At 56.8% G+C, this 113,458-nt stretch carries 109 protein-coding genes and 1 riboswitch (2 of these 110 only partly in view); of the genes, 60 read left to right on the plus strand and 49 right to left on the minus strand.

The genetic code is table 11. From position 1 onward, the window contains the following. From ACR0EL_RS07020 to ACR0EL_RS07055, 8 genes are all read right to left on the minus strand, one after another. Positions 1-601, minus strand: the 5' portion of a protein-coding gene (locus ACR0EL_RS07020; protein ID WP_480499056.1) for a carbohydrate ABC transporter permease. Its footprint begins 281 nt before the window's first position; 601 of the gene's 882 nt are visible here — the first part of the coding sequence; it begins with the start codon at positions 599-601; the stop codon falls past the left edge of the window. Next, positions 601-1,494 carry a carbohydrate ABC transporter permease gene (locus ACR0EL_RS07025; RefSeq protein ID WP_480499057.1) on the minus strand — a complete coding sequence of 298 codons (894 nt, stop codon included), beginning with the start codon at positions 1,492-1,494 and terminating at the stop codon, positions 601-603. Before ACR0EL_RS07025 ends, ACR0EL_RS07020 begins: the two co-directional genes overlap by 1 nt. 98 nt (positions 1,495-1,592) lie before the next feature. Continuing rightward, a complete protein-coding gene (locus tag ACR0EL_RS07030; RefSeq protein WP_353010272.1) occupies positions 1,593-2,834 on the minus strand; it encodes an ABC transporter substrate-binding protein in 1,242 nt (413 codons plus the stop codon). 65 nt (positions 2,835-2,899) lie between these two features. After that, positions 2,900-4,423, minus strand: a complete 1,524-nt coding sequence (locus ACR0EL_RS07035; protein ID WP_480499058.1) for an aldehyde dehydrogenase family protein — start codon at positions 4,421-4,423, stop codon at positions 2,900-2,902. A gap of 6 nt (positions 4,424-4,429) precedes the next feature. Continuing rightward, on the minus strand, positions 4,430-5,197 hold the full coding sequence (locus ACR0EL_RS07040; protein ID WP_480499059.1) for an enoyl-CoA hydratase/isomerase family protein: 768 nt from the start codon (positions 5,195-5,197) through the stop codon (positions 4,430-4,432). Then, positions 5,194-6,765: an acyl CoA:acetate/3-ketoacid CoA transferase gene (locus ACR0EL_RS07045; protein WP_480499060.1), complete on the minus strand. Its 1,572-nt coding sequence runs from the start codon at positions 6,763-6,765 to the stop codon at positions 5,194-5,196. The genes ACR0EL_RS07040 and ACR0EL_RS07045 overlap by 4 nt, the downstream gene beginning before the upstream one ends. Further along, positions 6,765-7,766, minus strand: a complete 1,002-nt coding sequence (locus ACR0EL_RS07050) for a Gfo/Idh/MocA family protein (protein WP_480499061.1) — start codon at positions 7,764-7,766, stop codon at positions 6,765-6,767. Before ACR0EL_RS07050 ends, ACR0EL_RS07045 begins: the two co-directional genes overlap by 1 nt. A gap of 133 nt (positions 7,767-7,899) precedes the next feature. Further along, positions 7,900-9,099 (minus strand): ROK family transcriptional regulator, encoded by a 1,200-nt coding sequence (locus ACR0EL_RS07055; protein ID WP_480499062.1) that lies wholly within the window; start codon positions 9,097-9,099, stop codon positions 7,900-7,902. A 179-nt stretch (positions 9,100-9,278) separates the two neighbouring features. Between ACR0EL_RS07055 and ACR0EL_RS07060 the strand changes: the two genes are divergently transcribed. The 4 genes from ACR0EL_RS07060 to ACR0EL_RS07075 all read left to right on the plus strand — a co-directional run bounded on the left by ACR0EL_RS07060 (position 9,279) and on the right by ACR0EL_RS07075 (position 12,893). Further along, positions 9,279-10,295, plus strand: coding sequence for a sugar ABC transporter substrate-binding protein (locus tag ACR0EL_RS07060; RefSeq protein WP_170535148.1), 1,017 nt, complete (start codon positions 9,279-9,281; stop codon positions 10,293-10,295). Between the two features lie 113 nt (positions 10,296-10,408). Then, on the plus strand, positions 10,409-11,482 hold the full coding sequence (locus ACR0EL_RS07065) for an ABC transporter permease (RefSeq protein WP_480499063.1): 1,074 nt from the start codon (positions 10,409-10,411) through the stop codon (positions 11,480-11,482). After that, positions 11,482-12,258 carry an ATP-binding cassette domain-containing protein gene (locus ACR0EL_RS07070; RefSeq protein ID WP_480499454.1) on the plus strand — a complete coding sequence of 259 codons (777 nt, stop codon included), beginning with the start codon at positions 11,482-11,484 and terminating at the stop codon, positions 12,256-12,258. Before ACR0EL_RS07065 ends, ACR0EL_RS07070 begins: the two co-directional genes overlap by 1 nt. After that, positions 12,255-12,893 carry a nucleoside/nucleotide kinase family protein gene (locus ACR0EL_RS07075; RefSeq protein ID WP_480499064.1) on the plus strand — a complete coding sequence of 213 codons (639 nt, stop codon included), beginning with the start codon at positions 12,255-12,257 and terminating at the stop codon, positions 12,891-12,893. Before ACR0EL_RS07070 ends, ACR0EL_RS07075 begins: the two co-directional genes overlap by 4 nt. Positions 12,894-12,905: 12 nt before the next feature. Here ACR0EL_RS07075 and ACR0EL_RS07080 read toward each other — a convergent pair whose 3' ends face one another. Next, positions 12,906-13,691, minus strand: coding sequence for an ABC transporter permease subunit (locus ACR0EL_RS07080; RefSeq protein WP_480499065.1), 786 nt, complete (start codon positions 13,689-13,691; stop codon positions 12,906-12,908). 143 nt (positions 13,692-13,834) lie between these two features. On the opposite strand from ACR0EL_RS07080, the gene ACR0EL_RS07085 reads away from it, so the two are divergent. From ACR0EL_RS07085 to ACR0EL_RS07095, 3 genes are all read left to right on the plus strand, one after another. After that, entirely contained in the window at positions 13,835-14,344 is a 510-nt protein-coding gene (locus tag ACR0EL_RS07085) for an antitoxin Xre/MbcA/ParS toxin-binding domain-containing protein (protein WP_480499066.1), read from the plus strand. Continuing rightward, positions 14,341-15,030, plus strand: a complete 690-nt coding sequence (locus ACR0EL_RS07090; protein WP_480499067.1) for an RES family NAD+ phosphorylase — start codon at positions 14,341-14,343, stop codon at positions 15,028-15,030. Before ACR0EL_RS07085 ends, ACR0EL_RS07090 begins: the two co-directional genes overlap by 4 nt. Positions 15,031-15,149: 119 nt before the next feature. Further along, positions 15,150-15,614: a hypothetical protein gene (locus ACR0EL_RS07095; RefSeq protein ID WP_480499068.1), complete on the plus strand. Its 465-nt coding sequence runs from the start codon at positions 15,150-15,152 to the stop codon at positions 15,612-15,614. Between the two features lie 9 nt (positions 15,615-15,623). Here ACR0EL_RS07095 and ACR0EL_RS07100 read toward each other — a convergent pair whose 3' ends face one another. The 5 genes from ACR0EL_RS07100 to ACR0EL_RS07120 are packed head-to-tail and all read right to left on the minus strand — an operon-like array spanning position 15,624 to position 23,793. Beyond that, positions 15,624-16,694 carry a polyprenyl synthetase family protein gene (locus ACR0EL_RS07100; RefSeq protein ID WP_480499069.1) on the minus strand — a complete coding sequence of 357 codons (1,071 nt, stop codon included), beginning with the start codon at positions 16,692-16,694 and terminating at the stop codon, positions 15,624-15,626. 4 nt (positions 16,695-16,698) lie between these two features. Next, positions 16,699-18,822, minus strand: coding sequence for a hydroxysqualene dehydroxylase (locus tag ACR0EL_RS07105; RefSeq protein ID WP_480499070.1), 2,124 nt, complete (start codon positions 18,820-18,822; stop codon positions 16,699-16,701). Next, on the minus strand, positions 18,815-19,645 hold the full coding sequence (locus tag ACR0EL_RS07110) for a DUF3237 domain-containing protein (RefSeq protein ID WP_480499071.1): 831 nt from the start codon (positions 19,643-19,645) through the stop codon (positions 18,815-18,817). Before ACR0EL_RS07110 ends, ACR0EL_RS07105 begins: the two co-directional genes overlap by 8 nt. Positions 19,646-19,658: 13 nt before the next feature. Further along, positions 19,659-20,537 carry an encapsulin gene (locus tag ACR0EL_RS07115; protein ID WP_480499072.1) on the minus strand — a complete coding sequence of 293 codons (879 nt, stop codon included), beginning with the start codon at positions 20,535-20,537 and terminating at the stop codon, positions 19,659-19,661. Between the two features lie 25 nt (positions 20,538-20,562). Next, positions 20,563-23,793 (minus strand): adenylate/guanylate cyclase domain-containing protein, encoded by a 3,231-nt coding sequence (locus ACR0EL_RS07120; RefSeq protein ID WP_480499073.1) that lies wholly within the window; start codon positions 23,791-23,793, stop codon positions 20,563-20,565. Between the two features lie 402 nt (positions 23,794-24,195). Between ACR0EL_RS07120 and ACR0EL_RS07125 the strand changes: the two genes are divergently transcribed. Genes ACR0EL_RS07125 through ACR0EL_RS07135 form a run of 3 tightly spaced genes read left to right on the plus strand, consistent with a single transcriptional unit; the run spans position 24,196 to position 27,962 of the window. After that, positions 24,196-25,719 carry a DUF4153 domain-containing protein gene (locus tag ACR0EL_RS07125; RefSeq protein ID WP_480499074.1) on the plus strand — a complete coding sequence of 508 codons (1,524 nt, stop codon included), beginning with the start codon at positions 24,196-24,198 and terminating at the stop codon, positions 25,717-25,719. Between the two features lie 12 nt (positions 25,720-25,731). Next, positions 25,732-26,427 carry a response regulator transcription factor gene (locus ACR0EL_RS07130; protein WP_480499075.1) on the plus strand — a complete coding sequence of 232 codons (696 nt, stop codon included), beginning with the start codon at positions 25,732-25,734 and terminating at the stop codon, positions 26,425-26,427. Beyond that, positions 26,412-27,962, plus strand: a complete 1,551-nt coding sequence (locus ACR0EL_RS07135; protein WP_480499076.1) for a sensor histidine kinase — start codon at positions 26,412-26,414, stop codon at positions 27,960-27,962. The genes ACR0EL_RS07130 and ACR0EL_RS07135 overlap by 16 nt, the downstream gene beginning before the upstream one ends. Positions 27,963-27,987: 25 nt before the next feature. Here ACR0EL_RS07135 and ACR0EL_RS07140 read toward each other — a convergent pair whose 3' ends face one another. From ACR0EL_RS07140 to ACR0EL_RS07160, 5 genes are read right to left on the minus strand one after another with little or no spacing between them, the layout of a single operon-like run. Then, the gene (locus ACR0EL_RS07140; protein WP_480499077.1) at positions 27,988-29,451 is read right to left on the minus strand and encodes an aldehyde dehydrogenase; all 1,464 of its coding nucleotides are present in this window, start codon (positions 29,449-29,451) and stop codon (positions 27,988-27,990) included. 14 nt (positions 29,452-29,465) lie between these two features. Continuing rightward, complete coding sequence (locus ACR0EL_RS07145) at positions 29,466-30,503, minus strand: LLM class flavin-dependent oxidoreductase (RefSeq protein ID WP_480499078.1); 1,038 nt, start codon at positions 30,501-30,503, stop codon at positions 29,466-29,468. A gap of 6 nt (positions 30,504-30,509) precedes the next feature. Then, positions 30,510-31,445: a flavin reductase gene (locus ACR0EL_RS07150; protein WP_480499079.1), complete on the minus strand. Its 936-nt coding sequence runs from the start codon at positions 31,443-31,445 to the stop codon at positions 30,510-30,512. Then, positions 31,442-32,269 carry an alpha/beta fold hydrolase gene (locus ACR0EL_RS07155; RefSeq protein WP_480499080.1) on the minus strand — a complete coding sequence of 276 codons (828 nt, stop codon included), beginning with the start codon at positions 32,267-32,269 and terminating at the stop codon, positions 31,442-31,444. Before ACR0EL_RS07155 ends, ACR0EL_RS07150 begins: the two co-directional genes overlap by 4 nt. Further along, positions 32,241-32,843, minus strand: a complete 603-nt coding sequence (locus ACR0EL_RS07160; RefSeq protein WP_480499081.1) for an amino acid synthesis family protein — start codon at positions 32,841-32,843, stop codon at positions 32,241-32,243. The genes ACR0EL_RS07155 and ACR0EL_RS07160 overlap by 29 nt, the downstream gene beginning before the upstream one ends. Before the next feature lie 103 nt (positions 32,844-32,946). On the opposite strand from ACR0EL_RS07160, the gene ACR0EL_RS07165 reads away from it, so the two are divergent. Then, entirely contained in the window at positions 32,947-33,618 is a 672-nt protein-coding gene (locus ACR0EL_RS07165; protein ID WP_480499082.1) for a GntR family transcriptional regulator, read from the plus strand. A gap of 627 nt (positions 33,619-34,245) precedes the next feature. Continuing rightward, positions 34,246-35,280: a GlxA family transcriptional regulator gene (locus ACR0EL_RS07170; RefSeq protein WP_480499083.1), complete on the plus strand. Its 1,035-nt coding sequence runs from the start codon at positions 34,246-34,248 to the stop codon at positions 35,278-35,280. A gap of 7 nt (positions 35,281-35,287) precedes the next feature. Here ACR0EL_RS07170 and ACR0EL_RS07175 read toward each other — a convergent pair whose 3' ends face one another. From ACR0EL_RS07175 to ACR0EL_RS07195, 5 genes are all read right to left on the minus strand, one after another. Further along, positions 35,288-35,860: a sarcosine oxidase subunit gamma gene (locus tag ACR0EL_RS07175; RefSeq protein ID WP_480499084.1), complete on the minus strand. Its 573-nt coding sequence runs from the start codon at positions 35,858-35,860 to the stop codon at positions 35,288-35,290. Continuing rightward, positions 35,853-38,813, minus strand: a complete 2,961-nt coding sequence (locus tag ACR0EL_RS07180; RefSeq protein ID WP_480499085.1) for a sarcosine oxidase subunit alpha family protein — start codon at positions 38,811-38,813, stop codon at positions 35,853-35,855. Before ACR0EL_RS07180 ends, ACR0EL_RS07175 begins: the two co-directional genes overlap by 8 nt. After that, a complete protein-coding gene (locus ACR0EL_RS07185) occupies positions 38,810-39,097 on the minus strand; it encodes a sarcosine oxidase subunit delta (RefSeq protein ID WP_480499086.1) in 288 nt (95 codons plus the stop codon). The genes ACR0EL_RS07180 and ACR0EL_RS07185 overlap by 4 nt, the downstream gene beginning before the upstream one ends. A gap of 12 nt (positions 39,098-39,109) precedes the next feature. Next, positions 39,110-40,360, minus strand: a complete 1,251-nt coding sequence (locus ACR0EL_RS07190) for a sarcosine oxidase subunit beta family protein (RefSeq protein WP_480499087.1) — start codon at positions 40,358-40,360, stop codon at positions 39,110-39,112. A 125-nt stretch (positions 40,361-40,485) separates the two neighbouring features. Continuing rightward, positions 40,486-41,358, minus strand: coding sequence for a LysR family transcriptional regulator (locus tag ACR0EL_RS07195; RefSeq protein ID WP_480499088.1), 873 nt, complete (start codon positions 41,356-41,358; stop codon positions 40,486-40,488). A gap of 99 nt (positions 41,359-41,457) precedes the next feature. On the opposite strand from ACR0EL_RS07195, the gene ACR0EL_RS07200 reads away from it, so the two are divergent. The 5 genes from ACR0EL_RS07200 to ACR0EL_RS07220 are packed head-to-tail and all read left to right on the plus strand — an operon-like array spanning position 41,458 to position 47,219. Further along, positions 41,458-42,903, plus strand: a complete 1,446-nt coding sequence (locus tag ACR0EL_RS07200; RefSeq protein ID WP_480499089.1) for an aldehyde dehydrogenase family protein — start codon at positions 41,458-41,460, stop codon at positions 42,901-42,903. Next, a complete protein-coding gene (locus tag ACR0EL_RS07205; RefSeq protein WP_480499455.1) occupies positions 42,903-43,877 on the plus strand; it encodes a membrane dipeptidase in 975 nt (324 codons plus the stop codon). Before ACR0EL_RS07200 ends, ACR0EL_RS07205 begins: the two co-directional genes overlap by 1 nt. Positions 43,878-43,881: 4 nt before the next feature. Further along, a complete protein-coding gene (locus ACR0EL_RS07210; protein WP_480499090.1) occupies positions 43,882-45,570 on the plus strand; it encodes a hypothetical protein in 1,689 nt (562 codons plus the stop codon). Continuing rightward, positions 45,567-46,196 (plus strand): DUF3726 domain-containing protein, encoded by a 630-nt coding sequence (locus ACR0EL_RS07215; protein WP_480499091.1) that lies wholly within the window; start codon positions 45,567-45,569, stop codon positions 46,194-46,196. Before ACR0EL_RS07210 ends, ACR0EL_RS07215 begins: the two co-directional genes overlap by 4 nt. Positions 46,197-46,208: 12 nt before the next feature. Continuing rightward, complete coding sequence (locus ACR0EL_RS07220; RefSeq protein ID WP_480499092.1) at positions 46,209-47,219, plus strand: Ldh family oxidoreductase; 1,011 nt, start codon at positions 46,209-46,211, stop codon at positions 47,217-47,219. A gap of 42 nt (positions 47,220-47,261) precedes the next feature. Here ACR0EL_RS07220 and ACR0EL_RS07225 read toward each other — a convergent pair whose 3' ends face one another. Then, entirely contained in the window at positions 47,262-47,873 is a 612-nt protein-coding gene (locus tag ACR0EL_RS07225) for a TetR/AcrR family transcriptional regulator (protein ID WP_353010028.1), read from the minus strand. A 188-nt stretch (positions 47,874-48,061) separates the two neighbouring features. Here ACR0EL_RS07225 and ACR0EL_RS07230 point away from each other — a divergent pair, with 188 nt between their 5' ends. The 5 genes from ACR0EL_RS07230 (at position 48,062) to ACR0EL_RS07250 (ending at position 51,402) form a co-directional block, all read left to right on the plus strand. Beyond that, on the plus strand, positions 48,062-49,006 hold the full coding sequence (locus ACR0EL_RS07230) for a homocysteine S-methyltransferase family protein (protein ID WP_480499093.1): 945 nt from the start codon (positions 48,062-48,064) through the stop codon (positions 49,004-49,006). A 35-nt stretch (positions 49,007-49,041) separates the two neighbouring features. Next, positions 49,042-49,566 carry a hypothetical protein gene (locus ACR0EL_RS07235; protein ID WP_480499094.1) on the plus strand — a complete coding sequence of 175 codons (525 nt, stop codon included), beginning with the start codon at positions 49,042-49,044 and terminating at the stop codon, positions 49,564-49,566. Continuing rightward, positions 49,559-49,708, plus strand: coding sequence for a hypothetical protein (locus ACR0EL_RS07240; protein WP_480499095.1), 150 nt, complete (start codon positions 49,559-49,561; stop codon positions 49,706-49,708). The genes ACR0EL_RS07235 and ACR0EL_RS07240 overlap by 8 nt, the downstream gene beginning before the upstream one ends. A 71-nt stretch (positions 49,709-49,779) precedes the next feature. Further along, positions 49,780-50,373 carry a GNAT family N-acetyltransferase gene (locus ACR0EL_RS07245; protein WP_480499096.1) on the plus strand — a complete coding sequence of 198 codons (594 nt, stop codon included), beginning with the start codon at positions 49,780-49,782 and terminating at the stop codon, positions 50,371-50,373. A gap of 210 nt (positions 50,374-50,583) precedes the next feature. Then, positions 50,584-51,402: a sulfotransferase domain-containing protein gene (locus ACR0EL_RS07250; protein WP_480499097.1), complete on the plus strand. Its 819-nt coding sequence runs from the start codon at positions 50,584-50,586 to the stop codon at positions 51,400-51,402. On the opposite strand, the gene ACR0EL_RS07255 is transcribed toward ACR0EL_RS07250, so the two are convergent. Beyond that, positions 51,393-52,286 (minus strand): LysR family transcriptional regulator, encoded by an 894-nt coding sequence (locus ACR0EL_RS07255; protein ID WP_480499098.1) that lies wholly within the window; start codon positions 52,284-52,286, stop codon positions 51,393-51,395. The two genes, ACR0EL_RS07250 and ACR0EL_RS07255, sit on opposite strands and share 10 nt — an antisense overlap. A 78-nt stretch (positions 52,287-52,364) precedes the next feature. Here ACR0EL_RS07255 and ACR0EL_RS07260 point away from each other — a divergent pair, with 78 nt between their 5' ends. The 5 genes from ACR0EL_RS07260 to ACR0EL_RS07280 all read left to right on the plus strand — a co-directional run bounded on the left by ACR0EL_RS07260 (position 52,365) and on the right by ACR0EL_RS07280 (position 57,591). Next, positions 52,365-53,486: an ABC transporter ATP-binding protein gene (locus ACR0EL_RS07260; protein WP_480499099.1), complete on the plus strand. Its 1,122-nt coding sequence runs from the start codon at positions 52,365-52,367 to the stop codon at positions 53,484-53,486. After that, positions 53,486-54,406, plus strand: a complete 921-nt coding sequence (locus tag ACR0EL_RS07265) for a carbohydrate ABC transporter permease (protein ID WP_480499100.1) — start codon at positions 53,486-53,488, stop codon at positions 54,404-54,406. Before ACR0EL_RS07260 ends, ACR0EL_RS07265 begins: the two co-directional genes overlap by 1 nt. Further along, positions 54,399-55,334 (plus strand): carbohydrate ABC transporter permease, encoded by a 936-nt coding sequence (locus ACR0EL_RS07270; RefSeq protein ID WP_480499101.1) that lies wholly within the window; start codon positions 54,399-54,401, stop codon positions 55,332-55,334. The genes ACR0EL_RS07265 and ACR0EL_RS07270 overlap by 8 nt, the downstream gene beginning before the upstream one ends. 102 nt (positions 55,335-55,436) lie before the next feature. Beyond that, positions 55,437-56,696, plus strand: coding sequence for an extracellular solute-binding protein (locus tag ACR0EL_RS07275; RefSeq protein ID WP_480499102.1), 1,260 nt, complete (start codon positions 55,437-55,439; stop codon positions 56,694-56,696). 70 nt (positions 56,697-56,766) lie between these two features. Next, complete coding sequence (locus tag ACR0EL_RS07280) at positions 56,767-57,591, plus strand: metallophosphoesterase (protein ID WP_480499103.1); 825 nt, start codon at positions 56,767-56,769, stop codon at positions 57,589-57,591. Positions 57,592-57,633: 42 nt separating this feature from the next. Here ACR0EL_RS07280 and nagA read toward each other — a convergent pair whose 3' ends face one another. Genes nagA through ACR0EL_RS07300 form a run of 4 tightly spaced genes read right to left on the minus strand, consistent with a single transcriptional unit; the run spans position 57,634 to position 61,431 of the window. Then, entirely contained in the window at positions 57,634-58,764 is a 1,131-nt protein-coding gene (nagA, locus tag ACR0EL_RS07285; RefSeq protein ID WP_480499104.1) for an N-acetylglucosamine-6-phosphate deacetylase, read from the minus strand. After that, the gene (locus ACR0EL_RS07290; protein ID WP_480499105.1) at positions 58,761-59,789 is read right to left on the minus strand and encodes an SIS domain-containing protein; all 1,029 of its coding nucleotides are present in this window, start codon (positions 59,787-59,789) and stop codon (positions 58,761-58,763) included. Before ACR0EL_RS07290 ends, nagA begins: the two co-directional genes overlap by 4 nt. Positions 59,790-59,801: 12 nt before the next feature. Next, positions 59,802-60,557, minus strand: coding sequence for a GntR family transcriptional regulator (locus tag ACR0EL_RS07295; protein WP_353009993.1), 756 nt, complete (start codon positions 60,555-60,557; stop codon positions 59,802-59,804). Further along, positions 60,544-61,431 carry a glucosamine kinase nucleotide-binding domain-containing protein gene (locus ACR0EL_RS07300; RefSeq protein ID WP_480499106.1) on the minus strand — a complete coding sequence of 296 codons (888 nt, stop codon included), beginning with the start codon at positions 61,429-61,431 and terminating at the stop codon, positions 60,544-60,546. The genes ACR0EL_RS07295 and ACR0EL_RS07300 overlap by 14 nt, the downstream gene beginning before the upstream one ends. Before the next feature lie 160 nt (positions 61,432-61,591). Here ACR0EL_RS07300 and ACR0EL_RS07305 point away from each other — a divergent pair, with 160 nt between their 5' ends. From ACR0EL_RS07305 to ACR0EL_RS07335, 7 genes are all read left to right on the plus strand, one after another. Beyond that, positions 61,592-62,515, plus strand: coding sequence for an N-acetylmuramic acid 6-phosphate etherase (locus ACR0EL_RS07305; RefSeq protein ID WP_480499107.1), 924 nt, complete (start codon positions 61,592-61,594; stop codon positions 62,513-62,515). Beyond that, a complete protein-coding gene (locus tag ACR0EL_RS07310) occupies positions 62,512-63,765 on the plus strand; it encodes an ABC transporter substrate-binding protein (RefSeq protein WP_480499108.1) in 1,254 nt (417 codons plus the stop codon). Before ACR0EL_RS07305 ends, ACR0EL_RS07310 begins: the two co-directional genes overlap by 4 nt. 69 nt (positions 63,766-63,834) lie before the next feature. Continuing rightward, complete coding sequence (locus ACR0EL_RS07315) at positions 63,835-64,749, plus strand: carbohydrate ABC transporter permease (protein ID WP_039534942.1); 915 nt, start codon at positions 63,835-63,837, stop codon at positions 64,747-64,749. Between the two features lie 10 nt (positions 64,750-64,759). Then, the gene (locus tag ACR0EL_RS07320; protein ID WP_353009981.1) at positions 64,760-65,599 is read left to right on the plus strand and encodes a carbohydrate ABC transporter permease; all 840 of its coding nucleotides are present in this window, start codon (positions 64,760-64,762) and stop codon (positions 65,597-65,599) included. Continuing rightward, positions 65,596-66,630, plus strand: a complete 1,035-nt coding sequence (locus ACR0EL_RS07325) for a Gfo/Idh/MocA family protein (protein WP_480499109.1) — start codon at positions 65,596-65,598, stop codon at positions 66,628-66,630. The genes ACR0EL_RS07320 and ACR0EL_RS07325 overlap by 4 nt, the downstream gene beginning before the upstream one ends. Next, a complete protein-coding gene (locus tag ACR0EL_RS07330) occupies positions 66,627-67,622 on the plus strand; it encodes an ABC transporter ATP-binding protein (protein WP_353009975.1) in 996 nt (331 codons plus the stop codon). Before ACR0EL_RS07325 ends, ACR0EL_RS07330 begins: the two co-directional genes overlap by 4 nt. A gap of 78 nt (positions 67,623-67,700) precedes the next feature. Then, positions 67,701-68,189: a GNAT family N-acetyltransferase gene (locus tag ACR0EL_RS07335; protein ID WP_480499110.1), complete on the plus strand. Its 489-nt coding sequence runs from the start codon at positions 67,701-67,703 to the stop codon at positions 68,187-68,189. An 84-nt stretch (positions 68,190-68,273) separates the two neighbouring features. On the opposite strand, the gene xylA is transcribed toward ACR0EL_RS07335, so the two are convergent. From xylA to xylF, 4 genes are all read right to left on the minus strand, one after another. After that, positions 68,274-69,581 (minus strand): xylose isomerase, encoded by a 1,308-nt coding sequence (gene xylA / locus ACR0EL_RS07340; protein ID WP_480499111.1) that lies wholly within the window; start codon positions 69,579-69,581, stop codon positions 68,274-68,276. A gap of 10 nt (positions 69,582-69,591) precedes the next feature. Further along, complete coding sequence (locus ACR0EL_RS07345; RefSeq protein WP_480499112.1) at positions 69,592-70,395, minus strand: ATP-binding cassette domain-containing protein; 804 nt, start codon at positions 70,393-70,395, stop codon at positions 69,592-69,594. Beyond that, positions 70,395-71,693 (minus strand): sugar ABC transporter permease, encoded by a 1,299-nt coding sequence (locus tag ACR0EL_RS07350; protein ID WP_480499113.1) that lies wholly within the window; start codon positions 71,691-71,693, stop codon positions 70,395-70,397. Before ACR0EL_RS07350 ends, ACR0EL_RS07345 begins: the two co-directional genes overlap by 1 nt. A 62-nt stretch (positions 71,694-71,755) precedes the next feature. Beyond that, the gene (xylF, locus tag ACR0EL_RS07355) at positions 71,756-72,775 is read right to left on the minus strand and encodes a D-xylose ABC transporter substrate-binding protein (RefSeq protein WP_480499114.1); all 1,020 of its coding nucleotides are present in this window, start codon (positions 72,773-72,775) and stop codon (positions 71,756-71,758) included. 154 nt (positions 72,776-72,929) lie between these two features. On the opposite strand from xylF, the gene ACR0EL_RS07360 reads away from it, so the two are divergent. Then, complete coding sequence (locus tag ACR0EL_RS07360; protein ID WP_480499115.1) at positions 72,930-74,147, plus strand: ROK family protein; 1,218 nt, start codon at positions 72,930-72,932, stop codon at positions 74,145-74,147. Next, a complete protein-coding gene (locus tag ACR0EL_RS07365) occupies positions 74,137-75,648 on the plus strand; it encodes a CRTAC1 family protein (protein WP_480499116.1) in 1,512 nt (503 codons plus the stop codon). Before ACR0EL_RS07360 ends, ACR0EL_RS07365 begins: the two co-directional genes overlap by 11 nt. On the opposite strand, the gene ACR0EL_RS07370 is transcribed toward ACR0EL_RS07365, so the two are convergent. The 3 genes from ACR0EL_RS07370 to xylB are packed head-to-tail and all read right to left on the minus strand — an operon-like array spanning position 75,649 to position 79,333. Next, positions 75,649-76,950: a cytochrome-c peroxidase gene (locus ACR0EL_RS07370; RefSeq protein ID WP_480499118.1), complete on the minus strand. Its 1,302-nt coding sequence runs from the start codon at positions 76,948-76,950 to the stop codon at positions 75,649-75,651. It lies immediately after the preceding gene. After that, positions 76,947-77,879, minus strand: a complete 933-nt coding sequence (locus ACR0EL_RS07375; RefSeq protein ID WP_480499120.1) for an aldose epimerase family protein — start codon at positions 77,877-77,879, stop codon at positions 76,947-76,949. The genes ACR0EL_RS07370 and ACR0EL_RS07375 overlap by 4 nt, the downstream gene beginning before the upstream one ends. Further along, positions 77,876-79,333: a xylulokinase gene (xylB, locus tag ACR0EL_RS07380; protein ID WP_480499122.1), complete on the minus strand. Its 1,458-nt coding sequence runs from the start codon at positions 79,331-79,333 to the stop codon at positions 77,876-77,878. The genes ACR0EL_RS07375 and xylB overlap by 4 nt, the downstream gene beginning before the upstream one ends. Positions 79,334-79,563: 230 nt before the next feature. On the opposite strand from xylB, the gene ACR0EL_RS07385 reads away from it, so the two are divergent. The 4 genes from ACR0EL_RS07385 (at position 79,564) to ACR0EL_RS07400 (ending at position 83,803) form a co-directional block, all read left to right on the plus strand. After that, positions 79,564-80,361, plus strand: coding sequence for an IclR family transcriptional regulator (locus tag ACR0EL_RS07385; RefSeq protein WP_480499124.1), 798 nt, complete (start codon positions 79,564-79,566; stop codon positions 80,359-80,361). A 67-nt stretch (positions 80,362-80,428) separates the two neighbouring features. Then, entirely contained in the window at positions 80,429-81,829 is a 1,401-nt protein-coding gene (locus ACR0EL_RS07390) for a selenium-binding protein SBP56-related protein (protein WP_480499126.1), read from the plus strand. Between the two features lie 6 nt (positions 81,830-81,835). Then, complete coding sequence (locus ACR0EL_RS07395) at positions 81,836-82,513, plus strand: hypothetical protein (protein WP_480499128.1); 678 nt, start codon at positions 81,836-81,838, stop codon at positions 82,511-82,513. A 156-nt stretch (positions 82,514-82,669) separates the two neighbouring features. Next, positions 82,670-83,803, plus strand: a complete 1,134-nt coding sequence (locus ACR0EL_RS07400; RefSeq protein WP_480499130.1) for a CobW family GTP-binding protein — start codon at positions 82,670-82,672, stop codon at positions 83,801-83,803. 101 nt (positions 83,804-83,904) lie between these two features. On the opposite strand, the gene ACR0EL_RS07405 is transcribed toward ACR0EL_RS07400, so the two are convergent. Together ACR0EL_RS07405 and ACR0EL_RS07410 are read right to left on the minus strand one after the other, a co-directional pair. Then, on the minus strand, positions 83,905-84,318 hold the full coding sequence (locus ACR0EL_RS07405; RefSeq protein WP_353009934.1) for a CHAP domain-containing protein: 414 nt from the start codon (positions 84,316-84,318) through the stop codon (positions 83,905-83,907). A gap of 326 nt (positions 84,319-84,644) precedes the next feature. After that, on the minus strand, positions 84,645-85,502 hold the full coding sequence (locus tag ACR0EL_RS07410; protein ID WP_353010262.1) for a MurR/RpiR family transcriptional regulator: 858 nt from the start codon (positions 85,500-85,502) through the stop codon (positions 84,645-84,647). A 155-nt stretch (positions 85,503-85,657) separates the two neighbouring features. Between ACR0EL_RS07410 and ACR0EL_RS07415 the strand changes: the two genes are divergently transcribed. From ACR0EL_RS07415 to ACR0EL_RS07445, 7 genes are read left to right on the plus strand one after another with little or no spacing between them, the layout of a single operon-like run. After that, positions 85,658-86,428, plus strand: a complete 771-nt coding sequence (locus ACR0EL_RS07415; RefSeq protein WP_480499131.1) for an N-formylglutamate amidohydrolase — start codon at positions 85,658-85,660, stop codon at positions 86,426-86,428. Next, a complete protein-coding gene (locus tag ACR0EL_RS07420; RefSeq protein WP_480499132.1) occupies positions 86,425-86,994 on the plus strand; it encodes a TRAP transporter small permease subunit in 570 nt (189 codons plus the stop codon). The genes ACR0EL_RS07415 and ACR0EL_RS07420 overlap by 4 nt, the downstream gene beginning before the upstream one ends. Next, positions 86,991-88,316, plus strand: a complete 1,326-nt coding sequence (locus ACR0EL_RS07425; protein ID WP_480499134.1) for a TRAP transporter large permease — start codon at positions 86,991-86,993, stop codon at positions 88,314-88,316. Before ACR0EL_RS07420 ends, ACR0EL_RS07425 begins: the two co-directional genes overlap by 4 nt. A 53-nt stretch (positions 88,317-88,369) precedes the next feature. After that, positions 88,370-89,401 (plus strand): TRAP transporter substrate-binding protein, encoded by a 1,032-nt coding sequence (locus ACR0EL_RS07430; protein WP_353009925.1) that lies wholly within the window; start codon positions 88,370-88,372, stop codon positions 89,399-89,401. Positions 89,402-89,458: 57 nt separating this feature from the next. Further along, positions 89,459-90,820: a glutamine synthetase family protein gene (locus ACR0EL_RS07435; RefSeq protein WP_480499135.1), complete on the plus strand. Its 1,362-nt coding sequence runs from the start codon at positions 89,459-89,461 to the stop codon at positions 90,818-90,820. Between the two features lie 3 nt (positions 90,821-90,823). Beyond that, on the plus strand, positions 90,824-92,203 hold the full coding sequence (locus tag ACR0EL_RS07440) for an aldehyde dehydrogenase family protein (protein ID WP_480499136.1): 1,380 nt from the start codon (positions 90,824-90,826) through the stop codon (positions 92,201-92,203). Beyond that, positions 92,200-93,345: an iron-containing alcohol dehydrogenase gene (locus ACR0EL_RS07445; RefSeq protein ID WP_480499137.1), complete on the plus strand. Its 1,146-nt coding sequence runs from the start codon at positions 92,200-92,202 to the stop codon at positions 93,343-93,345. The genes ACR0EL_RS07440 and ACR0EL_RS07445 overlap by 4 nt, the downstream gene beginning before the upstream one ends. A 30-nt stretch (positions 93,346-93,375) precedes the next feature. On the opposite strand, the gene ACR0EL_RS07450 is transcribed toward ACR0EL_RS07445, so the two are convergent. Further along, positions 93,376-93,825 (minus strand): MarR family winged helix-turn-helix transcriptional regulator, encoded by a 450-nt coding sequence (locus tag ACR0EL_RS07450; RefSeq protein WP_480499457.1) that lies wholly within the window; start codon positions 93,823-93,825, stop codon positions 93,376-93,378. 62 nt (positions 93,826-93,887) lie between these two features. Here ACR0EL_RS07450 and ACR0EL_RS07455 point away from each other — a divergent pair, with 62 nt between their 5' ends. After that, positions 93,888-95,357 (plus strand): multicopper oxidase domain-containing protein, encoded by a 1,470-nt coding sequence (locus ACR0EL_RS07455; RefSeq protein ID WP_480499138.1) that lies wholly within the window; start codon positions 93,888-93,890, stop codon positions 95,355-95,357. Between the two features lie 47 nt (positions 95,358-95,404). On the opposite strand, the gene ACR0EL_RS07460 is transcribed toward ACR0EL_RS07455, so the two are convergent. Together ACR0EL_RS07460 and ACR0EL_RS07465 are read right to left on the minus strand one after the other, a co-directional pair. Further along, positions 95,405-96,484, minus strand: a complete 1,080-nt coding sequence (locus ACR0EL_RS07460) for an FAD-binding oxidoreductase (protein WP_480499139.1) — start codon at positions 96,482-96,484, stop codon at positions 95,405-95,407. A gap of 5 nt (positions 96,485-96,489) precedes the next feature. Continuing rightward, a complete protein-coding gene (locus ACR0EL_RS07465; protein WP_480499140.1) occupies positions 96,490-97,713 on the minus strand; it encodes an aromatic ring-hydroxylating oxygenase subunit alpha in 1,224 nt (407 codons plus the stop codon). Positions 97,714-97,825: 112 nt separating this feature from the next. Then, positions 97,826-98,029, minus strand: a riboswitch (cobalamin riboswitch). A gap of 221 nt (positions 98,030-98,250) precedes the next feature. Between ACR0EL_RS07465 and ACR0EL_RS07470 the strand changes: the two genes are divergently transcribed. Then, positions 98,251-99,378: an aminotransferase gene (locus ACR0EL_RS07470; protein WP_480499141.1), complete on the plus strand. Its 1,128-nt coding sequence runs from the start codon at positions 98,251-98,253 to the stop codon at positions 99,376-99,378. A 183-nt stretch (positions 99,379-99,561) separates the two neighbouring features. Then, the gene (locus ACR0EL_RS07475; RefSeq protein WP_480499142.1) at positions 99,562-100,725 is read left to right on the plus strand and encodes a helix-turn-helix domain-containing protein; all 1,164 of its coding nucleotides are present in this window, start codon (positions 99,562-99,564) and stop codon (positions 100,723-100,725) included. 68 nt (positions 100,726-100,793) lie between these two features. Here the strand turns inward: ACR0EL_RS07475 and ACR0EL_RS07480 are convergent, their stop codons facing one another. After that, on the minus strand, positions 100,794-101,645 hold the full coding sequence (locus ACR0EL_RS07480; protein WP_480499143.1) for a MipA/OmpV family protein: 852 nt from the start codon (positions 101,643-101,645) through the stop codon (positions 100,794-100,796). Between the two features lie 288 nt (positions 101,646-101,933). On the opposite strand from ACR0EL_RS07480, the gene ACR0EL_RS07485 reads away from it, so the two are divergent. Continuing rightward, entirely contained in the window at positions 101,934-102,506 is a 573-nt protein-coding gene (locus tag ACR0EL_RS07485; protein ID WP_480499144.1) for a hypothetical protein, read from the plus strand. 37 nt (positions 102,507-102,543) lie between these two features. Here ACR0EL_RS07485 and ACR0EL_RS07490 read toward each other — a convergent pair whose 3' ends face one another. Next, on the minus strand, positions 102,544-102,984 hold the full coding sequence (locus ACR0EL_RS07490) for a hypothetical protein (protein WP_480499145.1): 441 nt from the start codon (positions 102,982-102,984) through the stop codon (positions 102,544-102,546). 121 nt (positions 102,985-103,105) lie between these two features. On the opposite strand from ACR0EL_RS07490, the gene ACR0EL_RS07495 reads away from it, so the two are divergent. Next, positions 103,106-103,876, plus strand: coding sequence for a helix-turn-helix domain-containing protein (locus ACR0EL_RS07495; RefSeq protein WP_480499146.1), 771 nt, complete (start codon positions 103,106-103,108; stop codon positions 103,874-103,876). Between the two features lie 25 nt (positions 103,877-103,901). Here ACR0EL_RS07495 and ACR0EL_RS07500 read toward each other — a convergent pair whose 3' ends face one another. Next, complete coding sequence (locus tag ACR0EL_RS07500) at positions 103,902-104,570, minus strand: winged helix-turn-helix transcriptional regulator (RefSeq protein ID WP_480499147.1); 669 nt, start codon at positions 104,568-104,570, stop codon at positions 103,902-103,904. A gap of 83 nt (positions 104,571-104,653) precedes the next feature. On the opposite strand from ACR0EL_RS07500, the gene ACR0EL_RS07505 reads away from it, so the two are divergent. Both ACR0EL_RS07505 and ACR0EL_RS07510 read left to right on the plus strand, forming a co-directional pair. Further along, positions 104,654-105,757, plus strand: a complete 1,104-nt coding sequence (locus ACR0EL_RS07505) for an NmrA family NAD(P)-binding protein (protein ID WP_480499148.1) — start codon at positions 104,654-104,656, stop codon at positions 105,755-105,757. Position 105,758: 1 nt separating this feature from the next. Continuing rightward, positions 105,759-106,052: a DUF1330 domain-containing protein gene (locus ACR0EL_RS07510; protein ID WP_480499149.1), complete on the plus strand. Its 294-nt coding sequence runs from the start codon at positions 105,759-105,761 to the stop codon at positions 106,050-106,052. A 29-nt stretch (positions 106,053-106,081) separates the two neighbouring features. On the opposite strand, the gene ACR0EL_RS07515 is transcribed toward ACR0EL_RS07510, so the two are convergent. Then, positions 106,082-106,288: a hypothetical protein gene (locus ACR0EL_RS07515; protein WP_480499150.1), complete on the minus strand. Its 207-nt coding sequence runs from the start codon at positions 106,286-106,288 to the stop codon at positions 106,082-106,084. A 23-nt stretch (positions 106,289-106,311) separates the two neighbouring features. On the opposite strand from ACR0EL_RS07515, the gene ACR0EL_RS07520 reads away from it, so the two are divergent. Both ACR0EL_RS07520 and ACR0EL_RS07525 read left to right on the plus strand, forming a co-directional pair. Beyond that, entirely contained in the window at positions 106,312-106,494 is a 183-nt protein-coding gene (locus ACR0EL_RS07520; protein WP_480499151.1) for a VOC family protein, read from the plus strand. A 38-nt stretch (positions 106,495-106,532) separates the two neighbouring features. Next, positions 106,533-106,997, plus strand: a complete 465-nt coding sequence (locus ACR0EL_RS07525; RefSeq protein WP_480499153.1) for a GFA family protein — start codon at positions 106,533-106,535, stop codon at positions 106,995-106,997. On the opposite strand, the gene ACR0EL_RS07530 is transcribed toward ACR0EL_RS07525, so the two are convergent. Beyond that, positions 106,994-107,704: a helix-turn-helix transcriptional regulator gene (locus ACR0EL_RS07530; protein ID WP_480499155.1), complete on the minus strand. Its 711-nt coding sequence runs from the start codon at positions 107,702-107,704 to the stop codon at positions 106,994-106,996. The genes ACR0EL_RS07525 and ACR0EL_RS07530 overlap by 4 nt on opposite strands. A gap of 97 nt (positions 107,705-107,801) precedes the next feature. Between ACR0EL_RS07530 and ACR0EL_RS07535 the strand changes: the two genes are divergently transcribed. After that, positions 107,802-108,227 (plus strand): VOC family protein, encoded by a 426-nt coding sequence (locus ACR0EL_RS07535; protein WP_480499157.1) that lies wholly within the window; start codon positions 107,802-107,804, stop codon positions 108,225-108,227. Between the two features lie 39 nt (positions 108,228-108,266). On the opposite strand, the gene ACR0EL_RS07540 is transcribed toward ACR0EL_RS07535, so the two are convergent. Both ACR0EL_RS07540 and betI read right to left on the minus strand, forming a co-directional pair. Further along, positions 108,267-110,066 (minus strand): vanadium-dependent haloperoxidase, encoded by a 1,800-nt coding sequence (locus ACR0EL_RS07540; RefSeq protein ID WP_480499159.1) that lies wholly within the window; start codon positions 110,064-110,066, stop codon positions 108,267-108,269. A gap of 185 nt (positions 110,067-110,251) precedes the next feature. Then, positions 110,252-110,836, minus strand: a complete 585-nt coding sequence (gene betI / locus ACR0EL_RS07545; protein ID WP_480499161.1) for a choline-binding transcriptional repressor BetI — start codon at positions 110,834-110,836, stop codon at positions 110,252-110,254. Between the two features lie 113 nt (positions 110,837-110,949). Between betI and choX the strand changes: the two genes are divergently transcribed. The 3 genes from choX to choV form a co-directional block, all read left to right on the plus strand. After that, positions 110,950-111,867, plus strand: coding sequence for a choline ABC transporter substrate-binding protein (choX, locus tag ACR0EL_RS07550; protein WP_480499164.1), 918 nt, complete (start codon positions 110,950-110,952; stop codon positions 111,865-111,867). A gap of 81 nt (positions 111,868-111,948) precedes the next feature. After that, positions 111,949-112,779, plus strand: a complete 831-nt coding sequence (choW, locus tag ACR0EL_RS07555) for a choline ABC transporter permease subunit (RefSeq protein WP_480499166.1) — start codon at positions 111,949-111,951, stop codon at positions 112,777-112,779. Between the two features lie 2 nt (positions 112,780-112,781). Beyond that, positions 112,782-113,458, plus strand: the 5' portion of a protein-coding gene (choV, locus tag ACR0EL_RS07560) for a choline ABC transporter ATP-binding protein (RefSeq protein WP_480499168.1). It continues 346 nt past the right edge of the window; 677 of the gene's 1,023 nt are visible here — the first part of the coding sequence; its start codon is at positions 112,782-112,784; the stop codon falls past the right edge of the window.

Consider the following 113,458-nt stretch of genomic DNA (forward strand, 5'->3'; position numbering starts at 1 on the left):
GCCAGAAGATCTGGAAGAACCCTGCACCGTCGATCTGCGCCGCCCGGATCAACTCAGTCGGGAAGACGGCATAGTAGTTCCGGAAATAAAGCGTGGTGAAGCCGATCCCATAGACCACATGCACCAGCGCCAGACCCCAAGTGGTACCTGCCAGACCCATCAGGCCCAGCATCCGCGCCATCGGAATCAGAACGATCTGAAACGGGATGAAACAGGCAAACAGCATCAGACCGAACAGGATGGTGTCGTATTTGAAACGCCATTTGGTCAGCACATAGCCGTTCAGCGCACCCAGAATGGTCGAGACAATGACGGCCGGGACCACCATCTTGATCGAGTTCCAGAAATACGGCCGCAGTCCGGTTGGCTCGACCCCGATCTGGGCCGACGACCACGCCTTGATCCACGGCTCTAACGTGAAGACCTGCGGCAGGTTCATCATGCCGCCGCCGGTGATCTCTTCCAGCGGTTTCACCGAGTTCGACAGCATGACGTAAAGCGGCAGCAGGTAGAACAGCGAGAAGAGGATCAGCACTACGTAGATCAGTGTGCGCGTGATCCGGCCTGTGCTAATTGCGGTATCCTGAGTTGCCTGGGCCATCAGCGTTTCTCCCGCAGTTCAGCGTACAGATAGGGGATCATGATCGCCGCGATGGTCATCAACATGATCGTGGCCGAGGCCGCGCCGATCCCCATTTGGTTTCGCGTGAAGGTGTAGGAATACATGAAGGTCGCCGGCAGTTCCGTTGCCCTGCCCGGCCCCCCTCCGGTCAGGGCGATGACAAGGTCGAAGGTCTTGATCGCAAGGTGGCTGAGGATCACGAAGGCCGACAGGAAGGCCGGACGCAGTTGCGGGATGATGATCCGGCGGTAGAGGTTCCAATTCGAGGCTCCGTCCATCTGCGCCGCGCGCAAGATTTCATTGTCGATGCCACGCAAACCGGCCAGAAACATCGCCATCACAAAGCCGCTGGTCTGCCAGACGGCCGCCAGAACAACCGTATAGATCGCGTAGTCGCGGTTCTTGATCCAGTCGAACTCAAAACTGGTCCAACCCCAAGTATGCATGACGTTTTCAAGGCCGATACCCGGGTCGAGGAACCATTTCCAGGCAGTGCCGGTGACAATGAAACTCAGCGCCATTGGGTAGAGATAAATCGGGCGCAAAAGCCCCTCGCCCCTTATTTTCTGATCAAGGAAGATCGCCAGACCCAGTCCGATACAGGTGCAGATCACGATATAAAGACCCGCGAATATGCCCATATTGATCAGTGAGGTTTCCCAATGACTGAGCCGCCAGAGCTTGTCGTAATTCTCCCAACCGACCCAGCCAAAGCTTGGCAGGATTCGGCTGTCGGTAAAGGACAGGTAGACCGAGAACAGGATGAACCCGTAAACAAAGACCAGCATCATCGCCAGCGAGGGTGACAGGACCAGCTTGGGGATCCAGTTCTGAAGGCGTGTTTTGAAATCCGCGTCGGCTGAGCCAGCCATGGCGCGCCCTCCTGCAAGTGGGGAAGTGTCTGAGGCGCGGGGTGTGCCCGCTGGTGACAGGGCGGCACGGTCGCCGCCCCGTCGGGAGGATCAGGTGATCACTTGGCGATGGACACGGCGTCGACCAGTTCGACTACAGCGGTTTCGCTGTCATATTCGCCGTTGAAATGCGCCGTCACAACGTCATAGACCGCGTTCTTGACCGAGGCAGGGGCTGCGTGACCATGGGCCATCGATCCGAACAGGTTGCCCGAGGATGCAGCCGCCGCCAGATCCTTCATTCCCTGTTTGCCGCAATCGTCAAAGTCGGCGTCGCTGACATCGGTCCGCGCGGGAACCGAGCCCTTCACAACGTTAAAGGCCGACTGGAACGACGGAGACAGGATCGCGCTGGCCAGAGCCGCCTGTTCTGCCGAAACCGAACCACCCTGATCAAACATCATGAACTGGTCCGCGTTGAAGGTGACCTGATCTGCCGTGCCGGGGAAGCGGAAGCACAGGAAGTCCTGACCGGGCACTTTTCCTGCGTTCAGAAACTCACCCTTGGCCCAGTCGCCCATCATCTGGAAACCGGCCTCGCCATTGATGACCATTGCAGTCGCCAGGTTCCAGTCGCGGCCCGAGAAGTTTTCATCAACATTGTCGCGGATAAAGGCCATGCGGTCGAACGCCTCTTTCATGGCATCGCCGCCCAGCGTTTCTTCATCCAGATCGATGAAAGCCGCCTTGTAGCCATCCGGGCCTAAGGTCGACATGGCAACGGCATCAAACACTGTCGCGTCCTGCCAGGCCTGACCGCCATGGGCAATTGGCGTCACACCCGCCGCTTTCAGCGCTTCAACAGCAGCCACGAACTCTTCCCAGTTGGTGGGCTGCGCGATGCCGTTTGCGTCCAGAACCGCCTTGTTGGCCCAGACCCAGTTGGTCGAATGCACATTCACAGGGGCCGAAACCCATTTGCCGTCATGCTTAGCGAAGGCCTTCAGCGCATCTGGTACGACCGCGTCCCAGCCTTCCTGCGCGGCCACTTCGTTCAGGTCGGCCAAGGCCCCCTGTGCGGCCCAGTCCTGAATGTCAAAACCCAGACCCTGAACGGCGGTTGGAGCGTTTCCAGCAGTCACACGGGCGCGCAGAACAGTCATCGCCTGCTCACCGCCACCACCGGCGACGGGCATGTCGGTCCAGCCAACGCCCTGACCGGACAGGTCATCCTTAAGGACGTTCAGCGCTGCGGCCTCACCACCCGAGGTCCACCAGTGCAGAACCTCAACCTCTTCCGCCTGTGCTAAACTGGATGTGCACAGAAGCCCGGCCACGATGACCGACTTTGTTTTCAGCATGTTACGCATTTTCGTTTCCTCCCTTAATGCGATCTTTGTTGTTCCTGCGCCGCGTGGCGCGTGTTTCAATCCTGTGGCACCCAGGGCGCCCGGCTGTCGCCGATGCGCATCACCACGGATTTGACCTCGAAAAACTCCTCGAACCCGTATCGCCCGATCTCTCTGCCCTGGCCGGATTGTTTGTAGCCACCAAAGGCCACCTCGGGGAACCCATCCATCCAGGTATTGGTCCAGACCGTCCCCGCCTGGGCGCGACGGGCAAAGTCGAGGCAGGTATGGACATTTTCGCTCCAGACCCCTGCCGAAAGACCGAGAGCGCTATCATTCATGATCTCAATGGCTTCGTCCAGCGTTTTGAACGTCAGTACCGACAGCACGGGGCCAAAGACTTCGTCGCGTGCGATGGGCATATCAGGTTGCACATCGGTGATAATGGTCGGTTGGTAGAATTGGTTGCCCAACCCCTCAACGTTCAAAGGATCGCCGCCCAAGGCAATTGTTGCGCCTGCGGATCGAGCCTCTTTGACATAAGCATCGATCTTGGCGTTGTGTTCGGGCGTGACAATCGCCCCGACCTGCGTGCTCGGATCCAACGGATCGCCAAATTTCACCTTCCGCGACAGCGCAATCACCTTGTTGGCAAAGGCTTGCGCGACATCCTCATGCACAATGATGCGACTGCTGGAGTTGCAGCACTGGCCGACATTGAAATAGACGCCAAACACCACCGCATCTGCGGCTGAATCAAGGTTGGCGTCAGGAAAGATCACCTGCGGGTTCTTGCCGCCCAGCTCCAGCGCAACTTTCTTCAAGGTGTCCGATGCGGTTTTGCTGATGGTTTTGCCCACCGCGGTCGAGCCCGTGAAGCTGACCATGTCTACGGCCTCATGGCTGGACAGTGTACTGCCGACCGGTTGGCCATAGCCCAGCACAATGTTGCAGACACCTGCAGGCAATCCAGTCTCCACCAGCAGTTCTCCCAGCATTAGAGTAGTCGAAGGCGTCATTTCGGAGGGTTTCACCACCGCCGTGCAACCAGCCGCCAATGCAAATGGCAGTTTCTGGCTGAGAATCCAGAACGGGAAATTCCACGGCGTGATGATAGACACGACACCGATGGGTTCTTTCAGTACCACGCCCATCATATCTGCGCCCAGCGTATTGTGGCTGTCACCATGGGTGCTGCGCGCCATTGAGGCCGCATAGCGCCACAGATCGGCGGCACCTCCTACCTCACCTTTGGACTGGCTGATTGGCTTGCCGCTTTCCAGTGTCTCGATCAGGGCGATGCGGTCGACGTTCTGCTCTATTAGATCGGCCACTTTCAGCAACACCTCGGCGCGGTATTTTCCCGAAGCGCGGCTCCAAACGCCGCTATCGAAAGCCTCCCGCGCCGCGAGGATCGCAGCTTCGGCTTCGGCCTCAGAACCAAGCGCTGATCGGCTTACAATATGCCCATGAGAGGGTGAGCGGCGCTCGAAGGTCTCACCCGACGCGCTGTCCTGCCACTGACTGTTGATCAGGTGGCGACCCTCAAACAATTGGGGCAGATCAAAGGGGATCGCTGGGTTGATCGTGAGGTCTTTCATTTGTGTTCAGAGCCCTGAAAACTGAGGGTTACGTTTTTCCATGAAGGCCGCCACGCCTTCGTCACGATCGGCAGACGCGGCAGCGGCGGCACTGCCAAGCGCCTCGATTGCCGCAGCCGAGTCTTCACCGACCGCTGCATGGATCATGTTCTTTGCAATCTCGGTTGCACGCGGGGACAGGTCCTGCGCCTCGGCTGCGATCTCACGAGCGCGGGCCAGGACATCGTCGGCCATTTCGGCGGCGTAGCCGAGGGCCACCGCGCGGTCGGCACCAAGGCGACGACCAAACAGAGCCATCTCCTTTACGGCCCCTTCAGGCATCAACCGCGCCAGTCGCTGCGTCCCGGACCAACCCGGTACAATGCCGATCCGCGCCTCGGGCAAGGCCAGAGTTGCGCGAGGGGCCATCAGGCGCAGGTCGCAACAGCTGGCCAGCTCCAGCCCGCCGCCAAAGGCATGACCGTTGATCGCGGCAATTGTTGGTTTACCAAGCCGTGCGAGGCGGTCGAAAATCCGGTGCCCGCCCCGCACCCAGTGCCGAGCAAACTCTGCTGGGCTCAGCCCCCCCCAGGCACCGATATCCGCGCCACAGCAAAACGCCTGTTCTCCGGCCCCGGTCAGCACCAGAGACCGGATCGCATTGTCCCGCTCGATCTGCTGCACATGCGCTTCAAGCGCATCCAGCATGTCGATGGTCAACGCGTTCAGCTTGGACGGGTTATCCAGCGTCAGGATGGCGGTGGCCCCGTCGATATGAAAGCCAATCCCGCTCATACTGCCATTCCCATCGGGCCTTCGGTGAACAGGGACTTCGGCATCAGGGCTGCGTTTTCGGCTACGGTCACGCGCCCGTCCGAGGCTGCCACAATATCCCGCTGCGTGTTGATGCCCGGCATGATCTCGGTGGCGACCAGCCCCTGATCGGTCAGGCGGATGACACAGCGCTCAGTCACGTAGATCACATCCTGCCCAAGCTCGCGCGCCCGGCGGCCCGAGAAGGTGACGTGTTCCACCTGATTCACCATCTTGGTGAACTTACCGGGGGTTGCGACGCAGATCCCGTCGGCGCTCAGAGCGATCTTGGCCCCGGCCTCGAACCAGCCCGAGAACACGATCTTTTTCGCGCCTGCGGTGATGTCGACAAACCCGCCGCATCCGGCAGTCAGATAGGGTTTCTTGCCCAGTTTTGAGACATTCACGTTGCCCTCGACATCAACCTCGAGGAACGACAGGAATGACATGTCGAACCCGCCGCCCTGGAAGTAGATGAACTGCTGCGGCGAGGGCACGTAGGCATGTGCATTGGACGCACAGCCAAACGCAAATCCGGTCAGCGGTACTCCGCCAACAGCCCCTTGTTCGATGGCCCATGTGACTGCCTTGGGATGCCCTTCCTCCAGCAGAATGCGGGGCACCATGGCGCTGATGCCAAAGCCCAGATTTGCGCTCATCCCCGAGCGCAACTCCATCGCAGACCGGCGTGCGATTACCTTCTCAACCCCGTGTTCGGCCAATGCGAAACTGTCCCACGGGCGCATGATCTGGCCCGAGATGGCCGGGTCATAGGGCGTTTCAGTGGTCTGTTTCTGATCCGGGTCCTCTACAATCAAGTCGACCAGATGGCCGGGTACACGCACATCATGCGGACGCAGACTGCCCTCGGCGGTCACCCGCTGAACCTGAGCGATCACCAGACCGCCATGGTTGCGCACGCAGATGGCCTGTTCCAGCCCACCCAGATAGGCCCCTTCATGCTCATAAGTCAGGTTGCCGAATTCATCCGCCGTGGTGGCGCGCAGGATGCAGACAGTCGGGATGATGTTGGGGAAGTGCAGCCAGGTCTGGCCGCCAAATTCGGCGCGCTGCACGATGGGTGCGGCAGCACCGCGTTCATTCATCGCGCAACCCTCACGGGTCGGGTCTACGAACGTATCCAGCCCGACCTGAGTCAGCACACCCGGACGCCGCGCTGCGGCCTCGCGGTGCATGTCGAACATGATGCCCGAGGGTACGTTGTAGGCGGCTACGCGGTCTTCGACGATCATCTTCCAGATATCGGGCATCTCAAGGCTGGACGGTCCCGAAGGGTAAGACCCGGCCAGCACACGGGTCAGCAACCCGTCCTGCGCTAGATATTCCATGCCGTTCACGCCGTACATGTCGCCTGCCGCAATCGGGTGCATCGTTGTGATATTGCGCGGGTGTCCTTCTGCCTGGAACCGTTCGCCCATGGCCTTCAGAACCAGATCGGGGCATCCCAGAGCTGACGAGGAAGAAACCGTGATAATCGCGTCATCCGGGATGCGGGAGACGGCATCAGAGGCAGAAACTAGCTTGCTCATCAGAAGCCACCATAGTCGATGTCAACGCGCTGACCGGTTGCTGCCGCTTCGCGCACGCTGAGCGCGACGGACAGGGATTTGACCCCATCCGAGCCATCTGCGGCAGGGCGCCCCTGCCCTGCCGAGGCGGCAACGAAGTCCGAAACCCCCTGCACGTAAAGGTCATGGTTGGAATAGGGAATGACCTCGGTGCCCGCGCCGGTAACGAGCGTGATTTCACCAACCGGCTGCTGGGTCATTACGCCGTTAGCAAAGATCGATCCTTCTGTCCCGTGCACCTGAAGCCCGGAGCCGGCGAAGGGGTGCGTAAAGCTCTCATGGCTCATCACCATCGCGCCCGAGGGCATAGTCCAGACTGACATGCAGGAGTCCTCGACCCCCTGCCCCATGCCGGAGCTGGTCATCTGTGCCACGACGCTTGCCGGGTCTTCCTGTAGCAAGAACCGGGTTACGTCCGCGTCGTGCACGACGATGTCAGGAATTACGCCGCCGCCAGCACCTGCGTCGTTTATCCGCCAGCCCTGAAGATGACCCGGCAGGTGAACCGCGTGATGAATGCGCAGCGACAGCACTTTGCCAACTCGGCCCGCTGCGATGAGATCACGGATCGCGCGGTGGGTGCCCGAGCAGCGCAGGTGGTGGTTGGTTCCGAAGGTAGTACCAGCGGTGTCAGCCGCACGGACCATTTCGACCGCTTCAGCCTGCGTCATGCCAAGGGGCTTCTCACACAGAACATCCTTGCCTGCGGCAATCGCAGCCATAGCCTGGGCATGGTGCTTTTCATTGGTTGATGAGATGTAGACCGCCTGTATGTCCGGGTCAGCGAGCGCTTCGGCTAGATTGGTCGTGGCGTTTGCAATGCTTTGATCCTTGGCCCAGACCCCCACCCGATCGGGTGATGTGCTGACAACCCAGGTGACATCATTGCCAGGCTGCTTTCGCACGGCGTTCAACATGTATTGTGACGCAATCGTGCTTGCCCCCACAAATACCCAGTTCATTGCAGCCCTCATTACTGGAACGTTCCAGAAGTATGCTTACTGGAACGTTCCATAATGATCAAGATGAATCTTGGAACCGACTCTTTTGGTGTGAGTTTCGCGTCGCTTTCAGTCTGGTTTCTTGTTGGCAGGTCTAGGCTTCTACCAAGTATCGCTCGGACAAAGGTAAGCTGGCCGCACCGAGCGATCGCGCATTCGGACCCACGGTACCAGCTGCAATCACCGGTCGTTCTAAGCCAGTAAGGTTGAGACGCAGGATTTGTGATTCGACCTTGGTGATCAGCTGTTCTTTGACATCGGCGGGCATCCAGCCATCGATTTTGACGCATTCAAAATCGATCAGGCTGCATGACGACACAATCGCATGGGCCAGCCCAATCGCCGCATGGTGCAGCCAGCTGTTCAGCTCCTCCTTTGGGATGTCCCAGTGATCGGTGGTCTCCCAAATCAGACCGGCGGTTTGACCCGCCACCGCAATGGTACGTTCAAGCGTATAGAGGCTGGCGAGGTCGATCAAAGGCTTCACGTCACCGGCCCCGATAGAGACTGGCATCGGACCCAAAGCGCCCGCATTTCCACGGCCCGAATAGATCGCGCCATTCAAGACTATGCCGCCGCCTATGAAGTATCCGACGTAGAAATACAGAAAATCACGCGGGCCACCCGTTGGCCCAAATACAAGCTCGGCCCCGCAGGCGGCGGTGGCGTCGTTTTGCAGAAACACCGGAAAATCATAGATATCCGCCAGTTCCGACTGGATGTCGGCTGTGCGCCAAGGATCCATTTCTTCCTGCGGTACCTGCAAGGTCTGGGCCCAATCCCACAGATAAAACGGCATGGCGATTCCCAGCCCGGCGATGCGGTCTTGGGCCTCAGATGTCAGCGCGGACATCATCTGGTCCAAGGCCTTTTTGGCAAAGTTCAACGTTGCCTGTGGTTGCGGGTATTCATAGGTCTGCCGCTCATGCATGAGCACCCGGCCCAGAAAGTCGATCAATACCAGCTCAGTGCTGCGTCGCCCGATTTTCAGCCCGAAAAACAGAGCCCCATCCGGGTTGAGTCGCATCGGGATTGATGGCTGGCCTACCTTGCCCCTCAAAGGCTCACCCCGCAGCAAGAGCCCGTCTTTTTCAAGCTGTCGCATGATCACCGAAACGGTCTGGGCGGACAGGCTTGTCATTCGCGCAATCTCGGCCTTTGCCAGTGCTTCGTGCCTGCGGACCAACGTCAGGACCAAACGCTCATTGCGCGCGCGCATCCCGCTTTGATTTGTGCCGCGCACCTCTGACACCCGATCCAAAGGTGTACCGCCCTGAGACGCTTCAACAGACACGAATGATCCTCCCCGTTCAAAGGATGAGAATAAGCGGTCATGCTGTCAATAATAAATAAGAGTGATTTATTTATTGACTCATTTTGAGATTCTTGTGATGGTTTTCGGGTGTGATCAGCCCCAACCCGGCCGATTGCGCATATGCCAGCACGGCATGGGAGAAACTGGGAGGATACTTCATGAAACTTGCGACTTTCGCAGGCGCGACAGCTTTGGCGTTGACAGTCACAGCGGGCAGTGCGTTTGCAGATACCACCGTATGTTTGATCACCAAGACCGATACCAACCCCTTCTTTGTGAAGATGAAAGAGGGTGCGACTGCCAAAGCAGAAGAACTTGGCATGACGCTCAAAGCCTTTGCGGGTAAGGTTGATGGCGACCACGAGACCCAGGTTCAGGCGATTGAAACCTGTATTCTGGACGGGGCCAAAGGTATTCTTCTCACAGCCTCGGATACCTCATCGATCGTCCCCGCCGTACAGCAAGCGCGGGACGCGGGTGTCCTAGTGATTGCACTGGATACTCCGCTGGAGCCCATTGACTCGGCGGATGCCACCTTTGCCACCGACAACTTCCTGGCGGGTCTGCTGATCGGCCAATGGGCCAAGGCAACACTGGGCGACGCCGCAAATGACGCCAAAATCGCCACATTGGATTTGGCTGTAAGCCAACCAACAGTGGACGTGCTGCGCAATCAGGGTTTCCTGCAGGGGTTTGGTGTTGATCTGGCCGATCCCAACGTGATCGGTGATGAAGATGATCCGCGTCTGGTTGGCAGCGATGTGACCGCTGGCAACGAAGAAGGCGGTCGCCGCGCGATGGAGAACTTGCTGGCCAAAGATCCGACGATTAATGTGGTCCATACGATCAACGAACCAGCCGCCGCGGGCGCGTATGAGGCGCTCAAAGCCATTGGACGTGAGAATGACGTGCTGATCGTTTCTGTCGACGGTGGATGCCCCGGCGTTCAGAACGTGGCGGATGGCGTGATCGGCGCAACATCGCAGCAATACCCGCTGCTGATGGCTTCACTTGGTGTTGAAGCTGTCAAGAAATGGGCCGATGAAGGCGTGAAACCTGAAAACACACCGGGCAAGGACTTTTTTGACACCGGCGTCGCACTTGTCACGGGCGCAGCTGCGGATGGGGTCGAGTCCATCACGGTCGAAGAAGGCATGAACCTCTGCTGGGGCTAAACTGATCATGTAGGAGGCTGCGAAGTGGCCTCCTGCCATCTCATCACATTCTCACCCAAAAAACTTGCTAAAATGGTCCGCAGACGGACTCTTGACGCTTGGGGGATCCATTTATGTCCGATACGCCACGACACTCCGATGATTTCGAATCTGCTGCACAGGGCAGCCCGGAACAGGTCGCTGAGTTTGAAGATCATCACCGGGGATTTGTCGGGACGGTTCAGCATTTCCTGCACGTGAACCCGTCACTTGTTCCGCTGATCGTCCTTGTGGTTGCCATTATCATATTCGGGTTGCTTTTGGGTTCGAAGTTCTTCTCACCCTTCGCGCTGACACTGATCCTGCAGCAGGTTCAAATCGTTGGCATCGTCGCCGCTGCGCAAAGCCTTGTCATCCTGACCGCCGGCATTGACCTGAGCGTGGGTGCGATCATGGTCATGTCATCGGTGGTGATGGGGCAATTTACCTTTCGCTATGGACTGCCACCCACAGTCGCGATTGTTTGTGGCCTGGCGGTAGGGACGATGATCGGCGCGATCAATGGCTATCTGGTCAGCCGGATCAAACTGCCGCCTTTCATTGTAACGCTGGGCATGTGGCAGATCGTATTGGCAGCAAATTTTCTGTATTCTCAAAACGAGACAATCCGCTCGCAAGAGATTGAGGCAAACGCGCCAATCCTTCAAATATTTGGCGAAAAGTTCAACATAGGCGGTGCCGTCTTTACGGTCGGCGTGGTCTTCATGTTGGTGCTTATATTGGTGCTGGCCTACGCGCTCAGGCATACGGCCTGGGGGAGACATGTTTACGCAGTGGGCGATGATCCTGAAGCGGCTGAGCTTTCTGGCGTGAATGTGCATCGCACCCTGATGTCCGTCTATATGCTATCCGGTTTGATCTGCGCCTTCGCGGGCTGGGCCTTGATTGGTCGCATCGGTTCCGTATCGCCGACCTCGGGCCAACTCGCGAATATCGAAAGCATAACAGCGGTCGTAATTGGTGGCATCTCTCTGTTCGGCGGACGTGGCTCGATCTTGGGATCGCTATTTGGGGCGCTCATCGTTGGGGTGTTCACGCTGGGTCTGCGCCTGCTAGGGGCGGATGCGCAATGGACCTTCCTGTTGATCGGTATCCTCATCATTGCAGCGGTCGCGGTCGACCAATGGATCAGAAAGGTATCAGCCTGATGGAACCCATTCTCAAAGGACGCAACCTTGTAAAACGCTACGGCAAGGTCACAGCACTGGACCAGTGTGACTTTGACCTGATGCCAGGTGAGATTCTGGCGGTGATCGGGGATAACGGCGCAGGTAAATCCACGCTGATCAAGGCGGTTTCGGGTGCGGTCACTCCAGATGAAGGCGATGTCTGGCTGGATGGGCAGAAGGTCCATTTTCACTCACCCATCGATGCGCGCGAAGCCGGGATTGAAACGGTTTATCAGACGCTGGCCATGTCCCCTGCCCTGTCAATTGCTGACAACATGTTCATGGGGCGCGAAATTCGACGCAAGGGCCCGATGGGGTCGCTGTTTCGCATGCTCGATCGGCCCGCGATGGAGAAATTCGCACGCGACAAGCTGAGCGAACTGGGTCTGATGACCATCCAGAACATCAATCAGGCGGTCGAAACGTTGTCGGGCGGTCAACGACAAGGTGTTGCCGTTGCACGGGCTGCAGCCTTTGGATCGAAGGTCATCATCCTTGACGAACCCACCGCAGCACTTGGCGTCAAGGAAAGCCGCCGGGTTCTGGAGCTGATACAGGACGTGAAATCGCGCGGCATTCCGATCATCCTGATCAGCCACAACATGCCCCATGTGTTCGAGGTCGCCGACCGCATCCACGTGCATCGGTTGGGCAAACGGCTCTGTGTCATCGACCCCAAGGACTACACGATGTCCGACGCGGTGGCCTTCATGACCGGCGCCAAGGAACCCCCGGCCGAAGGCATGGCGGCGTGAGCAATGATGGCTCTAGTGCGCTGACACTGGCGCATCGTATTGCCGAAGCAGTCCGAGCGTTGCCAAAGTCTCAGACGCGAAATCTGGTTGCAATTGCAGGTCCGCCGGGGGCAGGGAAATCAACCGTTGCAGCGCTGTCGCGTGATCTTTTACAGCAACAAGGGGTCGCGACAGGTCTCGTGTCGATGGACGGATTCCACTATGACAACGCCATTCTTTCCGGTCGCGATCTGCTTCCTCGCAAAGGCGCGCCTGAGACATTCGATGTAGCAGGGTTTCAAGCCCTGTTGCACCGATTGTTGACTGAGAACGAGGTTGCCGTCCCGGAATTCGATCGTGAGATCGACAAATCGATCGCCGCCCGTGGGCTAGTGACACCCGATCAGCAGCTTGTTCTGATCGAAGGCAATTATTTGTTGCTGCAAGAACCCGGCTGGTCCGATCTATTCGAGAATTGGGCGCTCAGCGTGTTCCTCGATGTTGATCTCGAAACGCTCGAAATTCGGCTGCAACAGCGTTGGCTTGATCATGGTCTGCCCCCAGATGCGGCCAGAGATCGGGCATTCGCAAATGACATCCCGAATGCAAAACGCATTCTATCAAATTCGCGCCGCGCTGATCTGGTTCTAAGCTAAGCCGCCCCGCTGTTAGTGAATTCCAGCGGTCAGGGTCCGCACGAGATGGCGCTGAACCAGCAACAAGACAATGGCCGGTGGCCCCAAGGCCATTAAGGCTAGCGCCATTCCGGATGGGCTGCCCACCCCGGCATAGGTCATTCCGCTGACCAGTGTACTATGTGTCAGGCTGGTGGTCGTGATGATGATTGGCCAGGCGTATTGGTTCCAGCCGAATACAAACAGGATCGCAAACAGGGCAGCAATCATCGGCAGCGACAAGGGCAGCACCGTATCGCGGAAAAAACGCATTGGCCCTGCACCGTCCATTCGGGCAGCCTCCATCAGTTCCACAGGAATCTGCCTTAGGAACTGGTTCAGAACCAACACGCCCAGCCCGCTGGCGGTGACGGGTAGGATCATCCCGGCGTAGGAGTTCAGAAGTCCTAAATCGCTGGTCACTGCAAAAGTAGGCAGCATACGGCTTTCGATTGGAAAGAACATAGCCAACAGGATTACTCCGAAGATCAGGTTGCTCAACCTCAGGCGAAAAAACACCAATGCATAGGCCGCCAGCACGGAAACGGTGCATTTCAGAATAGCAACGCCAATGGCCACAACCAATGAGTTCCACAGCATTGCGCCAGCGCTGATCGCATTGCTACTGACGCCGTTGATCCAAAGATTCGTGAATAGCGCGCCCAGCTGTTCCACACCGACGCTGGCCACCAGTTGCCAGCCCAAAACCACAATTGGACCAGTCATCACAACCGCGCCGATCATCAGGATTGCATGGTCCAGAAGGCTGGTTTTATTCAAGCTACTGCCCAATCTCGTTGTCTTTGCGTCCTTCGGCCTAGACGGGATAGGCAAACCGGCCTGCGTGGTCAACGCGCGCGATGGTTGATTTCCAAACATGTTGTCTATATATAGACATTATATCCATGATAGGACATTGAGCCATGGAAATCGCATCCCTACCGCAGGATATTGCAACAGCCCCGCTACTGATCCCGGTTGGCACGGCTGATCGCGCGCGTCTCAGCGGGCCAGGGCTGCGTACATTTCGTAACATCGCCGAAGCTTGGGAGCTGAGCGAGGCACAAAGGATCGCGGCGCTGGGGCATCCCGGTCGGTCGACCTATCATGCCTGGATCAAGAAAGCTGTGGATCACAAACCGGTTTCTTTGCCTTTTGACACTCTGGTGCGCATTTCAGCTGTTCTGGGAATCTACAAGGCCCTGGCGATCCTGTTTCTGGATCAGGATCAGGCCGTGAAATGGCTGAGCAGTCCGCATCAGGGCACGATCTTTGCCGGGTCCTCGCCGCTGGACCTCATCGTCGGCGGCGGGCAGGACGGAATGATGAATGTACGCCGGTATCTGGATGCCTGGCGCGGGGGTGAGATGGGTCATGGTGCGCCCGAGGGCAGTTTCGAGCCGGTTGCCGAAGACGATGTGGTCTTTCTGTGAGCTGGGATTTGACCGCCTATCCCGGCGCGCAAGCCCCAACACCCACCCGTCGTATCATCCCAACCCGGTTTCCCCCTGTTCCAGCCTTCGAGGCCGTGACCAGCGAGGACGATCTGGCGGATATATTCGAGCTTGAAGGCTGGACCAATGACCGGCTGGTGGCCACGCGCCTGTCGCGGCTGGATCGGTCGCAATGGGTCTATGGTCGACCGAATGCAAGCATTGTCATGTCCTCGTTTCTCCACGGGTCGGTCACGGGCATGCGCTTTACCTCAGCGGTTTTGGGGGCATGGTATGCCGCGACCGACCTTATGACCTCGGTGCTCGAGGTTGCCAATGGGTTGCGCAAGGAAATCGCCTTGTCTGGTTTGACCCATAAGCGCGAAGCCTATCGGGAGTATGAGGCGCGGTTGCTTGGAACCTTTGTCGACATTTTCGGTCGACACCCCGAGTTTCATGACCCCGATGATGCGACCTATCCTACCCCTCAACGTTTTGGCGACTATGTTCGGCAGACAGGGCCCGAAGTTGCGCGCGTAGGTATCCGGTACGAAAGTGTGCGCCGACCGGGTCATGAGAACTGGGTTTGTTTTGTGCCGCCTGCTGTGCAGGATGTTGTGCAGGCTCGTCATTTTGAGATTGATGTGCGGCCGAGCGGTAAAGTCACCGTTGAAGAGCTTCGGTAGTAGGCGCGGTAAAAGTCGCATCAAACTGAACTGATCGGGTCTGTCTGAAAACCGCAATTCCCAAGCAATTTCAGTGAGAATCCTATTTACTGAGCGTCGCGACCGGTGCACATTTAGACATGCCTTATTTTGAGCGAAAACCCTATGCCAGCATGATTGACGCCGTCGCCCCGACTGCGCCTGTGTTGGATCAGACACCGATATCTGAACTGGCCCGGCGCGTATTGGATGCGGAGAGTGGTCAGAAACTGCCGCTGGACGGGCCATTTCAATGCCGCACAGTTTGCACTCCGGGCAGCAAAGGAACAATTGTCTTGTCGGTTGCAGCCCCGGCTGATGGTGAAACGGTGGAGTTGCGGTTTGAACCCGGTGACCTGACCAATGAGGACGGGGCGGTGATCCCGGCAGATCGGCTGCGTGTCGACCCACCAGCGGTGCGGCTTGCACCGGGCGAAGTGGGTGAAGTGCGCGTCATACTGACGGTGCATGATCTAGCCGAACCGGGCCGCTATCACGGGCGGGTTCACAGCTTCGGGTCAGAGACATCTGCCATGGTGGTGATCTTCGAGATTGTGGACGGGTGATCTTGCCCGCTAGACCTGCCTTTCGACCAGATAATCCATGAACTGACCCAGGAAAGCACGCGGCCCGCCTTCGGCACCGGCAAAGACATGTTCGAATTCCTGACGGGCGGATTGTAACAGATCATCTGCGCCACGTTGCGCATATTCGACGCATCCGTAGTGATGCATCCGGTCCAGTACCCAGTCTACATCATGGGCCGACCTGTCTTGCCTTGGGTTGGACAGGAATTGAGTCAGCCGGTCTTTCTCGCGCGTTTCACCATGCTGGCTCAACTGGCTTAGCATCAAGGTCCGTTTACCTTCGTAGATATCGCCGCCGATTTCCTTACCATATTTATCCTGACTGCCGACAAGGTTCAGAACATCATCCTGTATCTGAAATGCAGCACCCAGAAAGAAGCCAAACGCGTTGAAATCGTCCAGATTGAGCTTACCCGAGGCGACATCTTCCGGTCGCGCAATCAGCGCTCCGATCCGCATCGGATGGATGAAGCTGTACCAGCAGGTTTTTTTCAGACACATGTTCAGATAGTCGGCAGGGGTCACATCCAGCCGATTGTCCCGGATCCAGCCAAGTTCAATCGCCTGGCCTTCGATAGATTGCATCAGAAGGTGGTCAAACTCATCCAGAACGCGGGCTGATGTTTCCGGGCCGAGGGGGTCAAGATTGTCGCGCAGCAGACGCAGGGCCATCGCCTGCATACCGTCGCCGGTATTGATGGCCATCGGTACGCCAAGGCGTTTATGCATGCACTCCCTGCCCCGCCGAAAGTCGCTGACATCTTCGATGTCGTCATGGATCAGAAAGGCATTGTGCAGCAGCTCGATAACCGCAGCCGAGACCATAGCGTCATCGGTTTTACCACCGAACGCCTCGCATGTGGCCAGCAGCAGTGCGGGGCGCAAGCCTTTGCCAGAGGTTTCGATGTAGTCGCGCATCGGGCCGTACAGATAGTCCTGCGGCTCGCTCAAGGGCAAACGCGCCATCAACGCCTGGCGCGCCTGATCCCCATAGTGGGTCAGTTGCTCAAGAAAACCCTGCGTTGCCGCCGGATCCAATTGCGCGGTTGATGCGCCCACTGGTTCAGCCCTTCTGCGTAATAATGACTTTGCGACCCGAGGTGCCACCTGCAGCGCCGCCGCCCGGGTTAGACTTCGAGTTCAAAGACGTCCCCATCACCCGATTGATCCCGGGCAACGATGAGGGTTCGGCACTATTTCCGACGACATCCAGGGCAGCTGTCTCGGCCTGTTCAGCGCCGGGTATCGGAACGTCGACGCCTGGCACGTAAGACGCCATCAGATCGTACAAGGCTTCTGGTGGGCAGACCATGCGCAGCGCGTCTGCCACGGCAGGTTCTTCGACAACTCCACCAGGTTTCGAGTACTCGTCGGCCGCTGGTCCCACCGCAGCCAAAGGTCCCTCGCCACCGCCGGTTGTCCCGGTAGTATCCTGTGCAGACCGCAACGAGGCTTGAACTGCCTCGGAAAACCTCTCATCCCAGGGCAAGCCAGCCTGATACCGCGCGTAGTCATAGGCGCGCAACGGGCGCAGGATGTCAGGTTCGTGCAGATCCCAAATCTTGCAGCGTTCGGCATCCGACCCGCTGCGCCGCAGGATGCCGTTGACCGCCCTACGGGCGGCCTCGTTCGCGCCTTCCATCGTGGCGAGGTCGGTGTACGTGCGCACATAGTCCGACGCCAAAAAGAAATTCTGGATCAGCGTGGCCGCGTTTGGACGCAGGCGCCATGTGTTGATGCGGTTGACCAGTAGCGGTTCCACATTGGTCATGCGAGAGGGATGTTCCGGGTCGGCCACGATATCGGGGTCGAGGAACCAATAGTGCATATCTTCGTCCCGCAGAATGGTTTGGCCATCCACGTTGAGGCTGCGCTTGAGCTGTGCCCAGACTTCATCTGCAATCTCGTCGCGGGTGCAGTTGCGCGCGGTCTTGCCATTCATCCCGGGCTTATCCCACTCAGAGATATCGATGGACAGCAAGCCCTTTGTCTTACCCTCGGCCCAATTCTCGAAGTTGATATCGGGCCAGAACTGTTTCTGCGACACGGCGGTCAAGGCCCAAGGACTGTCGATAAAGATCACATGACCATGGGTCAGTTCGACCTCTTTTGTCAGGTAGTACTGGATGCCATTCATCCACTGCACGTTTTCGGCCAGCAGTTTCAGCTTGGCCAAGGCGGGGTCAATGGCAGTCATGGCGGGGGTCACAAGTGGAGCGATCCGTTCGATCGGCAAGGCGCTGATGAACCAGTCTCCGGTCACTGTTTCCTGCCGTCCATCGCGTTCGACCGTTGCGCTGACAATGCGCCCGTCCTGGCATTCGATCCCGGTCACTTTCGAGTCGAACTTGTAGACCACCCCTTTGCTTTCAAGATAGTTAAGCCAGGGTTGTATCCAGACCAGATTGGTCGGGCCATTCAGCAGCCTGTTACAATGGGGCTCGGGTGTGGCAATCCCCATCTGCAACTGAATCGCGATGTCACCAACAGTCTTTGTGCTGGCCGTGTTCGCCTTGGCCGCCACCAGTGATCGCGTCAGACCGATGGCCAGGAATTTCTGATATGCCTCTGACCGTTCCTCGGCCCCTATGAAATCCCACCAGCCGGTGCGCTCATATTCGTCATCGCGGCGCTCTTTGCACGAAGTGGCGATCCGCCACATGCAGCTGAGGAAATGTTCAACATCTTCAAAACCAATCTGGTCTCGAGGTGAGATCGTATAGGCGAACGTCTTAAGCGCGTCGGCGAATTCCTTCAACGAGCGTGGAAACCGTTCGGGCACGATAATGCCCGGCTTGTCGAACTGGCTGACCAGCACCTGAGTGGTTGGCATCAGATTGTCGTAGCAGGTGCCTTTATCGTAATAGGGCGTGCGCGCCATCGTATCGGTGATGTGCCGATAGAAATTCGGAAAGAACCTGAACCCGTGCTCGCCCGGTAGCCATGGGCGTTTGACGCCCGGCGGGAAATCTGCGCCATCCATATCAACCCATTGCTGTAACGCCTTGATATGCTTAGCCTTTGACCCGCGATCATCTTCGCTTTTCATCACGGGAATGCTGCGAGCCTTGCCGCCTGCAATCAGCTGGCGTTCGTGAACTTCAACTTCAAAGCCGCGTTCGATCAGCTCATGCGCGGCGCTCATCCCGGCCACGCCTCCGCCCAGTATGACGACCTTCTTAGCCATCGGATGTTCCTTTCGCGGAATAGACGTCAAAACGTAGAGTCACATCAGACAGGCTAGCCTGCCCAATCCCAAATCCCTGCACCCGGTTCAACCAAGTATAGCGCGCGTTTGACGTCAGATATCGAGAGGCGATGCGCACGGGGGCGGTGGCGGGCAACTGCCCCTTGCAAAGCGCAGTGAACCCAGATTGCCCAAAATCACAGATGCCGCTGTCATCGAACATGATCGGCGCGCCACCATCTGAGGGTTTGATCATCGCCTTGGCATGCAGGTTACCAACGCCGTCCGGACGGACCTGCATCCAATCGCCGCCAACGGGTTCAATTGTGCCGCTCAGCTTTGGACCCGTTACTGTGCCGCCTTCGCGGATGGCAAAATGCAGCCAAACGCCATCCGGGGTTTCGCCCGTTGCATGGAAATTCGCCTCAAAGGGCACAACGAAATGCGCAATATGTTCCAGAGATGGTGACGGCTGATCCGCCTTTGTTATTTTGGCAGGTTCAGGCTTCGCTATCGTCTGTTGGCCCGGGTCGACCTCTCGTCCACTCGCAGTCAGAACCGGCCGCCATGCCAAAGGGTGCCCTTTCATGGCTATTGGCAAAGCTGCCGCAAATTGCTGCATTCCAGTCTGCGGATCACAGCCTACAGGCCACCCCCGGACCGCGCGTTCAGGCCCGCCGTTTTCAGAGAAGATCAAGCGCAGCGTGTCGTGGGATGACACTGCGGGTCCGGCCTCAACCAGAACCCGTTGTACACCACTGGCAACCTGCGTGACCGCCTCGGACCAACGCAGAGTAACCCCTTTATCGGTGAACTCGCGCATGACCATGTCCAGATCAGAACGAGATTGTGGTGACGGCCTCGCCTTCTTTGACCCTCAGGCGGAACTTCTGCTGGACACGGAAGATATTGTCACCATCGGCCGAAGTTTGCAGATATTTCACCGAGATATCCGATGGCACGACGATCTCAATCGGTGCACCTTGCAGGGAGACCAGAATGGCCTTGTCCTCTGGAATAGCGCCCGAACGCAGCAGCGGACCATCCAGGAACGGCAGAATGCTGTCGCGCGGCAAAACCATCGAGTTTGGCAAAGGCGTCGTAACTGCCCGGAACAGAGTGTTGCCCATTACACAGGCAAATGGCCCCAGATGGCCTTCGGTCTCCAGCTTGTTGATCCCGGCGACAACCGCCTGAAAGACTTCGTCTCCGGTGGGTGTAGCCCCGGCTTTGGTGCCTGTGGTCGGGTTTTTAGCCCCTTCTTGCAACAGGCCATCATACTTGCCGCCACCGCTGACCGTATAAACTTCGGGCAGCTTTTCGGGGCCTACTGGGGTCGGGCCTTTTCCGGTGCCGGGTTGGCCGATGAAGACAATCAGATCTTCTACGCGGGCAACTACTGCGGCTGCGCGGCGGAACATGATCTGTGCCGCGGACAATTCAGGATCCGACATCTGGGCGTTTTTAAGATAAACATTGACCGACACTGTCGACAGTCGGGTTGTGTCGTAGTCATTCACGACAAAGCGCTTCGCGGCCCCGCCCGGCGATGCAGCAAGTTCAAGACTGTTCAAGGGAACGGCTTGGGTGTCGGCGGGCAGAGGCCCATAAAGCGGCAGGAAGCTGGCCGCAACACGGGCGCGCAACGCTTCATCGTGAACAACCTGACTTATGGTACTCCACTGCTCTTGACTCCAATCAAGTGCTTCGGTCATCAAAAATCCCTCCTGTTGGGACTGCTCAATTAATATTGGCAGCTTTATCTATTGTTGTTTCAGCGCTCAGCGTTTCCAACAGCCGCCGGGCACGATCTTCTAATACAATGGCACCAGTATCTTGGGCCAATTGTAGCGCAGTTTCCGCTTCGGACATAGCTTTGTCTATATCGCCCAGTGCGGCAAAGGCCTTGGCCCGGACGCGGTGATATTCAGGCTTGTTTAACAGCTCTCCCCGGGCCCATCCGGGTTGGCAAATACGTTCAAGCCGGTCCAGTGCCTGTTCGATATTGCCCTGATCGATTTGCAGTTCGGACAAAACGATCTGGTTTTGCGGGAAGGTAAAATTGCCGCCCGCGTTCGAGACCATGTCCATATAGGTCTCTACGCGCGTTGCACCACCGTCGACATCGCCCATTCCGGCCTGTGCAAGCCCCATATAGATGTCCTGCATCGCATGCAGATACAGAAACCCTTCCTCATCCGCGATCTGGCGGGCTTCTTTCATCGTTTTGTCCATCCGTTCCCATTCACCCGCATAAGGCAGGAACATCGAACAGGCGCCCATGATGTAAACCAGATTGGGTGCGTGCTTCAGGGATCGACTGATCTCGATTGATTCTAGACGGGCGGCTTCAGCCTCGTCAAACTGGCCCAATTGCCACAACAGGCAGCCCCGGATCGCATGCAGGGATGCGGCGGTCGAGGACTGCGTCATTGGAAGCGTCGCCGCATCCAGTTCCGGCGAGATCAGATCAAGCCCTCGGGCGACCTGAGCCTGGCATGCCTCGAAATCACCCTGAAAGTAGTGTGTGAAACTCAACGCGCGCGCCGCAAGAACGTTGGTAACGGGGTCCTTTGCCACGCTTGCCATCCCATCAAGCGCCTGCCCCATTTCCATCGCGCGATTCATTTCGCCAGCCACGAAGAAATGGGTCCAGCGGCAGAAGGTGGCCGCAAACAGCGTTTCGCCGTCGCCAAGCGCCTGCGCCAGTTCCATGGCGCGTGCGGCGGTTTGGGCAACCTGATCCGAGGACCAGCCGTAGATCGCCATATAGGCAGGCAGCACGTTCATCTGAACGCGCAATTCCAGCCCATCCCGTTCGGCGGCACCGGGCAGCGTTTCGATGTTTCGCAGTGCGGCCCGGAAGGCTGAAATGGCAGGTAGGTTCGCAAGCCGCGAGAGGGCTTGTTCCCCGGCGGTCACCCAATGCGTCACCGCTTCATCATTCAGCCCGCCAAGATCGCAGTGGTGGGCAACCGTATCCGGGGCGGGCGTGCCAAAGGCCTTGTTACCGTCCAACAGAGCCTGAGCAATCTTCAGATGGATCTTCTCGCGGTCATCACGCAGCAACGAGCTATAAGCGGTATCCTGAACAAGCGCGTGATTAAAGGTGTATGTGGCAGTGCCTGCCTTGCTTGTGGCCAGCACCAGCCCGGCAGCCATCAACTGGATCAAAGCCGCATCCACATCGGTATCTTCTGGTGCAACAGCACGGATCATCGGCGCGGTGAAGCTGCGGCCGATCACTGATCCAAGCTGTGCAATCGGTTTCGCATTTTCCATGCGGTCAAGACGTGACATCAGCGAATCTTGCAGGGTCGTCGGAATGCTCAATGCATCCAGAACAGCGGTATCGATCGGCGCGTCCTGTGGCAGCTGATCCAGAACGGCTTTGGTCATTTCCTCGATATAAAGCGGAACACCATCCGCCTTTTCGATGATCTGCCTGATCAGGATCACGGGCAGGCTGCGCGGTTCCGCTACGCGACGCACCAGTTCAGATGCTTCGGTTTTACCCAGCGGGGTCAAGTCAATGAACTCTGCCCGACCAGTGAAATGCTCGGGCGGCTGGTATTCTGGACGGTGTGACATGACCACAAGGATCGGGAATTGTTCCAACACGCCGAACAGCGCATCCAGCGCATCTAGTGTTGTGGCGTCCGCCCAATGCACATCTTCCAATACCAGCAGCATCGAGCCGTTGTAGTCGCAGATGCTGGCCGTGCATCGGATCAACATGTCCAACGACATGCGCGCCTTTTTCATCGGGTCGGATTCGATTGGTGTTTCCGTAGCAAGGCCCGCAAGGTCCACCAACAGGGGAACATCTGCTTCGGTCAGCCGGGACGAGCGTTCAGCAAACTTCGAGATCGCAGCGCGAACGTCTGTTTCGTCAGAGCCATGGCGTGACAGGCTGCGCAGCTTTCCCTGAAGCGGATGTAGCGGCAAACTGGCCAGATGGGGCACACATTGCAGCGTAATGGGTTCAGTGCCCAGCGTTTCGGACAGTGATTTTATCAAACGCGACTTGCCAATTCCCGGCGCGCCGCCAACAAAGGCCAATTGACCTGTGCCAGCCTTGGCGCGCTCCCACAGGTCCGTCAGCGTCGACAGATGGTTCTGTCGAGAAACAAGCGTCACAGCCGATGGCCCTGACCGCGCATCAAAGCGGCTGGATGACAGTGTCTCGGACACCACGCGATACACGGTGCGTTCGTTCTGAAACCCTTTGAGTTCATGACTGCCGCGCGGCTCGAATTCGAACGTGCCTTTGGTCAGCTGCTGCGTTTCCGAAGAAACGATTACCTCGCCCGGATTGGCAAGTCCTTGTAGGCGCGAGGCCAGGTTGGCAGTTTCACCGACAAGAAAATCCTCTGTCCCTAGGCTTTTTGAGGTGACGACACCCACAACGACAAGGCCCGTGGCAATACCGGCGCGCAGATTCAGGTTTTCGCCGAACTTCGTATCCAGATTCTGCACGGCTTCGATGGTTTCCAGAACGGCCCGAACCGCGCGCTCGGCATCATCTTCCATCGCTTTGGGGTAGCCGAAATACATCATGATCCCATCGCCCTGGCGATATGCCAGGTGGCAACCATGCCGTTTCATCGTGCCGATGGCGGTATCCAGATACAGCGTCATGATCTGCATCAGCTCTTCTGGATCATAGCGCTGAGCCAGTTGGGTTGACCCCACCAGATCGCAAAATACCAGCGTCAACTGGCGCCGTTCGGCTACGCGAGAAACCTGCGGGTCATCCGCAATATCCAGTGTTTTCAATACGATCTGAGCTTGGCGAAAGCGCTTTCGCTGACCAACCGTCAGGCCCAGATCGCGCAGATCTGGGTCGGTCAGATCATCGAGAATATCATCCGAGACTTCTTCTTCAGCAAATCGGGGCAAAAACTCTTCAAGCTCAGCCTGGGCAAGGACTTTGCCAAGACGGGTTGAATGGGTGACAAGTTTTGTCATGACCCCTCGCCCATGATAGTGTCCCCCTGCTGACGCTCGCTCTTTGCGCCAGAATATCGGCAATACCCCACCGAATCCATATTTTTGGAAGAGCGTATTTCCAAACGTGTCGACGTATCTTGCAGAAGTTACAGGAAATTTCCAGACTTTAAGTTACGCGGACGTCAATTCACTAAATATTAGTGACTTATGCATCGACGTTATTCGATATTGCAGGATCGATGCCGATTCTTCTGCAAGTCCACGACTGGATGCTGGGGTTTGTTCTACGCATAACCATCCTTCTCGACCTGCACAAAACTTGCACAAAAGCCCCTCGATCCCTACGCGCACAGATCGGTAAAGCTGCATTTGGCACGGGCAGGTTTGCTAACAATCAGACTGGCAAACAAGGGGCAGAACATGAGGCAAGAGCTGATCATCCAAGGCGTTCCCGACCGCATCAAACGTGATGCGTGGTGGTTGGAAACGATCACCACACCGCAGCAAGACCACCCTCGCAGCATAAAACCTGATGGCCCATTGCTCAGTGCGGTTCGTATCCAGCACGCGATCCCGGTGTTGGCGGCGCTGATCACATTAGCGGATTGGTTGTTTTGGAAGCAGCCACTGGGCATTTCGATTGCGGTGTTTGCGGTGGTTCTGTCAGCTGCGATCATGTTTGCCAAACGCGAACGGCCCAGCGGATCGGAATGGATCTGGGCAATCGGATTTACTGCTTTGTGCAATCTGCCGGTGGCGATTGATCTGCAGTTCCTGTCGGTGCTGTTCAGCCTGGGCGGCGTTATCTGTCTGGCGGTTTGGGTTGTTTATGGCGGAAAGTCGAACGAAGGCGCAGCAATGCGGTTGGTGTTCCGCTTGCCGACCATTGGCGCTGCTATGCTGATCCGAGACGTTCTGTCGGAAAAACACGATGTCAATTTGGGCACGGGCCTGCGAAGCCACGCAGCGTCACTGATGTTACCTCTGATCATGGGGGTGGTGTTTCTGGCCTTGTTGACCATCGCAAACCCTGTGCTAGAAAACGTGATTGAGGCGCTTGATCCAGAGTATCTACTAGCAAGAGAGTTCTGGCTAAGGGTCTTGTTCTGGGGCATATGTGCCTGTCTGATCTGGCCTTACCTGAACCTTAGTGACCCGTGGCTGGGTCCAAGGATGCGCCAACCTGTTGCTCCGATGGCCGGGCCTGCCCGATCCGCTTTCTTGATCAACCCGGTGTCTGTGCGCAATTCGTTGATGCTGTTCAATCTTCTATTTCTTGTGCAAACGGTCATGGACCTCGGTATCCTAACCGGTGGCGTCGCGCTGCCTGAGGGGATGAGCTATGCGACCTATGCCCATCGGGGCGCCTATCCCTTGGTCGTAACCGCCTTGCTGGCAGGGTTGTTCACCTTGGCAACCCATTCCATGATCAGAACCGACGCAACGCTGCGGGCGCTGGTCTATTTGTGGCTTGCGCAGAACGTGTTTCTGGTGGTGACCGCAGCCTTTCGATTGCAATTCTATGTTGAGGCCTACGCACTGACCCATTTGCGGGTCGCCGCCTTCATCTGGATGGCACTGGTGATGGTTGGGCTCGTTCTGACCTTGATGCAAATCCACCTGGGTCAAACCCGTGTCTGGCTACTGCGGCGGTGCTTTGTGGCGACACTGGTCACATTGTATGCCTGCTGCTTTGTAAATTTCGCTGAGATCATTGCCAACTACAACCTGCGTCACGGAGATGTTGCTTCACGAGATGGCTACTATATTTGCAACCTGGGCACCGACGCTTACCCCGTCATCCACGCCTACGAGCTTGAGACCAGCCAACAGCTGTGTGGCAGATCGATGCGTTATGCCCTAATCCGAAACCGTATCGACACATGGCGCGAATGGGGCTTTCGGAGATGGCGAATCCAAGCCTATTATCAGCAACACATCTAAAGGACGCGTTTGATGCCCTCTCGCATTCTTGTCGTCGATGACGACCCCAACATCCTGGACGTGACCGGGATCGCGGTTGAAAAAGCCGGATATGAGACGCTGTTTGCCACCGACGGGGTCACAGCGCTTCAAAGCAGCCAAACAGAAAACCCTGACCTGATCGTTCTGGACATTGGTCTGCCTGAGAAAGACGGGTTAGAAGTGTGTCGCGAAATCCGCAAAACCTCGGATGTGCCGATCCTGTTCCTGACGGCGCGTGATGATGAGGTTGATCGGATTGTCGGTCTGGAAATTGGCGCCGATGACTATCTGACCAAACCGTTTTCACCGCGCGAGCTTGTGGCACGCATTCGGGCTATTCTGAAGCGCACTGGTAGTTCCTCGACGCCGTCGCCCGAACAGGCGCTGGCGCATGGCGATCTGGCGCTTGATCCTGATCGGCATCTCTGTCGGTTTGGCGCGACTGACGTGGCGTTGACAGGGTCGGAATTCAGATTGCTGGCGACTTTGATGGCCCGCCCCGATCATGTTCTGTCGCGCGCGCAACTGGTGGACGCGCTTTATGGCTACAACATCCATGTCTCGGATCGGACCATCGACAGTCATATCCGCAACATCCGGGCCAAGTTGACTGCTGTCGGATGCGCCGAGGGGATCGTGACGGTGCATGGCGTCGGCCTCAGGATGGGTCCATGCACCTCCGGCTAGCGCGCAGATGGCGCCCCCGCCTTTGGACCGTGGTTCTGCTGGTGCTGGGAATAGTCCTGTGTCTGCCTTTTGCCGGGCTGATCCTTTTCCGGTTCTATGACAGCCAACTGGTGCAACAAACCGAGGAAAGTCTGCTTTCTCAAGCGGCGGTGATGTCTGCCACCTTTGCCGAGCTTTACGCCGAACAAACAGGGTCACAAACGTCTGACACAGCATCAAGCATCACGTACGATCCCGTCTTCCCGTCCCTCTCGGTCAATCGTGAAACGATCCTGCCACCGCGCCCGGATGCGACACAGGTATCCGCATCGTCTGGGCGCGATTATCAGGCCATCGCTGCGCCACTGACCCGTATTTCGGACGCTGCACAAGCGCGCACGTTGGCGGGGTATCGGTTTCTGGACACGGACGGCAATGTCTTTGCCGGGACAGCCGAGATCGACAAAGGATTGGGCCATGTGGCCGAGGTGCAGCTTGCCTTGTCTGGCGAAACGGCCTCGGTCGCGCGGACCCGGCTGCGAGAGGACCGGCCCCCTGCCCTCTATACCCTGAGCCGCGGCGCGCGGGTGCGGGTTTTTGTGGCAATGCCGGTTTTTAACGGCGAAACGCTGATTGGTGCTGTCTATCTCAGCCGGACACCGAACCATATTTTCCGTTTCCTCTATGGCGAGCGGTTCAACCTGATCAAGGCGGCGGCCTTTGTCGCGCTGTCGACAGCGCTGATTGGTTATGTTTTCTGGCGCTTTATCACGCAGCCCATTCGGCTGTTGATCCAACGCAGCCAATCCGCCGGGTATGGAGGCCAACCGTGGGAACCGCCCGATCAACTGGGCACGCGCGAATTGGAGGATCTGAGCCGCAGCTTTCAGTCCCTAACCGAGCGTCTGCAAAGCAAGCAGGATGCGCTGAAAACCTATACGGCCCATGTGACCCATGAGCTGAAATCGCCGCTGACTGCGCTGAAAGGCGCGGCCGAGCTGCTGCGCGACGACGGTTTGCCCAAATCCCAAAAGCACAGGCTTTTGGATGCTGTGGACAAAAGCAGCACGCGGATGGAGGATTTGCTGTCCAACATGCGCGCCTTCAGCCTGGCCGATCAAAGCGCCCTGACCGGGACCTGTTGTCTGGACGATATCGCCGCCGAGTTGAGGCAGGCCTTTCCGCAACTGACGCTAGAGATTGAAGACAGCACCCAGCCTCTGCCAGTCGATAAAAGCACATTGTCGATCATGCTGACCCACCTGTTGCAAAACGCGCATCAGCATGGTGCAAACCGTGTGCGCCTGAGCGTTAATCAAGCAGGTGATAAGACTGCGCTCTGGATCGAAGATGATGGGCCGGGGATCAGTGAGGGGAATGTTGAAAAAGTGCTGCAACCCTTTTTCACAACGCGCAGGGACAGCGGCGGCACTGGCATGGGCCTGAATATTGTTAAAGCCACCGCCGAAGCGGTTGAGGCAGAGTTAAGCATAGGTTCTTGCGAACAAGGCGCTTGTTTCGTCATCACATTCGATCAGACATCTACCCTGACGTGATGGCTGGTTTTGGGCGCCCGCGTGATCAACGCATGACAAACGGGTCCGGGATCGGGTCGTCGCTGGTGCGCAGCCAGACGGATTTGATCTTGGTGTAGTCCAGCGCCGCCTGCAGGCCACCCTCGCGCCCATAACCGGACAGACCGTGGCCCCCGAACGGGGCAATGGGGCTGACGGCGCGGTAAGTGTTGACCCAGACGATGCCCGAACGAATGGCGCGGATCATGCGGTGCGCACGTGTCAGGTTCTGCGTGAACAGGCCTGAGGCCAGTCCGAACTTTGTATCGTTGGCAATGGCGATGGCTTCGGCCTCGGTCTCGAACGAAACAACCGACAGGACCGGGCCGAAGAATTCGTTTATCAGGCTATCGGCGTCTGGCACGTCCGAACAATCCAGAATAGTGGGTGGAAAATAGAACCCATCCCGGTCAATCGGGTGCCCACCGGTGATCAACTTGGCCCCCTGCGCGACAGATCGCTGGATCAGATCGACCGCGTGATCGCGCTGGCGCAAGGTGCAAAGCGGACCAACCTCGGTGCCCATGTCATCGGGCGCGCCGATCACGACCGCTTCGGCCTTGGTTTTGAGCCGTGAAAGGAATTCGTCCTTGATAGAGGCCTGTATTACCAGCCGCGACCCAGCCACACAGCTTTGCCCTGTTGCCGCAAAAATCCCTGAAACCTGCGCGTTTACGGCGCTTTCGATATCGGCATCCTCGAAGACGATGAACGGTGATTTGCCGCCCAGCTCTAACGAGGTCGAAGCCAGGTTCTCAGCCGAGTTTCGCACGATATGGCGTGCAGTCTCCGGCCCTCCGGTAAAGGCCACGTGCGCAACTTTCGGGTGGCTGGTCAGGGTGGCACCTACGACGGGTCCTCCGGTGATGACGTTCAGTACGCCTTTCGGAAAGCCCGCCTGATCGAAGATGCGGGCAAATTCCAGCATCGGGGCTGGCCCGTCTTCCGAGGCTTTCAGAACAACCGTGCAGCCTGCCGCCAAAGCAGGGCCGATTTTGACCGCCGACAGGAACAGTTGTGAATTCCAAGGCACCACCGCCGCCACAACGCCGATGGGTTCACGGCGCAGCCAGACCTCCATATCCGGTTTGTCGATGGGCAGATGCGCCCCTTCGATCTTGTCCGCCAATCCGGCATAATAGCGATAATAATCGGCGACATAGGCAATCTGGGCCGAGGTTTCGCGGATGATCTTGCCGGTATCGCGGGTTTCCAGCTCGGCCAGACGCGGGGCGTTTTCTGCGATCAGATCAGCCAGCCGGTACAGCAGTTTGCCACGGGCCGTCGCCGTCATCCCAGCCCACTCGGGTGAGAAAAACGCACGATCTGCCGCCTCGACAGCCTGATTGGCATCCTCTGCGCTGGCCTCGGGCATCTGCGCCCAAACCGCACCGGTGGCCGGGTCCAGACTGTCAAACTGCACCGCACCGTCCGAGAATGCGCCGTCAATATACTGTTGAAACTGCTGCATCTTTCGGCACCTCTTTATTGAAACGCCGGCATGACGTCTTTGATAAACCGCTCAAGCGAGGCTTTCTTACGCTCGAACGGCATGCTGGAATCGATCCAGAAAGAGTATTCGTCATACCCCAACGCCTGGTAATTGCGCAGACGGTCGATCACGCTGTCAACCGTGCCGATCACCAGATCGCGCTTGATGTTTTCAGGCGAATAAAACGGATGCGCCGCGATTTCTTCGTCGCTGAGCGGATCAATCAGGCCTTGTCTGATCTCGCGCTTGTTCATGAACCAGGCGCCGAAATAGTTGTAAAACCGGTTCAGCTCGATCGCCGCCTGTTTCACATCCGCCTCATCGCTGGCTACATAAGTATGCATCAGCAGCATGATGCGCGGGCGCGGAATGTCGGGAAACTTGGCACAGGCGTCGTTGAACTTGGACATCAGGCTTGTGACCTCTTCATCGCCGCTCCACAGCGGAGTCACCTGCACGTTGCAGCCATTTGATACAGCAAATTCGTGGCTATTTGGATCCCGTGCCGCAACCCAGATCGGGGGTCCATCCTGTTGCACCGGTTGCGGGGCTGAGGTTGTTTTGGGGAACTCAAAGAACTCGCCTTTATGTGCGTAATCCCCTTGCCAAAGGTTCTGAACGGCTGGGATCAACTCACGCATGCGTTGCCCGGCTTCCCAAGCGTCCATACCCGGCATCAAACGTTCATATTCAAAGCTGTAGGCCCCACGGGCGATGCCCAGATCCAGACGACCGTCCGTGATGATGTCGGTCATTGCCGCTTCACCCGCCAGTCGGATCGGATGCCAGAACGGTGCGATGATCGTACCCGTGCCCAGCCGCACGTTTTTGGTATGACACGCCACGTCGACCAGATTCAGGAAGGGGTTCGGCGCGATGGTGAAATTCATCCCGTGATGTTCACCCGTCCAGACAGCGTGCATGCCACCATCATCGGCGATTTTGCACAGCTGGATGAACTCATCATACAGTTGCTTCTGATCCTGATCTTCCGAGATCCGTTCCATATGCGCAAAGAGCGAGAATTTCATGCGCCTTTACCTCCTGCCAGACAGCGGCTTGACCTCACCGCTGACCTCATTGCCGTAATACACCCCAAAGTTCCCAAGCTGACTTTCCGCTGCAAACCGCTCCAACATCGTGCAGAGCGCTGGGTCAGAAACATCCATCAGCGTTGACGCGGTAATCTCGGTGAAAACACCGTTTGCTGGGTCGCCGCTATCGGCCTGACACAGGAACGAGATATGTTGCTGTTTGCGCGCTTCGTCCTGAAAGACCGAATAGATGAACCCGGGCTCGGCGTGGATTCCGCTTTCCCGGATCAGCTGTGCGAGTGCAGCATTTGCACCGCCCGCTACATCATCGGTCTTGGGAATGGTCAGGTGGCCGTTGCCATCATCCTGCAACAGGATTTTGCCATCCCTCTCGATCAAGGCGGAAACCACCATGTCGGACCGTTTGCTTAGCGCCCGTGCCTCGGCCGCGGGGGTCACATAGGCGCCGCGCGCATAGCCCAACCCGGGCGCGATATCCTGATCAAAGGCTTTGACCTGACCGAGCAGGATCAGGTGATCCCCAGCATCAATGGTCTTGTGCATCTCGCAATCAAACCACGCGCAGACGCCATCCAAAATGGGCGAGCCATGGGGACCCGGCTGCCAGTCAACGGTTGCAAACCGATCCTCGACCGGGCGGGCAAAGGTATTGGACACCTCGATTTGTGCCTCGGACAGGATGTTGATGGCAAATTGCTTCGTTGCGGCGAAGCTCTCGTAGTTGCTGGAGGTATTGGCCAGACAGACCAGTACCAGGGGCGGATTCAGCGAGACCGAGGTGAAAGAATTCGCGGTAAAGCCCAACGGTTCCCCGGCATCGTCATGGGTGGTGACAACGGTCACCCCGGTCATGAAACTGCCAAAGGCGTTGCGCAGGGTGTGTGGGTCATCGAGTGTGCTTGGGTCAAATTCAATCATGTCAGCACGTCCTGTTCGGCGGGCATATGCAGCCAGTCAACCAGTGCCTTATTGACTTCGTCTGGTGCCGTAAGGTTCAGCATGTGCCGGTGATTTTCGACGACAACGGCAAGCCCATTGGGTGCCGCACTAGCCATCGCCCGCGACATCGCGGGGGTGGAGTTTGGATCGCCTTCACCCGTCAAAGCCAGCAGAGGGCACGCGATCTTGTCAAACTGGTCCGCGTAAAGCGCATCACCACGGGCAAACGCGCCATAAGCCGTGGCGTAGCCTTCAATATCGACTTCTGACAGCCACCCTGCCACATCCTGTCGGGCGCTTTGCTCGGTGGGCGTGTCGCCAAACCAACGTTGCAGAGGGGTCTCCAGATCAAATGATCCCGCCCTAATCAGTTCAGCCCGCGCAATCACCGATTGTTTGGCCGTCGCATCGCGGCAGAATACACCGTTCAGCAGGGCAACTCGTGAGACGCGATCAGGGTGGTCGATGGTAAATCCACCCGCGATCAGGGCCCCCATCGAGTGACCTACCAGGCTCACCTGCCTAAGACCAAGCACGTCCAAGACAGCATGCAACCAATCAATAAAGACAGGTAATTCCGAGCCTGCGGGGATCGGGTCACTGCCCCCGTGCCCCGGCATATCCAACGCAATCACGTGATGCGCGTTTGACAGCGCTGTGATCTGCGGGGCCCAGGCCGCAGATTGCATGCCAACGCCGTGGATCAGCACAACTGGTGCGTGCTTGCCCGCCTGGGCTTGCCCGGCCTCAAGATATGAGACCCGTCCGAACGGCTTAGACAGCTGCAGGATTGTCGACGTCATGCCCCAGTTCCTTCAGATCCTGATACCGGTCGCCAATGCGGTGATGCGGTCGTCCCCCGATGGAGGCCCCCAATGCGATCATGATCTCATCAGGAGCGGGGGCATCTGCCACTTGCAGCTGAATGGTCAGGTAATGACTGCGCCGCCCGCCATCGTTCTTGTCCATCAGCGGGATTTGCATCGCAGCGTTTGCCGGACCACGCGTATTGGTGAACGCCAGATAGGATTTCGCGCCCACGGCCTCGCGGTAAAAATTTCCAAACCGCAATGTGTGGATCAGGGCCGAGCCGTGCTCAACCTCGCCATTCACGCCGACAATGGCAGCTTTGCCATAGCCTTCGACCTTATCGCCACCGCCAGCGGCTTCCAGCACCATGTCGGTCAGCATCTTTCCCAGACCCGGCGCGCAATCGTGGATCTTGGGCTTCAGGTCGTCCACAAAACCGCGCCCGGACCAGGGGTTTCTGATGACTGCAACGGCGGCAATCATCTTCAGCGGGGTTTCGGCCACCTTCCCCCCTTCGATCAGAGTGTTTTCGACATGCAGCAGGGTTTTGCGGATTTCGGCGGGCATGTGGCTGGTCCTTGCGATTCGATATAGAAGAAGATGGTATACCATCATACAAACTGTCAATCATACCTTGTACAAAAATCACCAAACCGCTACTGCTTTGGCCATGACGGCATCGAAACTGACGAAGATAGATCACCCTCCTGCCACCTTGCGCGACATGGTGCAGGAACGGATGCGCGAGGCGATCATCGAAGGCGCGTTCGAGCCTGGTGAGAGACTGGTGGAACGTCCGCTTTGCGATCAGCTGGGCGTCAGCAGGACGGTGGTTCGCGAGACCATCCGATATCTCGAAGCGGAGGGTCTGGTAGAGATTTTGCCGGGACGCGGACCGATCGTCGCGATCATGACCTGGAACGATGCGCGCCAGATCTATGATATCCGCCGCATGCTGGAAACCGCAGCCGCTGAGAACTGCGCGCGCAACATGACGTCGGATCGTGTAAGGGCGCTAAAGCAGGCATTGGGTCGCCTCAAACGCGGGTTCAAGGACAGCACGTCCGGTACTGTGTTTCGTGCGACGGCAGATTTCTACTCCGAAATTTTTGATGGCGCAGGGCATCACATCGCCTGGGATATCGTCCAGCGCCTGAATGGGCGGATCAGCCGCCTACGCATGATGACCCTGTCGTCTACAGACCGGGATCAGCCCGGCATCGCGCATATGGAACAGATTTGCGAGGCTATTATCTCGGGCAATCCTGCCGCTGCCCGCAGTGCGGTCGAGCGACATCTGGATGACACCACGAAAATCGCGGAACGGCTGTTTGCTGGATGACTGATGCCGTTTCAGTACAAGATATGATCGACAGATACTCAGCAGGTAGCTCCACCAGGACTTCGGACCCGTGTGATCCGTACGCATCAAGTAACAGTGATAACCGGGTTTGTGAGGGTTGATCCTATCGCCATAGCGATAGTTGACCCCACCTCCCTCGCCCGCTTTGGTGTGCACGGCGTTTCTGGTTTCCTCATAGCGGCGAAAGAACGAAGTGATCGGGGCACGCAGCGCATCTGCCATTGCTTGTAATGTGATCAGAGAAGACGAATTTCAATCTTCGACAACATACTGATCGACGAGCCTGTCAGGGCAGACAACTCGGATATCGCCGTTCCCAATTACAATCGAAAGGCTTTGATTTCGCAGCCAATCGCGGTTTTGAGGTTCTTTTTACCACTGTCGCGCAACTGATGCGGATTCTGCGAGAGAGTCGCTTTGTCTTCGCTTATCTTGGCCAAAGTTATTCCCGCTTCCCCGTCGTTATTTGTTAATTACGCCTAACCATGTCACATAGATGCTCCCTCTTGGTTAGATGGTCTTGAGGGGAATATTTTTTGCATCTTGGTGTGAAACAGGTACGGTCCTCTGAGGCTTGTGCCTGAACTACGAGTAACGGAGGCTGACATGCCCCAAACAGCGCCGCCCCTGAAAGACCTGGGCTTGGAGGGGCGTGAAGAGATTTCCGTCGGTTTTCTACTGCTTCCCAGCTTTCCGATGGCCTGTCTGTCATCAGTAATCGAACCGTTGCGCGCGGCCAATGAAATCGCGCAGAGAAATTTGTTTGTCTGGACGCTGTATTCCGAGGATGGCGCTTCGATTGATTGTAGTGCAGGCATTCAGTTTCAGGCCGGCGGCGCGCTGAAAGATGTTGAAAGTGTTGATTTTCTTGTTGTCCTGTCCGAACCCGACGGGCAGTTCAACGCGCCAAATGACGTGTCCGCCAAGCTGCGCTACCTGTCGCGCCATGGCACCAGGCTATGCGCGATCAGCGGCGGGGTGTTTCCATTGGCTAAGTCTGGTGTTCTGGACGGGCAAACCTGTTCAGTGCACTGGCTTTATCGCACCGCGTTCGAGCACGCTTTTCCTCAGATCGAGGTTAGCGATGACGTGATTGCCGTGAACCAACGCAGCTTTACAGCCTCGGGCGCGGCGGCGGCTTTTGACTTAACGCTGCATATGATCGAAACCACTTTGGGTGATGCGATCATGACCGAGGTTGCGTGCTGGTTTCAGCACCCCGCGATCCGCAGCCCGAACATCCGCCAGAAAACCCCGACCTTTCAAACTGATGAAACCGCTGATCATCTACCAACCGTGGTCTCACACGCGGTTCGGCTGTTTTCCGAGAACCTTGAGTATCCACTAACAACGCGCGAGATCGCGCAGCAGGTTGGTGTATCGGCCCGTCATCTAGAGCGCAGTTTTCGCCAGGCCGTAGGCCAAAGCCCCGGCGAATATTATCGGCAACTGCGCCTGCGCGCAGCGCGGCAGCTGGTGATCTATACGCAGGACTCGCTTACATCGATCGCGCAGGCGGTTGGGTATACCAACCCGACCTCGATGTCGCGGCAATATGCCGAGCAATTTGGCGCTTCGCCCCGGCAGGACCGTCAGGCACGTAACCAGTTTCGGCATACGCGCGACAGCTTCCTGCACTGAATGCTGTTTAGCGCGCCGCGGTCGACTGCGCCGCCTCTTCCATCGCATGATAGAGCGAACCCGCCGAGGACCTTGGCCCCAAAACGGCAAAGCGTGTTCCGGCCTCGATGCACCACAGGTAACAGCCGATGTGATGGATGGCGCATCTGGTCGCGGTTTGCGGTTGCATGGTGCGAATATCCACATTGCACAGCCGTTCGAACAGATCGCAGGCAGAAGCTCCGGTTAGATCAAAACGGCACCAGCCATCGGTTTGCTCGACCACCGACGCGGTGTCCTGCATGGCGGACTTGAGGTCTGCGGCCAGTGTATGATGCGAGGTATAGCTAGCGTCGATCATCCAGCTGTCAGAACCAATCCAGAAGGCAGAGTACGGCGACCCAACCTCTGCGCCCCCAGCTTCAGGGAGTTCGATCCCCAGCGTCTCTTTTGCCCGTCTGGCGAATTCGGCGTCCTGACCCAATCGCATCGACAACGAGGCGAGCGCGCGGTCGGTAACCTCGGTCAGGGTCATGTCGCCAATGGTCGAGACCTTTAGGTCGCTTGCGCCCAGTGCGGTGATGGCTTTCAGTTTATGCACGAAGACGCTCCCCTTCCGGATCGACAAAATGGGCGCTGACGACCTCTACCTCGGTCTCGGACCCTTCCAGCGGATTAACCAGACGGATGACTTCTCCTATCCGGTCAGCTCCGTTTTTCAGGAAACCAAGCCCAATCGAGGAACCCAGGTTTGGCGAATACGCTGCCGAGGTGACATAGCCCTGATCATGGGCCGCATCGACCGGCCCGTCCTTGTTCATCAGATGCCCGCCTGCGGTGACCGTTTGCGTCGCATTGATTGGCTTCAGCCCCACCAATCGTAGCGCATCCGGTTCATTCAGCCCGCCGCGTTCGCTGAGTGTGTTGCCGATACAGTCTTTCTTTTTGCTGACCATCCGCCCCAGGCCCAGGTTCAACGCCGTTGTCGTGCCATTGATCTCATTGCCCGTCGCATGACCTTTTTCGATCCGCATGACGCCCAAGGCTTCGGTGCCATAGGGGGTCACATCGAACTCTTCACCCGCCTCCATCAGCGCCCGGATCAGTGCATCGCCGTAGCGGGTCGGCACCGCGATCTCATAGGCCAGCTCACCACTGAACGAGATGCGGAACAGCCGCGCGCGGCAGCCGCCGCAAACAGTGATTTCGCTGCAGGCCATGAACGGGAAGGCGTCGTTTGAGATGTCGAACTCGGCATCAACCAGTTTTTGCAGCAGCTTGCGCGAATTCGGTCCTGCAACGGCATATTGTGCCCAGGCCTCGGTGGTTGAGATCAGTTGAACATCCAGATCGGGCCACAGACACTGCCGCGCAAATTCCATCTGGCGATAGACCAACACTGCATTTGCGGTCGTCGTGGTGACGACGAAATGATCCTCGGCAAACCGCGCGGCGGTGCCGTCGTCATAGGCGATGCCATCCTCGCGCAGCATCAAGCCATAGCGCACCTTGCCGACGGGCAGTTTGGCAAAACCGTTCGCGTAGATCTTGTTCAGAAACTCCGCCGCATCCGCGCCTTGCACGTCGATTTTGCCCAGCGTGGTCACATCGCAAACGCCAACCGAATTGCGGGTGGCCAGAACCTCGCGATCCACAGACTGCCGCCAATGAGTTTCACCCTTCTGCGGATACCATTGCGCGCGCAGCCAGTCTCCGACCTCGGTGAACACGGCACCCTGCTCGGTGGCCCATTTGTGGCTGGGTGTTTTTCGGGTGGGGTGGAACTGCTTGCCGACCGCGCGCCCGGCCAAAGTGCCCATCGCCACCGGCGTATAAGGCGGGCGGAAGATAGTTGTACCGGTCTCGGGGATCGACTTGCCGGTCATCTCGGCCATCACCGCTAGACCGCCCATATTCGACGTCTTGCCCTGATCGGTCGCCATCCCAAGGGTCGTGTAACGTTTCAGGTGCTCGACCGAGACAAAATTCTCCTGATGCGCCAGCTTCACATCCTTGACGGTTACATCGTTCTGCTGGTCGATCCAGGCCCGGCCCTTGCCGTCTTTCACATACCAGAAGGGCTGCAGATTGACCGGCGCATCCTCGGCTTGTGGCAAGTCGCCCGGCGTGGCCTGAATGCCCAGATCGGCCAACGCCTCGACGGCACGGGCGGCCCCGGTTTCCATTGCGCCGTGGGTTGACAACGCACCTGCTGCCGCACCGGCGACCGACAAGCCAATCGGAAGAGATTCACCCGGCACAAACGCTGCCAGCGCTTCGTTCCATTGGGGCCGTCCGCGCTGATGGCAGGTCAAATGCACATTCGGGTTCCAACCACCTGACACGGCTAGCGCGCCGCAGATGATGTCACTCGTAAAGCCCTGCGCGGTACGGATCGTGACGGTCTCAAGACCCAGTCGGCCTTTGCTGTCGATCACCTGCGCTCCGGCGAAGCACTCGGTGCCGTCGATCGCAGGAGCATCGGCCCGCGTATCAATCACAGCCGCAACTTGAACGCCTTTTGCCATCAGGTCCGTAGCCGTCCGGTGCCCATCGTCATTGTTTGTAAAGACAGCGACGCGTTCATGTGGCGTCGCGGCCCAACGGTTGGCATAAGAGCGCACGGCCCCCGCCATCATGATGCCAGGCCGATCATTGTTCGGGAAGGCAATGGGGCGTTCCGTAGCACCTGCACATAGAACCGCCCGTTTTGAATAAATCCGCCAGAAAATCTGGCGCGGCTCGGCTGTACCGGGTTGCGGTTTGTGATCCGCGATCCGTTCGACCGCGCCGTAGATGCCGTGGTCAAAGGCCCCAACCACTGTTGTGCGCGGCAACAGGCGTACATTATCCATCGACGTCAGTTCCGCCACGGTCTGAGCCGCCCAAGCCGATCCCGCCATGTCGCTGATGGCAAAACACTCGGAATTCAATCTCCCACCAAAGGCAAAATCCTCATCCGCCAGGATGATCCGCGCCCCGGCACGGCCAGCCGTCAGGGCGGCTGACAGACCCGCGGGCCCCGCCCCGATCACCAGCAGATCGCAATGAAGAAATCCTTTGTCATAAACGTCCGGGTCATCTTCGCCCGACACACTGCCCAGCCCGGCGGCGCGGCGGATGATGGGCTCATAAAGCTTCTCCCAAAACGCCTTGGGCCACATGAAGGTTTTATAGTAAAAGCCAGCGGTCAGGAAATTGCTGAACAGGTCATTCACCGCCATCACGTCGTGCTGAAGTGATGGCCAGCGGTTCTGAGACTGCGCCTCTAACCCTTCATAGAGCTCTGCCACGGTCGCACGCGTGTTTGGCTCCTGCCGCCCACCTTGTCGCAGTTCGACCAGCGCGTTGGGTTCTTCTGACCCGGCGGTCAGCACCCCGCGCGGTCGGTGGTATTTGAACGAACGACCCATCAGTCGCACGCCATTGGCCAACAAGGCCGAAGCAAGCGTATCGCCTGCAAGCCCCTGATAGCTTTTGCCATCAAAGGTGAAGTTCAAGTTTTGCCCGTGGTCGACCAGACCACCCTTCAATCGATTGATCTGTCTGCTCATCTGTCACGCCCCTGTGCCCGGGCCACGTCGCGGGCCAGTTCAACGTTGGTGATTTCATGAGTCAGCGTGTTACGAGTGACCACCAACCACGACCGGTCACCTTGCTCGTGAAACCAGAGCTCCCGATGCTCACCCGCCGGGTTATCACGCAAATAGAGATAGTCATGAAACGCTTCGGCCGCGTTTTCCGCCTGCCAGTCAGGGCGATCAATCATTGTAGCATCGCCCAGATAGGTGAATTCTTGTGCATCACGAGGACCCAAGAGAGGGTGATTAATGATCATCTTCAAACTCCCTCAGTGCAGGTTGGGCTGCGCGCCCATCCCTTTTTCATCGATCATGTGACCGGTGCGGAATCGATCCAGCCGATAGGCGGTTGCCACCTCATGCGGGCGGTCTGTGGACAGAAGATGCGCGAAACACCAGCCCGAGGCTGGGGTCGCCTTGAACCCGCCATAGCACCAGCCGCCGTTAAAATAGAGCCCATCAATCCCGGTGCGATCGATAAAGGGTGAGCCGTCCATCGACATGTCCATGACGCCGCCCCAGGCCCTTAATAGGCGCACACGGCCCAATGCCGGGATCAGAGAGACACCGCCTTCCACGACATCCTCGATCACCGGCAGGTTCCCCCGCTGGGCGTAGGTGTTGTACATGTCGATATCGCCGCCAAAGACCAGCCCTCCCTTGTCGGACTGGCTGCAATAGAAGTGCCCGGCACCATAGGTAATCACGCCGTCAATCAGCGGCTTCAACCCTTCCGAGACAAAAGCCTGAAGCACATGGCTTTCGATGGGCAGGCGCATGCCCGCTTTCTCCATTACTCGGCTGGATGAACCGGCGACGGCCACACCGACCTTCTTGGCCCCGATATACCCGCGCGAGGTTTCGACCCCCTGCACTTTACCGTTTTCAATGCGGAACCCAGCCACTTCGCAATTCTGAATGATATCCACGCCGCGCATATCCGCGCCACGCGCATAGCCCCAAGCCACCGCGTCATGGCGCACTGTGCCGCCGCGCCGATGCAGCAGGCCACCTTTGATCGGGAACCGTGCGTTGTTGAAGTTCAAGAACGGGTACATGGCGCGAACGCCTTCGGTGTCCAACAACTCGGCATCCGAGCCATTCAGGATCATCGCATTGCCCCGCCGCCGCGCCGCATCGCGTTGGGCATCGGTATGCACCAGGTTCAGGATCCCCCGCTGGCTAACCATAGCGTTGAAGTTGAAATCCTGCTCCAACCCTTCCCACAGTTTCAGCGAGAATTCATAGAAAGGTTCATTCCCGTCCAGCAGATAGTTCGAGCGGATGATGGTCGTGTTTCGCCCCACGTTGCCGCCACCGATCCAGCCTTTTTCCAGCACGGCGATCCGCGCCTCGCCGAATTCCTTTGCCAGGTAGTAGGCCGTGGCCAACCCGTGACCGCCGCCGCCCACAACGACGATGTCATATTCGCTTTTGGGCTCGGGGTCGCGCCAGGCCGGTCGCCAGCCTTTGTGCCCAGTCAAAGCTTCTTTGATGATCCGAAATCCGGAATACTGCATGGCTCACTCGTGTCAGTTTGAAAACAACATGCGCGATTCGAGAGAGGTTGGCTTAGATGAAATGCGGTCTAGACTTGTCTTTTTGCGACCTGATGTCGGATCACGGTATTCACGGTATTGGCGTCTCAGCCCAGTTTTTGGCTTAGAATGAAGGCGCTGCATTCGTTAGTCAGCTGTTTGAACCGTGATTTTTCTTTTTTGTACAGGTACACCTGTCGCTTGTCCGGCAGGTCAGACAACAGGCGGAACGCTGTGGTTTCCGGGATGAAGCGCGCGACGGTTTGCGGCAATATGGTGACCCACTTGCCGGTTCGGACCATCGTGATCAGCGAATGCGTGTTGTGAATGGTGACTTCGGCGTCTGCAATGGCCGTCACAAATCTTGGCGTCTGGATCAGATCGCACAGTGCGTTGCGAACGAATGAGGCGGCAATCACATCCTCAACAGAGGGTAGTTCAGGTTGCGCCATCAAGGGATGATCCGAGGCGCAGACCAGACCAAACTGGTCTTCGAACAAGGGGATCGCATTGATGCCCTTAAGCGGGTGAAACCCCGATGCGATGCCAATATCGGCCTTGCCTTCCGATAGCGCGTCCAGAACCTGTTGCGTGTCTGTATCCCGCAACTCAACCTTCACGCCCGGAAACTGCTGTGTCATGTGTTCGAGCACCGAGGGGAAGATCAGCGCTGCAACGGAAGGTACCGAGGCGATGCGGATCAACCCGTGCGACGCATCCGCCGCGGCCTCGATCGACTGTACAGTCTGGTCGAACTGACGCACTTGTTTCTGGGAAATCTCAAAAACCTGCTCACCCAACGCGGAGAGGTGGTTCTTGCGCTCACCGACAAACAGCTTTTTGCCCAGATGGCTTTCGAATTGCTTGAGGGTCATCGAAACAGCCGATTGCGTGCGCCCCAGCCTGTCCGCGGCCTCGGACAGGTTGCCCGTTTGCGCGACGGCACAGAAACAGCGCAGCATTTCAATTTTTATGGCCATAGTTCAGCTTTTCTGAAGTCAGGTTAACTTATTTGAGTTTGACTGATATCATCTGACGAGTCCATTCTGCATCAAACTTTCTTTGACCTGGGGCCCATTGTGACCAATCTGAACCTGATCGCCGGCGAATGGCTGGCCGGCGAAAGCGAAATCGAAAACCGCAACCCGTCTGATCTGACCGACGTGATCGGCCACTACGCACAGGCCAGTGCCGATCAGCTGGAAGCGACGCTGGATCAGGCGCGTGTAGCGCAGGCCGAATGGGCCGCCTATGGGCTGGAGCGCAAGCAGACCGTTCTGATGAATATCGGCAATGAACTGATGGCCCGCGCCGAAGAGCTGGGCACCCTGCTCAGCCGCGAGGAAGGCAAGCCGCTGGCCGAAGGCAAGGGCGAAGTGTTCCGGGCTGGACAATTCTTTACCTACTATGCCGCCGAATGCCTGCGCCAGATTGGTGAGAACGCCGATTCTGTGCGCCCGGATATCGAAATTGACGTGCGCCGCGAGGCTGTTGGCGTCGTCGCCGTAATCAGCCCGTGGAACTTCCCAACCGCAACCGCGTCATGGAAGATTGCGCCTGCACTTTGCTATGGCAACGCAGTGGTCTGGAAGCCTGCCAACATCACCCCGGCCTCGGCCGTTGCGCTGACCGAAATCATCAACCGTCAGGACATTCCCAAAGGTCTGTTCAGCCTTGTGATGGGCTCGGGCCGGGCGATTGGGCAACGGCTGGTCGAAAGCCCGAAGGTCAACGCCATCTCGTTCACCGGGTCGGTTCCAGTGGGCAAAGGTATTGCTGCAGCTGCGATCCAGAACCTGACCAAAGTGCAGATGGAGATGGGGTCCAAGAACGCTCTGGCCGTGATGGATGACGCCGATCTCGACCTTGCCGTCTCGCTGGCGTTGGGTGGGGCCTTTGGGGGCACCGGCCAGAAATGCACCGCCTCCTCTCGACTGATCGTTCATGCGGCCATTCACGATGCATTTGTCGAAAAACTGGTGGCTGGTGCGCAGTCAATGAAGGTTGGCCATGCGCTAGAAGACGGCACTCAGATGGGTCCGGTTGTCAGTGAACAGCAGCTGTCGGAAAACCTGGCTTATGTTGATCTGGGCAAATCCGAAGGGGCCGAACTGGCCTGTGGCGGCCAACGTTTGGACATGCCCCATGACGGTTATTACATGTCGCCCGGCGTGTTCCTGAACACCACCAATGACATGCGTATCAACCGCGAAGAAATGTTTGCGCCGCTGACCTCAGTCATCAAGGTGGGCAGCTATGATGAGGCGCTGGCTACCGTCAACGACACCAATTTCGGACTGACCTCAGGCATCGTGACGCAGAACCTGGCGCGCGCCACCCATTTCCGCCGCAACGCCCGCACCGGGGTTGTGACCGTGAACCTGCCCACCGCAGGCACAGATTATCACGTGCCTTTCGGTGGCCGCGGCGACAGCTCGTACGGCCCGCGCGAGCAGGGCAAGGCTGCGGCCGAGTTCTACACCACCGTCAAAACCGCTTATATCAGCGCTGGAAAGCCGATGTGATGCGGATCGACGGGCTGCAATACGCCAATTGGTCGGAAAAGATCTTTCGGCAATTGCGCGAAGGTGGCGTGGACGCGATCCATGTCACCATCGCCTATCATGAGAATTTCCGCGAAACGGTTCTGAACTTTGAAAAGTGGAACCGCTGGTTCGAACAATACCCAGACCTGATCATGAAAGGCCGCTGGGCCAGCGATATCGACACAGCGCGCGAAACCGGGCGGACGGCTGTGTTCTTTGGCTTTCAGAACCCGTCACCTATCGAAGACGATATCGGTCTGGTCGAGATCGTGCACACGTTGGGCGCGAGGTTCATGCAGCTGACCTACAACAACCAGTCCCTGCTGGCGACGGGCTGCTATGAGGCTGAAGACACCGGCATCACCCGCATGGGCAAGCAGGTCATCAAAGAAATGAACCGTGTAGGTCTTGTTGTTGACATGAGCCATTCAGCGGATCGGTCGACAATTGAGGCCGCTGACCTGTCCGAGCGTCCCATCGCCATCACTCACGCCAACCCGCATGAATGGTCACCCGCCTTGCGCAATAAGCGTGACGACGTGATCCGTGCGGTGACAGAAAATGGTGGGATGCTCGGCTTTTCGGTCTATCCTCATCATCTGAAAGACAAGTCCGACTGCACGCTGGAAAGCTTTTGCGAAATGATCGCGCGAACGGCTGAGAAGTTCGGCGCCGAACATTTGGGGATCGGCACGGACCTGTGCCAGGATCAGCCCGACAGCGTGGTCGAATGGATGCGCGTTGGGCGCTGGACTAAGGAAATTGACTATGGCGAAGGGTCAGCCAGCAATGCAGGCTTCCCCCCGATGCCCAGCTGGTTCAATGACAACCGTGACTTTGGCAATATCGAGGAGGGGTTGCGCGCGACCGGCCTGAATGATGACGAGGTGGCCGGGATCATGGGGTACAACTGGTACAGGTTCTTTGCCGAAAACTTCGTCGCTCAGGGGTGAGAGGATGGAAACGCAGACCGAGACACAGATCGAAAGACGAGACCCAGCAACGGTCATGCGCCTGTCGCGGTTGGGGTCGCTGCATCAATGTCGTTTGAGCTTCATGCGACAGCTGACGCGCCGTCTTGCGCAAGAGAACTGGTCCTTCACACGCCCGGTCTTTGACATTGATGCCAATGGCGTTGGTCGGGCCGTATATACGGCGCAAGGGCCGGAACGCGCCTATTCGTTGGTCGCCTTTGCCCATGATCTGCCTCCGGAACAGCGATCTGACCGGGTGATCGCCGAAGCCTGGGACGCCACCTTTACCCTCTTCGATGGCGTTCCGACCAAAGCCGATATCGACCGCTTGTCCCAAAATGTACCGTTGCAAGAGGCTGGACGTGTCAGCGAGAGCGAACTGTCCCTGTCCCGCGCCAACCGTTCAGTCCGGTTGTGGGCTCATGTTGTGGATGCCCTGGCGGCAGGGAAACAACCCGATTTGTCGCAAATACATCAGGTCGGTTACCTGATGCGTACAACCGCGGTTTACGGATCGGGCAAATTCGGCGCGGCGGATCGAGAGAAAGTTGCAAACCGCCCCGAGGCGCAGGCACCGTTTCAGGTTGAGATGCTGTCCGTGTTTCTGACCCGTACCTTTGTGCGCGATCTGGTGCAGCATATGGCCAATGTGAAAGGCGGCGAACAAGCCGCACAGTTGGACCCCGAGATTGCGCGTTGGCTGGGGATCGGGAACTCCACGGGGTTGGGTATGGCTCCCTTCATCGTCAACCACCCGGTCCTGTTCAACAACTGGATCATGGCGCGGGAAGAGGCGATCGCTCGTGTCCGCTCGGTCGCTACAGCAACGCGGTACGAAGTAGATCAATTCCGCAACCTGTTCCGTCGCAGCCAGCTGTCGATTTCATGGTGGCATTCTGAACATCCGATACAGATCAAAAAACTCGCGCATTTGAATGCCGATCTTAAGGCGATTGCGGCCTATCTGGACGATGATGACCTGAGCGGTGCAAATCCGTGGGACCGACTCGTCGGTTGGTCTGAAACCGCGCTGAGTGAGGAAGGGCAGGAGTTTGTGGCTTCGCTGATCCTCGAACCCTATCCGGGTCTTGTTGACGGGCTGACATCCTGCATGGCGGACAGCCGGACAGAGGCATTTGTGATCAATGGCAGAATGTCCATCGGCCAAGCCTGTGGTCTGATCCGAGAAACATATGGATGGGCGCTTGATCTGGATTGGACAGCTCGGGAACACTGTGCCCGCGCCTGGTACGTGTCCGAAGAAAAACTGGAACCCCGACTGGGCGAACGGTTCGAAGAGCCTATCGAGGCGTATGAACAACCCCTCGCCCCAGCGCGCGATGCGGCTGCGGCTTATGCAGCGCTGAAAAAGTGGGATGACAGCCAGACCATTGCCGAATTTCTACTGCGCCACCCCGAACACCGCCACACGATCCGTCGCGCGCAACTGGCGCGTGCCACACCGTATGGGGAAATCCGCGACAATACGATCGGAGACGCAGTGTTGCCCATCGATATGTTGCGGGCAAAACTGTCTTTCTTTGGCGCGACGCATTTTGACCCGCGCTCGGATCGGTGGGTGCGCATCTGCATGTATTCTGGCGCGCCCTATCCCGAAGAGCTGACGGCTGAAAACGCCGATCTATGGGTTTATCCGCAGGAACCCGCATGAACTTTTCATTGAACGAGATGGAGGCGACTGCCAAACGCGCCACCCGTGGTGCGGGCTATACCTGGGGTCAGGCCGAAGAAGCGGCCAAGGCAACAAGATGGCTTTGTGAAAAAGGCCTGGATGGGGCCGGATCGCTCGCAACCTTGTTGTGCCTTGGTTACGCATCCAATCCCGATCTACACCGCCCTAAGCAAATCGAGGGTGTTTGGACAAGCGAAGCTGCCCTCTGTCCGCTTTCAATCGGCCCCTTGCTTTCAGACTGTGTTCACATGTTGGACGACGGCCCGATTGAGATCCATGATCTTGCAGCCTCTGCCTTGATATTGCCTTTTGCGTCCTATGCCGCACGAGCGCTGAATTGTCCGATCGCCGTTGAGATTGATCGGGTACGCACCATCACGGATGGTGTTACTCTATCAGCACTCGATATGCCTGCGGTCCCGGCACAACGCGTTACAGTTCAACGCAGCACAGAACCAGTTTCACCCCGCGATCCGTATACGCGCGCTGCCCCGACGCAAAAAGATTGGCAGACGCTACTCACTTTCGCCCACCGCACTTATGCCCCCGCGACCGAGGAATCCCGTTTGCTGGGTGCCGGTGCCGGGCTTTCCGACAATGACTAAAGAGAGATACACGTGACCGAAACTCGCACCCTGACCCTCGCAGAAATCGAAGACCTGTCGTTCCGCGCCCTTGTGGCAGCCGGGACCTCCGAGGCAAATGCCCGCCCGCTGGCGCAAGCCACGGCAGCGACCGAAGCAGATGGCGTTGCCAGTCACGGGCTGGCCTATATCCCGATCTATTGCGAGCATGTGCAATGCGGGAAGGTCGATGGAATGGCGAAGCCCGTAGTGTCTCGCCCGAAACCCAGTGTTGTGGCCGTAGACGCCGCCACCGGCTTTGCGCATTCCGCGATAGACACGGGGTTCGAGGAACTGATCCCTGCTGCCCGCGAACAGGGCGTCGCGGTATTGGCGGTCCGAAACAGTTATAACTGCGGTGTTCTGGGCTATCATACGCATCGGCTGGCTCAGGCCGGTCTGGTTGGGTTGGGCTTTACCAACGCCCCGGCGTCAATTGCGCCGTCAGGAGGCTCAAAGCCTGTGGTCGGGACCAACCCGTTCTCAATCGCGGCACCGGGCCCAGATGGCCAGCCTGCATTGTTGATCGACCAAAGCGCCAGCACCATCGCCAAAAGTGAGGTGATGAAACACGCCCGCGAAGGCAAGCCGATCCCGGTCGGCTGGGCGCTGGACGCTGACGGTAATCCGACCACCGATCCAGAAGTGGGCCTCAAGGGGTCCATGGCGCCTTCGGGCGGCTACAAAGGCGTTGGCGTCGCGCTAATGGTCGAGCTTTTGGCCGCCGCGATGACAGGGGCCACGCTGGGCATCAATGCCTCGCCGTTTTCAGGAACCGCAGGCGGCCCGCCAAAAACCGGTCAGTTCTTTATTGCAATTGATCCTGCCGCAACCGCAGGTGGCGCGTTTGATGCCGGGATTTCCAACCTGATCGAGGCGATACGGTCGCAAGAAGGAGCGCATCTGCCAGGTGACGGTCGCGGGTCAAAACGTATCGTCGCTCAGACCGAGGGTGTTGCGGTGAACGCGGCAACACTGGCTAAGGTCGAAGCAATTCTGGGATGAGCAAATGACACAGAGCGGAGGTTGGACGCTCCTGCCTCTGCGCTATTTAGGAGCAAACAGCAGCTTCAGATAAGTTCTGAACAGCATGATTTGTTCCGAGGCATTGTTGTGTTCTCGCAAGGCCCGTTGCAGCACAAGCCCACCTTCAACCACGCCAGAGACCATATCGCCAAGCGCATCCATGTTGACGGCTTCGCGCGGCTCGTAAATTTCGGCAATCTCTTCGAACATCCCGCGGAATCGCTTGCGCCAGCCAAGGATTGCCTGACGGTTTAGCTCGCGCACGCCCTCGTCGAACAGTCGATCCTGATAGGCGGTTGATGCAATAACGCATCCAGGGTGACCGGTTGGCATTTCTTCCAGCATCTCTGCCAAGAGTTTCAGACCAATCAGCATGCAATGCAGCGGGTCGTCGTTCAACTCGCGCGCGCGGGCGAACAGATCATCATAAAGCTTGTTTTCGACTTCGATATAGCGCTCCAGCATGGCCCGCGCCAAAGCGTTCTTATCCTTGAAGTGATAGAAAAACCCACCACGCGAGATCTCTGCACCGGCAACGATTTCTTCGATCGAGGTCGCCTCGAACCCCTTTTCCAGCACCGAAGCCTCAGCAATGTCCAGGATTCGGCTGCGTGTGTCCAGTTTTTGATCCATTGCGCCCCTCGTTACTGTACTACGAGTCCAGTTCACTCGACCTTCAAGCTTGGCCTGGCGGTCACATTTTGGGTTACTGCCTGAAATGACAGTAAAAAATTAGCCACAGCAACCGAACCACGCGCCAACTATCGGCCCGGTCGGGTTCAAGAGTACCACTTTCGCATCAACGGACAAGGATTGCTTCGATGCGACTGAACGCTTTCAAAGACACGCAACGCTTCTTCCTTTCAGACGGAGGGTTGGAGACTTTTTTGATTTTCGACAAAGGCTATGATCTGCCCTGCTTTTCTGCTGCCGTATTGTTGGATACAGAACAGGGGCGTGCGGATCTGGCCGCATATTTCACCCGTTTCATCGATATTGCGAAATCAACTGGGCGCGGTTTCATTCTGGATGCGCCGACCTGGCGTGCAGGAACCGCTTGGGCCGGACCGCTGGGTCAGACGCTGAAAGAGGTGATGGATACAAATACCCGCGCGGTTTCCTTCGTATCCAACTTGCGCGCGCGGCACGAGACCGAGAGTTGCCCCATTCTGATCAACGGTTTGGTTGGGCCTGCGGGCGATGCCTATGCGCCAGATATCGAGATTTCGCGGCAAGAGGCGCTGCTGATCCATGCGCCGCAGATTCAGGCCTTGGGTAAGGCCGGGGTCGACATGATTAGCGCGATGACTTTGACCCACGCGGCTGAGGCCATCGGGATCGTGCAGGCTGCAAAGGAAATCGATCTACCTGTTGTCATTGCGTTTACGCTGGAAACGGATGGCCGGCTGCCATCCGGCCAAAGCCTGCAAGACGCGATTGCCGAGGTGGATGCGGCCACCAACAAGGGCCCGCTTTACTACATGATCAACTGCGCGCATCCGGACCATTTTCGCGATGTGCTCGATGCGGGCGCAGACTGGGCCCTTCGGATCGGCGGCGTTCGCGCCAATGCCTCTCGTCAAAGTCACGCGGAGCTCGACGCGGCAGAGGTTCTCGACGATGGCGATCCGGTCGAACTGGGCCAGCTGAGCGCGGATCTCTTGGCGCACCTTCCGAACATCCGGGTTTTGGGCGGCTGCTGTGGCACCGACCACCGGCATGTGGGTTGCATCGCGGGGCATGATCCATCGCGCCCTGCGGCCTGAGCTTTCTCAAATCTACATCTCTGAAAGGAAAACCAATGTTTAAGACATTTCTAACCTCGACCGCGCTGATACTGTCGCTGGCCACCTATGCCAAGGCCGAAGCACCCATGGCCTTTGACGTGGCCGAGGATCACACACGTATCCATATGGCAACCGCGCCTTTGCACGAAAACGGCATGCCTGCACATGGCAATGCCCTTGTCAGTCAGGGCTATATCTATCCTGCGGGCACGCTTGCCGAAGGCACTGCTGGTGTTCTTGAAGATGGCAGCCCTGCCTTTCCCGATCTGGTTCTGGGCACCTGGACATGTGACGGGTATTTTGTCGGCGACGGGGGCAACACCACAACCGGAGTCTGGATCATCAGTCGCCAAACCTTTGCCTTCGATGATGGCGCAACAGTCGTGACCCAAGGTACCGAAATCGCGGATATAGGGCAGCCAAACCTGCGGCCTGTGACTGGCGCAACAGGTGAATTCGCCAACATCAATGGTGGGTTGATCCAGACAACGCTTGGTTTCAACGACTTTTTGGGGGCTGAGTGCGACCTATGTGTTTGAAGACCGCACGCCTGATCCCGCATCAGGGCCGGATCACGCCAGCTATGGCACTGACCAGATTGATAAAACGGATCATCTGGAATGGGACTCGGGCGTGCCCGTTGGCCCGATCTTTGACGACGGCCTGAGCCCATCGACCTAGCCTTTCCAAAAAAGAGCGATCGGGCCGAATGCTGGTCCGATCTGATCTATTGTTTCACAAAGAGCACGAAGATGAATATTCAAAATCAAACCCTTATCCGCCAAGCGGATGTTTCTGATGCGGAGCACCTCACCAAGCTGATCAACCTTGCGGGCGAAGGTATCCCTAATTGGCTGTGGACCCGTTCCTGCATCGAAGGGCAAACACCGCTAGAGGTTGGTATCGAGCGTGCCAAACGCAAAACCGGCGGCTTTTCCTATACAAATGCGCTGGTTGCGGAGCGTGCGGGACAGACCCTAGGTATGGTTCTTAGCTACGCGATTGCCGAGGTGCCAACCGACAACCCAAACGACCTACCTGCCCCGATTGCGCCGTTTGTGGCGCTTGAAAAGCTATCGGTCGATACCTGGTTCATCAACGCGCTGGCCGTTTTCCCTGAAGGACGAAACCAGAGCATCGGGACGCAGCTGATGGCCGCAGCCGAAGACCAAGCAAAGATGCACGGGTTCAGTAAGATGAGCATTCAGGTTTACGCCCAGAACACGGGCGCGGTTCGCTTGTATGACAGGCTGGGATATACGCTGGTGGCGCGCGAACCCGTGCGTCTGCACCCCTGCCCGCCCTACTATACTGGGGATGTTCTGCTGTTGATGAAAAACATCTAGGTCATGTCCTAGGTTTGGTTGCTTTGGCGCGTCCAAACCGGGAACCTGTTGCCGGGACCTATCGGCGCTTCTAGATTTGGTACACTCCATTTGATCGCACCGGTATGGAACGCAGATCGGTTCTATGAGCCAAGTCATTAGGCAAAGGTAGCAGTCTTGACGCATCGAAAGCTTTATCTTGGCCCCCTGACAGACAACAGGCGCTGGGATATGGTCAATATTCGACCTGATGATGTGTTTGTTGTGACACCCCCGAAATGCGGCACAACCTGGATGCAGACCATTGTGGCCTTGTTGCTTTCGGGCGATTCCGTGGTCGAAACAGAGCTGTCGGTCAAGATGCCTTGGGTCGACATCCGCCTGCGCGAAATGCCCGAGATTGCCGCACGGCTTGAGGCAATGACCTGCCGCCGCAGTATGAAAAGCCATACTCCGCTAGATGGTCTGCCGCTGGATGATCACGCACATTATATCTGCGTGTTCCGGCATCCGCTGGACGCGCATTTTTCATTCCGGAATCACATTCGGAACATTCCCATACCGTGGTTCGATCACTGGTATCCTGAACATGATGACGACGGTATCACATTCCGCCGGTTTCTGGATGGTGGTGCCGAAGGGTTCGATGCGGACGCCATGCCGCTTGCGCATATCCTGCAACACTACAAAGCGGCAAAGGCCATGTCTGGTCGGCCAAATGTCTCTTTGTTTCACTATTCTGATATGAAACGAGATTTGGCAGGTGTGTTCGCGCGGCTTTCGGAACTTCTGAATACGCCACATTCAAACTCGGTGATGCAACAGCTCATCGCGGCCGCGACATTCGACCATATGAAAGAGAATGCCGAACGGTATGCCCCCAGCGGGGGAAAAGGCTTCTTCAAGTCAGATACAGAGTTTTTTCACAGCGGTTCCAGCGGTAAATGGCATGGCCAACTGTCAGATCAGGAACTTGCCGCTTACGACGCCATCATGGACGAACACCTGAACCGGGAAGACCGGTTTTGGCTTGAAAATGGTCAAGGCTGATCTTCGGAAACCTGACAGAAACTTCGCACCAGTTTCAAATCCATTCTATGACGTGGCACGACCAGACTGGTTTCGTAGTACTTCTCTAACTCCCGGATCGGGACCTGAGTCAGCCCGGCCTCGGACCCTGCGCTGTTTTCCAGAAAGATGCCAACGCCCAATCCGGCCATGATCGCCTCTTTCATCACCGGAAATGTGGTGGTTTTGACAATCCGGCGCGGTGCCAGTTGCAGTTTGTCCAACGCCCTGGTTACGACCCTTTGCGTTAGCGATCCGCTTTCTGGTAACAAAAGCGTTTCATCCACGATCTGGGTGAGGCTTAGCACTTTGCGCCGCGACCAGTCATGCGTTTCCCTTACATATAGCACAAAGCGAGATGTGCAGAGCGGTTGAAGATACCACTCCGTGCTGATTGTAGGTTCGGTGATGACGCCAAAATCCACCTTGCGTTTCTGTAGCAACTCAATGGCGCTGCTCCAATCGCATAGCGCAAAGTCGATATCGACATTGGGGTATGTGTCGGCGAAGCGGGCGATCAGATCCAATGCTGGTTGCGGAGCGTTTGCGATTATCTTCAGATGGCCGCGTTCCAGTTCCGAAAAGCCCTGAACCTTTTCTTCTATGATCGTGTGCAGCGTCGCAAACCTGTCGGCGAGATCAAAGAACTCTTGCCCTGTTGCGGTTAACTCGATCCCATCGCGAGCCCGCACCAGCAGACGTGCACCCACATGTGCCTCAAGCTTGGCAATATGCTGTGAAACAGCGGATTGCGACACACCCAACGCGCGTGCCGCGTTGGTCAGGCTGCCTTCTCGCACAACATAGGCGAAGGCTTTGAACTGATACGGATTTATGTTCATGACGCCGCGCAGTTTAGCCTGCATAAGCAACACTTATATGTCGTCACAGAATCGAGACATGAACTTCTTAAGCTGCGCGCGGTCAGTTGGGGTAACCGCGCTATGGGTCAAATAAGCCTTCAAGGTATTCAGAAAACATTCGGGCAAACACCTGTGCTTAAGGGTGTCGATCTCGAAATCGAAGAGGGTGAGTTCCTGACCCTTGTGGGACCGTCCGGCTGCGGTAAATCCACCTTGCTCCGCATCCTTGCGGGGCTCGAGGCTCCAACAGCGGGTCAGGTGATGATTGACGGGCAGGACGTAACCCGGATGCGCCCGGCCAGCCGTAATCTGGCGATGGTGTTCCAGTCTTATGCGCTCTACCCGCATTTGACGGTTGCGGAAAACATGATGACCCCGCTCAAGCTGCGGGACATCGGGACGGCCGGGCGATTGCCTGTGCTGGGTCCCTTGATTGCCCGCTCGGTTTACCGCGGGCTTCGGACCAAGGTCAATGAAACGGCTGAGACTTTGCAGATCCAAAACCTGTTGGATCGCAAACCGGGCCAGTTGTCGGGTGGTCAACGTCAGCGCGCGGCTTTGGGGCGGGCCATGGTGCGCAATCCGGTTGCCTTTTTGATGGATGAACCACTGTCCAATCTGGACGCAGCCTTGCGGGTTCATATGCGGGCGGAACTGTCTGATCTGCACCGCCGTCTGAAAACAACCTTTGTCTATGTCACCCATGATCAGGCCGAGGCGCTGACCATGTCGGATCGGATGGCCGTCATGATGGATGGTCATATTCTGCAGCTTGGCAAACCAGATGATATCTACCGCAATCCACAATCATTGGCCGTTGCCCGCTTTGTCGGATCACCCGCAATCAACACCATGCCCGCCGAGATTGACGGTGCCGGTGCATTACGGGCACTGGATGTCAGTTTGTTGGGCACCAACGCCCAGGCAGGTCCCGTCACATTGGGTATCCGGCCTGAGCACCTGAGCATTGATCCCTCAGGCGCGTTCTATGGGGTCGTGACCCATCAGGAAAACTTAGGCTCCGATCTGTTCATCCACCTTTGTGTCAACGGGCTAGAGCAAAAGATCGTGGTGCGGGCCACCCCGGACACGCGCGCTGAGATTGGGCAAACCCTCCGGTTTTCTGCGATCCGGGACAAAATCATGATGTTTGACGGCAGCGGTGCACGACTGCCCGAGCAGACAATGCTCGAGGTCGCCTGATGCCCGGTTCGCGCGCTTATCTTTGGTTCATAGCCCCCGCACTGATCTTGATGATCGTTATCCTGATTGTACCAATCGGCATCGCGGGTGTGCTGAGCTTTACCAATTATTCGTTGGGCAATGCGGGCATGGATTATGTCGGATGGGAGAATTTCGAGAAAATTTTCACCCGGCGTAGCTATGAAAAAATGTTCGGGGCTACGTTCCGATACGTCTTTGTTGTCGTACCACTGACGGTCCTGCTAGGATTGGGTGCAGCCCTCCTGATCCATTCGCTCACCCGCTTTGGGAACCTCTATAAGACGATCTATTTTCTACCGGTCATGGCTGCGCTGATCGCTATGGCGATCGTGTGGGAATTTGCCCTGCACCCGACCATTGGCATTGTGAATGCAACGCTGGAAAAAGGATGCGGCACGTGGCTTGAGGCCTGGGGCTGGTACGCGCAAGGCTGCGCCAAGACCTTCCCGCTTTGGTTGACTGATCGGGACTATGCGATCTGGACGGTTGCGTTCATCGGCGTTTGGCAGGGTTTCGGCTTCAACATGGTCTTGTATCTGGCCGGGCTCAGCTCGATCCCGCCCTCGCTTTATGATGCAGCCGAAATGGATGGCGCACCCACCGGGTGGGAGCGTTTCCGACTGGTGACCTGGCCGATGCTGGGTCCGACAACCGTGTTTGTCGTCACGATTTCATTCATCCGATCCTTTCAGGTCTTTGACACGGTCGAGGCATTCTATCCGCAAGGCGGCGGACCGTCGAAATCGGTCTATGTGATGATGTTTGCGATCTACGAAAAGGCGATCCAGCAGAACCTGATGGGGATCGGTGCTGCCATCACCGTCGTATTCCTGGCCTTTGTCATGTTCCTGACGCTGGTGCAGCGCTGGCTGGTGGACCGGAGGACCCATTATGTCTGATACAACTTCCACCCTCGCCACCGCCTTACCCGAGATCGGGTTTCGGTTTTCCACCGCCGAGACGATCAAACATGTCATCCTGATCCTGGGTGCAATCGTTGTCTTGCTGCCCTTCTACGTGATGGTCAGCTACTCGTTCAAAGCGCCGCATGAGATCATGCAGAACCTTGGTGGTTTCTTCGGTAGCCAGCAACCGTTCCGGGATGATTTCTGCGTCAAGCTCGGCAATGCCGCGGCGGATTGCATGGTCAATCCCACCGTCTACAATTACACAACCGCCTTCGCCAAAGCGCCTTTGCTGCGCTATTTGGCCAATGGGATCTTTGTAACCCTGTCGATCTTTCTGATCCAGGTGATCGTCGCTCTGCCCTGCGCTTATGCGCTGGCCAAGCTACGGTTCTGGGGGCGCGAGGCGGTGTTTGCGCTGGTGCTGTTCTGCCTTCTGATCCCTGTGCACGCAATCGCCTTGCCGCTGTACATCATGCTGGCCAAGGTGGGTCTGACGAACACCTATGCGGCGCTGATCGTGCCCTGGACCATCTCGGTCTTCGGGATTTTCCTGATGCGTCAGTTCTTTATGACCGTCCCCGACGATCTGATCGATGCCGCGCGGATGGACGGGATGAGCGAATACTCCATCGTGTGGAACGTCATGCTGCCCACGGCCATCCCGGCCCTGTTGGCCTTTGGCATCTTTTCAGTTGTAGCGCATTGGAATGATTATTTCTGGCCACGCATCGTGATCACCGGCAATCGCGAGCTGTTCACGCCACCGCTGGGCCTGCGAGAATTCAAGGGGGATGCGGATGGTGACAACTTCGGCCCGATGATGGCCACGGCCTGCATTATCGTAACCCCGCTGATCGTTGTTTTCCTGCTGGCGCAGCGCCGCTTTATCGAAGGGATAACACTATCCGGAATGAAGTAGGGCGGGAAATTCCCGCCCCACCACGACATCCCAAATCGGGATATCCACCAGGGGCTGCCAATCGCCAAACCGTCAGACCCCTCAGTTCAACTGGAGAGAGTAATGAAAACCCTCACAACTGCAATGGCTTTGGTACTTGCTGCAGGGGCAGCCACCGCCGAAGATAAAATTGTCGTCGAGTTCGCCTATCCCTATAGCCATCTCTTTGACGTAACTTACGAAAAAATCCTGCCAAAATTCTATGCTGAGAACCCGAATATCGAAATTAAGATGCGGGCTACCTATGAAAGCTATGAAGACGGCACTAACACTATCCTGCGCGAAGCCGTTGCCGGCACGCTGCCAGACGTGACCATGCAGGGCTTGAACCGTCAGGCGATCCTGGTGGAAAAAGGCATCGCAAAATCGCTGGAGCCTTTCATCGCGAAAGAGGCCGATTTTGCCAAAGACGGCTATCACAAGGCGATGCTGAACCTTGGCACTTTCAACGAAGATGTCTACGGCCTGCCCTTCTCGATCTCGCTGCCGGTTGGCTACTACAACATGGAGACCATGGCCAAGGCTGGCTATGATGAAACCAACCTGCCCACGACCTGGGCCGAAGTGATCGAAGCCTGTGGCCGCCTGAAAGAAGCCGGTGTCGAAAACCCCATGTTCTGGGGCTGGAACATCACCGGCAACTGGTTCCTGCAAGCCCTGATGTGGAGCCAGGACAAACCGACCGTTATGGGGACCGACTTCACTCTGGACGAGCCCGAAGGTCTGCAAGCATTGAACACGATGAAAGATCTGTTTCAGGGCTGCGAAATGCAGAACCTGGAATGGAAAGGCGCGTTGGCCTCGTTCTCGGCCGGTGAGATTGGCATGATGTACTGGTCCACATCCGCCGTTGGCGCAGTTGAGCGCGCGATGGGTGATTTCACCTTGGTGACGCACGAATATCCGGGCTTTACAGCAGAAGGACCGATGGGTCTGCCTGCGGGCGGAAACTCGGCGCTGCTGGTGTCAACGTCTGAGGACCCGGCAGAACTGGAAGCCGCCTGGAAATGGCTGAAGTTCATCACGTCGGGTGAAGGCGCTGCCGACGTGGCCCGGACCACGGGCTATATGCCTCCGAACCAGGCCGCCAATGAGATCATTCTGGCCGATTTCTACGCCGAGAACCCGGCCAAGGCGACAGCTGTACGTCAGCTGCCCCTGCTGCGTGAATGGCAGGCCTATCCGGGCGACAATGGTTTGGCCGCGACGCAGGTCATCTATGACGGGATCGAAGGCATCGTGACCGGCGAATATGATGACATGGAAGAGTTGCAGCAAGACCTGACCGAAGAAGTGCAGGATCTGCTGCCCTCCGGGTCCTAAAACTCAAGGCCCGCGCCATAGGCTGGCGCGGGCCACTTCTTCTTACAATATTACTTAAAAGGCGCCGTCTATGAAGCTGCTTCAATTCACCGATATCCACCTGACAACGCCGGGCGATACCATCAGCGGCCGCGATCCATTGGCCAATCTGAACAAAGCGCTGGATCACGCGATGCAAAGCCACAGTGACGCCGAGGCGCTGTTTATCACGGGTGATCTGTCCGATTGGGGCGAAGCCGCTGATTATGCCTTGCTCAAGGAACGGATAGGAAGCATCCCACTTCCGGTCGAGCTGTTGATCGGCAACCACGATGACCGCTCGACCTTTCTGCGTTGTTTCCCGGAACTGGAAGGTGAAGGCGGATTTGTGCATCGCATTGTCCCGCTGAGCCTGGGTCACGCGGTGCTTCTGGACACCTGGGGCCCGAACACGCATGCAGGTCATTTCTGCGCGAAACGCGCGGATTGGCTCTCTCGTCAGTTGGTAACCTTGCCAGGTCCGGTCTGGATTTTCATGCATCACAACCCGGTTCCAATCGAAGTTGCGCCGATGGATGAGATCATGTTGCTGGATGCAGATTTGTTTGCTGAAACGATCGCGCCGCATAAGGCCAAAATCCGGCACATATTCCATGGGCATTGCCATTTGCCGCTGACGGGGTCCCTGCTGGGTGTGCCTTTCTCGGCCCCCCGAGGCACAAATCACGCCGGATGGGCTGATTTCTCGGCAACGCGTTTTCTGTCGTCTTCGGATCTGCCGGAAAGCTACGCGGTGATCTTTGCAACCGAGACCACGACGATGACCCACATGGTTGAGTTCGGATACGCGGGTGAGATCAAGGGCGAAGGCACCCCCGATTATGCCGATTGGAATAAGCTCACGATGGTGCGGTAACAGGCTGATAGTCAGTCGGCGATCGATCCCTGAAAGGGTCGATCAGGCCAGAACCGGCTGGGCCGCCGACAAATCCGGCGCGATCAGGATCATGTGTGATAGGTCCATCGACATCCCGTCGCCCTGCTTCGCAATGAACTGATGCGGAATGCTGGTGGCTGCGGCCAAAGCCTGCGGCAATGGGATATCGACCTGTTCGGTTAGAACCTTCACCGCTTGCGTCAGACACAGGTCGGCCCCGGCCAGAGTTCCATCCTGCAAGGTCAGCCTGCCTTCTCTGCGCTGGATCGGGCGGCTTTCCAATTGGAATTCTGTCAAATCTGTACCTGCGACAGCCATCGCATCGCTGACAAGAAAAATGCAGCCCGGCCCCTGCTTGGCAGCCCAGGCGGCGCGCATGGTTTCGGGATGAACATGCACACCATCCGCAATTAGCCCCGCTGACATCGTCCCGCTGGCCAGGGCGGCACCGACCAAGCCCGGCTCTCGGTTGCCAAGTTGGCTCATGGCGTTGAACAGATGCGTAACACAGCGCGCGCCTGCTTCGGCGTAAGCCAAACAGGTGTCGAAGGATGCATCGCTATGGCCGAGCGAGACAATCACGCCAGCCTGCGCCAGTGCCTTGACCTGTTCGGGCGTTGTCGTTTCGGGGGCAACTGTAACCATCAAAGCGGGTAAATGCCTTGCCGCACAAACAATGCCCTCAAGATCAGTCTGCTCCATCGGGCGGATCAGGGCTGCGTCATGCGCCCCTTTGCGCCGTTCCGACAGGTGCGGGCCTTCCAAATGCAGGCCAGCAATACCCGGCACACCCGCCTGAACGGCCTTGATCGCCGCATCAATCGCAGCTCGGGTTTTCTGGGGTGTATCCGTGATCAGGGTGGGCAGGATGCGGGTCGCGCCCAATCCACGATGCGCCTTTGCGATCCGGCTGAGTGTGTCAACGGATGGATCGTCGTTGAACATAACACCGTCACCACCATTGACCTGCAAATCCACATAACCGGGGCCGAGGATGCGCCCAGCCAAATCCTCGACCTGGTCGCCGGTGGCCTGCGCCTCGGGGATCAATGCGTCCAACACACCGTTTCGGAACCGCGCAGCGTAACCGACATGCAGGTCGCTTCCGTCAAAGATCGGACCGCCTGCAAAGGTGATCGAAGCGTCGGTCATACCGTTTCCGTCACTTTCTTCAGGTGGCGTGGCATATCGGGGTCAACCCCGCGTCGGGTTGCCACGCTTTCAACCATTCCATAGAAAGACGCGATTGTGGGGATCGGGTCAGTAATCCAATGCGAAGTTCTGACATGCGGTAGCACCGTTGCTTGCTTTACGCGGCTGGTAGTGGCAAAAACGTCCGCCCCTTTAGCGGCAAGCTTATCTGCAACCTCGGCCAGGTTGGACTCAGCCGCATCACCTGAGGACAAGGCCAGCACCGGAAAGCCCTGATCGACGATGGAAACCGGGCCGTGCAAAACCTCGGCCGCCGAATAGCTTTCAGCGTGGATCTGGCAGGTTTCTTTGAATTTCAAAGCGGCTTCGTTTGAGATTGCCAGCGACAGGCCGCGCCCCAGTGTAAACAGCGAACTGCCATCCACCGCATCAGCTACCGCGCTCCAATCACATGCAATCGCCGCAGACAGGCTGTCCGGCAGGCCGCGAATAGCGCGCAACAATGGCTCGTCGCGTTTCACCTGCGCGATAAGCCACAGGCCTGCGACCAAAGAAGTGACGAATGTCTTGGTTGCCGCCACACTCAGCTCGGGGCCCGCATGGATCGGCAGCGTCGCGGTCGAGACTTCAGCCAGGGCCGAGGCCGTGTTATTGGTAATCGCTACCGAATAGGCACCGCCGGACGTCACAGATTGTGTAAGTTGCACGATGTCGGGGCTTTGCCCCGATTGTGAGACCGAAATGCAAACCGCATCCTCGCAACGCATATCGACGCCATAGATCGATTTGACCGATGGCCCGACCGAGGCCATGGGCAAGCCCAACAGCAGCTCGGAGGCGTATTTCAGATAGCTACAGGCGTGATCCGAAGACCCCCGCGCGACTGAGATCAGGAACCGTGGATCACGGGCCCGGATTTCGTCAGCCGATTGTGCAATCCGGCTTGCGCCTTCAGTCAGTAGGCGGTCAACAGCGTCGGGTATCTCGTTGATTTCCAGACGCATTTGAGTGGTTTTATCAGACATGGTCCCAGGCTTTCAATTAGACAAGCGCAATTCGGCTACAAAGTCGTAGGCGTCACCGCGATAGATTGAACGGGTCAATTCAGCGACCCGCCCGCTTTCCAGATAAGAGGTGCGTTGAATCCGAAGCCCGGCGGTGCCTTCGGCAACATCCAGCAGCTCGGCCTCGGGCGCTTCGAGGTTGATGGCCGAGATCTTCTGGATCGCGCGCACCGGTCGAAACCCGGTTTGTTCGAGAACAGCATAGAGCGATCCGGTCACCTCGGTCGGATTTGGAAGGATGTCCAACGGCAGTGCCGCGCGCTCGAGCGCCATTGGCCGCCCCCCTGCTGCACGCAGGCGATGGATGCGGGCAACCTGTTCGTTGGTCGACAGACCCAGCGCCATCATCTCTTCGGGTGAGGGCAGGAAAATCCCGCGTTCCAGCCAAGTTGAGGTGGTCTTGAGGCCCCGTCTCTCCATATCTTCGGTAAACGAAGTCAGATGAGACAGCGACTGTTCGACCCGCGCAACGGGTTCGCGCACGAATGAGCCCGAACCTTGCCGCTGTTCCACCGCACCTTTGCGGACCAGTTCCTGAATGGCCTTGCGCACGGTCACGCGTGACAGGTCGGTCAGTTCCGCAATCTCTCGTTCGGGTGGAAGTGAACTGTTAGGCGGCAGGACACCGTCCTGAATCCCTTGTTCCAACCGTTGGCGTAGCTGCACATAGCGCGGGCCTGCGCTTTGGCCCAGCCATCCGTCAGGTCGCAGGAAATCAGCTACATTCATGTTCGATCTCCTCCTGAAAGGCACGCGCCAAAGCCAAAGCGCCAGACAATGGGTCGCCCAAAGGCTGGGTCAGCGCAGCTTGCATGTCTTGCGGCAGATAGGGTGCATAGTGCGGCCCGATGCCTCCGGTCAGGCAAACTGGTAGGCCTGGGCACCAGCCCATCGTTCTCATCATGCCTGCCAGATAATCGGCGCCGTCCTGCAAAAGCGTGACTGCAAGCGCATCCTTATGGCTGGCCAGTTCCGTCACCTGAGGGGCGATTGCGCCGAATTCGGTTGGCGTCATCTGAGCCGCTGCTTTGACCAATCCAGGTGCGCCGCCGTGGTGAGATAGTAAATCCTGCGCCAACTGCGAAGATGCGATTACCCCATCGACATGATCCAAAGCCTTGGACAGCGCACGTTTGCCGATCCATTGCGCCGAGGCCTGATCACCCAGCACCGGCCCCCACCCTCCGGCCAACCGGACCGTGCCAGCCTGTTGAGTCGCGATGAACGACCCCGTTCCGCAATGCGCAACAAACCCGTCTGCCGGACCTAGCGCCCCACGCAAGGCGGCCCCGCGGTCATCTTCGATACGCACGTGGCGGCAAGGCAAAGCCGACGCCAAATTTTGCGCGATTGCGTCCCCCGTGATCCCTGCCAGACCCAGATAGGTTGGCGCGTGCATGATGTCATCAACGGAGCGGCCAGACTGAGATATCAGGGCCTCTAGTCCCCGCTGCAATTCGCGACAGGCGGAGTCAAAGTCAGTGGACACATTTGCTGCGCCAACCTCGACCTTATGGCGCGTCTCTCCGTCAGAAAGCACAAGTCGGCAGCGTGTACCGCCCCCGTCTACAGCCAGAATCAGTGGTTTCGAAGATCGAGTCATATAGAGACCTATATAATACCTATGATCAGAATCAAAGTCCCAATTATGACCAAATGCTTGATATATGCTCAATTCAGCATCAGAATCAGAGCGCAAAAATAAATGGTAGACTAATGGTATTTAAAAGGTATGATCATGGGAACTCTTGGGGGAGAATCACGTGAACACGCCAGTAACGGAACAACTGCATCAGGATGCACACGGGCTGGATACCCGTCCGCTGATCGAGGTGGCAAACCTGCTGGCAACTTCGCAGGCATCGGCGGCGAAGGCTCCGCTGGAGGCCTTGGCCTCATTGTGCGGCGGCGCACAGGCGATGGCTAATTCCATCCGGTCAGGCGGGAAGCTTCGCTACCTGGCAGCGGGATCTTCCGGCCTCATGGCCGCATCAGATGCATTGGAACTGGGGGGCACATTCTCAATCCCGACTAAACAGATTGCCATTCATATGGCAGGCGGCCTGCCAACTACAGCTGAAATGCCGGGCGACGTGGAAGACGCGGCGGATACGCTGGAGTATGAACTGGCTGACCTGCACACGGATGACACTCTGATTGCGGTTTCGGCCAGCGGAACGACGCCTTATACGATAGCTGCTGCCAAGATGGCGCAGGCGAAAGGCGTTCCTGTCATCGGGATTGCCAACAATTCGGGATCACTATTGCTGCAACTGGCGGATCATGCCGTGTTGTTGCCGACGCCGCCCGAATTGATCTCCGGCTCAACCCGAATGGGAGCGGGAACCGCGCAGAAAATCGCGCTGAACATGTTGTCGACACTGATGGCTGTGGAGCTTGGACACATTCAGGACGGTATGATGATCAATCTGCGTGCAGACAATGACAAGTTGCGCGCACGAGCCAACGGGATCGTCTGCCAGTTGACAGGCGTGACGGCCGAACGCGCCGATGCGGCGCTCGGATCCACCGATGGCGCGCTGAAAAGCGCCGCACTCGTTGCTGCCGGCGCCTTATCCGTCGAAGCGGCCGAGGCGCTGCTGACAGAGACAGCGGGCCATTTGCGCCCTGCCATGAACCGGCTGAAGCAAAACAACGAAACTACAAACCTGGGAGAGACCAAATGAAACGTAATGTCCTAAGCCTTGCCTTGATGAGCACCGCGCTTGTCGCAAGTGGCGCCTATGCGCAGGATGCAACGATCACGATCGAAAGCTGGCGCAACGACGACCTTGCCCTGTGGCAGGAAAAGATCATCCCCGCGTTTGAAGCCGCCAATCCCGGCATCAAAGTCGTGTTTTCCCCGTCGGCCCCCGCGGAATACAACGCTGTTCTGAACTCGAAGCTTGAAGCAGGCTCTGCCGGTGATCTGATCACCTGCCGCCCGTTCGATGCGTCGCTGGCCCTTTATGAATCAGGCCATCTGAGCGATCTGTCTGATCTGGATGCGATGAGCAATTTCTCAGACGTCGCCAAATCTGCATGGCAGACCGACGATGGCTCGGCCAGCTTCTGCGTTCCAATGGCTTCTGTGATCCACGGCTTCATCTACAACAAAGACGCGTTTAATGAGCTGGGTATCGAAGTCCCGACCACCGAGGCCGAGTTCTTTGCCGCATTGGACAAGATCAAGGAAGACGGCACCTATATCCCGATGGCCATGGGCACCAATGACCAGTGGGAAGCCGCCACCATGGGCTATAACAACATCGGCCCGAACTACTGGAAAGGTGAAGAAGGCCGTCTTGCTCTGATCAAGGGTGATCAGAAACTGACTGATGCCCAGTGGGTTGCCCCCTATGCGACGCTGGCCAAGTGGGCCGACTATCTGGGAGACGGGTACGAAGCACAAACCTATCCCGACAGCCAGAACCTGTTCACGCTGGGTCGTGCAGCGGTCTATCCTGCGGGCAGCTGGGAAATCTCGGGCTTCAACACGCAGGCCGATTTCGAAATGGGCGCCTTCAAGCCGCCGGTCCAGAACGCGGGCGACACTTGCTATATCTCGGATCACACCGATATCGGAATCGGCATGAATGCCGCCAGCGAAAACCCGGAAGCGGCCCGCACATTCCTGGCCTGGGTCGCAAGCCCTGAGTTTGCAAGTATCTTCGGAAACGCCCTGCCCGGCTTCTTCCCGCTCTCCAACACTCCGGTCGAGTTGGAAGATCCGCTGGCCAAGGAAATTGTCGGTTGGCGTGAAGAGTGTGAAAGCACGATCCGTTCGACCTACCAGATTCTGTCACGCGGCACGCCGAACTTGGAAAATGAGACCTGGGGCGCGTCTGTTGCCGCCATCAAAGGTGCTGAGACACCAGAAGCGCTCGGCCAAAAACTGCAGGACGGTTTGGCCAGCTGGTATGCACCGCACCAGTAAGCTCTAAGCCACTCACTCAAACCGGACGCGGCCAGCGTCGCGTCCGGACCTTTTTCCCCGGAGAGTCCCATGCAAACCCGCCGCATACGCTGGCACATTGCCGTTTTCCTCGCCCCTGCGGTGCTGGTTTACACGGCGGTGATGATCTTCCCCTTGTTCAACACGCTGCGCCTCGCACTGTTCACCGAGGTGGATCAGACACGTATCTACGTGGGCCTGCAGAATTTCCGCACGTTGTTCTTCGATCCGATCTGGTCCGAGCAGTTCTGGAACGCTTTGGGCAACAACTTCTGGTTCTTCCTGATCCACATGCTGGTTCAGAACCCCATCGGTATCGCTCTGGCTGCACTACTTTCGCATCCCCGCCTGCGGTTTGCGGCGCTCTACCGGTCTGCGATTTTCATCCCGACGATCCTCAGCTTTGTGATCGTGGGCTTTGCCTGGAAACTGATCCTATCGCCACTCTGGGGCATCGCGCCTTCGATGCTGGACGCGGTTGGCCTGAAATCGCTGTTTGCGCCATGGCTTGGCAAGGAAGAATACGCCCTGACCACGCTGGCGCTGGTCTCAGTCTGGCAATTCGTTGGCATCCCGATGATGCTGATCTATGCCGCCCTGCTTTCGATCCCCGAAGAAATCCTCGAGGCCGGAGAAATCGACGGCATCACCGGAGCCTCGGCCTTCTGGAAGATCAAACTGCCACTGATCATCCCCTCGATCGGGATCATTTCGATCCTGACATTTGTGGGCAATTTCAACGCCTTCGACCTGATCTACGTCTCGCAAGGCGCGTTGGCGGGGCCGGATTTCTCGACCGATATCCTTGGTACCTTCATGTACCGCACCTTCTTTGGCTTCCAACTGCAACTGGGCGACCCGCATATGGGATCGGCCATCGCTGGGGCCATGTTCGCGATCATCCTTGTGGGGGTCTGCATCTACCTCTTCGGCATCCAGACCCGGATGCGCCGGTATCAGCTGTGAGGGCGAACGGATGAACAAAGCACGCCATAACCCGCTGAACACGGTCGCCATGCACGGGGCGCTGATCCTCTACACGTTGATCGCCCTCTTCCCGGTCTTTGTGATCATCATCAACAGCTTCAAAACCCGACGCTCGATTTTCCGCGAGCCACTCGCCCTGCCCGATGCCGAAAGCTTCTCGCTGATCGGCTACCAGACGGTGATGAAACAAGGGGATTTCTTCCTTTATTTCCAGAATTCTCTGATCGTGACCGTGGTTTCGCTGGCCTTTGTCTTGCTGTTCGGCGCCATGGCCGCCTTTGCGTTGAGCGAGTACAAGTTCAAGGGCAACACGCTGATGGGGCTGTACCTGGCGCTTGGGATCATGATCCCGATCCGTATTGGTACCGTTGCTATCCTCGAGATGATGGTCGCAACCGGGTTGGTGAACACCCTTTGGGCGTTGATCCTTGTCTATACCGCACAGGGTCTGCCTTTGGCCGTATTCATCCTGTCCGAGTTCATGCGGCAAGTCTCAGACGACTTGAAAAACGCCGGTCGCGTGGACGGGCTGTCGGAATACACCATCTTCTTCCGGCTAGTCTTGCCGCTGGTTCGCCCCGCCATGGCGACCGTGGCTGTGTTCAACATGATCCCCATATGGAACGACCTGTGGTTCCCGTTGATCCTCGCCCCGGCTGAGGAAACCAAGACCCTGACCCTGGGCAGCCAGGTTTTCATCGGTCAATTCGTCACGGACTGGAACGCGGTTCTGTCGGCGCTGTCCATGGCGATCCTGCCGGTGCTGGTGCTCTATGTCATCTTCTCGCGCCAGCTGATCCGGGGCATCACGTCCGGAGCCGTCAAATGACCCGGGTTCTGGTCGTCGGTCTCGGCAATATGGGCCTCAGCCACGCGCTGGCCCATCACAATCACCCGGACGCACAGATCGTGGGTCTGGTGAACCGGTCCGGTCGCGTGGACCACCCCGATCTTGCGAGTTATCCCGCCTATTCGGATTTTCAAGCTGCTCTGGCCGATACAAACCCAGATATGGTGGTTGTCGCCACTTATTCTGATAGCCATGCCGATTTTGCCTGCGCAGCAATGGAAGCCGGCGCACATGTCTTTGTTGAAAAACCGCTGGCGACCACTGTGGCTGATGCCAAACGCGTCGTCGCGAAAGCCATTGAAACCAAACGCAAACTGGTCGTCGGCTATATCCTGCGTCACCACCCGTCGTGGATGTGCTTGATCTCCGAGGCACGCGACCTTGGCGGGCCCTATGTGTTCCGTCTGAACCTGAACCAACAGTCGTCAGGTGCCGAGTGGGAGACGCACAAGGCCCTGATGCAGACCACCTCACCCATCGTCGATTGTGGCGTGCACTATGTCGATGTGATGTGCCAGATCACTGGCTCCGATCCCGTCCGCGTGCATGGCATGGGCTTGCGCCTGAGCAATGAGATCGCCGAGGATATGTATAACTACGGCCAGTTTCAGGTGATCTTCGAGGACGGCTCAGTCGGCTGGTACGAGGCCGGTTGGGGCCCGATGATGTCTGAGACCGCGTTCTTCGTGAAAGACATCGTGTCGCCCAACGGATCGGTCTCGATCACCGATGGCAATAAGGGCGCATCGGCCGATATAGACGGTCACACCAAGGTCGGTGGCTTATTGGTCCATCGCCCCGAGGGCGACAAAACAATTGAGATGCCGGATGAACCCGGCCATCAGGAACTCTGCGACGCCGAGCAAGCCTATATGCTGCGCGCCATTGCTGAAGACATCGACCTGACCCGCCACATGAACGACGCCGTGCAGTCGCTGGCTATCTGCCTGGCAGCAGATGAAAGCATCCGCACCGGCCAACCTATTTCGCTGAAAGAGGCACGCCCATGACCGCCCTGACGCTTACAAACGTGAACAAGTCCTTCGGCACTGTTGAGGTCTTGAAAGATATTAACATTGAAGTGGAAGACGGCGAATTTGTCGTTTTCGTCGGCCCATCGGGCTGTGGTAAATCCACGCTGCTGCGCGTGATCGCGGGGCTGGAGGATGTAACCTCGGGTGAGGTCCGCATCGGCGGAGAGCTGATGAACCTAACCCCACCTTCGAAACGCGGCATCGCGATGGTGTTCCAAAGCTACGCGCTGTACCCCCACCTGAATGTGCGCAAAAACATGTCGCTGGCTCTGAAACAAGAAGGCCAGAGCAAGCAGGTCATCGAGGAGCGTGTCTCCAAAGCCAGCAAGATGCTCAACCTTGAACCCTATATCGACCGCTACCCGTCAGAACTGTCTGGCGGCCAGCGCCAACGCGTCGCGATCGGTCGCGCCATCGTGCGTGAACCCAAGCTGTTCCTGTTCGACGAACCTTTGTCCAATCTGGACGCAGCACTGCGTATGAATACGCGGCTGGAAATCGCGAACCTGCACCAACAGCTTGATGCCTCGATGATCTATGTCACCCATGACCAGACCGAGGCGATGACGCTGGCAGACAAAATCGTAGTCCTGCGCGACGGGCGTGTTGAACAGATTGGCAGCCCGATGGAACTGTACAACAACCCGGCAAACCAATTTGTCGCCGGTTTCCTTGGCGCGCCTTCGATGAACTTCTTCCCAGCCAGTCTGATTGGCGAGGGCGCGGATGTGACAACGGGTATCCGGCCTGAGGATCTTTTCTTGTCAGATGACGGCCCGGTGACCGCAGATGTCACCCATGTCGAGCATTTGGGCGGCGACACCAATGTCATCGCGATGATGCAAGACCACCAGATCACCGCGCGCCTGTTCGGCCAGCATCAGGTCGGCGCGGGCCAAACGATCCGCTTCGGATATGAACCCGGTCGGGTTTATCGCTTTGACGCGGAAGGCGCGCGATTGGGCTAAGAGCAGCCCGGTCCGCTGTTGGCGATCAGAGATCCGCAACGGACTGCACCCGATAACAGTTTCTGCTAGACTCGTGCTATGAGCGGGCCGCATAGCTACAGTTTCCGTCAAGTGACCATGGATGATCTGCCCCTGCTCAAGCAGTGGCGGTCAAATCCGCACGTTCAGGAATGGTGGGGCAGTGATGAGCCCAATAGCGCGGTGGAGCTGACCGATGTCAGGGTAGATAAGTGGATCGTATCCATCGATGCAAAGCCTTTTGCTTATATACAAGACTACACGGTGCACGGTTGGCCGGACCATCACTTCATTGATCTTCCCCACGGATCGAGAGGGATTGACCAATTCATCGGCCCATCCGACATGGTGGGACTTGGGCACGGAACGCGGTTCATTGGCGCAAGGATGCAAGCTCTGTTTCAGGCTGGTGTACCTGTGATTGGCACCGATCCGCACCCGGAGAATGTAAGGGCAATAGCTGTCTACAAGAAGCTTGGGTTTAAGGCGCTCGGGCCCGCCCGAGAAACCCGGTGGGGTTTGATCCTGCCTATGGTGGCGGCGCGATAGACGTTTGTTTTAGTTTCGATCAGCGGCGGCGGGTCGCATACGCGAGACGGCTTTGGCAGCCGCCTCACGCAATACGAGTTGCTATCAAACGAACCGATTGACGTAGTTTTCCAGCTTTTCCTGACGACCCGACCTTGGGGCCGGGTTGATGCCATCGGACAGGACACGCGCGGCGATGTCATCCAAATTGCTGGTCAGCATGGTTTGGGCCTCAGGTGTGTTCCAACCCGCATACCTGTCGGACAAGGCGGCCTCTAACCCGCCATCTTCGATCATCGCAGCGGCGGCTTTCAGGCCACGGGCGCAGATGTCCATTCCCCCAATATGTGCAACTATGAGGTCCTCGGCATCGATGGATTGACGCCGAATCTTTGCGTCGAAATTCGTGCCGCCTGTAGTGAATCCACCAGATTTCAGAATGTAGTAATAGGCCAGCGCCACCTCGGGTGTGTTGTTGGGGAACTGATCCGTGTCCCAGCCCGACTGGTAGTCATTCCGGTTCATATCGATGGACCCCAACATCCCTTCTGCCGCAGCAACCGCAATTTCATGCTCGAAACTGTGATCGGCCAGAATGGCATGACCCTGTTCAAGGTTGAGCTTCACCTCATCTTCGAGACCATATTTCCTGAGGAACCCGATGCAGGTGGCCGCATCATAATCATACTGATGTTTTGAGGGCTCTTGAGGTTTGGGCTCGACAAGGATCGCACCTTTGAACCCGATCTTGTGCTTATACTCGACCACCATGTTCAGGAACCGGCCCATATGGTCCAGCTCGGTACCCATGTCGGTGTTCAGCAGGGTTTCATACCCTTCGCGTCCCCCCCACAGCACATAGTTCTCTCCGCCCAGTTTGTGGGTTGCGTCGATGCAGGATTTAACCGTGGCCGCGGCAAAGGCAAACACCTCAGGATCAGGGTTCGTGCTTGCCCCCGACATCCAGCGCCGGTGACTGAACATATTGGCTGTCCCCCACAGCAGCTTGGTGCCAGACACCTGCATCTTTTCACCGATATAGTCTGTGATCTCTTCAAGCGTTCTCAGATTATCGGCGAAATTCCCCTGCTCGGGCCGGATATCTGCATCGTGCCAGCAGAAATAGGGCTGACCAAGGATATCAAACATCTCAAATGCGATGTCCGCTTTCAGGCGGGCTCGGCCCATATCGTCCTGCGGGTGCCAGGGTCGTGTGAAGGTAGCGCTTCCAAAAGGATCGCCACCTTCCCAAGCAAATGAATGCCACCAGGCGACGGCAAAGCGAAGATGGTCTTCCATCCGCTTGCCCATCAAGATCTCGTCCGGATTGTAGTGACGGAAGGCCAGCGGGTTTGTGCTGTCTACACCTTCGAACTCTACCGGCCCGATCCCGTCGAAGAAGCCGCTCGTCATATCCTTCACCTCATTCCGTCTTTTCGCCGGGTTTCTTGCCCAGAATGATCATCGACAGCAGATCGTCATCGGTGACATCCGCGATATCCACCGTTCCGACCAGCTTGCCGTTTTTCATAACCGACGCGCGGTCGCACAGGTCCATCACTGCGTGCACATCATGGTCGATCAGGAAGATCCCGATCCCCTGAGCCTTGAGCTGGTGGATCAGATCGGCCACCATCTGAGTCTCATGCGGACCCAGAGCGGCGGTCGGCTCGTCCATGATCAGAATGCGCGCATTGAAGTATACAGCACGCGCAATGGCCACGGATTGACGCTGCCCCCCGGACAGGGCAGAGACGGGATCGTTGAACTTCTGAAAATTCGGGTTGAGCTGCGCCATGATCTTGCGGCACTCCGCCTCCATCGCCGCGTCGTTGACCAGACCAAAGGGCGTTACCATTTCACGCCCAAGGAACAGGTTCGACGTGGCATCCAGATTGTCGGCCAGGGCCAGGGTCTGGTAGATCGTCTCGATATTGTTGGCCCGCGCGTCCCTTGGATTGCCGATCTCGACGGGATTGCCGTCAATCAAAATCTCACCGTGGTCCATCTGGTAAGCACCAGACAAAACCTTGATCAGAGTGGATTTTCCGGCCCCGTTATGGCCCAGCAGCCCAACGACTTCGCCGGGGTAAAGGTCGACAGACACCTGATCGACCGCCTTGATCCCACCGAATGAGATGGAGATATCCCGCATCTCGACCAAGGGTGCGGCACCGGATCCACGACCGGTATTCGGGGTCGTTTTTTGCGTTTCCTGAGCTTGCATCACTTAGCCCCCAATCGCTTGCGATAGACGATGTCGATATAGACCGCCAGCACCAGCACGCTGCCGACAACTATGTTTTGGAAAGGTGCATCGACGCCGACCATGGCCATGCCAGACTGAAGCGCCTGCATGATCAAGGCCCCAAGAATGGCACCATAGATCGTACCGATCCCACCCGACAGTGCCGTGCCGCCAATCACAGCAGCAGCGATGACGCGTAGTTCATCCAACGTGCCGATATCGTTCGAGTGGTTGGCCAGACGGGCTGAGGCCACGACCGCTGAGACGGCACAGAGGAACCCCATGAGGGCAAAGATTTTAACAGTCAGCAACCGGGTGTTGATGCCCGACAGTTCAGCCGCATCCGGGTTGCCTCCGGTCGCAAAGATGTACCGCCCGAACCGTGTTTTGCGCGCCACCACGGTCAGGCTGACCGCGACGATGATCAGAATGAGAACCGAGATTGGGATGCCATATCCGACAATCAATCCCTCTGGCATGATCTCTCCGCGTGCTTCGAACATACGCTCCAGCCTGCGGGTTGGGATGGCATAGCTGTTCACGATGAACACATATCCCAGAATGGCGATGGCAATGATCGCAGCGAGGGTTGATTCCGCCCAGACTGGTTTGACCGGGAACCCATGCGCTGCTTTGGCGCGACGCCCGCTCCACAAGGCCCAAATTGCGATGACAGTTGCAAACAGTCCAAACAGCCAGCTGACGGTCGTGCCCAAGGTCCCATTGGTTCCGCCAAACATCAGGAAGGTGCTGTCCAGCGGTCCGATGGTCTGGCCACTGGTCATGTACCAGGCCACGTTTCGCCAAACCAGAAAGCCGCCCAGTGTCACAATAAATGCCGGTATGGTTAGATAGCCAACCATCCATCCGTGAAAAGCACCGATCAGCGTACCGACAAGAAGCCCAACAACGATTGTAATCGCCCATGTCAGCGGGTTGTTCAGCCCCAGCCCCAGCATATGCGGCAACAGCTCCGTCTGGGTCATTGCCATTACAGCCGAAGTTGTCGCCAGCAGCGCACCGACAGATAGATCGATATGACGGGTCACGATGATGAAGACCATACCGCAGGCCATGATGGCGACCGAGACGGTTTGAATCGACAGGTTGAACAGGTTTCGGGGTGTCAGGAACCGCCCATCCGTGACGATATTGAACCCGATACACAGGATGACAAAGGCGCCGATCATGCCCAAAAGCCTCATATCCAGTTCCAATTGCTGGAACAGGTTGGGCTTGTTTTTTTGGGGTACCGGCTGAGACGAAGTTTCGGTCATTTCCGATCTTTCAATATCAGCAAAGGTCCCTGGCCCAAGCAAAAGGGCCAGGGAATTTAGGTTTAGTTACAAGGTGCAGGTCCGTTCTCGACACCCTGGCACAGGGCGTCCTGCGAGATCCACCCAGCGTCCACAACAACACTCAGGTTGTCTTTGGTGATCGGAACCGGGGCCAAAAAGACAGATGTCATTTCGGTGCCACCGGGCGAGGTCCAGCTAACTGCGCCGTCAACATCCCCCGCGCTGGTTCCGCTGCTGAGCGCAACAGCGATTTCGCCGGCTGCTTTACCCAATTCGCGGGCGTCTTTCCAAACCGATACAGTTTGTGTGCCCAGGGCAACGCGGTTTAGCGCAGCGTGGTCGCCATCTTGACCTGAGACAGGGATACCTTCCATCCCTTGCGCGGTCAGTGCCGCGACAACACCACCAGCGGTACCGTCATTCGAGGCGACGACCGCGTCAACGTTGTTCTCGTTGGCGGTCAGGATTTGCTCCATGTTCCGCTGCGCATTGGCGGGCAGCCAGCCATCTGTATAGGCCTCGCCCACGATCACAATGTCACCGCTGTCGACAGCCGCGCCGATGATCTCTTGCTGGCCACCACGCAGGAAGTCTGCGTTTGGATCAGTCGGCGAGCCTTTGATCATGACATAGTTGCCCTTGGGCATGGCTTCGAAAACCGCGCGTGCTTGCATCCGACCCACTTCGACATTGTCAAAGGTCAGATAAAAGGCGCGATCATCTTCGATCAGACGGTCATAGGCGATGACAGGAATACCTTCATCGGCGGCGGCCTGAACGGCGGGGCCGATGGCCTGTGCGTCCTGCGCCAAAATGATCAGAGCATCTACACCCTGAGCGATCAGGCTTTCGATATCAGACAGCTGTTTTGCCGAAGATGATTGTGCATCAGCCGAGATGTATTCAGCACCACCGGCTTCCAACGCCGACTTGATGGCAGCTTCGTCGGTCTTCCAACGTTCTTCTTGAAAGTTGGACCAGCTTACGCCGACAATCGGTTCAGCGAAGGCCGCCGATCCCATCAATGCAACCGCAGCCGAAAGGCTGAGAAGTTTTTTCATGATTTCCTCCCGTTTTTTCCAAGCCATCTCGAAGTCGATTCGTGGCTTTCAGAATCGGGAGTAGCATATTTATTTCAGTCAGTAAAATATTTAGTCTGTTCGAAACTCAAAAATGCCCATAAATTAATAGGAAGATCAGATTCGGATGGGCAAGATGCTGAAAAGCAAAGCTTCTCAAACTTCGATAGAACAGCGAAACACGACCCGCATGCGGGTTCTCGACCATATCCGAAGTCGGGATTTAGTCTCGCGCATCGATATTGCCAGCGCGCTTCAAACCAGCCCTGCCACGGTTACATCAGCCACTGCAGACCTGATCTCAGCCGGTTTGATCAAAGAGGTTCCAGGCGATCCACCCTTGAAATCATCCAAGCGGGGGCGCCCGCGGGTTTTGCTGCAACTGGATGGAGGGTCTTACCTTGTGGCGGGCCTCAAGGTTGCGCGTCATGCGATGTCGGTGATCCTAGTTGACTTTCAGGGCACGCCTTTGGCCTCGTATAACCATCCGCTGACCGACGCACAGATGACGCCCGAGGTTTTTGTCAGAACTATTCGCGATGCACTGCAAGAAACCAGCGCACAGATCGGCAAAACGCTAGAGGATTTGTCCGGGGCCTCAATTGGCGTTGCCGGGCTTGTTGATGCAGAAAACAACTTTGTCCATTGGTCGTCATCCCTGACGGAAAGAAACATCGATTTCGGTCAGATCCTCCCAAAGGCGATCCCTTGCCCGGCCTTTATCGAGAACGACGCCAATCTTGTCGCCAAGGCCGAACAGCATTTTGGCTACGGCAAAGGCTTAAGGAACTTCCTTGTCGTGACCATCGAACATGGCGTGGGTCTTGGCATCGTTCTAGATGGCAAGCTCTATCGCGGCGAACGGGGCTGCGGGGCGGAATTCGGGCATGCCAAAGTGCAGCTAGACGGTGCGCTCTGCCAATGCGGTCAGCGCGGGTGCCTTGAGGCCTATGTAGGCGACTACGCACTGATCCGCGAGATGACAGTTGTGGATCAAAACCAAAACCCAAGGACCGTTGCTGATATCTACGACAAAGCGCGAAGCGGCGATGTAATGGCCGCCTCGGTACTTGGTCGCGCGGGTCAGATGTTTGGTTTGGGAATTTCCAACCTGATAAACCTGTTTGACCCCGAATGCATCATTCTGTCCGGGGGGCAAAAAGGGCTGGAGCATCTTTATTCGGATGAGGTGATGGCCCGTATCCGCAGCGGCGTTGTGAATGTGGATACCCCTCTGCCCGAGATCAAAGTACACCATTGGGGTGATCAAATGTGGGCCAAGGGCGCAGCGGCTTATGCGATCGAGCAGGTCTCGATCCTCAAGGTAAAGGACATTCCGGCACATGCGTCCTGAGCTGTTTGTTCTTCTGATGTTGCCCTCGGCACTAGGGGCGGAGGTGCAAACCCCGCATTTCACGCCGGTCGAGATTGAAAGCCATATCTACGATGGCGGGTGGGAGCATTTTGTAGGTGGCGGAGTCGCTGTCTTTGATTGTGACGGGGATGGCCTGCCTGAGCTGTTTGCAGCGGGTGGAGTTAACTCATCGCAGCTGTTTCGAAACACTTCATCAGGCAGCGTATCATACGATGCCAATACGCCCGAAGAACTGAAACTAACGGGTGTCACTGGCGCCTATCCGCTGGATATCGACAGCGATGGCATTCTGGACCTCGCCATTCTGCGGGTCGGTCCCGATCTGCTGATGAAGGGCGCGGCGGATTGCCGGTTCAGCCCTTTCACCACGCTTGGGTTCCAATCAGACGATCATTGGACAACCGGATTTTCCGCGACTTGGGAAGATGGACAAAACCTACCGACCCTTGCCTTTGGCACATATGTTGACCGCAGCAATCCAGATGGCCCGTTCGAAGCCTGCGGCCCAACGGTTTTGTACCGATCAAAGGACGGCAGCTATCTGCCACCGGCGCATCTGGAACCGGGGTATTGTTCCCTTTCAATCCTGTTCTCCGACTGGTCTCGGTCCGGGCGCGCGGACCTGCGTGTTAGTAATGACCGCCACTACTACGTAAAGGGAGGTCAGGAGCAGCTATGGGCGATGGAACCAGAACCCACGCTCTACTCTGCCGAGGACGGGTGGTTGCCCTATTCAATCTGGGGCATGGGCATCGCGTCGCGTGATCTGACCGGAGATGGCTTCCCCGAAGTCTATCTGACTTCGATGGGTGATCAGAAATTGCAGATGTTCGACCCCGAAGCCACGGGGCCGACTTGGCGCGATGCAACCTATAAACGGGGCACAACTGCCCATCGTCCGCATGCAGGTGGGGATGGTCGCCCTTCAACCGGCTGGCATGCGCAGTTCGGGGACGTCAACAACGACGGACGGGATGATGTTTTCGTGGCCAAAGGCAATGTAGAACAGATGCCTGATGCGGCCCTGAACGACCCAAACAACCTGCTTCTGCAGGACCCGCGGGGTCAGTTCGCAGAAGCGTCGGTGGCGGCAGGCATCGCCTCGATGGCAAAATCGCGCGGTGCGGCTTTGGCGGATCTCAACGCGGATGGCTGGCTAGACCTGGTGGTTGTCAATCGAGGCTCGGCGCTTGAGCTTTATGAAAGCCTATCCCAGAGCGGAAATTGGCTATTGATCGAGGTTTCTCAGGACCGTTCAAACCGGTTTGCTGTGGGCGGGTTTATCGAGATCAAGACGCCCGCAGGCCTACAGACCCGAGAAATTACTGTTGGCGGAGGACATGCCAGCGGCATCGCCGGACCGCATCACTTTGGTCTGGGCGTGACCGACACAGCCGAAGGGCGGGTTATCTGGCCAGATGGACAGATCGGAGACTGGCAGGCGTTTGGAGCCAACCAGAGCATTCGGATCGAACGATGATCAGCGGTCGACTGGCAACCCGCTGGGTACCTGATCCGGGATACCGAGCCGCACGGCAGGGTCCTCAAGACTGGTCAGGAAGGCCAGAATTGCATTGACCTCCTCATCCGTCAGGCTGATCTCGGCCAATTCATTGGCATTGGCTATCGCTTCTACGTGATCCGCGTCCAGCAAAGCCTTTTGATCAGATGTCACGGGGAACTCCGGCAGCAGAGCCATATCGGTCGAATAACTGCGCAAGGCGCTTTCCGGATCAAGGTGGTGACGCACCACATCTTCGAGTCGCGCATAGGCGCCGCTATGACCATAAGGCGCCGTCAGTGTCACATTGCGCAGTGATGGCGTGCGGAAGGCGAAGGCATCATTCGCGTCCCCTGTGACACGCAACCGGCCGTCATCGCGGACATGGCTTTCAAATCGGGCGCTTTTTCCGGGCCCGATCTGAGGCATGGCAATAGCGTGAAAGCTGTGATCCGTCTGAAACCAGCCTGAATGGCAGGTGCTGCATCCTGCCTCACCATAGAACAGATCGGCGCCCAATTGCGCATCTGGTGTCAGAGGTTCCTCACCGCGCATGGCCCGGTCAAAGGGGCTGTTGTCAGCGCGCCATTCAAAGGCGATGAAATCCGCGATCACGTTGGCGATGGCGGTAAAGGTGATTTCCTCTCCGGGCAACACCCGATTAAACCACGCCTGATATTCGGGGATCGACGCAACACGGGCTGCGATCAGATCCCAGGCCCCACCTTCCTGAGTGAGCAGGCCAAGACGTACAGCCTGACTGACATCGTTTTCGGAATAGTGACCTGCCATCTCATCCGGTGACAGCACAGGAAACATCGCCTGCGCAGCCAATGCCGATTGGAACCCGGATCGCATATTCGTGCCCAGGGGGGTGCGGATGCCATCCGGCTGCGTCGGATCAGCCTCAAGCCGACCATCATGAAAGAAAGTCGTGAATTCGGCCGCGCCGAGGTTCCAAAGCGCAGGCGAATTTCGCGGAATGCGCTGTTCGGGCAAGTTGTTCGGATCAAGCGCGCGTTCGGGCCCTAGACCCACACCCCCTTCGCCGATCCCCAGCGACAAACCATCGGATGTTCCGAGGTCAGGATGGTGACAGGTCGCACAGCTTATGTTTCTGTTGCCCGACAGGATCGGGTCGTAGAACAGTAGTTGGCCCAATTCGACGGCTTCGAGGTCGGGTTCAACAAATACCGGACTCGGGCCCAAATCCAGCGATGTTGCGTTTGCGGCTGATGCGAAGACAAAACCCCCGACAGCCAGTGTTCCGATCAATCTCATGCTGCATTCTCAGTGATTTCTAAGGTCAGGGTCTGTCGATAAGGGCGCTCTGGAGTGCACAGAATTGACGGAAAGGCCGCAACATTCGGCGCATTGGGGTATCCCGACGGCTCGATACACAGGCCCGCTCTGGGAGCGAAAGGGTCAGACAGACCTCCACCGGTGTAAATCTGCGCACCGGGCTGATCGGACCAGAGCTTCAGTTTCAAACCATTCGGCGCGGTGACTTCGGCGGCGGGTTGTTTGGCGCCCGTTCCGAACACAAAGAAATGATCCAGATCTACCCCCGCCTCCTTGATAGGTTTGGCAGAGCTGAAATCCATCGAGCCCCCAGCGGTCTTAGATATCGGGCCAAACGCTATTCCCTGATCGTCGGTGTCCAGATACCGGTCTGAGGCCAATTTTAGAAGGTGATCGGAAACGCCAGTTGTGCTGCCCAACGAATAGTAATTGTGCTGCGCGATACTGATCGGTGTTGGACGATCTGTTTGGGCAGCGACCGAATAGGTCAGACGTGGATATTCGAGTGTGACGCGCAGTTCGAATTGCACCTGCCCTGGAAAGCCGCAATCTCCATCAGGTGAGTTTAGGCACAACACTGCCTCATTCTCGGCAACCTGAGCGAGGGTCCAATGTTGGTGTGAAAGGCCCAAGCGCCCGCCATGCAGAGTGTTCCGGCCTTCATTCGCATCCAGCGCGAACAGCGCCTTGTCCAATGCAAATGACGCGCCTGCGATACGGTTGGCAACGCGACCGACGATGACGCCCAGATAGTTACGATCCGACAGGTAGTCCATGGGATCATCATAGCCCAGGATCATGGGAATGCCCTTGTACCACCAGCCTTGGGTTATCGCCCCATAGCTCAGCAGACATACGCGCATTTCACCACTTTCGAGGGTGGCTTGCTGGATCACTTGTCTGGTCATTTTTGCGCAAGCGGAGCCAGCGCCGCATAATATTGGCGATAGCTTTGATACGCCTGCTCATATGCGGCAAACAGATCGGCGCGTGGTTCGATAATGCTGCCCACCTCGGGCGGCGACATAACGTCGGTGGGTTCAGAACCACTGGCTGCACAAATTGCAAGGCGTGCAGCCCCAATTGCCGCGCCGAATTCGCCGCCACATGGCAGAGCCAGGGGTATTTGCAATACCGTCGCCAGTGTTTCCAGCCAATACGGGGATTGCGCCCCGCCGCCAACGGCCATCAGGCTGCTGGGCTCGGTTCCCGTGCTTCTGAGCGCTTCAAGGCAATCCCGCATAGCAAAACCGACGCCTTCCATAACCGCCTGTGTCAGATCAACGGGCCCCGAGGAGACATCAAGGCCCAGAAAAGCGCCTCGGATGGCGCTATCATTATGGGGCGTTCGTTCTCCGGACAGATAGGGCAAGAAGCGTGCCGCGGATGGCCCTTCTGGGGACTTTGGCAACGCGCCGGCCAGGTCACCGACGGATTGCCTAAGATTTCGAGATAACCAGTTCATGCAGTTTGTCGCAGACAGAATGACCCCCATCTGAATCCACCGGTCGGGCACTGCGTGGCAGAAGCAATGGACTGCCGTTTCAGGCTTGGGCGCGTATCTGTCGCGGGCCACCAACAAAACGCCCGAAGTGCCAAGCGACAGGAAACCCGCGCCATCTTCAACGCTGCCAATCCCGCAGGCCGCGGCCGCATTGTCCCCCGCTCCACCAGCAACAACCACCGGCCCAGTAAGACCCCAGTCTTGCCTCAGCTCTGACCTGAGGTCTCCGCCCGCTTCGCTGCCTTCAACCAGCCGGGGCATCTGGTCCAGACGCATATGGCTTAGCCGCAGTGCGGTTTCTGACCACGTGCGGCTACTGACATCCAGCCACGACGTGCCGGCGCTATCAGACATATCGCTGATGCACTCACCAGTCAGCCAAAGCCTTAAATAATCTTTGGGCAGAAGCACCTTCGCTACTCTGGAATAGACATCCGGCTCGTGCGTCCGCACCCATTCCAGCTTGGGCGCCGTAAAGCCCGGGAAGACAATGTTGCCGGATATGGCCCGCATGTCTGTGATCTGGTCCAACTTGGCTGCTTCCTGCGCGGCACGCGTGTCGTTCCACATAATACAGGGGCGCAGCACATTCAGATCGGCATCCAACAAAGTTGCCCCATGCATATGACCGCTTAGGCCAATCCCGCGCAGCTTGGAAAACTCCGTTTCATGCTTTGTCCTGATCTGGGCAATCACCGTTCTGCAGGCATCGATCCAATCCTCAGGCGCCTGCTCGGACCATCCGGATTGCGGATAGGATGTTGCAATCTCATGTTCGGCACTGCCGATGACGGTGCCAGCCTCCTCGATAAGAACACCCCTGAGCCCTGAGGTACCCAAGTCCAGTCCGAGATGCACGGCGATCTCCCCCTTATTATTTTATTAACTAAAATTATTACCTATGCGCGCATTGTCAACATCGGTCTCCGACAGATGCTCTATCACACGCCGTCTGCGAAAAGCCTAAGTTTGTTATCTGGTGTAGACCAGCATCGACCGGTTTCAGGGCGTTCGGTTCGAACATTCACAAACCGGTTTTTGATCATATGGCAAACAAAGCTTGATCTCTATGGGTGATGTCTCGTTATATGAGAACAAGTCTCACCATTCGATGGTATCCCGACTATATGCACCTAGAGCGTTTGATCAGCTTGCTAGAAACTATCGCCGTCATGGGTCGGCCTGTTTCGGTTGCTGAGGTGCAGATGGCCAGCGGCCTTCCCAAACCAACATGCTACCGGCAGGTGCAATCGCTTTTGGACCAGGGCCTGATTGAGGACCCAAACGGAGATGGGCGCTACGTGATTGGTGATCGCCTGATCCGTATCGCGTTGCTCGGCAAGTCCGATATCGATGTGCGCCGCGTGTCCGCCCCGGCATTGCGCGCGGCGGCTACGACCTTCAACGAAACGGTTTTTCTGGCCCGGTTTCGAGACAGCAAGATCGAAATCATACATGTCGAAACCCCCGAGGACCCGGCCCGTGCATTTGTGCATCCTGGCCTCGGGGAACGCCCTTTGCATGCGTGTTCCTGCTCGATGGCGATAGCGGCCTTTGCCGAGCCGGGTTTTCAGGACACCATCCTGAACGGCGCGCTCAGGGCCTTTACAGATCACACCAAAACGACGCGCGACGAGCTGATTGAGGCGTTCAAGGTGATCCAGCAACAGGGTTTTGCCGATTGCGACCAGGAAATTGATATTGGTATCGCCAGCGTTGCGGCCCCGGTGGCTGTTGGCCGGATCGGGGTCACATTCAGCGTCGGCGCAGTTGGGCCGGTACGACGATTTGGAACTGACTACAGACAAGAAATTGGGGAGCAACTCAAAGACCTTGCCACAAAGGTCAGCGGCGCGATCCAACTGTGCAATGTTGGAGGTGTCTAGAGCAGAGATTCATCAAGACCTACAGGCGAACCCCAGCGAGGTGGGGTAAACAAAAGGGAGGACTACCATGAACTTACGACCAGATCCGACGTTTCACGCGTCACCCAAACTGGCGATGGAAGCGCCGGTCGAAAACTTTGCCTTCACCATTATGCTGGGCAAAGACGCCAGCCATCACGATGGGCTGGCCGTGATCGACCTTCGAAATGGCTCGGACACTTATGGACAAATCGTGCATACGGTCATGACCCCCACGACCGGAGACGAGTTTCATCATTTCGGCTGGAACGCCTGTTCTTCGTCCCTGTCCCCGCTCTCAGGTCATGCCTTTCTGGAACGGCGCTATCTGATCGTGCCAGGCATCAGATCAAGCCGCATCTACATCTTCGACGTCAAAGAGCCGCTGAAGGCCAAAATTCACAAAATCATTGAGCCAGAGGAAGTCTTTGCCAAAACCGGCTACTCGCGGCCCCACACGATCCATTGTGGTCCTGAGGGGATTTATGTCTCAACCTTGGGTGGCGCTGGCCCCGATGGCATAGATGGACCTCCGGGCATTTTCATCATGGACTGTGAAACCTTCGATATCATCGGGCGCTACGAGATGGATCGAGGCAAGCAGGACAAGCACTATGATTTCTGGTGGAACCTGCCGCAAGACTACATGGTCAGTTCAGAATGGGGCTTGCCGCCACAGTTTGAAGGCGGCGTTGTACCCGAGGATTTGCTGAGTAACAAATACGGCCATTCGATCCATTTCTGGGACCTGCGGGCACGCAAGAACATCCAGACCATCGACTTTGGCGAGAATTACCAGATGGCACTGGAAATCCGCCCGGCCCATGATCCGACAAAATCCTACGGGTTCTGCGGCGTCGTCGTGGATACCACAAATCTGCAAGGTGCGATATTCACTTGGTGGCGCGAGGATGACGGGACCTGGAACTCGAAGAAGGTGATAACCATTGATCCCCGCCCCGAAGACCCCGACAATCTGCCCGAGCTGCTGAAAGGGTTCAGTGCTGTGCCGCCTCTGGTCACCGATATCGACCTCAGCTTGGATGACAAATACCTCTATGTCGCGTGCTGGGGTCTGGGTGAGATGCACCAATACGATGTCTCTGATCCGTTCAATCCAGTTCTAAACGGCAAGGTCGAACTGGGTGGGATCGCGCGCGAGACTAAGCATCCCAATGGCAAAGACTTTATCTACGGCCCGCAAATGGTTGAGATCAGCCGGGACGGCAAACGTGTGTATTGGACCAACTCGCTCTATTCAACTTGGGATAATCAGTTCTATCCGCATCAGGAAGGCGGCCAGATGGTGATGGCCAATGTAGGAGACGATGGCAGCTTTGCGTTGGATCCAGATTTCTACATCAACTTCCCCGAGAACACGCGCGCACATCAGATCCGTCTGGAAGGCGGCGACTGCTCGACTGACAGCTTCTGCTATCCTTCCGTGTAAGTTCGGATGGAAGATCTGACTTTGACGGCCCTTTGGTGGGCCGTCATTTTCTCTGGCTTATATCATGGAATAAACCCCGGCATGGGCTGGCCTTTAGCGGTGTCTGCTGCGTTGATGGAGCGCAAGCCCACGGCCATGGCCAAGGCGCTTTTGATGCTGGCGCTGGGGCATTTCCTGGCGATGATCGGCATTCTGCTGCCGTTCTCGTTGATGATTATTCTCGTCGAGCGCGAAACCGAAATCCGCCTGGGTGCCGGCGTGATCGTGATTGCAATGGGTGTGTATCTGTTGATCAATCAAAAACACCCCAAGATATTGGCCCGTGTTCATCCGGCGCGTTTGGCGCTTTGGTCATTTCTGGCCGCGATGGCACACGGCGCAGGGCTGATGCTGGTTCCGATATATCTGGGAATTTGTGGCTTGCTTGAGCCGGGCAATGTGGCCACGACGGGCCATGCGGCAGCACAAGCGCTGATGAGCAATGATGTCTTTACGGCCTTCACAGTGGCTGCGGTTCATACCCTTGCAATGACTTCAGCCGGAGCTTTGATCGCTGTGTTCGTCTACCATTGGCTCGGCCTCAAATTCATCTCGAAAAGCTGGTTTAATCTGGATGTTGCCTGGGCGATCAGCCTGATCATAGTGGGCGCATTCGGCATCTGGTCGGCCTATGCAGGACATTGAGATGATATGTCTGCACGCCTCTTTAGCCACCTGTTTTCTAGCCCCTTGAGTCGCATGTACCGGCACGTGTTGTGATCACTCCGCTTGTCGAACGTTATGATATCTCATATCTTTCAATTGCAGAATCCGCATCCGTTGACAATTGGAACATCTCAGATGGTGACCCCTGACAATCGCATACCAGTCACCTTGCTCACCGGCTTTCTGGGCGCGGGCAAAACGACAGTGTTGAACCACCTTATACGCGACCCAGAAGCCGGTCGCATAGCGGTGATCATGAATGAGTTTGGCGATGCGGGACTGGACCATGATCTAATCGAGGAATCGACCGAGGATGTGGTGTTGATGCAATCCGGTTGCCTGTGTTGTTCGATCCTGGGCGATTTGGCGAATACATTCACCAGCCTGTTCGTCCGCCGAGAACGGGGCGAACTCAGCTTTGATCGTGTGGTCACCGAAACCACCGGGATCGCTGATCCGGGTCCAATTTTGCATACAATAGTTATCGACGACCTGATCGCACCAAACTTTCGCTTGGATGGCGTCGTCTCATTAGCGGATGCAGCAACCGGCTCTCGCACCCTTGATGCGCAGTTTGAAGCGGTCAGCCAGATCGCGATGGCCGATCTGATCGTCCTGACCAAAACCGATCTTGTAACCCCGACCGACCTCAAATGGTTCAAAGCTAGGTTGGAAGGGATCAACGGAACCGCCCAACGCATAACCGCTCAACACGGGCAGGTTCCGATCGGCGCGCTGTTCGGCTTGTCTGCGATGCGCGGCAGCGCCACAGCAAATGATCTTTTGGATTGGCTTGGGTCAGAAAAACCAAAGCCCGACCCGTTGGCTGGGTTGTCCGGATTCGAACCAAAAGTGATCACATCTGACCCTATGCCCCTGCCCCCCGCGGGCACTCATTTCCACCATGACAGTCGTATTGGTTCAGCTTCAATCGAGGTCGCCGATCCGATACCCGCACGTGTTTTTGATCTTTGGCTGGAAACGCTGGTCGAACTCAAAGGCCCAGACATTCTGCGCATGAAAGGCATCATTCATGTTCAAGGCATGGAACGGCCCTTTGTTTTTCATGGGGTGCAGCACATTTTCGACGCTCCGGTGCCGCTAAAGTCATGGACCGGAGACGACACGACAAGCCGCATTGTCGTGATCGCACGTGATATCCAAAAGGGCGATCTAAAAGCCAGCCTGGAGATGCTGCGATTCCATTCTCAGAGCCTTGATGCGCGCGTAGACGGCATGATGACCCACGTCACCGAGATGCAGGATTGATCGATTTCAACGTCTCAGATTTTCGACTGGCTATGAGCGATTGACGCCTAGGGCAAATACAGCACAGGCTGCCTGCAATTCCAAAACCAGTGTAGGCTAAACTACTCGTCAGCTTTCGGATATATGAATCCGTTCACCGGATATGGTTTGCCGTAGCGACCGGGCTGGCTTTCGACCCGAACCAATGTCCAGTCGTTATTCTTAGACACGTCCCGCACACCCATTTTCAACGACACTTTGTTGCGGTGCCAATTGGCGTGATTTATGACAACTTGCCTATCATCAACGATCTCTGACACAACCGCGACATGGCCCAAAGACATTCCGCGCGTCGCCCGAAATGACATCACCGCGCCCACTGTCGGGTCCGCACCCCGATCGTAAGTCTTGTGCGCCTTACCCCACCAGTCCTTGGCATTGCCGCGAATCTGGATACCACTCAGGTTTCGTGCATAGGGAACGCACCACACTCTGTGCCCCAGAGCCTGTTTCCGTTCGACTTCTTGGAGTGCCATGAACTGACGTTCAGGATTGAGACCGCTATAAGGTGAGTTTTGAGAACAGGCTGAGACAAGGACCACAAGCCCGAGCGCTGCAATTGCCCGAGTGGGAACGGACAGATACTGCCAGATCGCATTCATTTTCCGGGCGTTGTCCTGCACGAAACTTCATCACCTGTTTAGAATCTCTTAAGATTTCTGGGCGATCCGACCTGCAAAGAAAAGAGCTCTGCAAACCCTCTGGCGAAAATCTGCCAATGGTTTGCACAAAAGACGCACAAAAAGCCCATCTGATACGCGTGATGAGGCCTGCAAGTGGCCTAACACAGTGCCCTGGTGCTTCAAAACTTACGGAAGAACTTTGTTCGGTCGAACATCTCTTCCAGTTCTTCCATACGGGCGCGGGTGGTTTCCCAGTTACGCTCCTGCACTTCGGCGATCACGATCTCGGATATCAACATGGTGGTCAGGTTGCTATCCCAGGCTGATGGTGCCGCAATCTGATTGCTGAACGCAACATGTGCCAGGTCAGAAATCGGTGACATCCACTGATCCGTGAACAGGACAATCTGAGCCCCCCGCTCACGGGCAAGCTCGGCCAGTTTCAGCGTGCTGTTTTCGTATCGCCGCACATCAAAGATGACGACCACATCATTTTCATCAAAATCCAGCGCGTAGTGCGGCCAGGCATTTGAGTTTGACGCAATCAGAGTCACATCGGGCCGGATGACCTGAAAATGCAGAAAGAAGTAGTCCGCCAGAGTGCGCGTGATCCGACCGCCGACGATAAAGACCTTGCGCTTTGTGTCGCTCAGCATATCACAAGCGGTGTCAAACGCAGCGGGGTCAATCTTGGCCATGGATTGGCCGATATTGTCGATGATGGCCTTGGTAAATCGGTTCAGCAAATGCGCGTCAGGCGCGTCATCAACCCACTTTTCGCGTTTGGTAAGTGGGCTGGAAATCTTTTCGTTCAGCTCATCCCGCAACCCGCGCTGAAACTCGGGAAAGCCCGCGAAGCCAAGCTTCTGAACCAACCGCGCAACAGTGGGGGTAGAAACCTTGGCCTCCTCCGCAAGTGAGGTGATGGTCCCAAGCCCGGACGCTGGATAGTTTCTGAGGATGACATCCCTCAGTTGAAGCTCCGACCGGGTCAAGTCACCGGTTTTATCCTGCAATCGTTCAGCGATGGTCTGCATGGTCACCCAGACTGTTTCTTGCACTGATGGTATCTTCTGTGTCCGGGATAGTCAAAATATTACCATCTCATCTCACCTTGTATGAATATTTACATTAATTTGTTGACAGAGGAAATGCTGTTGAAGAAAACTTTACACAGAACGGGGGATTCTGATTGGAACAGTGCACGACAGATGCAGAGTTTGCACCGCGGGTTGAAAATCCCGAAGGGTCGTCATCTGTCCTATTGGTGTGTGAACATGCCAGCGCTGATATGCCATCCGAGTTTAATTCCCTTGGGCTCGATGAAGACGCGCTGCAAAGCCACATCGCCTGGGATCCCGGCGCCTTGCGAACTGCCCGATCAATGTCACAGCGCCTGGACGCGTCTTTGGTTTACAGCACTGTCTCGCGGCTGATTTACGATTGTAATCGACCGCCCGAGGCCGCAAGCGCCATGCCCGAACGCAGCGAAGATACGGCAATACCGGGGAATAAAGGATTAACCAACACGCAAAGACAGGCGCGTACCGCGCAATTCTACCACCCGTTCGAATCGCTATTGACCAGAACCTTGAATACCCGTGATCTTCGCACAGCGATTGTGACCATCCACAGTTTCACACCCGTCTACAGGGGCCAGAACCGATCGGTTGAAATTGGAGTCTTGCACGATGCCGACAGCCGATTGGCAGATGCGATGCTCGATGTTGCAGCAGGGTACGATGTTCAACGCAATGCGCCCTATGGACCGGCGGATGGCGTCACACATACGCTGCGACACCATGCATTGCCTCGGGGTCTGCTGAACGTCATGATCGAAATCAGAAATGATCTGATTGCAACACCCGAACAATGCGAGCAGATGGGGAATGTGCTGGCGGATTGGCTGCGTGATGCCATGAAGACCTGTGCGGGTTCCAGTGTCGAGGAAGCGATGCGATGAGGCTGCTTAAGGCATACATCGCAGTGATCGACCGGCTAAACTACGGTATCGGTCGGGTGATCATGTTTGGCATCTTTGCCATGATGGCCGTCCTGTTGTGGTCGACCATCAGCAAGTTTTCTGACCAGCCATCACTCTGGACGCTCGAAGTCGCTCAATTCGCCATGATTGCCTATTTCTTTCTGGGCGGGCCTTACGCCATCCAGATGGGCAGCCATGTGCGGATGGACTTGTTTTACGACACCTGGTCGCTTCGCCGAAAAGCCGCAACCGATGCGATCATGGTGCTTTGCCTGATCGCGTATCTGCTGGTTCTGCTGTGGGGCGGGATCAGTTCGACCGCGTATTCACTGGGGTATTGGGGCACTGAGCCGTTGTCTTTCTTTGCCGGTCTTGTCACCGGCTCGGAAGAGGTCGGCACACTTGAACGCAGCCGCACAATCTGGCGCCCGTATCTGTGGCCCATCAAGACTGTGATGTGTGTCGGGATCATTCTGATGCTGCTGCAGGCACTATCGGAACTGGCCAAGGATATCTTGCGACTTAAGGGCGAAGAAACAGCATGAGTTACGAGTTCATTGCCCTGATGATGTTTGCCTCGATGATGGTGCTGCTGTTCAGCGGTCAGCGCGTCTTTGGGGCAATCGGATTTGTCGCGGTGATTGCCGCGTTGATGCTGTGGGGGGATCGGGGCGGGTTCGATATCGCCTTTTCGCAATCCATCAAGCTGATGCGTTGGTATCCGCTTTTGACCGTGCCGATGTTTGTGTTCATGGGCTATATCCTCTCTGAAAGCCGGATCGCCGATGACCTGTATCGGATGTTCCATGTCTGGATGGGTGGGCTGCGCGGTGGTTTGGCCATCGGAACCATTGGGCTGATGGTTCTGATTTCGGCGATGAACGGGCTATCGGTTGCCGGCATGGCCATCGGAGCCACCATCGCCCTGCCCGAGCTGCTACGCCGTGGGTATGACAAACGCATGGTCACGGGCGTTGTTCAGGCCGGGTCGAGCCTTGGGATTTTGGTGCCGCCCTCGGTCGTTTTGGTGCTTTATGCGATGATCGCAAGGCAGCCGGTAGGCCAGCTTTGGCTGGCCGGCGTGATCCCCGGGCTGATGATGGCCGCGATGTTTGTGATCTACATTGCTGTCCGCTGTAAATTGAACCCGGATTTGGGCCCAGCGTTGTCGGAAGAAGAACGCGCAATGCCGAGGTCCGAGAAGTACCGCTTGCTTCTGGCAGGCCTGCTGCCGTTTGGGATCTTCTTTGCCATGATGATCCCCTTTGTAAATGGCTGGACCTCCCTCGTCGAAAGCTCTGCCATTGGTGCAATCACGGCCTTTGTTGCCGCGGTTCTGAAGGGGCGCATGAACTGGACGGTGTTTGAGACCTCGGTGCGTAACACGCTTGGGATCACCTGCATGTTCATGTGGATCATCCTTGCCGCCCTGGCCTTCGGGGCCGTGTTCGACGGGTTGGGCGCGGTCAAAGCCATCGAAAGCCTGTTTACCGAACGTCTGGGCCTGTCCCCTTGGATGATCCTGATCCTGATGCAGCTTAGCTTTATTCTGATGGGTACGTTTCTGGACGACACAGCGATGTTGGTGATTGTAGCGCCACTGTATATCCCGCTGGTGGGTGCGCTTGGATTCGATCTGATATGGTACGGCGTGCTGTACACGATCACCACGCAGATCGCCTATATGACACCGCCCTTTGGCTATAACCTGTTCCTGATGCGGGCGATGTCGCCCCCGGGCATCACGCTGAATGATATCTATCGATCCATCATACCTTTTGTGGCGGTGATGGTGGGGGCGCTGACGATCATCATGATCTTCCCCCAGATCGCCCTTTGGCTGCCACAAACAGTTTACGGAAATTAAGCGCCGACAAGAGCGCACTGCAAGATCGAGTGTAACTGAACAAGGAGGTTCACATGACCACAAGACGCAAGTTTATCAAAGGTGCCGCCGTTGCCGCACCTGCCGCGCTGGCTGCTCCAGCTCTGGCGCAATCAACAATCACATGGCGGATGCAGACCTATGCGGGCGCTGCACTGGCGGCCGAGGTGGTGGTTCCGGCCATCGAGACCTTTAACAAAATCGCGGGCGACCGCATGCAGATCGAGCTGTTCTTTGCAGATCAGCTGGTCCCTACAGGTGAGCTGTTCCAGGCGATGCAGCGCGGTACGATTGACGCGGTGCAGTCCGATGATGACTCGATGGCGTCACCCACCGAAGTGACCGTGTTTGGCGGCTATTTCCCATTTGGATCGCGCTATTCGCTGGATGTACCTGTTCTGTTCAACCAATATGGTTTGAAAGAAATCTGGGACGAGGAATACTCGAAAGTCGGCGTCAAACACATCTCAGCCGGCGCGTGGGATCCATGCCACTTTGCCACAAAGGACCCAATCCGCTCGCTCGAAGATCTCAAAGGCAAGCGGGTCTTTACCTTCCCAACCGCGGGTCGGTTCCTCAGCCAGTTTGGTGTGGTCCCCGTGACCCTGCCCTGGGAAGACATCGAAGTCGCGGTGCAGACCGGCGAGCTGGATGGCATCGCCTGGTCCGGCATTACCGAGGATTACACAGTTGGCTGGGCTGATGTGACCAACTACTTCCTGACCAACAACATCTCGGGCGCGTGGATTGGCCACTTCTTCGCCAATATGGATCGCTGGAACGAGTTGCCCGAAGACCTGCAAGCCCTGCTTGCGGTCTGCATGGAGCAAAGCCACTACTATCGCCAGTGGTGGTATTGGGGTGGCGAGGCCAACCTTCGGGTCAACGGCACCAAGATGGAGCTGACCTCAATCCCTGATGAGGAATGGGCGCAGGTTGAAAACGCCGCTGTCGAGTTCTGGGATGAGATTGCCGCCGAAAGCCCGACCAAGGCCAAGATTGTTGACATTTTCCGCCAGTATAACGCGGATATGCAAAAAGCCGGACGCCCCTATCGCTACGGCTAAACCAACCGGCGCCCCGACAGGTTCGGGGCGCTGCCTGCCCTATTCAAGGATTGCCAAATGACCTCTCCGCTCACCTTTGATGCACTGAAAGAACAGGCCGCTTCGGGCGTGATTGACACTGTTCTGGTGTGCTTTGTCGACATGCAAGGCCGGCTTATGGGCAAACGGTTCCATGTGTCGAACTTCCTTGAAAGCGGCCATGAGGAAACACATTGCTGCAACTACCTGCTGGCCACTGATCTTGAGATGGCGACACCGGATGGCTACGCCTCGACCAGTTGGAGCCAGGGGTATGGTGATTATGTGATGAAGCCGGACCTGACGACGCTACGGCCTGTACCGTGGCTGGAGGGAACGGCAATGGTTCTGTGCGATATTCTGGATCACCACAGCCACGCACCGGTGTCACACGCACCCCGACAGGTTTTGAAACAGCAGATCGCCCGAGCGGAAAGCATGGGCCTGACCCCCAAAATGGCCACCGAGCTTGAATTCTTTATCTTCAAAAAACCACTCGATGAGATGCGCGCCGAAGGCTACCGCGATCTGACCACGTTGGGGCCGTATAACGAGGACTACCATATCCTTCAGACCACCAAGGAAGAACATGTGATGCGCCCCCTTCGCAATCACTTGTATGCCGCCGGAATTCCCATTGAGAATTCCAAAGGTGAGGCCGAGGTTGGTCAGGAAGAGTTGAACATCAAATATGCTGAGGCGCTGCTTTGCGCTGATCACCACACGATTGCGAAACACGCCACGAAAGAGATCGCCTGGCAACAAGGCCATTCCGCCAGTTTCCTGCCCAAATGGCATCAGGATCGCGTCGGAAGCGCCTCGCATGTACATATGTCGCTTTGGCAAGGCGCGGCGAACGCGTTTCAGGGGGATGGCGCACATGGGATGTCGGACCTGATGCGGCAGTTCATGGCCGGGCTGATCGCCTATGCACCAGACTGTACCTATTTCTTCGCGCCTTACATCAATTCATACAAACGATTTGCAAAGGGTACATTTGCGCCGACCAAAACCGCCTGGTCTGTGGACAACCGCACCGCCGGTTTCCGGCTCTGTGGGGCAGATACCAAGGCTGTCCGGGTCGAATGCCGCATCCCAGGATCGGACATTAACCCCTATCTGACCCAAGCTGCGCTTTTGGCTGCCGGGCTAAAGGGGATCGAAGACAAGCTAACATTGGCCGATGCCGCGACAGGTGACATGTACGAGGATGATAGCGTTCCCGAAATCCCACGCACCTTGCGGGCGGCCACCGAAACCTTGCGCGGCTCTTCGATGCTGCGCGCAGCAATGGGGGATGACGTGATTGATCACTATACCCGTGCGGCTGAATGGGAACAGGAAGAGTTTGACCGCATCGTCACCGACTGGGAAATCGCCCGTGGTTTTGAGAAGGCCTGATAGATGAACAAGATCACCTGCACCTCTCCCATTGATGGCTCGGTCTATGCCGAGCGGGATTGCCTGTCCGTTGACGCCGCTCGCGCTGCTGTTGCGCGCGCGAAGGCGGCGCAGCGGGATTGGGCGGCGCTGCCTTTGCAGGATCGCATCGCCTATGTGAATAAGGCCGTCGCCTATGTCGGCGAGACCACCGATCGCATGGTGACAGAACTCGCGCATCAGATGGGCCGACCGGTACGCTATGGCGGTGAGTTTGGCGGGTTCGAAGAACGCGCCCGTTACATGGCTTCGATTGCCGCAGATGCGCTGGCCCCGATTGTGGTCGAAGACTCAGATGATTTCCTGCGTAAGATCGAGCGTGAACCGCAAGGTGTTGTCTTTGTCGTGGCCCCTTGGAACTATCCCTACATGACCGCGATCAATACGATTGCGCCCGCTCTGATCGCGGGCAATGCGGTGGTTCTGAAACACGCGTCGCAAACCATTCTGGTGGGCGAACATCTGGCCGAGGCCTTCGCGGCCGCTGGTCTGCCCGAAGGCGTGTTTACGAATGTGGTGTTGGATCATGATACAACCTCGACCCTGATTGCCGAAGGCCATTTCGGATTGGTCAACTTCACCGGTTCAGTCGGCGGGGGCCGCGCGATGGAACGCGCTGCGGCGGGAACGTTCACGGCAGTTGCAACTGAACTCGGCGGTAAGGACCCTGGATATTTGCGTGCCGATGCCGACCTCGATGCAGCGGTTGAGACGCTGATCGACGGGGCGATGTTCAACTCGGGCCAGTGCTGTTGCGGGATTGAGCGGATTTACGTGCATCACAGCCTGTTTGATGCTTTCGTCGAAAAGGCGGTTGCGTTGGTGAAAACCTATGTGCTGGGTGATCCGCGCAACCCGGAAACCACACTGGGCCCAATGGCCAACATACGGTTCGCTCAGGAGGCGCGCGCCCAGATTGATGAGGCGATTGCAGCAGGTGCAACGGCCCACATCCCAACCATGCCCACCGATGATGGCGGGGCCTATCTGACCCCCCAAATCCTCACAGGCGTGACCCACGACATGCGGATCATGCGGGATGAGACCTTTGGGCCCGCAGTGGGTATCATGCCCGTGCAAAATGACGCCGAAGCCATTGAACTGATGAATGACAGCCAGTTTGGCCTGACCTGCTCGCTCTGGACCCGCGATGCCGACGCGGCAGAGGCGATTGGTCGCCAGTTGGAAACCGGCACCGTATTCATGAACCGTTGCGACTATCTGGACCCCGCCCTGTGCTGGACCGGGTGCAAAGATACCGGGCGCGGTGCTGGCCTGTCAGCTCTCGGCTTTCACGCTGTCACCCGCCCCAAATCCTACCATCTGAAGAAGCTGAAATCATGACCCAAACCGCCAATTGGAGCTATCCAAACCCCATCCGCTTTGGTGCGGGGCGCATCGCCGAAATAGGCGAGGCCTGCGCTGCGGCAGGGATTACGAAACCCCTACTAGTCACCGATCGGGGCCTTGCCGAGAATGAGATCACCAAGCGGACCCTGGCGCTTATGGAAAGCGCCGGGCTCGGGTCGGGGCTTTTTGCCGAAGTTGACGCCAACCCCACGGATCTAAATGCCGAGGCCGGTGTCGCAGCCTACAATGCAGGTGGTTATGACGGGGTGATCGCATTTGGCGGGGGCTCGGGCCTTGATCTGGCGAAAACCGTTGCCTTCATGGCAGGTCAGACACGACCCATCTGGGATTTCGAAGATATCGGCGATTGGTGGACCCGCGCGAATGCAGATGCCATTGCGCCGGTTGTCGCTGTGCCGACCACGGCAGGAACCGGATCAGAGGTCGGGCGTGCCAGCGTGATCACCAATTCAGAGAGCCATGAAAAGAAGATCATCTTCCACCCCAAGATGCTACCTGCTCAGGTCATCATGGACCCGGAACTGACGGTTGGCATGCCCAAATTCATCACCGCCGGGACCGGGCTGGACGCCTTCGCCCATTGTGTCGAGGCCTATTCCAGCCCGCACTACCATCCCATGAGTCAGGGCATCGCGCTAGAGGGGATGCGCCTGGTCAAAGAGTATCTGCCCCGCGCCTACGCGGATGGCAGCGATCTGGAGGCTCGCGGCCAGATGATGAGCGCGGCGGCCATGGGCGCAACAGCGTTTCAGAAAGGCTTGGGAGCGATCCACGCGCTCAGCCATCCCGTTGGCGCGGTTCATCATACGCACCACGGCACCACCAACGCGGTGTTTATGCCCGCCGTTTTGAAGTTCAACGCCGATGCTATCCGCACACGATTTGATCAGGCGGCGGCTTATCTGGGAATTGAGAGTGGCTTTGACGGATTCTGCGCTTTTGTCGACGACTTCAATGCGTCATTCAACATTCCGCGTACGCTGACCGAACTGGGTGTCAAAGACCCGGATTTCGATGCTCTGACCGAGGCCGCTTTGCGCGACCCAAGCTTAGGTGGCAATCCAGTCCCGCTCGCGGCACAGGATATCCGAGGCTTATTCGAAGCGACCAGATAAGACGCGACCTATTGCCCGGAATAGCCGCCCCTAAGCTTGGGTGGTTGCAACAAGCTCCTTTAGCAAAGCGCGCAAATGCTCTTTGCTATTCTCCCCCAAGGTCTCGGCGATTTCCGTCTCGATCTCTCTGATCTGGTCTGCGGCGCATTTGCGCCAGCGGTGACCTTTGTCCGTTATTGTCACCACCTTATCGCGCTTACTGTCGGGCCCCGCATCAACCCTAACCATGCCCTGTGCGACCAACCGGTCAACCGCCTGCTGTGCGGCCTGACGGGAAAACCCCATCTCTCGATGAATGACAGAGAGTTTGACCGTGCGCCCGCGCAGTTGGGCAAAGACCTGCATATCCGCTGGCCGTATCGCGGCAAACTCCGTCTGTGCCCGCGCATCATCCATGCGCGCGTTCCAATGGGCGATCAAAGTCATCATCATGCCTTTGATGTTCTGGCCCAGAAAGTCATTGTCGTGTTTATCAATCACGGTTGACAATTTGCCTTCATACCTATTTCATCAATCTTAGTTGATATTTATTGGTGACTTCAATGGATCGCAGAACATTTCTGAAAACGTCTGGGGCAACTGCCTTGGCTGCAGGCGGTGGCCTGGCCTGGGCCCAATCTGCCCCGCGCGCCCTGCCGCTAATTCCAATGACGGACCTTACAAACGGGATCGAAGAGCGTATTGCGCTGACACTGAACCCATCGACACACGATTTTGGCAATGGCGCGCAAAGTGCGACTTTCGGGATAAATAACAACTACCTCAGTCCGGTTCTTAAGGTTAAACAAGGCCAAACCCTGCCCTTTGACGTAGTTAACAACATAGGTGACATTTCGACCCTTCATTGGCACGGGCTGCATATTTCGGGAGATGTGGATGGCGGGCCGCATCAAGAGATCGCGCATGGCAGCGTCTGGTCGCCGGATGTGCCGATTGTTCAACACGCTTCGATGAACTGGTTTCATTCGCATATGCATGGCAAAACCGCGCGCCAGACCTATCAAGGGCTTGCCGGTGTCCTGTTGGTCGAAGATGACGGCAGCCTTTCAGCCGATTTGCCACAGACTTATGGCGTGGATGATTTCACGCTGATCCTTCAGGATAAGATGTTCGATGCAGTAGGGCGCATGAGCTACAATGTGTCTGCTGCCGTTTTTGAGGATGGCTTTGAAGGCGATACCCTTATCGTCAACGGCACCATCGCACCCGTCGCGCAAGCGGTTCCGACCGGCCTTGTGCGGCTTCGCATTCTGAACGCCTGTAACGCGCGCTTCCTTGGATTGTCGATGGAAACCGGACCCATGACGGTGATCGCATCGGACGGAGGGTTTCTGCCCGCACCGGTCGAGGCGGAGAGCATCCTGATGTCGCCTGGTGAAAGGTATGAGGTGCTCGTGGATATGAGCGCGCTTGCGGCGAACGCCTTGAATGTCAATCTGAACGGGAACGGTGGCGGGTTCTTTGCCAACCTTTTTGGAGGGAACCAAACAGTGACTGCTTTGCGGTTGGCGAGAACAGCACAGACCGGCTTCACCGGGTCAATGCCGACCAGACTTGCCAATCTCTTCCCTGCTCAACCCTCTGAGTCGACAGTCACGCGATCTTTTGAGTTGAACATGAATGTCGGGGCAGATCTTGCCGCACTTGCGCTGGCGTGGGACAATTTCTGCGGCGATGCCGGAGCGATGGCCATAAACGGTTTGCCAATGAAAATGGACCGGATTGATGAGACGGTCAGAAAAGGCGATACCGAAATCTGGCGTATCTCAGTTGATGATCAACTGCACCCCTTTCACATCCATGGTTGTTCCTTCCGCATTCTCTCACAAAACGGAGGCCCCGCCCCCGCCTATGCGCAAGGCTGGAAAGATATGGTCCATGTCGAGGATGGCTGGTCCGAAGTTCTGGTGCGGTTCGACCATGATGCGCCTTCTGACGCGCCCTATATGTATCACTGCCACATCCTGGAACATGAAGATTGCGGCATGATGGGGCAGTTCACCGTGTCATAGTAAGATCAAACCAACCGCCCCGGGCGCATTCCGGGGCGGTTTTGAGACTAAACCTCCACCTCAACCCTACCGATCGCATTGGAACAGCAGGCAAGAATGTAACCGGCTTCGATATCGTCTTCGGATATCCCGCCATTGTGGACCATATGCACCTCACCTGCTATTTTTCTAACCTTGCAGGTCCCGCAAACGCCAAACGTACAGCCCGAGGGGATGTTCAACCCAACCGACCGTGCAGCGACCAGAACCGTGTCGGTTTCGGCAACTTTGGCAGTCACGCCGGAGCTTGCGAACACAATCTCAGCCTTGCTGTCATCATCTGGGATAACATCGTCCAGCTCTGGCTGATCGGCCTCGGTTTCAACCGGGGCGCCAAAGCTTTCCTGATGATAGTTGTCCATATCATAGCCCAGCCCGACCAGAGCATCGCGTACCGCCTGCATGAATGGTTCCGGGCCGCAGCAATAGACTTCACGCTCCAAATAGTCAGGCGCCATCAGGCCCAGCATCAATTGGTTGAACTGCCCCTGATACCCCGTCCAAGGGCGATAGCGGTCGGGCTCTTCAACAACGAATTTCAGATCTAGGCCAGGGGTTCGGCTGGCCATGTGCTCCAGCCGCTGACGAAAGATGATCTCGGACGGTCGTTTGGCGCAGTTGATAAAGACAATATCCAGATCACGCCCCTCGTCCCACATGCAGGTGGTCATCGACATCATCGGCGTGATCCCGGACCCGGCAGAGATGAATAGATATTTGCCAGCCGTGCTTTCAACATTCGAAAACAGCCCGGCTGGTCCGATGGCTTTGATCCGCATGCCGGGTTGCGCGTTGTCCAGCATCCAGCGCGTTCCAATACTGTCGGGCTGGGCCTTGGCGGTGATCGTGATCGATCGTGGCCGCGAGGGAGAAGATGAGATCGTGTAAGTGCGATGCACAACCCCACCCGGCTGCCCAGGAGCCGGGATTTCAAGGGTCAGAAACTGCCCTGGATGGTACGCAAACATCGACCCAGACGGGGCGCGAAAGGTGAAACTGGCCGTATTGGCCATCTCGGGCACGACCGAGACGCATTCCAGTGTTTCGCTGTCCTGCCAGATATTCGCAACCGCGTTGAGATCTTTCATCACCGTTACTCCGCCGCCATTGTTTCGGGGGCCAACCGACCGGCCAACGTGTTGCAATACCAATCCACGAATTGCAGCACACCGGATTCCTGCGTCGGCGAATACGGGCCAGGCAGATAGGCCGGGCTGTTGATACCCAGCTGATTATCCTCGACCACCTGACGGTCTTCGTCATTGGTGGCAATCCAGACCTCAGTCAGACGTTTCAGATCGTAATCGATCCCTTCGACGGCATCCTGGTGAACCAGCCATTTGGTTGTGACCTCGGTTTCAGTCGGGCTGATTGGTGTGACGCGGAACACGATGGAATGATCAGCCAGAAAGTGGTTCCAGGTTGTTGGGTAGTGAAATTTCAACAACGCCCCTGCATCCGCAAAAGGCGACCGGCCAAGCCAGCGCCGCACGGCGGATTTCCCATCCATCGTATAGCTTTGCGCCCCTTCTTTCAGAGGCATCCGGGCCATACGAAATTGCCCGTCATCATGCAGGTAGAATTGCGAGGGCATCCCAGCGGCTTCGCACCTGTCAAAATGGGCTTGCATATGCAGCGGCGTCTCACCCCCTTCGATCCCTGTGACTGCAGGATCATCAGGGAAGGTACGGCATAGCGCGGGATGGTTACCACCGCAGTGGTAACACTCGCGGTTATTCTCCCAAACCAGCTTCCAATTACCTTTTTCAATGATTGAACTTTCAAAAGCCACTTTGGCGTTGCCCAGATCATGCGGCTCCAGATAAGGGCGTGCGGTATTGGCGAACATGTCGAAATCTGGGGCGTTGTCCGCAAGACAGATGTAAACCAACCCGGCAAGCTCGCGGCAATGCACTATCTTCATACCATGCTGTTTGGGATCGAAATCCGGCCCCATATCGCGCGCCCACAGCAATGAACCATCAAGCTCGTAGGTCCATTGGTGATAGGGGCAAACCAGCTTAGGCACATTGCCTTTTGTAGCCTTGCAAATGATCGAACCACGGTGGCGGCAGGTGTTGTGAAACGCCCTGATTTGGTTGTCAGCACCACGCACAATGACAACGCGGTGGGCGCCCACGGTGTAGGTAACGTAGTCCCCTGCTTTCACCAGTTCACAAGCCGGAATGGCAAACAGCCAATCGCGGTAGTGGATGGCTTCAAGATCGGCCTGAAAAACCTGAGGGTCTGTGTAAAAGGCCTGCTCGAGCGCGTGGCCGGGGATGCGACGTGCCAACAGGCTTTGAATGCTGTTCATTTCTGGCTCTCCTGCCGCGCCCCGCGGCATTGCTTGGGCAGATGACAAGGAGGAACCGTCCGGAGGCGCGCGAGGATCACGTCCGAAACATGTGCCCCCACCGCCACCCGCGGTTTGACATATCTGCAAGGCTGGTTTCCGGACTTGAAAGGGGCTTGCGCCCGGTTGCGACACCTTCCCGGGATCCTCGTCCCAGTGGTTGATTGCCGAACCTGACCTTCCTTACCGTTGCGGGGGCAGTGCCGGAATTTCACCGGCTTCCCAATTCTCCGCTGTCTGAGACTCATACAGCGGCACCTCACATACACAGGATAGAGTCGCGCGGTTCTTATGCTGAGAGACTTGCGACATTTTCAGTTTCAAAACAGACATCTCGATGTTCGGGTCGGATCCGGGTTTGTGCAGTAAAACCCCTGGATACATTTCAGGCACAAACCCGCAATCTTCCGCTCGGCTGGTTTGGCGGTATAAGACATCTTCATAACCGTGCGTCCGTTACGTGCCATCGCCCCAAATGCTGAAAGTAGGAGAGCCCCAATGGAAATCAGACCCTTTGGCGTTGAGATGTGGATGAATGAGTTCGAGACGACCTGCGAACTCAATCTGGCTGAGACCTGCGTTCAGTCCATCACGCTGGGCGAACTGTTCGACATGGCGGGCCAGCACAATAGCATTCTGAACGATCTGTCATCCATGAAGATGACCTATGGCGCAATTGAAGGGTCAGAACGCCTGCGCGATGCGATCTGTGGCCTGTATGACAGTCAGGGCCGGGATAATATCCTGACGACGCATGGGACCATCGGCGCGAACTCGCTGGTGCATCAGACGCTGGTATCGCGTGATGATCACGTGATCTCTGTAATCCCGACCTATCAACAACACTATTCCATTCCCGAAAGCATCGGTGCCGATATCGAATTGTTGCATCTGCGGCCCGAAAACGCGTTCCTGCCCGATCTGGACGAGTTGCGGGCGATGGTGCGACCCGATACGCGCCTGATTGCGATCAACAATCCCAACAACCCAACCGGGGCGCTGATGGATCGCGCATTGCTGGAACAAATCGTCGAGATTGCGCGCGACGTTGATGCCTGGCTGCTTTGTGACGAGGTCTATCGCGGAACGGATCAGACAGGCGACGGCTTCACCGTCGCGGTCGCGGACCTGTACGAAAAAGGGATCAGCACGGCAGGCATGTCAAAGGCCTATTCGCTGGCCGGGTTGCGGGTTGGCTGGATCGCCGGACCCAAAGAGATGCTGCATGACGTGATGATCCACCGGGATTACAACACGATCTCGGTCGGCAAGATTGACGAAATGCTAGCCGCCATGGCGCTGGAACATCGCGACAAGATACTGGCGCGGGCGCACCGGATCACTCGCGAAAACTTGCGGATCGTTCAGGATTGGATCGTAAATGAGCCGCTGCTCAGCTGGGTGCCACCAAAATCCGGCACTACGGCCTTGTTGAAATACGATCTGCCGATGGCTTCACGCGATCTATGCGTGACGCTTTTGCAAGAAGAAGGTGTGATGCTGACGCCGGGCAGTGCTATGGACATGGAAGGCTGGCTGAGGCTTGGCTACACCAACCCGACACAAGATTTGAAAGCTGGTCTGGCCCGGATTTCGGAATTTCTGGCGCGCCACGCCAAGTCGTAGCGCGCCAAACGGCCGCGCAAGAATGTAGATTCAACCCGTCTTGCGCCGTCTCAAACGTCCTGTCCGATCAAAAGAGACGACAAACCCCATGAAATTGGTAGATGTCAGATCGCATGCTCTAGAGGGCATGAAGAGGCTGCAGCGCAAGACCATCCGTGGTCGATTTTCAGAGAGTAAGTAAGATTGGAATCCGCTACTCAATTTGTTGATACAGCCTTTATAGGGCTTTGCCTGTTTTGTGCTAACCTGCTGTTTCTAAGAAAGCGCGATACCGGTGTGTTCATGCCACTGGCCGCGCTGTTTCTTATACAAGGCCTGTCCTCTCTTGGCGCTTTGATCGCCGACGCGTCCGTAAGTGAGGTCGAGTTCAACCTTGTGATGCGCGTCAGCGTGCTTGTGGTTGTGTTCGATTTCGCAAGCCCCTTTTTGTTTTGGCTTTATGTCCGCGCCTTGACCAGCGAAGCGGATGAAGCGCACAAACCAAGGCTGCGTTATCACCTGCCTCCGATCATCATATCCGGGCTGCTGATGTCATCGCTGATGTTTCTGCCAACGGATCTGAGCGATGTGGACCTTCCAGAGGACGATCCCCGGTTGTTGCGGTTTGTGTTGATCGCCTTGGCGGTTTTGGTCGCTGACGTATTGTTTCGGATCATAATGGCCGTTTACCTGATCCTAATCATCCGAATGCTAATGACATACCGCAAACGGCTGCGCGAAGTGTTTGCAAGCACCGAAAACCGTGAGCTGACCTGGGTTTGGGTGATCACTTTGGCAGCTATGTCATTTTGGTTTCTATCCGCTGCTGTCAGCATTCTTACAGTGTCCGAGGCCGTCGGGTTCGAGGTGCAAGATGAGTTGCTTGATTTCTTGGAAAGCCTTGCCCTGCTGTTTCTGTTCTGGGTCATTGGCATATGGGGCCTACGCCAACGTCCCGGCCTGACCCGAACACCTGTCTCAGATCCGCCGGACCCGGATGAGCCAGCCGAGCGCAAATACAAGAAATCTGCCCTTGATGAAGAACGCGCTGCGCGGATTGCGAAGAAAATCGAAACGGCGATGAGCCAGGACCTGCTTTATCGCGAACCGAACCTTAGCTTGTGGGATCTGGCCAAGCATATCGGTGTCACATCGCATTATGTTTCGCAAACGTTGAATGCCAACCTGAACAGCACGTTCTTCGACTATATCAACCGGTGGCGGATCAATGACGCAATCGAGCAATTGACCTCGACCGACGAGACCATTCTGAACATCGCGTATGATGTTGGCTTCAATTCGCGCTCAGCCTTTTACAAGGCTTTTAAGCGCGAGACGGGGAAAACGCCTTCTGACGTACGCAACTAGTCTGGGAAGCAACTGAACCAGCACGATCACCGCGCTGGCTCAGTCGACGAGGCATTTTCTGTCAGGTCTTAAAACTGGTAGGCGACTGACACGACGGCTGCATAGTTTCCTTTGGATTTCACAATCGGACTGTCCGCCGCATCGCCTAACAGACGCGAATAGGCCAACAGGCCGGTAACACCCCAGCTTCTGCCGATCTGTTTGCTGACGCCAAGTTCGACATTCAGCGCATTTACACCGGACTCCGCCCGGTATTGGCGCAGACCTGAACGGGCGGATTGGGCTGAGGTCACACCAAAGAAACTTTGGTTGTAGTCCTCATCTGCCCAATCGACAGAGACCCCACCGATCAGAACAACGCCGTTTTGGCTGGTTTCGTCGCTATAGGGTCGGCCTGTGGGGGCCAGCGCACCACGGATCACGCCAAACGGCACCTGCGTTTGCAGACCCAGTGACACAACGGTGCCTTCCGAGCCACCCAAGAACTTCCTGACATCCGCCGTCGCGGTCAGGCTTTGACCCAGATCGAACTGAGTACCCAGCGACAGCACAGCGCTATTGTCGATATCGCCCAATCCTTTCAGATCGTCGCTATCGTCTTCGTCCCGTCCGCCGCCATAGCCAACAGCCGCAGACACACGAAACCCATTCTGATCGTACAGAAAGGCACCCAGTCCCTGATCCGAGATTACAAACCTGTCCCGCCAAACGCCTTCAAAAGTGACCAGCGGTGCCAGTTCATACTCATCCGATCCTTGATATTCGGGGACCAATCCACCGCCTGCGCCGATGTAAAATGCCCAGTCTTTGTCCGAAGCCGATAAGGTGTTGGCAACCTGGGCGGATAGTGGCGTGCTGCTCAGCACAACGCCAAATCCAATTGCGGCAAACCTTCCGCAACTACGAGAATTCAATGTCATGAATTTCCTCAATCTTCTTACTGTTTTGATGACGGCCAGGGACCGTCGGGCGTGTGACTGACAAGGCGTTTCGACATGCACCCCATCACGGGCGCATCGGCAAAACGCCCTGATCAGACGCAGCACCAAACTATCCTTCATCCGAATGATTGCCGTCCCGTCCGGTCGAACGGGACATCCCCAGCTGTTCTCGCCGATGGGTCGAGACGCTTAAAACATGTTGTTCGGCTTAGCTTTTCCCCACCACCGCGTGATTACGCAGGGGCCATGAAACAAAGGAGTAGAAACGTGCAACATAAGCACAGAAAACGCATTTTCATTCGAAGACGTTACAAATCCGGTCGTGTTCTGGATACGGACACCAAACAAGCCCTGCTGCTGTTGCTTGCAATGCTCCTGGCTTTTGGCATCGCCTCGGCACAAAAGGCCTTAGCTGCTGATATCCGACCCAAAGATGGTGTCTGGCAAGGCGCAACAACCGTTCGTCAGGTCAACGGTTGCACACCTGAGATTCAGCAAGAGATCAAAAGCGGGCCCCAGACCGAAATCCTGTATCACGACTCGATGACCTTTAAGGCCCCGTTCGATTTCAAACAGTTTAACCGCGTGCTGGATGCAGATGTGAGCTGGACCAAACAAGGCCCTAATCAGTGGCACGGCACAGTGGTCGAAACCGAGCGTACTATGTTCGGCGCAGTAACCAGCACCACTGAGTTAAAAACCCTTGTCGCCAGTGACACACGGATCAATCAAACCGCCGTCATGACCGTTTCATTTTCGCGCCGGCTGGCAGAAAAGCTTGGGGTTTCCGCGCCGTGCGTCGTTGATATCGATATCATCCACCGGCATCTGGGCCCATGAAACCGAACGTCCATCAGACCCTCGGCTGGAAACGCCCTTAGCTCGTTTTTGCTGTCGATGCACCCTTTGAGGCGAAACGGTCCAGAAACGGAATGGTGAACATCCCCAGGAACACCAGGTTGCCGATCAGGTTGAACGGCGCGCCCGCCAGCACAGACCCCAGGCTGTCGACGCAGAACCATGTCCAGATCGATACGAGGATGACCCGTTTTGAGAATGCGGGCGCGATGCGCATCCCCTCGCCCACGAGCGCCCAGAGCAGGATACCCCAACCGACCATGATCCCCCCGCCGATCGCGCTGAGCAGTCTTGCCCCCTCGGACGTAAGTCTCTGCGCGCCATCGAGCGGCCAAAAGATCAGATCGCCAAAAAAGGTTGGCACCGCTGCCATGGCGGGATGGGCCCCCATCCAGATGACGCCGCCGAACAAAATCACCAACCCGGCCCCGGTTTTTAGAAGCTTCTCTTGCAGGTCCATGACATGTCCTTTCTTCTCATATTGGTGATTGAGATCTAAGACTGCACAGGTAATGTATGCAATTACCTGTCAGGTAAGGATTGTGATTTATTCGGCACATAACCGCGAGGGAGGACAGTTTTTGCCACAGTTCGGTTCGCTGCTGAAAGGCTGGCGCGGCACCCGTGGGCTGAGCCAGCTGCAACTGGCAGGTCTCGCGAATGTTTCAGCGCGTCATATCTCGTTTCTGGAAACCGGTCGCGCGCAACCCAGCCGCGACATGGTGCTACATCTGTCCGAGGTTCTGGATGTCCCCAGACCCGAGCGAAATCGCCTGTTGTACGGGGCCGGATTTGCCGCGCTCTATAGGCAGGAAGCCCCCGACAGCGCCTTGCTGAAACCCATCAATGATGCAATCACACATCTTCTGTCGAGACACGATCCCTACCCCGCGATTGTTCTGGATGGGCTTTGGCGATTGCGACATCTCAACACAGCGGCAAGCGCGTTGCTGACGGTTGCTGGACTGTCCGAGGGCGATAGCTTGCTTAAAGCAGTTTGCGACCCGGATTGGGGGCCCAGCATTATCGAAAACTGGGGAGAGGTTGGCCACCATACGATGGTCCGGCTACGTTCCGAGAGTTTACAGGCCGGCGGAGTATCCGAACTGGACGAAGCTGTCGCGCGGTTGGCCGCCGATCCGGCCATTGCAGCCTGGCGACCTACCGGACCGTTGCCGCCTGTGATCCCCACAATATACCGAGCTGGTGGCTTGCGCCTCAGCCTGTTTTCCACCTTTTCCCAGTTTCGCACCGCAGAAGACATTGTGGTCGCCGATCTGAATATCGAGCTGATGTTTCCCGCCGATGAAGAAACGCGCGACGCTTTGAGTGTATTCGCTGCTGTTGGCTGACTGCGGGGCGCGATCTGCTAGCGGACTAAGCATGTTGCTGAAACACGCCCAGAATCAAACTCATAAGCTCTAGCAAAGCCTGATCCTTTCCGGGTGTGTTCACTTCAATCGTGGAATGGTCGTTTAGAAAGGATTGCCGGGTCATTTCACCTTCTGACAGCGCCAGCAAAGAGTCATAGCTGGTGCGCAGCACGACATCAGGGTTTGTTGCTTCTGCATAAGATACACTTGCAGATCCGTCTGAGGCCTTCAGTTCAAATGCCTCGCCATCCACAACAAGGCTTGCCACCAAACTCAGATCCCCAGTGCAAACACGTTGCGCGGCAGCGTTGAGCGTTACCGCGACTGTACGCAGGTTTCCGGGTCGGACAATTTCGCCCGTATTGGGAAACAGTGCACCAAACATCGCCAGCTCAAAAATCAGGTTGCCTGTTCGGCGTCCCAAATCTGTCAGTTCATACAGCATCGCACCATGGGGGCCATCGCGTCTGGCAACCAGCCCATCGGCAACCAACTTGGCAAGCCGATCGGTCAGCAGGTTTGCAGCGATCCCGCTGAGCCCGCTTTGCAGGTCGGTAAATCGCGCTGGATCGGCATGCAGGTCCCGCAAGATCAACAACGTCCATCTGTCACCTATGCGATCCAATCCGCGTGCGATCGGACAGAGCAGTTTATACGAGCGTGGCTTAGCCATTGCACACCTCACGGTTTCGTTACTTTATTTTTTAAAGTAACCGCTTTATTCCCCTAACTATCGAATGGAATGGAGTCGATGCAATGTCAACACAGCCCAGGATTTTGGTGACAAGTGCTGGTGGAAAAACCGGCCTGCCTGTAGCCCTTCAATTGCTTACCAAGGGTGTCCGCGTCCGCGCCTTGGTGCGTTCCAGAGATCATCGCGCAGATCGCCTGAAAGCGGCTGGCGCTGAGGTTTTCGTTGGCAATCAATATGATATGAGCGATTTGCGCAAAGCGATGCAAGGTGTGCAACGCGCCTATCAATGTGCCCCGACCGCTCCTAACGGATTACACTTCAATGCTGCCTTCACTGCGGCAGCCTTTGAAGCCAAGATCGAGCATGTGGTCACACTTGGACAATGGCTTTCAAGCGTTGATCATCCGTCTCTGTTCACGCGCGAAGTGTATATCAGCGACATACTGATTGGCATGCGCCCTGAAATGAGCGTGACGACGATCAATCCGGGCTGGTTTGCCGAAAACTATCTTATGGGTGTTGGGCTGGCAGCACATCTCGGGATACTGGCGATGCCGTTGGGTGACGGAGAGACCAGGAAAAACGCCCCACCCTCGAACGAGGATATTGCGCGTGTCGCTGTTGCTGCCTTGTTGGATCCAGAAACACATAGTGGTCAAGCCTATCGACCCACCGGGCCCGAACTGATCTCTCCAAACCAGATTGCTCATGACATTGGTGAAGCACTTGGGCGTCGCGTGCGGTACATGGATATCTCGGAACGAATGATGCTAAAGGCGCTCAAGGCAATGCCCCCGTCAAATTACTCCGAAGCCGCGGCCTCGCAGCTCGCGCTTTATTCCGAAGAATACAGGCGAGGGACTTTTGCTGTGAACGCGCCAACAGACGCTGTAGCACGGTTAGGTGGGCAAGAGCCTGATAGTTTTTTGACCATCGCAAAGCGAACAGTCGCTGTACGCCCGGATTTGGCCCGCAGCACATCACGTACAATCGCGGCAATGGGCGGCTTTGTCAGAATGTTGCTCACCCAGCCACCCGATCTGGACCAGATTGCGAACGACCGTGACTTTGTTCCGATCGCAATCCCTAAATTCAGTCAAGACGACCCCGCCTGGCGCCGCACCCATGCCGTTTCCAAAGTTCTTAACTCCAGAGAGGTCGCCTAACATGACTGCACTGATGATATCGACCATCAAAGTAACCGATCCTGCCGGATTTCGGGACTATATGGCCAAGACTCAAGAGATCGCCCGTCCGTACGGTGCCAAAGCCCTCTTCAAAGGGATGCGGAGTGCCACTCTCAACGGCACGGATACCGAGGGTGACATGGTCGTTGTTGTTAGCTTCCCTGACATCGAAACTTTGGAGCGGTGGAATACCTCGGACGATTACAAAAAGATCGTAGCCCTGCGAGATGCCAGTTCCAGTCAGGTGATGACGGCCTATAGTGCCTTTGAATGATACACGGTCCCACCCTTTAATGGGTGGGATCAAATCCATTTAGATTGAACTATTTGCACAAGGTACTTTTGATGAAACGAGCTTTTACCAACATACTGACCCATGATGTCGCTGCGACGGCCGCGTTCTACGAAGATCTGTTGGGCCTGACGCGCAGTGGTGATTTTGGATGGTTCATCATTTTGTCCGATGATGGTCTGCCCGGATTCGAGCTTGGCATTCTTGACAAAGATCACGAGTCAGTTCCTGATATTCTGGCGTGCCCCCCGCTGGCGCCATCCTCACCTTTGTCGTCGACGACGTCGAGGAGTTGTATCGCAAAGCCATTGCAAACGGGGCGGAGATACTCCAGCCGCCGACCGATCTGTTCTACGGCCAACGACGCCTGATGTTGCGCGACCCCACCGGAACAGCCGTGGATATCAGTTCTCTCATTCGCTAGCGGGCACCCTCACCCTAGAAAAAAAGGAACCGTTTGATATGGGCATTCCAACACCCCCATATACCGGCCAGTGTCTTTGCGGCGCAGTGCGTGTCACCCTCACGGCCGCGCCCCTACTGACTGTGGCTTGTCATTGCGCCGACTGCCAGAAACTCACGGCCAGTGCGTTTTCATTGACCACGATGTTTCCGCGCGACAGCTTTGAATGCACCGGCGCGCTAGTAACGGGAGGGCGACACTCGGCCGAGCGGCGGCATTTCTACTGCCGCTCCTGCCTCTGTTTTGTCTATTCCGAGGTTGGTCAAACAGACCGGATCAACCTGCGCACATCCGTGTTGGACGAGGCCGACAAGTTTGAACCCTTTCTTGAGGTTATGCGTGAAGACAAGTTGGAATGGTCCAACACTCCCTCTGTCCATCGCTACGACAGGTATCCGACCAGCCCTGAAGAGTTGCAGGCATTGATGTCAGCTTACTCGACCTGGTGCGCACCCGGTGGCTAACTGCTTGATCCCAGGGTGTACCGCTTGCGCTCAGCCTCCATCGCTGCGCGCCATTCGGCCCGCAATAGGTCCATCCGACGTGGGATTTTGTCCGGCAGAATCTGTCCTTGAACGATCAGTTCCGTTCTGAAGTATCGAAACCCCTCACGAAGCTCGCACCAGGCCGCAATGATCCGGCCCGCGTCCCGATAACCCAGTAAGATCGGCCAGATCACCCGGTCCGTCAGAGTATTCTTGCTGTCACGATAGGTCAGCGAAATCTTCGCACGTTGCCTGATGGCCTGGCGAATGTCAGCCGCTGACAAGGCTTCTGACACAGGATCAACAGGCGCGACGCTTAGGATGGGGGCCGCAAACGACGCCTCGAACCGTGCCGGGCTGACCGTTTCGATCTTTGACAACAACTTTTCCGCAGCCAGCGCCAGCTCTGGCTCGCCACGCGTTCGCACCCATTGCGCGCCAAGAATTGCCGCTTCGATCTCGTCCGAAGTCAGCATTAGGGGCGGCATGTGAAAGCCAGCCTCCAGCACGTAGCCAACGCCAGCTTCGCCCTGAATTGGTACGCCCTGGGCCATCAGGGCAGCGATGTCGCGATAGATGGTTCTTCTGGTCACGCCAAGCTCAGCGCCAATCGCCTGCCCCGAGATCGGAACCTTAGCTCGTCGCAGAATTTCAATAATCTCAAACAGCCTGTCACCGCGTCTCATTCCACTCTCCTTGTGGGGTAAGATATCCATGCTGACAACATGCTGTCAGCAGAGGGCGTGTAGATATCAGATCAGACCTGAAACAGGAGATAAATGAATGAAGCACATCCTATCTATGGCACTTGCAATGCTCTTTGCGGGCAGCGGCGGTTCAGCTGCACAAGACGCGGCGCTTTTGGCCATGGGTGCTTATGTGCAGGCCGATGACATGCAAAAATCCGAAACGTTCTATCGCACACTGTTCGCGCGGGATCCGATAATCCAACTGGAGGGGTTTGTCGCTTTCGATATATCGGGCGGTTGGTTTGCGATCGTGTCACGCAACAAATACGCGCCTGACGCCAAAACAGGCACCGGCGCGGTCCCATATATTAGGTCAGGTAGCTTAAGCACGCTACGTACCCGAATTCAAAACACAGGCGCTGAGGCACCCGAGATTCTTGAAGAACCAGGCATTCACTTGCTCAAGATCACTGACCCAAACGGCCAACTTGTTGAGTTTTTTCAGCTTATCAGCCAATGAAACAGTGCCCCCGACAAAACCGGGGGCACCTTCTTCTGGTTACCGGTTTCCAATCCGGCGCACCGGACCATCGAACGTGGGAACCGACAGGACAAAGGGATCAGTCGGGTAGCAGATTGCCTGTTCCTCGAGCATCGCAATCGCGATTTCTTCGCCCATGCGCAGGCTGTCATAGTAATCCGAGTAATAATGCACACCGGCCATATTGCGCCCGATCGAGATATTGGCAGCAAGCTTGTTCAGCTCACCTTCCAGGGTCAGTGGGCACTTGACGACCTTGCGGTCAAGCTTATCACAGCCTTTCTTCGGCGCTGTATATTCGCTCGCCTCAGAAATAGAGCGGTAGAACCCGTCCTTGCCACAATTGCAGCTATCGCGATCAGCGTTTTTGCCCAGAACTGTGCTGGTGTCAAAATAGGCTTTCAACACTGTTACACAGGCACCCGCAACGGTCGCATGCCCGGCACCATAAGCTGGATGCATCGGAGAACCTTCACCGAAGGCCATAGGCAGCAAAAAGTTACCTTTGTTGAATTGCTTTGGCTGCCTTGGGTTACCGTGCGCGATCTTGTCGAGGGTCGATTTACCATCGCGCCCTTTGTTCGACATCAGATCATCACACATCTTGCTGAAAGCCCCGCAAAGACTGGGGTGATATTGCTCGATCACATCAGCCTTTGCGAGCCGCGCAGCCAGTGCTTCAGGGCGCAGACGCAAATGGTTATTGAACTTTTGGAACCGAACCGCCTTCAGCGCGCGTGTCGCCACTTCGGTCACCAGAGTCAGAATATGTGGACCACCATAAAGGGCAAACCCGCCCGCATTCTGTGGTTGACCCGAACTAGGATCGTAGACATCGCGCATGCCCGAGAGATTTGCAAACCCCGGATCAAACGGCGTGCCCATGCCCAGCAGGATTAGACAAGCATTGAGATAGGCCTGATAGAGCGCGTCGTAGTGCACATACGTAGCCAGATCGCGCGGTGTTTTTATGAAACAGCGCTTCTTCTCGCCAAAATCCTGACCAGCGCCACACATATTGACGTCATAGCCCTGTTGAACATCAAGCCACTCTTTCCATGTCTTCATGTAGTCATCGCCTTTGGCGGCAACCAAAACACGCTGGTCTACCTGCTGAGCACCAAAGCTGATCAACCCGTCCTCTAGATCAACGGATCCAGCCTGATCGCGGGTACCAATCAACATGAGCTGAGACAGGTACGGTCCCTTGTCACAGCCCGGGGACGAGCCTCTGAAGGCAGTTTGAGCATCCAGCGTAGTTGTTGTCGCACTTGTGCGACCTCTGCCACCTGGGAAACCGGCTTGGGCAAAATCAAGCGCATTCAGCCGCGCGACTGAGTTGGACAGCTGAGCACCACCGGTTTGAAACTGTGAAAATGACACATCGCGCAAAATGGCCAACTCGTAGACTTCGGCCATCTCAAAGGTCAGCTCGTCGCTACAGAGTTCGGGTGCGGGCGGCATAGTTACGGCCTGCGCATCGGGCCCTTCAAGGTCATAGACCACACCGGCAGTCGGTGCCTCCCACTTTCTGCGCCCCTTTCCCCTGGGCGGGGTTGGGACAGGAACCCGGGATGTGAACGGCTCGATCCAGCCTTCATCAATGGCCTGACGAAAAGCTTCGAAATGCCCTTTGTCATCAACAAGCCCGGTAGCAGAGTTGTGATTGAGCCCCTTGGTAAAGCTCATCGGATAATGTGCAGTGGCGTATCTCTGCTCGTCACCATTGGCAATGTGATCTGGGTGTACCCGGTCATGCGCCATGCGTGCAGCGGACACCCGGCCTTCAAATGCGGCCTCTCGACGGTTGACTGCCATGTCTAACACTCCTTTGAAAATAAAAATTTTAAATTGAATTGGTCTTAAAACGCTGACGCGAAAATAACGTCAACGCGTGCTGGTCTCTATCACAGAGCGTGTTTGTCCGCCGTGAAACAGATCACGTTTGCCGATAGATTGGCCGGTGGCCTACCGGGAAATAACCGGATCAGGCACAGATGATGTTATGCGGAAGTCGCTGAAAGGCTCTGACGCAGATAGCCTAAGGCGATTTCGGTTGCGTCATCCGGGCTGAGGTTTCCGCCCTTGAACGACAATCGAATGTAGAGCCCATCAATCAGAGATGCCAGCGCCACCGCAACCTCTTCAGCCCGCGTGCCGACAAGTGGTTTCAGATTGCTTTTCAGATTGGATTGCAGCCTGTGATAGTAGATATGCAACAGGCGTTCAGTGTCTTTGGAATATTGCGCCTGCACATAGAAGCTTAGCCAGGCATTGGTGATGCCGGGGCGGAAGTTCTGACTTGAAAAGCAAGAAATAATAATGGCTTCTAGTCGTTGTTCGGGCGTTTCCGCCTGCGCCAAACCTTTGCGCACATCGGCCCCAAAGATCGTCAGAATGCGCCGCATGGCCGAGATCAGAATCTGTTCCTTGCTGCCAAAATAATGATGCGCCAAGCCGCTGGACACTCCGGCAACATCCGCGATCTTTGCAACCGTAATATCGGTTGATCCAGTCCGACCAATCTCGGCAATGGCGGCTTCGATGATCTCGTTTTTGCGTATGTCTTTGATTTTTGTTCTTGGCATATCCAGCGCCTAGTTCATCATAGAAACAGGGTCAAATAAATTGATTATTGACTAATGAATCAATTTTTTGATTATACGTCAACAAATATACAAGAAACCAACGGGAGAACATGATGTCTTTTAAAGTGACTGCAACGGCGCTGGCGGCGCTTCTGAGCGCAAACGCAGCTTATGCCGCCTGCGACAAGGTTACATTTTCGGATGTGGGATGGACAGACATCACCGCGACCACGGCGACGACCACAACCATTCTTGAAGCGCTGGGTTATGAGACGGACGTCAAAGTCCTATCCGTGCCGGTGACTTACAAATCGCTCGAATTAGGGGATGTGGATGTCTTCTTGGGCAACTGGATGCCCACGATGGAGGCCGACATCGCCCCTTACCGCGAAGCTGGCACCGTCGACACCGTGCGGGCCAACCTGAAAGGCACTCAGTACACCCTGGCCACCAACGCGGCGGGCCGTGACTTGGGCATTGCCACTTTTGCCGATATCGCCACCCATGCTGACGCTCTGGATGGCACAATCTACGGGATCGAGCCGGGCAATGACGGCAACCGCATCGTTCTGGACCTGATTGCCGAAGACAAGTTTGGTCTATCCGCGATGAACCTGGTCGAAAGCTCGGAACAGGGCATGCTGGCGCAAGCATCGCGCATCGACGGTCGCGGCAAACCCGTGGTGTTCCTGGGCTGGGCGCCACACCCGATGAACTCGAATATGGAGCTGACCTACCTAACCGGTGGTGAAGAATGGTTCGGCGCCGAGGGCGACGTCTATACCAACACACGCAGTGGCTATGTCACCGAATGCCCCAATGTTGGTGCGTTGCTGACCAATCTTGAGTTCACGCTGCCGATGGAAAACGAAATCATGGCTTCCATTCTGGAAGATGGTCAGGATCCAGCAGATGCGGCCAAGGCATGGCTCGCAGGCAATATGGACACTGTCGAGGTTTGGCTGGACGGGGTCACAACGCTGGATGGCGGTGACGCGAATGCCGCGGTCAAAAGCGCTCTGGGTCTCTGATCTCAGCTATAAACCAACTCTGTCTCCGGCCCTTATTTCTCTGTGAGGGTCGGAGATTTTTTGTGATGTGAAAGGGAAACCATGGATTGGCTAGAGGGTTCGAAAATCCCGGTCGGGAAGTTTCTCGAACAGATTTTTTTGTGGGTGCAAAACAAGGGTGCATTCTTTTTTGATGCCCTGGCAACGGGCCTCGAGGCGCTGATTGACGGTATTTTGTGGGTTCTTCAAACCCCCAATCCGCTGATCACGGTGCTTGCATTTACGGCAATATCCTATCTTTTGCAGCGCAATTGGAAGACCAGTGTACTGGTGTTTCTGTCTTTCTTGTTTGTGATCAACCAAGGCTATTGGGAAGAAACCACCGAAAGCCTGACTCTGGTTCTGTCAGCCTGTGTTGTCTGCATGTCAATCGGTGTGCCAATTGGAATTGCCGCAGCCCATCGCCCGCGATTTTTCAGCTTTTTGCGGCCAGTTCTGGACCTGATGCAGACGCTACCAACCTTTGTCTATCTGATCCCGGCAATCGTCTTCTTTGGCATCGGAATGGTGCCCGGACTGATTGCGACGGTTATCTTCGTTCTGCCCGCCCCGATCCGCCTGACCCATCTGGGTGTGTCGTCCACACCCGAATCCCTGCTCGAGGCCGTGGATGCCTTTGGCGCGACCCCGTTTCAGAAGCTGGTCAAAGTCGAGATCCCGTGGGCCTTCCCGCAAATCATGGCCGGTTTGAACCAGACGATCATGTTGTCGCTGTCGATGGTCGTTATCGCGGCACTTGTCGGGGCCAGCGGTCTGGGTGTTCCGGTTGTGCGTGCCCTGAACCAGGTCAACACGGCGCTTGGGTTCGAAAGCGGCCTGGTCATCGTGGTTATCGCCATCGCGCTTGACCGGATGCTTAGAATGGAGCGCTGATCATGACAACCGCAGTCAAATTCGACAATGTCTCCATTGTGTTTGGGGACAATCCGAAACGCGCCTTGCCCGAGATGGATCAGGGCAAAGACCGCGCCGAAATCCGCGATCTGACGGGTCAGGTTCTGGGTGTACACGATTGCTCGCTGACGGTGGATGAGGGCGAGATTCTCGTCCTGATGGGCCTGTCCGGGTCCGGCAAATCAACTCTGCTGCGCAGTGTGAATAGCCTGAACCCTGTGGTGCGCGGCGATGTGCAATTGCGCCATCAGGGATCGTTGGTGAACGTGAACCGCGCAGATGCGTCCACCCTGCGCTCCATCCGTCAAAGCAGCGTCGCGATGGTGTTTCAGCAATTCGGCCTGCTACCCTGGCGCAGCGTCCGTGAAAATGTTGGCCTTGGGCTGGAACTGAGCGGCGCACCGCAAAAAGAGACCATCGAGCGCGTGGACCGACAACTGGAGCTTGTTGGTCTGTCCGAATGGGCCGATCTGAAGGTTTCAGAACTGTCAGGCGGCATGCAGCAACGCGTTGGGCTGGCGCGTGCCTTTGTCACAGAGGCACCGATCCTTTTGATGGATGAGCCATTTTCGGCCCTGGACCCGCTGATCCGGAACCACCTGCAAAACGAGCTGTTAGAGCTTCAGCGCGAACTTAAACGGACGATCATCTTTGTCAG

Source organism: Ruegeria sp. AH12, assembly GCF_056541465.1.

Excerpts from the sequence above, each read along its gene's own strand:
- ACR0EL_RS07025 (WP_480499057.1), bottom strand. The coding sequence starts at position 1,494 with ATGGCTGGCTCAGCCGACGCGGATTTCAAAACACGCCTTCAGAACTGG.
- ACR0EL_RS07030 (WP_353010272.1), bottom strand. The coding sequence starts at position 2,834 with ATGCTGAAAACAAAGTCGGTCATCGTGGCCGGGCTTCTGTGCACATCC.
- ACR0EL_RS07035 (WP_480499058.1), bottom strand. The coding sequence starts at position 4,423 with ATGAAAGACCTCACGATCAACCCAGCGATCCCCTTTGATCTGCCCCAA.
- ACR0EL_RS07040 (WP_480499059.1), bottom strand. The coding sequence starts at position 5,197 with ATGAGCGGGATTGGCTTTCATATCGACGGGGCCACCGCCATCCTGACG.
- ACR0EL_RS07045 (WP_480499060.1), bottom strand. The coding sequence starts at position 6,765 with ATGAGCAAGCTAGTTTCTGCCTCTGATGCCGTCTCCCGCATCCCGGAT.
- ACR0EL_RS07050 (WP_480499061.1), bottom strand. The coding sequence starts at position 7,766 with ATGAACTGGGTATTTGTGGGGGCAAGCACGATTGCGTCACAATACATG.
- ACR0EL_RS07060 (WP_170535148.1), top strand. The coding sequence starts at position 9,279 with ATGAAACTTGCGACTTTCGCAGGCGCGACAGCTTTGGCGTTGACAGTC.
- ACR0EL_RS07065 (WP_480499063.1), top strand. The coding sequence starts at position 10,409 with ATGTCCGATACGCCACGACACTCCGATGATTTCGAATCTGCTGCACAG.
- ACR0EL_RS07070 (WP_480499454.1), top strand. The coding sequence starts at position 11,482 with ATGGAACCCATTCTCAAAGGACGCAACCTTGTAAAACGCTACGGCAAG.
- ACR0EL_RS07085 (WP_480499066.1), top strand. The coding sequence starts at position 13,835 with ATGGAAATCGCATCCCTACCGCAGGATATTGCAACAGCCCCGCTACTG.
- ACR0EL_RS07095 (WP_480499068.1), top strand. The coding sequence starts at position 15,150 with ATGCCTTATTTTGAGCGAAAACCCTATGCCAGCATGATTGACGCCGTC.
- ACR0EL_RS07105 (WP_480499070.1), bottom strand. The coding sequence starts at position 18,822 with ATGGCTAAGAAGGTCGTCATACTGGGCGGAGGCGTGGCCGGGATGAGC.
- ACR0EL_RS07110 (WP_480499071.1), bottom strand. The coding sequence starts at position 19,645 with ATGCGCGAGTTCACCGATAAAGGGGTTACTCTGCGTTGGTCCGAGGCG.
- ACR0EL_RS07115 (WP_480499072.1), bottom strand. The coding sequence starts at position 20,537 with ATGACCGAAGCACTTGATTGGAGTCAAGAGCAGTGGAGTACCATAAGT.
- ACR0EL_RS07120 (WP_480499073.1), bottom strand. The coding sequence starts at position 23,793 with ATGACAAAACTTGTCACCCATTCAACCCGTCTTGGCAAAGTCCTTGCC.
- ACR0EL_RS07125 (WP_480499074.1), top strand. The coding sequence starts at position 24,196 with ATGAGGCAAGAGCTGATCATCCAAGGCGTTCCCGACCGCATCAAACGT.
- ACR0EL_RS07130 (WP_480499075.1), top strand. The coding sequence starts at position 25,732 with ATGCCCTCTCGCATTCTTGTCGTCGATGACGACCCCAACATCCTGGAC.
- ACR0EL_RS07135 (WP_480499076.1), top strand. The coding sequence starts at position 26,412 with ATGCACCTCCGGCTAGCGCGCAGATGGCGCCCCCGCCTTTGGACCGTG.
- ACR0EL_RS07140 (WP_480499077.1), bottom strand. The coding sequence starts at position 29,451 with ATGCAGCAGTTTCAACAGTATATTGACGGCGCATTCTCGGACGGTGCG.
- ACR0EL_RS07145 (WP_480499078.1), bottom strand. The coding sequence starts at position 30,503 with ATGAAATTCTCGCTCTTTGCGCATATGGAACGGATCTCGGAAGATCAG.
- ACR0EL_RS07150 (WP_480499079.1), bottom strand. The coding sequence starts at position 31,445 with ATGATTGAATTTGACCCAAGCACACTCGATGACCCACACACCCTGCGC.
- ACR0EL_RS07155 (WP_480499080.1), bottom strand. The coding sequence starts at position 32,269 with ATGACGTCGACAATCCTGCAGCTGTCTAAGCCGTTCGGACGGGTCTCA.
- ACR0EL_RS07160 (WP_480499081.1), bottom strand. The coding sequence starts at position 32,843 with ATGCCCGCCGAAATCCGCAAAACCCTGCTGCATGTCGAAAACACTCTG.
- ACR0EL_RS07165 (WP_480499082.1), top strand. The coding sequence starts at position 32,947 with ATGACGGCATCGAAACTGACGAAGATAGATCACCCTCCTGCCACCTTG.
- ACR0EL_RS07170 (WP_480499083.1), top strand. The coding sequence starts at position 34,246 with ATGCCCCAAACAGCGCCGCCCCTGAAAGACCTGGGCTTGGAGGGGCGT.
- ACR0EL_RS07180 (WP_480499085.1), bottom strand. The coding sequence starts at position 38,813 with ATGAGCAGACAGATCAATCGATTGAAGGGTGGTCTGGTCGACCACGGG.
- ACR0EL_RS07185 (WP_480499086.1), bottom strand. The coding sequence starts at position 39,097 with ATGATCATTAATCACCCTCTCTTGGGTCCTCGTGATGCACAAGAATTC.
- ACR0EL_RS07190 (WP_480499087.1), bottom strand. The coding sequence starts at position 40,360 with ATGCAGTATTCCGGATTTCGGATCATCAAAGAAGCTTTGACTGGGCAC.
- ACR0EL_RS07195 (WP_480499088.1), bottom strand. The coding sequence starts at position 41,358 with ATGGCCATAAAAATTGAAATGCTGCGCTGTTTCTGTGCCGTCGCGCAA.
- ACR0EL_RS07205 (WP_480499455.1), top strand. The coding sequence starts at position 42,903 with ATGCGGATCGACGGGCTGCAATACGCCAATTGGTCGGAAAAGATCTTT.
- ACR0EL_RS07210 (WP_480499090.1), top strand. The coding sequence starts at position 43,882 with ATGGAAACGCAGACCGAGACACAGATCGAAAGACGAGACCCAGCAACG.
- ACR0EL_RS07215 (WP_480499091.1), top strand. The coding sequence starts at position 45,567 with ATGAACTTTTCATTGAACGAGATGGAGGCGACTGCCAAACGCGCCACC.
- ACR0EL_RS07225 (WP_353010028.1), bottom strand. The coding sequence starts at position 47,873 with ATGGATCAAAAACTGGACACACGCAGCCGAATCCTGGACATTGCTGAG.
- ACR0EL_RS07230 (WP_480499093.1), top strand. The coding sequence starts at position 48,062 with ATGCGACTGAACGCTTTCAAAGACACGCAACGCTTCTTCCTTTCAGAC.
- ACR0EL_RS07235 (WP_480499094.1), top strand. The coding sequence starts at position 49,042 with ATGTTTAAGACATTTCTAACCTCGACCGCGCTGATACTGTCGCTGGCC.
- ACR0EL_RS07245 (WP_480499096.1), top strand. The coding sequence starts at position 49,780 with ATGAATATTCAAAATCAAACCCTTATCCGCCAAGCGGATGTTTCTGAT.
- ACR0EL_RS07250 (WP_480499097.1), top strand. The coding sequence starts at position 50,584 with ATGGTCAATATTCGACCTGATGATGTGTTTGTTGTGACACCCCCGAAA.
- ACR0EL_RS07255 (WP_480499098.1), bottom strand. The coding sequence starts at position 52,286 with ATGCAGGCTAAACTGCGCGGCGTCATGAACATAAATCCGTATCAGTTC.
- ACR0EL_RS07260 (WP_480499099.1), top strand. The coding sequence starts at position 52,365 with ATGGGTCAAATAAGCCTTCAAGGTATTCAGAAAACATTCGGGCAAACA.
- ACR0EL_RS07265 (WP_480499100.1), top strand. The coding sequence starts at position 53,486 with ATGCCCGGTTCGCGCGCTTATCTTTGGTTCATAGCCCCCGCACTGATC.
- ACR0EL_RS07270 (WP_480499101.1), top strand. The coding sequence starts at position 54,399 with ATGTCTGATACAACTTCCACCCTCGCCACCGCCTTACCCGAGATCGGG.
- ACR0EL_RS07275 (WP_480499102.1), top strand. The coding sequence starts at position 55,437 with ATGAAAACCCTCACAACTGCAATGGCTTTGGTACTTGCTGCAGGGGCA.
- ACR0EL_RS07280 (WP_480499103.1), top strand. The coding sequence starts at position 56,767 with ATGAAGCTGCTTCAATTCACCGATATCCACCTGACAACGCCGGGCGAT.
- nagA (WP_480499104.1), bottom strand. The coding sequence starts at position 58,764 with ATGACCGACGCTTCGATCACCTTTGCAGGCGGTCCGATCTTTGACGGA.
- ACR0EL_RS07290 (WP_480499105.1), bottom strand. The coding sequence starts at position 59,789 with ATGTCTGATAAAACCACTCAAATGCGTCTGGAAATCAACGAGATACCC.
- ACR0EL_RS07295 (WP_353009993.1), bottom strand. The coding sequence starts at position 60,557 with ATGAATGTAGCTGATTTCCTGCGACCTGACGGATGGCTGGGCCAAAGC.
- ACR0EL_RS07300 (WP_480499106.1), bottom strand. The coding sequence starts at position 61,431 with ATGACTCGATCTTCGAAACCACTGATTCTGGCTGTAGACGGGGGCGGT.
- ACR0EL_RS07310 (WP_480499108.1), top strand. The coding sequence starts at position 62,512 with ATGAAACGTAATGTCCTAAGCCTTGCCTTGATGAGCACCGCGCTTGTC.
- ACR0EL_RS07315 (WP_039534942.1), top strand. The coding sequence starts at position 63,835 with ATGCAAACCCGCCGCATACGCTGGCACATTGCCGTTTTCCTCGCCCCT.
- ACR0EL_RS07320 (WP_353009981.1), top strand. The coding sequence starts at position 64,760 with ATGAACAAAGCACGCCATAACCCGCTGAACACGGTCGCCATGCACGGG.
- ACR0EL_RS07325 (WP_480499109.1), top strand. The coding sequence starts at position 65,596 with ATGACCCGGGTTCTGGTCGTCGGTCTCGGCAATATGGGCCTCAGCCAC.
- ACR0EL_RS07330 (WP_353009975.1), top strand. The coding sequence starts at position 66,627 with ATGACCGCCCTGACGCTTACAAACGTGAACAAGTCCTTCGGCACTGTT.
- ACR0EL_RS07335 (WP_480499110.1), top strand. The coding sequence starts at position 67,701 with ATGAGCGGGCCGCATAGCTACAGTTTCCGTCAAGTGACCATGGATGAT.
- xylA (WP_480499111.1), bottom strand. The coding sequence starts at position 69,581 with ATGACGAGCGGCTTCTTCGACGGGATCGGGCCGGTAGAGTTCGAAGGT.
- ACR0EL_RS07345 (WP_480499112.1), bottom strand. The coding sequence starts at position 70,395 with ATGCAAGCTCAGGAAACGCAAAAAACGACCCCGAATACCGGTCGTGGA.
- ACR0EL_RS07350 (WP_480499113.1), bottom strand. The coding sequence starts at position 71,693 with ATGACCGAAACTTCGTCTCAGCCGGTACCCCAAAAAAACAAGCCCAAC.
- xylF (WP_480499114.1), bottom strand. The coding sequence starts at position 72,775 with ATGAAAAAACTTCTCAGCCTTTCGGCTGCGGTTGCATTGATGGGATCG.
- ACR0EL_RS07360 (WP_480499115.1), top strand. The coding sequence starts at position 72,930 with ATGCTGAAAAGCAAAGCTTCTCAAACTTCGATAGAACAGCGAAACACG.
- ACR0EL_RS07365 (WP_480499116.1), top strand. The coding sequence starts at position 74,137 with ATGCGTCCTGAGCTGTTTGTTCTTCTGATGTTGCCCTCGGCACTAGGG.
- ACR0EL_RS07370 (WP_480499118.1), bottom strand. The coding sequence starts at position 76,950 with ATGAGATTGATCGGAACACTGGCTGTCGGGGGTTTTGTCTTCGCATCA.
- ACR0EL_RS07375 (WP_480499120.1), bottom strand. The coding sequence starts at position 77,879 with ATGACCAGACAAGTGATCCAGCAAGCCACCCTCGAAAGTGGTGAAATG.
- ACR0EL_RS07385 (WP_480499124.1), top strand. The coding sequence starts at position 79,564 with ATGAGAACAAGTCTCACCATTCGATGGTATCCCGACTATATGCACCTA.
- ACR0EL_RS07390 (WP_480499126.1), top strand. The coding sequence starts at position 80,429 with ATGAACTTACGACCAGATCCGACGTTTCACGCGTCACCCAAACTGGCG.
- ACR0EL_RS07395 (WP_480499128.1), top strand. The coding sequence starts at position 81,836 with ATGGAAGATCTGACTTTGACGGCCCTTTGGTGGGCCGTCATTTTCTCT.
- ACR0EL_RS07400 (WP_480499130.1), top strand. The coding sequence starts at position 82,670 with ATGGTGACCCCTGACAATCGCATACCAGTCACCTTGCTCACCGGCTTT.
- ACR0EL_RS07405 (WP_353009934.1), bottom strand. The coding sequence starts at position 84,318 with ATGGCACTCCAAGAAGTCGAACGGAAACAGGCTCTGGGGCACAGAGTG.
- ACR0EL_RS07410 (WP_353010262.1), bottom strand. The coding sequence starts at position 85,502 with ATGCAGACCATCGCTGAACGATTGCAGGATAAAACCGGTGACTTGACC.
- ACR0EL_RS07420 (WP_480499132.1), top strand. The coding sequence starts at position 86,425 with ATGAGGCTGCTTAAGGCATACATCGCAGTGATCGACCGGCTAAACTAC.
- ACR0EL_RS07425 (WP_480499134.1), top strand. The coding sequence starts at position 86,991 with ATGAGTTACGAGTTCATTGCCCTGATGATGTTTGCCTCGATGATGGTG.
- ACR0EL_RS07430 (WP_353009925.1), top strand. The coding sequence starts at position 88,370 with ATGACCACAAGACGCAAGTTTATCAAAGGTGCCGCCGTTGCCGCACCT.
- ACR0EL_RS07435 (WP_480499135.1), top strand. The coding sequence starts at position 89,459 with ATGACCTCTCCGCTCACCTTTGATGCACTGAAAGAACAGGCCGCTTCG.
- ACR0EL_RS07440 (WP_480499136.1), top strand. The coding sequence starts at position 90,824 with ATGAACAAGATCACCTGCACCTCTCCCATTGATGGCTCGGTCTATGCC.
- ACR0EL_RS07445 (WP_480499137.1), top strand. The coding sequence starts at position 92,200 with ATGACCCAAACCGCCAATTGGAGCTATCCAAACCCCATCCGCTTTGGT.
- ACR0EL_RS07455 (WP_480499138.1), top strand. The coding sequence starts at position 93,888 with ATGGATCGCAGAACATTTCTGAAAACGTCTGGGGCAACTGCCTTGGCT.
- ACR0EL_RS07460 (WP_480499139.1), bottom strand. The coding sequence starts at position 96,484 with ATGAAAGATCTCAACGCGGTTGCGAATATCTGGCAGGACAGCGAAACA.
- ACR0EL_RS07465 (WP_480499140.1), bottom strand. The coding sequence starts at position 97,713 with ATGAACAGCATTCAAAGCCTGTTGGCACGTCGCATCCCCGGCCACGCG.
- ACR0EL_RS07470 (WP_480499141.1), top strand. The coding sequence starts at position 98,251 with ATGGAAATCAGACCCTTTGGCGTTGAGATGTGGATGAATGAGTTCGAG.
- ACR0EL_RS07480 (WP_480499143.1), bottom strand. The coding sequence starts at position 101,645 with ATGACATTGAATTCTCGTAGTTGCGGAAGGTTTGCCGCAATTGGATTT.
- ACR0EL_RS07490 (WP_480499145.1), bottom strand. The coding sequence starts at position 102,984 with ATGGACCTGCAAGAGAAGCTTCTAAAAACCGGGGCCGGGTTGGTGATT.
- ACR0EL_RS07500 (WP_480499147.1), bottom strand. The coding sequence starts at position 104,570 with ATGGCTAAGCCACGCTCGTATAAACTGCTCTGTCCGATCGCACGCGGA.
- ACR0EL_RS07505 (WP_480499148.1), top strand. The coding sequence starts at position 104,654 with ATGTCAACACAGCCCAGGATTTTGGTGACAAGTGCTGGTGGAAAAACC.
- ACR0EL_RS07510 (WP_480499149.1), top strand. The coding sequence starts at position 105,759 with ATGACTGCACTGATGATATCGACCATCAAAGTAACCGATCCTGCCGGA.
- ACR0EL_RS07525 (WP_480499153.1), top strand. The coding sequence starts at position 106,533 with ATGGGCATTCCAACACCCCCATATACCGGCCAGTGTCTTTGCGGCGCA.
- ACR0EL_RS07530 (WP_480499155.1), bottom strand. The coding sequence starts at position 107,704 with ATGAGACGCGGTGACAGGCTGTTTGAGATTATTGAAATTCTGCGACGA.
- ACR0EL_RS07535 (WP_480499157.1), top strand. The coding sequence starts at position 107,802 with ATGAAGCACATCCTATCTATGGCACTTGCAATGCTCTTTGCGGGCAGC.
- ACR0EL_RS07540 (WP_480499159.1), bottom strand. The coding sequence starts at position 110,066 with ATGGCAGTCAACCGTCGAGAGGCCGCATTTGAAGGCCGGGTGTCCGCT.
- betI (WP_480499161.1), bottom strand. The coding sequence starts at position 110,836 with ATGCCAAGAACAAAAATCAAAGACATACGCAAAAACGAGATCATCGAA.
- choX (WP_480499164.1), top strand. The coding sequence starts at position 110,950 with ATGTCTTTTAAAGTGACTGCAACGGCGCTGGCGGCGCTTCTGAGCGCA.
- choW (WP_480499166.1), top strand. The coding sequence starts at position 111,949 with ATGGATTGGCTAGAGGGTTCGAAAATCCCGGTCGGGAAGTTTCTCGAA.